Annotated in this window: 107 protein-coding genes, 1 tRNA gene and 1 pseudogene (2 of these 109 only partly in view); 49 read left to right on the top strand and 60 right to left on the bottom strand. The window is 37.7% G+C overall.

Annotated features, from left to right (window positions below):
• A protein-coding gene (locus ACVWYN_RS05680; protein WP_457287863.1) for an alpha/beta hydrolase crosses the window boundary here: on the bottom strand, positions 1–725 show its 5' portion. It extends 220 nt beyond the left edge of the window; the window shows 725 of its 945 coding nt (coding positions 1–725); its start codon is at positions 723–725; its stop codon lies off the left edge, out of view.
• 472 nt (positions 726–1197) lie between these two features.
• Here ACVWYN_RS05680 and ACVWYN_RS05685 point away from each other — a divergent pair, with 472 nt between their 5' ends.
• Both ACVWYN_RS05685 and ACVWYN_RS05690 read left to right on the top strand, forming a co-directional pair.
• The gene (locus ACVWYN_RS05685; RefSeq protein WP_457288367.1) at positions 1198–1398 is read left to right on the top strand and encodes a PAS domain S-box protein; all 201 of its coding nucleotides are present in this window, start codon (positions 1198–1200) and stop codon (positions 1396–1398) included.
• A complete protein-coding gene (locus ACVWYN_RS05690; protein ID WP_457287864.1) occupies positions 1322–2248 on the top strand; it encodes a PAS domain S-box protein in 927 nt (308 codons plus the stop codon). Before ACVWYN_RS05685 ends, ACVWYN_RS05690 begins: the two co-directional genes overlap by 77 nt.
• Positions 2249–2655: 407 nt before the next feature.
• Here the strand turns inward: ACVWYN_RS05690 and ACVWYN_RS05695 are convergent.
• Both ACVWYN_RS05695 and ACVWYN_RS05700 read right to left on the bottom strand, forming a co-directional pair.
• A pseudogene (locus ACVWYN_RS05695) lies at positions 2656–3239 on the bottom strand (PDDEXK nuclease domain-containing protein).
• A 28-nt stretch (positions 3240–3267) separates the two neighbouring features.
• Positions 3268–3621 carry a DUF1016 N-terminal domain-containing protein gene (locus ACVWYN_RS05700; RefSeq protein WP_457287865.1) on the bottom strand — a complete coding sequence of 118 codons (354 nt, stop codon included), beginning with the start codon at positions 3619–3621 and terminating at the stop codon, positions 3268–3270.
• Between the two features lie 253 nt (positions 3622–3874).
• Between ACVWYN_RS05700 and ACVWYN_RS05705 the strand changes: the two genes are divergently transcribed.
• Both ACVWYN_RS05705 and ACVWYN_RS05710 read left to right on the top strand, forming a co-directional pair.
• Positions 3875–4921: a hypothetical protein gene (locus tag ACVWYN_RS05705; protein WP_457287866.1), complete on the top strand. Its 1047-nt coding sequence runs from the start codon at positions 3875–3877 to the stop codon at positions 4919–4921.
• Positions 4914–6239 (top strand): hypothetical protein, encoded by a 1326-nt coding sequence (locus ACVWYN_RS05710; protein ID WP_457287867.1) that lies wholly within the window; start codon positions 4914–4916, stop codon positions 6237–6239. Before ACVWYN_RS05705 ends, ACVWYN_RS05710 begins: the two co-directional genes overlap by 8 nt.
• A gap of 94 nt (positions 6240–6333) precedes the next feature.
• Here ACVWYN_RS05710 and ACVWYN_RS05715 read toward each other — a convergent pair whose 3' ends face one another.
• The 3 genes from ACVWYN_RS05715 to ACVWYN_RS05725 are packed head-to-tail and all read right to left on the bottom strand — an operon-like array spanning position 6334 to position 10026.
• Positions 6334–8322 (bottom strand): DUF3732 domain-containing protein, encoded by a 1989-nt coding sequence (locus ACVWYN_RS05715; RefSeq protein ID WP_457287868.1) that lies wholly within the window; start codon positions 8320–8322, stop codon positions 6334–6336.
• Positions 8322–8819: a three component ABC system middle component gene (locus tag ACVWYN_RS05720; RefSeq protein ID WP_457287869.1), complete on the bottom strand. Its 498-nt coding sequence runs from the start codon at positions 8817–8819 to the stop codon at positions 8322–8324. The genes ACVWYN_RS05715 and ACVWYN_RS05720 overlap by 1 nt, the downstream gene beginning before the upstream one ends.
• Entirely contained in the window at positions 8806–10026 is a 1221-nt protein-coding gene (locus ACVWYN_RS05725) for an ABC-three component system protein (protein ID WP_457287870.1), read from the bottom strand. The genes ACVWYN_RS05720 and ACVWYN_RS05725 overlap by 14 nt, the downstream gene beginning before the upstream one ends.
• 795 nt (positions 10027–10821) lie before the next feature.
• On the opposite strand from ACVWYN_RS05725, the gene istA reads away from it, so the two are divergent.
• On the top strand, positions 10822–12387 hold the full coding sequence (gene istA / locus ACVWYN_RS05730; RefSeq protein ID WP_457287871.1) for an IS21 family transposase: 1566 nt from the start codon (positions 10822–10824) through the stop codon (positions 12385–12387).
• A 5-nt stretch (positions 12388–12392) separates the two neighbouring features.
• Complete coding sequence (gene istB, locus ACVWYN_RS05735; RefSeq protein WP_457287872.1) at positions 12393–13109, top strand: IS21-like element helper ATPase IstB; 717 nt, start codon at positions 12393–12395, stop codon at positions 13107–13109.
• 459 nt (positions 13110–13568) lie between these two features.
• Here the strand turns inward: istB and ACVWYN_RS05740 are convergent.
• From ACVWYN_RS05740 to ACVWYN_RS05765, 6 genes are all read right to left on the bottom strand, one after another.
• Positions 13569–13652: transfer RNA gene (locus tag ACVWYN_RS05740), tRNA-Leu, on the bottom strand.
• Positions 13653–13675: 23 nt separating this feature from the next.
• Positions 13676–14440 (bottom strand): MBL fold metallo-hydrolase, encoded by a 765-nt coding sequence (locus ACVWYN_RS05745; RefSeq protein WP_457287873.1) that lies wholly within the window; start codon positions 14438–14440, stop codon positions 13676–13678.
• 32 nt (positions 14441–14472) lie between these two features.
• Positions 14473–15123, bottom strand: a complete 651-nt coding sequence (locus ACVWYN_RS05750; RefSeq protein WP_457287874.1) for a LolA family protein — start codon at positions 15121–15123, stop codon at positions 14473–14475.
• Between the two features lie 18 nt (positions 15124–15141).
• Positions 15142–17679: a DNA translocase FtsK 4TM domain-containing protein gene (locus ACVWYN_RS05755; RefSeq protein WP_457287875.1), complete on the bottom strand. Its 2538-nt coding sequence runs from the start codon at positions 17677–17679 to the stop codon at positions 15142–15144.
• Between the two features lie 90 nt (positions 17680–17769).
• Positions 17770–17991 carry a PspC domain-containing protein gene (locus tag ACVWYN_RS05760; protein WP_457287876.1) on the bottom strand — a complete coding sequence of 74 codons (222 nt, stop codon included), beginning with the start codon at positions 17989–17991 and terminating at the stop codon, positions 17770–17772.
• Positions 17992–17993: 2 nt separating this feature from the next.
• Complete coding sequence (locus ACVWYN_RS05765) at positions 17994–19274, bottom strand: DUF2851 family protein (protein WP_457287877.1); 1281 nt, start codon at positions 19272–19274, stop codon at positions 17994–17996.
• 202 nt (positions 19275–19476) lie between these two features.
• Between ACVWYN_RS05765 and ACVWYN_RS05770 the strand changes: the two genes are divergently transcribed.
• Together ACVWYN_RS05770 and ACVWYN_RS05775 are read left to right on the top strand one after the other, a co-directional pair.
• Positions 19477–20490: a zinc-binding alcohol dehydrogenase family protein gene (locus ACVWYN_RS05770; protein WP_457287878.1), complete on the top strand. Its 1014-nt coding sequence runs from the start codon at positions 19477–19479 to the stop codon at positions 20488–20490.
• A gap of 34 nt (positions 20491–20524) precedes the next feature.
• Positions 20525–21394: an AraC family transcriptional regulator gene (locus ACVWYN_RS05775; protein WP_457287879.1), complete on the top strand. Its 870-nt coding sequence runs from the start codon at positions 20525–20527 to the stop codon at positions 21392–21394.
• A gap of 19 nt (positions 21395–21413) precedes the next feature.
• On the opposite strand, the gene ACVWYN_RS05780 is transcribed toward ACVWYN_RS05775, so the two are convergent.
• The 3 genes from ACVWYN_RS05780 to ACVWYN_RS05790 form a co-directional block, all read right to left on the bottom strand.
• Positions 21414–22112, bottom strand: a complete 699-nt coding sequence (locus ACVWYN_RS05780) for a VIT1/CCC1 transporter family protein (RefSeq protein WP_457287880.1) — start codon at positions 22110–22112, stop codon at positions 21414–21416.
• A 16-nt stretch (positions 22113–22128) separates the two neighbouring features.
• On the bottom strand, positions 22129–22578 hold the full coding sequence (locus ACVWYN_RS05785; RefSeq protein WP_457287881.1) for a heme-binding domain-containing protein: 450 nt from the start codon (positions 22576–22578) through the stop codon (positions 22129–22131).
• Positions 22579–22706: 128 nt separating this feature from the next.
• Positions 22707–23441: a YoaK family protein gene (locus ACVWYN_RS05790; protein WP_457287882.1), complete on the bottom strand. Its 735-nt coding sequence runs from the start codon at positions 23439–23441 to the stop codon at positions 22707–22709.
• Positions 23442–23643: 202 nt separating this feature from the next.
• Between ACVWYN_RS05790 and ACVWYN_RS05795 the strand changes: the two genes are divergently transcribed.
• The 3 genes from ACVWYN_RS05795 to ACVWYN_RS05805 all read left to right on the top strand — a co-directional run bounded on the left by ACVWYN_RS05795 (position 23644) and on the right by ACVWYN_RS05805 (position 25742).
• Positions 23644–24330, top strand: a complete 687-nt coding sequence (locus ACVWYN_RS05795) for an SIR2 family NAD-dependent protein deacylase (protein WP_457287883.1) — start codon at positions 23644–23646, stop codon at positions 24328–24330.
• A gap of 159 nt (positions 24331–24489) precedes the next feature.
• Positions 24490–25296 (top strand): sterol desaturase family protein, encoded by an 807-nt coding sequence (locus ACVWYN_RS05800; protein ID WP_457287884.1) that lies wholly within the window; start codon positions 24490–24492, stop codon positions 25294–25296.
• Between the two features lie 29 nt (positions 25297–25325).
• Positions 25326–25742, top strand: a complete 417-nt coding sequence (locus ACVWYN_RS05805) for an EamA family transporter (RefSeq protein WP_457287885.1) — start codon at positions 25326–25328, stop codon at positions 25740–25742.
• A gap of 40 nt (positions 25743–25782) precedes the next feature.
• Here ACVWYN_RS05805 and ACVWYN_RS05810 read toward each other — a convergent pair whose 3' ends face one another.
• The 4 genes from ACVWYN_RS05810 to ACVWYN_RS05825 are packed head-to-tail and all read right to left on the bottom strand — an operon-like array spanning position 25783 to position 31773.
• Positions 25783–28800 (bottom strand): efflux RND transporter permease subunit, encoded by a 3018-nt coding sequence (locus ACVWYN_RS05810; protein WP_457287886.1) that lies wholly within the window; start codon positions 28798–28800, stop codon positions 25783–25785.
• Positions 28800–29717, bottom strand: a complete 918-nt coding sequence (locus ACVWYN_RS05815) for an efflux RND transporter periplasmic adaptor subunit (RefSeq protein WP_457287887.1) — start codon at positions 29715–29717, stop codon at positions 28800–28802. The genes ACVWYN_RS05810 and ACVWYN_RS05815 overlap by 1 nt, the downstream gene beginning before the upstream one ends.
• Before the next feature lie 48 nt (positions 29718–29765).
• Complete coding sequence (locus ACVWYN_RS05820) at positions 29766–31031, bottom strand: TolC family protein (RefSeq protein WP_457287888.1); 1266 nt, start codon at positions 31029–31031, stop codon at positions 29766–29768.
• Positions 31018–31773, bottom strand: coding sequence for a phosphatase PAP2 family protein (locus tag ACVWYN_RS05825; protein WP_457287889.1), 756 nt, complete (start codon positions 31771–31773; stop codon positions 31018–31020). The genes ACVWYN_RS05820 and ACVWYN_RS05825 overlap by 14 nt, the downstream gene beginning before the upstream one ends.
• A gap of 253 nt (positions 31774–32026) precedes the next feature.
• Between ACVWYN_RS05825 and ACVWYN_RS05830 the strand changes: the two genes are divergently transcribed.
• The 3 genes from ACVWYN_RS05830 (at position 32027) to ACVWYN_RS05840 (ending at position 38219) form a co-directional block, all read left to right on the top strand.
• Positions 32027–34435 carry a TonB-dependent receptor domain-containing protein gene (locus tag ACVWYN_RS05830; RefSeq protein ID WP_457287890.1) on the top strand — a complete coding sequence of 803 codons (2409 nt, stop codon included), beginning with the start codon at positions 32027–32029 and terminating at the stop codon, positions 34433–34435.
• A gap of 26 nt (positions 34436–34461) precedes the next feature.
• On the top strand, positions 34462–35535 hold the full coding sequence (locus tag ACVWYN_RS05835; RefSeq protein WP_457287891.1) for a YncE family protein: 1074 nt from the start codon (positions 34462–34464) through the stop codon (positions 35533–35535).
• A 143-nt stretch (positions 35536–35678) separates the two neighbouring features.
• Positions 35679–38219 carry a DUF5686 family protein gene (locus ACVWYN_RS05840; protein ID WP_457287892.1) on the top strand — a complete coding sequence of 847 codons (2541 nt, stop codon included), beginning with the start codon at positions 35679–35681 and terminating at the stop codon, positions 38217–38219.
• A gap of 16 nt (positions 38220–38235) precedes the next feature.
• On the opposite strand, the gene ACVWYN_RS05845 is transcribed toward ACVWYN_RS05840, so the two are convergent.
• From ACVWYN_RS05845 to ACVWYN_RS05875, 7 genes are all read right to left on the bottom strand, one after another.
• The gene (locus tag ACVWYN_RS05845; RefSeq protein ID WP_457287893.1) at positions 38236–38877 is read right to left on the bottom strand and encodes a phosphatase PAP2 family protein; all 642 of its coding nucleotides are present in this window, start codon (positions 38875–38877) and stop codon (positions 38236–38238) included.
• Positions 38878–38938: 61 nt separating this feature from the next.
• On the bottom strand, positions 38939–39454 hold the full coding sequence (locus tag ACVWYN_RS05850) for a DUF2147 domain-containing protein (protein WP_457287894.1): 516 nt from the start codon (positions 39452–39454) through the stop codon (positions 38939–38941).
• Between the two features lie 71 nt (positions 39455–39525).
• A complete protein-coding gene (locus ACVWYN_RS05855) occupies positions 39526–40776 on the bottom strand; it encodes a sensor histidine kinase (protein WP_457287895.1) in 1251 nt (416 codons plus the stop codon).
• A gap of 7 nt (positions 40777–40783) precedes the next feature.
• On the bottom strand, positions 40784–41461 hold the full coding sequence (locus ACVWYN_RS05860) for a response regulator transcription factor (RefSeq protein ID WP_457287896.1): 678 nt from the start codon (positions 41459–41461) through the stop codon (positions 40784–40786).
• 199 nt (positions 41462–41660) lie between these two features.
• Positions 41661–42653, bottom strand: a complete 993-nt coding sequence (locus ACVWYN_RS05865; protein ID WP_457287897.1) for a hypothetical protein — start codon at positions 42651–42653, stop codon at positions 41661–41663.
• 70 nt (positions 42654–42723) lie between these two features.
• Positions 42724–44262, bottom strand: coding sequence for a hypothetical protein (locus ACVWYN_RS05870; RefSeq protein ID WP_457287898.1), 1539 nt, complete (start codon positions 44260–44262; stop codon positions 42724–42726).
• 28 nt (positions 44263–44290) lie between these two features.
• On the bottom strand, positions 44291–47074 hold the full coding sequence (locus tag ACVWYN_RS05875) for a TonB-dependent receptor domain-containing protein (RefSeq protein WP_457287899.1): 2784 nt from the start codon (positions 47072–47074) through the stop codon (positions 44291–44293).
• Positions 47075–47359: 285 nt separating this feature from the next.
• On the opposite strand from ACVWYN_RS05875, the gene ACVWYN_RS05880 reads away from it, so the two are divergent.
• From ACVWYN_RS05880 to ACVWYN_RS05890, 3 genes are all read left to right on the top strand, one after another.
• Positions 47360–48604 (top strand): hypothetical protein, encoded by a 1245-nt coding sequence (locus tag ACVWYN_RS05880; RefSeq protein ID WP_457287900.1) that lies wholly within the window; start codon positions 47360–47362, stop codon positions 48602–48604.
• A gap of 516 nt (positions 48605–49120) precedes the next feature.
• The gene (locus ACVWYN_RS05885) at positions 49121–50710 is read left to right on the top strand and encodes an aryl-sulfate sulfotransferase (RefSeq protein WP_457287901.1); all 1590 of its coding nucleotides are present in this window, start codon (positions 49121–49123) and stop codon (positions 50708–50710) included.
• 115 nt (positions 50711–50825) lie between these two features.
• Positions 50826–51143 (top strand): hypothetical protein, encoded by a 318-nt coding sequence (locus tag ACVWYN_RS05890; RefSeq protein ID WP_457287902.1) that lies wholly within the window; start codon positions 50826–50828, stop codon positions 51141–51143.
• Here the strand turns inward: ACVWYN_RS05890 and ACVWYN_RS05895 are convergent.
• The 4 genes from ACVWYN_RS05895 to ACVWYN_RS05910 form a co-directional block, all read right to left on the bottom strand.
• Positions 51123–51902, bottom strand: a complete 780-nt coding sequence (locus ACVWYN_RS05895) for a hypothetical protein (protein WP_457287903.1) — start codon at positions 51900–51902, stop codon at positions 51123–51125. The two genes, ACVWYN_RS05890 and ACVWYN_RS05895, sit on opposite strands and share 21 nt — an antisense overlap.
• Before the next feature lie 1267 nt (positions 51903–53169).
• Entirely contained in the window at positions 53170–54375 is a 1206-nt protein-coding gene (locus ACVWYN_RS05900; protein WP_457287904.1) for an acetate/propionate family kinase, read from the bottom strand.
• A 9-nt stretch (positions 54376–54384) separates the two neighbouring features.
• Entirely contained in the window at positions 54385–56478 is a 2094-nt protein-coding gene (gene pta / locus ACVWYN_RS05905; protein WP_457287905.1) for a phosphate acetyltransferase, read from the bottom strand.
• Positions 56479–56545: 67 nt separating this feature from the next.
• Positions 56546–56782 carry a hypothetical protein gene (locus ACVWYN_RS05910; protein ID WP_457287906.1) on the bottom strand — a complete coding sequence of 79 codons (237 nt, stop codon included), beginning with the start codon at positions 56780–56782 and terminating at the stop codon, positions 56546–56548.
• A 377-nt stretch (positions 56783–57159) separates the two neighbouring features.
• Here ACVWYN_RS05910 and ACVWYN_RS05915 point away from each other — a divergent pair, with 377 nt between their 5' ends.
• From ACVWYN_RS05915 to ACVWYN_RS05925, 3 genes are all read left to right on the top strand, one after another.
• Positions 57160–57489: a helix-turn-helix domain-containing protein gene (locus ACVWYN_RS05915; RefSeq protein WP_457287907.1), complete on the top strand. Its 330-nt coding sequence runs from the start codon at positions 57160–57162 to the stop codon at positions 57487–57489.
• A 120-nt stretch (positions 57490–57609) separates the two neighbouring features.
• Positions 57610–58002: a hypothetical protein gene (locus tag ACVWYN_RS05920; RefSeq protein WP_457287908.1), complete on the top strand. Its 393-nt coding sequence runs from the start codon at positions 57610–57612 to the stop codon at positions 58000–58002.
• Positions 58003–58110: 108 nt separating this feature from the next.
• Positions 58111–58266: a hypothetical protein gene (locus ACVWYN_RS05925; protein WP_457287909.1), complete on the top strand. Its 156-nt coding sequence runs from the start codon at positions 58111–58113 to the stop codon at positions 58264–58266.
• Here ACVWYN_RS05925 and ACVWYN_RS05930 read toward each other — a convergent pair.
• From ACVWYN_RS05930 to ACVWYN_RS05945, 4 genes are read right to left on the bottom strand one after another with little or no spacing between them, the layout of a single operon-like run.
• Complete coding sequence (locus tag ACVWYN_RS05930; RefSeq protein ID WP_457287910.1) at positions 58263–58916, bottom strand: YceH family protein; 654 nt, start codon at positions 58914–58916, stop codon at positions 58263–58265. The two genes, ACVWYN_RS05925 and ACVWYN_RS05930, sit on opposite strands and share 4 nt — an antisense overlap.
• A gap of 4 nt (positions 58917–58920) precedes the next feature.
• On the bottom strand, positions 58921–59913 hold the full coding sequence (mgrA, locus tag ACVWYN_RS05935) for an L-glyceraldehyde 3-phosphate reductase (RefSeq protein WP_457287911.1): 993 nt from the start codon (positions 59911–59913) through the stop codon (positions 58921–58923).
• 54 nt (positions 59914–59967) lie between these two features.
• On the bottom strand, positions 59968–60147 hold the full coding sequence (locus ACVWYN_RS05940; protein WP_457287912.1) for a histone H1: 180 nt from the start codon (positions 60145–60147) through the stop codon (positions 59968–59970).
• A gap of 60 nt (positions 60148–60207) precedes the next feature.
• Positions 60208–60978 (bottom strand): queuosine precursor transporter, encoded by a 771-nt coding sequence (locus ACVWYN_RS05945; RefSeq protein WP_457287913.1) that lies wholly within the window; start codon positions 60976–60978, stop codon positions 60208–60210.
• A 66-nt stretch (positions 60979–61044) separates the two neighbouring features.
• On the opposite strand from ACVWYN_RS05945, the gene ACVWYN_RS05950 reads away from it, so the two are divergent.
• The 6 genes from ACVWYN_RS05950 to ACVWYN_RS05975 are packed head-to-tail and all read left to right on the top strand — an operon-like array spanning position 61045 to position 67511.
• Positions 61045–62190: a methionine aminotransferase gene (locus ACVWYN_RS05950; protein WP_457287914.1), complete on the top strand. Its 1146-nt coding sequence runs from the start codon at positions 61045–61047 to the stop codon at positions 62188–62190.
• A 23-nt stretch (positions 62191–62213) separates the two neighbouring features.
• On the top strand, positions 62214–63017 hold the full coding sequence (locus ACVWYN_RS05955) for a nitrilase family protein (RefSeq protein ID WP_457287915.1): 804 nt from the start codon (positions 62214–62216) through the stop codon (positions 63015–63017).
• A gap of 10 nt (positions 63018–63027) precedes the next feature.
• Entirely contained in the window at positions 63028–64065 is a 1038-nt protein-coding gene (locus ACVWYN_RS05960) for a N(4)-(beta-N-acetylglucosaminyl)-L-asparaginase (protein ID WP_457287916.1), read from the top strand.
• Between the two features lie 6 nt (positions 64066–64071).
• Complete coding sequence (locus ACVWYN_RS05965; protein ID WP_457287917.1) at positions 64072–64812, top strand: copper homeostasis protein CutC; 741 nt, start codon at positions 64072–64074, stop codon at positions 64810–64812.
• A 30-nt stretch (positions 64813–64842) separates the two neighbouring features.
• On the top strand, positions 64843–66630 hold the full coding sequence (gene lepA / locus ACVWYN_RS05970) for a translation elongation factor 4 (RefSeq protein ID WP_457287918.1): 1788 nt from the start codon (positions 64843–64845) through the stop codon (positions 66628–66630).
• 2 nt (positions 66631–66632) lie between these two features.
• The gene (locus ACVWYN_RS05975; RefSeq protein WP_457287919.1) at positions 66633–67511 is read left to right on the top strand and encodes a bifunctional 5,10-methylenetetrahydrofolate dehydrogenase/5,10-methenyltetrahydrofolate cyclohydrolase; all 879 of its coding nucleotides are present in this window, start codon (positions 66633–66635) and stop codon (positions 67509–67511) included.
• A gap of 11 nt (positions 67512–67522) precedes the next feature.
• Here the strand turns inward: ACVWYN_RS05975 and ACVWYN_RS05980 are convergent, their stop codons facing one another.
• Positions 67523–67852, bottom strand: a complete 330-nt coding sequence (locus ACVWYN_RS05980; protein WP_457287920.1) for a Rieske (2Fe-2S) protein — start codon at positions 67850–67852, stop codon at positions 67523–67525.
• 114 nt (positions 67853–67966) lie between these two features.
• Here ACVWYN_RS05980 and ACVWYN_RS05985 point away from each other — a divergent pair, with 114 nt between their 5' ends.
• On the top strand, positions 67967–68590 hold the full coding sequence (locus ACVWYN_RS05985; protein WP_457287921.1) for a 7-carboxy-7-deazaguanine synthase QueE: 624 nt from the start codon (positions 67967–67969) through the stop codon (positions 68588–68590).
• Between the two features lie 49 nt (positions 68591–68639).
• Complete coding sequence (locus ACVWYN_RS05990; RefSeq protein WP_457287922.1) at positions 68640–70535, top strand: OmpA family protein; 1896 nt, start codon at positions 68640–68642, stop codon at positions 70533–70535.
• Here ACVWYN_RS05990 and kdsA read toward each other — a convergent pair.
• Complete coding sequence (kdsA, locus tag ACVWYN_RS05995) at positions 70532–71347, bottom strand: 3-deoxy-8-phosphooctulonate synthase (RefSeq protein WP_457287923.1); 816 nt, start codon at positions 71345–71347, stop codon at positions 70532–70534. The two genes, ACVWYN_RS05990 and kdsA, sit on opposite strands and share 4 nt — an antisense overlap.
• A gap of 9 nt (positions 71348–71356) precedes the next feature.
• Positions 71357–73546 (bottom strand): DNA helicase RecQ, encoded by a 2190-nt coding sequence (gene recQ / locus ACVWYN_RS06000; protein ID WP_457287924.1) that lies wholly within the window; start codon positions 73544–73546, stop codon positions 71357–71359.
• Positions 73547–73635: 89 nt separating this feature from the next.
• Between recQ and ACVWYN_RS06005 the strand changes: the two genes are divergently transcribed.
• Entirely contained in the window at positions 73636–74601 is a 966-nt protein-coding gene (locus ACVWYN_RS06005; RefSeq protein WP_457287925.1) for a KpsF/GutQ family sugar-phosphate isomerase, read from the top strand.
• Positions 74602–74616: 15 nt separating this feature from the next.
• Positions 74617–75708: a mannose-1-phosphate guanylyltransferase gene (locus ACVWYN_RS06010; RefSeq protein ID WP_457287926.1), complete on the top strand. Its 1092-nt coding sequence runs from the start codon at positions 74617–74619 to the stop codon at positions 75706–75708.
• Here ACVWYN_RS06010 and rlmB read toward each other — a convergent pair.
• Positions 75705–76472, bottom strand: coding sequence for a 23S rRNA (guanosine(2251)-2'-O)-methyltransferase RlmB (rlmB, locus tag ACVWYN_RS06015; RefSeq protein ID WP_457287927.1), 768 nt, complete (start codon positions 76470–76472; stop codon positions 75705–75707). The genes ACVWYN_RS06010 and rlmB overlap by 4 nt on opposite strands.
• Before the next feature lie 206 nt (positions 76473–76678).
• Between rlmB and dnaB the strand changes: the two genes are divergently transcribed.
• Positions 76679–78253 carry a replicative DNA helicase gene (gene dnaB, locus ACVWYN_RS06020; RefSeq protein WP_457287928.1) on the top strand — a complete coding sequence of 525 codons (1575 nt, stop codon included), beginning with the start codon at positions 76679–76681 and terminating at the stop codon, positions 78251–78253.
• On the opposite strand, the gene chrA is transcribed toward dnaB, so the two are convergent.
• Complete coding sequence (chrA, locus tag ACVWYN_RS06025) at positions 78254–79477, bottom strand: chromate efflux transporter (protein ID WP_457287929.1); 1224 nt, start codon at positions 79475–79477, stop codon at positions 78254–78256.
• Positions 79464–79799, bottom strand: a complete 336-nt coding sequence (locus ACVWYN_RS06030) for a tetratricopeptide repeat protein (RefSeq protein ID WP_457287930.1) — start codon at positions 79797–79799, stop codon at positions 79464–79466. Before ACVWYN_RS06030 ends, chrA begins: the two co-directional genes overlap by 14 nt.
• 99 nt (positions 79800–79898) lie before the next feature.
• Here ACVWYN_RS06030 and ACVWYN_RS06035 point away from each other — a divergent pair, with 99 nt between their 5' ends.
• From ACVWYN_RS06035 to ACVWYN_RS06050, 4 genes are all read left to right on the top strand, one after another.
• Positions 79899–80636, top strand: a complete 738-nt coding sequence (locus tag ACVWYN_RS06035) for an electron transfer flavoprotein subunit beta/FixA family protein (RefSeq protein ID WP_457287931.1) — start codon at positions 79899–79901, stop codon at positions 80634–80636.
• A gap of 34 nt (positions 80637–80670) precedes the next feature.
• Positions 80671–81642, top strand: a complete 972-nt coding sequence (locus ACVWYN_RS06040) for an electron transfer flavoprotein subunit alpha/FixB family protein (protein ID WP_457287932.1) — start codon at positions 80671–80673, stop codon at positions 81640–81642.
• A gap of 43 nt (positions 81643–81685) precedes the next feature.
• Positions 81686–82303 carry a bifunctional nuclease domain-containing protein gene (locus ACVWYN_RS06045; protein ID WP_457287933.1) on the top strand — a complete coding sequence of 206 codons (618 nt, stop codon included), beginning with the start codon at positions 81686–81688 and terminating at the stop codon, positions 82301–82303.
• Between the two features lie 66 nt (positions 82304–82369).
• A complete protein-coding gene (locus ACVWYN_RS06050; protein ID WP_457287934.1) occupies positions 82370–83755 on the top strand; it encodes a nucleoside permease in 1386 nt (461 codons plus the stop codon).
• Between the two features lie 56 nt (positions 83756–83811).
• On the opposite strand, the gene ACVWYN_RS06055 is transcribed toward ACVWYN_RS06050, so the two are convergent.
• The 14 genes from ACVWYN_RS06055 to ACVWYN_RS06120 form a co-directional block, all read right to left on the bottom strand.
• On the bottom strand, positions 83812–85098 hold the full coding sequence (locus ACVWYN_RS06055) for a citrate synthase (RefSeq protein WP_457287935.1): 1287 nt from the start codon (positions 85096–85098) through the stop codon (positions 83812–83814).
• 85 nt (positions 85099–85183) lie between these two features.
• Positions 85184–85717: a DUF3347 domain-containing protein gene (locus tag ACVWYN_RS06060; protein WP_457287936.1), complete on the bottom strand. Its 534-nt coding sequence runs from the start codon at positions 85715–85717 to the stop codon at positions 85184–85186.
• A gap of 127 nt (positions 85718–85844) precedes the next feature.
• Positions 85845–86366, bottom strand: a complete 522-nt coding sequence (locus ACVWYN_RS06065; RefSeq protein WP_457287937.1) for a hypothetical protein — start codon at positions 86364–86366, stop codon at positions 85845–85847.
• Between the two features lie 199 nt (positions 86367–86565).
• The gene (locus ACVWYN_RS06070; RefSeq protein WP_457287938.1) at positions 86566–87087 is read right to left on the bottom strand and encodes a hypothetical protein; all 522 of its coding nucleotides are present in this window, start codon (positions 87085–87087) and stop codon (positions 86566–86568) included.
• A gap of 93 nt (positions 87088–87180) precedes the next feature.
• Positions 87181–88122, bottom strand: a complete 942-nt coding sequence (gene miaA / locus ACVWYN_RS06075) for a tRNA (adenosine(37)-N6)-dimethylallyltransferase MiaA (protein ID WP_457287939.1) — start codon at positions 88120–88122, stop codon at positions 87181–87183.
• The gene (locus tag ACVWYN_RS06080; RefSeq protein WP_457287940.1) at positions 88122–88919 is read right to left on the bottom strand and encodes a hypothetical protein; all 798 of its coding nucleotides are present in this window, start codon (positions 88917–88919) and stop codon (positions 88122–88124) included. The genes miaA and ACVWYN_RS06080 overlap by 1 nt, the downstream gene beginning before the upstream one ends.
• Entirely contained in the window at positions 88910–89287 is a 378-nt protein-coding gene (locus ACVWYN_RS06085) for a hypothetical protein (RefSeq protein WP_457287941.1), read from the bottom strand. The genes ACVWYN_RS06080 and ACVWYN_RS06085 overlap by 10 nt, the downstream gene beginning before the upstream one ends.
• Before the next feature lie 56 nt (positions 89288–89343).
• Positions 89344–90438: an MBL fold metallo-hydrolase gene (locus tag ACVWYN_RS06090; protein ID WP_457287942.1), complete on the bottom strand. Its 1095-nt coding sequence runs from the start codon at positions 90436–90438 to the stop codon at positions 89344–89346.
• Positions 90439–90526: 88 nt separating this feature from the next.
• Positions 90527–92347, bottom strand: a complete 1821-nt coding sequence (topB, locus tag ACVWYN_RS06095; protein ID WP_457287943.1) for a DNA topoisomerase III — start codon at positions 92345–92347, stop codon at positions 90527–90529.
• 2 nt (positions 92348–92349) lie between these two features.
• Complete coding sequence (locus tag ACVWYN_RS06100) at positions 92350–93249, bottom strand: histone deacetylase family protein (RefSeq protein ID WP_457287944.1); 900 nt, start codon at positions 93247–93249, stop codon at positions 92350–92352.
• Positions 93250–93255: 6 nt separating this feature from the next.
• Complete coding sequence (gene kynU, locus ACVWYN_RS06105; protein ID WP_457287945.1) at positions 93256–94599, bottom strand: kynureninase; 1344 nt, start codon at positions 94597–94599, stop codon at positions 93256–93258.
• A gap of 25 nt (positions 94600–94624) precedes the next feature.
• Positions 94625–95230 (bottom strand): DNA-3-methyladenine glycosylase, encoded by a 606-nt coding sequence (locus ACVWYN_RS06110; RefSeq protein WP_457287946.1) that lies wholly within the window; start codon positions 95228–95230, stop codon positions 94625–94627.
• The gene (locus ACVWYN_RS06115; protein WP_457287947.1) at positions 95223–95699 is read right to left on the bottom strand and encodes a GAF domain-containing protein; all 477 of its coding nucleotides are present in this window, start codon (positions 95697–95699) and stop codon (positions 95223–95225) included. Before ACVWYN_RS06115 ends, ACVWYN_RS06110 begins: the two co-directional genes overlap by 8 nt.
• A gap of 14 nt (positions 95700–95713) precedes the next feature.
• Positions 95714–96835, bottom strand: a complete 1122-nt coding sequence (locus ACVWYN_RS06120; protein ID WP_457287948.1) for a Fic family protein — start codon at positions 96833–96835, stop codon at positions 95714–95716.
• Positions 96836–97033: 198 nt separating this feature from the next.
• On the opposite strand from ACVWYN_RS06120, the gene ACVWYN_RS06125 reads away from it, so the two are divergent.
• The 3 genes from ACVWYN_RS06125 to ACVWYN_RS06135 all read left to right on the top strand — a co-directional run bounded on the left by ACVWYN_RS06125 (position 97034) and on the right by ACVWYN_RS06135 (position 98372).
• Positions 97034–97285: a hypothetical protein gene (locus tag ACVWYN_RS06125; protein ID WP_457287949.1), complete on the top strand. Its 252-nt coding sequence runs from the start codon at positions 97034–97036 to the stop codon at positions 97283–97285.
• A 165-nt stretch (positions 97286–97450) separates the two neighbouring features.
• On the top strand, positions 97451–98044 hold the full coding sequence (locus ACVWYN_RS06130) for a hypothetical protein (protein ID WP_457287950.1): 594 nt from the start codon (positions 97451–97453) through the stop codon (positions 98042–98044).
• Positions 98045–98156: 112 nt separating this feature from the next.
• Positions 98157–98372, top strand: coding sequence for a hypothetical protein (locus tag ACVWYN_RS06135; protein ID WP_457287951.1), 216 nt, complete (start codon positions 98157–98159; stop codon positions 98370–98372).
• Between the two features lie 23 nt (positions 98373–98395).
• Here ACVWYN_RS06135 and ACVWYN_RS06140 read toward each other — a convergent pair whose 3' ends face one another.
• A complete protein-coding gene (locus tag ACVWYN_RS06140; RefSeq protein ID WP_457287952.1) occupies positions 98396–99565 on the bottom strand; it encodes a glycosyltransferase family 2 protein in 1170 nt (389 codons plus the stop codon).
• A gap of 2 nt (positions 99566–99567) precedes the next feature.
• Positions 99568–100482: a glycosyltransferase family 2 protein gene (locus ACVWYN_RS06145; protein ID WP_457287953.1), complete on the bottom strand. Its 915-nt coding sequence runs from the start codon at positions 100480–100482 to the stop codon at positions 99568–99570.
• A 44-nt stretch (positions 100483–100526) separates the two neighbouring features.
• On the opposite strand from ACVWYN_RS06145, the gene ACVWYN_RS06150 reads away from it, so the two are divergent.
• The 7 genes from ACVWYN_RS06150 to ACVWYN_RS06180 all read left to right on the top strand — a co-directional run bounded on the left by ACVWYN_RS06150 (position 100527) and on the right by ACVWYN_RS06180 (position 109039).
• On the top strand, positions 100527–101069 hold the full coding sequence (locus ACVWYN_RS06150) for a hypothetical protein (protein ID WP_457287954.1): 543 nt from the start codon (positions 100527–100529) through the stop codon (positions 101067–101069).
• Positions 101062–102186, top strand: coding sequence for a response regulator (locus ACVWYN_RS06155; RefSeq protein WP_457287955.1), 1125 nt, complete (start codon positions 101062–101064; stop codon positions 102184–102186). The genes ACVWYN_RS06150 and ACVWYN_RS06155 overlap by 8 nt, the downstream gene beginning before the upstream one ends.
• Positions 102187–102525: an STAS domain-containing protein gene (locus tag ACVWYN_RS06160; RefSeq protein ID WP_457287956.1), complete on the top strand. Its 339-nt coding sequence runs from the start codon at positions 102187–102189 to the stop codon at positions 102523–102525. It begins immediately after the preceding gene.
• Positions 102522–103049, top strand: a complete 528-nt coding sequence (locus ACVWYN_RS06165; protein ID WP_457287957.1) for a hypothetical protein — start codon at positions 102522–102524, stop codon at positions 103047–103049. The genes ACVWYN_RS06160 and ACVWYN_RS06165 overlap by 4 nt, the downstream gene beginning before the upstream one ends.
• Positions 103050–103283: 234 nt before the next feature.
• On the top strand, positions 103284–103949 hold the full coding sequence (locus ACVWYN_RS06170) for a DUF6266 family protein (protein ID WP_457287958.1): 666 nt from the start codon (positions 103284–103286) through the stop codon (positions 103947–103949).
• Between the two features lie 254 nt (positions 103950–104203).
• Entirely contained in the window at positions 104204–106732 is a 2529-nt protein-coding gene (locus tag ACVWYN_RS06175; protein ID WP_457287959.1) for an LruC domain-containing protein, read from the top strand.
• A 219-nt stretch (positions 106733–106951) separates the two neighbouring features.
• On the top strand, positions 106952–109039 hold the full coding sequence (locus ACVWYN_RS06180; RefSeq protein WP_457287960.1) for an LruC domain-containing protein: 2088 nt from the start codon (positions 106952–106954) through the stop codon (positions 109037–109039).
• A 68-nt stretch (positions 109040–109107) separates the two neighbouring features.
• Here the strand turns inward: ACVWYN_RS06180 and ACVWYN_RS06185 are convergent, their stop codons facing one another.
• Entirely contained in the window at positions 109108–109923 is an 816-nt protein-coding gene (locus ACVWYN_RS06185; protein ID WP_457287961.1) for a glycosyltransferase, read from the bottom strand.
• 107 nt (positions 109924–110030) lie between these two features.
• Here ACVWYN_RS06185 and ACVWYN_RS06190 point away from each other — a divergent pair, with 107 nt between their 5' ends.
• The 4 genes from ACVWYN_RS06190 to ACVWYN_RS06205 are packed head-to-tail and all read left to right on the top strand — an operon-like array spanning position 110031 to position 113218.
• A complete protein-coding gene (locus ACVWYN_RS06190) occupies positions 110031–110825 on the top strand; it encodes a glycosyltransferase (RefSeq protein WP_457287962.1) in 795 nt (264 codons plus the stop codon).
• A gap of 4 nt (positions 110826–110829) precedes the next feature.
• On the top strand, positions 110830–111726 hold the full coding sequence (locus ACVWYN_RS06195) for a glycosyltransferase family 8 protein (RefSeq protein ID WP_457287963.1): 897 nt from the start codon (positions 110830–110832) through the stop codon (positions 111724–111726).
• Entirely contained in the window at positions 111723–112565 is an 843-nt protein-coding gene (locus tag ACVWYN_RS06200; RefSeq protein ID WP_457287964.1) for a sialate O-acetylesterase, read from the top strand. Before ACVWYN_RS06195 ends, ACVWYN_RS06200 begins: the two co-directional genes overlap by 4 nt.
• A gap of 2 nt (positions 112566–112567) precedes the next feature.
• Positions 112568–113218: an SGNH/GDSL hydrolase family protein gene (locus ACVWYN_RS06205; RefSeq protein WP_457287965.1), complete on the top strand. Its 651-nt coding sequence runs from the start codon at positions 112568–112570 to the stop codon at positions 113216–113218.
• Between the two features lie 7 nt (positions 113219–113225).
• On the opposite strand, the gene ACVWYN_RS06210 is transcribed toward ACVWYN_RS06205, so the two are convergent.
• The 3 genes in view from ACVWYN_RS06210 to ACVWYN_RS06220 are tightly spaced (at most 6 nt apart) and all read right to left on the bottom strand, a layout consistent with a single transcriptional unit that may run on beyond the window.
• Positions 113226–114071, bottom strand: a complete 846-nt coding sequence (locus ACVWYN_RS06210) for a beta-1,6-N-acetylglucosaminyltransferase (protein ID WP_457287966.1) — start codon at positions 114069–114071, stop codon at positions 113226–113228.
• Positions 114072–114077: 6 nt separating this feature from the next.
• Positions 114078–114962, bottom strand: coding sequence for a glycosyltransferase family 8 protein (locus ACVWYN_RS06215; protein WP_457287967.1), 885 nt, complete (start codon positions 114960–114962; stop codon positions 114078–114080).
• Positions 114955–115343: the 3' portion of an acyltransferase gene (locus ACVWYN_RS06220; protein WP_457287968.1), read on the bottom strand. It continues 187 nt past the right edge of the window; the window shows 389 of its 576 coding nt (coding positions 188–576); the start codon falls outside the window, past its right edge; its stop codon occupies positions 114955–114957. Before ACVWYN_RS06220 ends, ACVWYN_RS06215 begins: the two co-directional genes overlap by 8 nt.

Here is a 115343-nt window from a genome sequence, read left to right on the forward strand (position 1 = left end):
GAAGTTACCTGAAGTTCGTTGGAAAAGAGATTAATCTTTTCCAATAAAGGAGATCCACCTAATAAAAAATTCCGTGAACCAATGTGTCCGATTTCATCGGTCATGCTGATAACGGGGTTAATTAGTAGCATAAAATCGGGACGAGTGTTCAACCCAGAGTTGCTTAAAATGCCAGCACCATCAATGTGTGTTCCTGTCATTGCAGCCAGATGTCCTCCTGCAGAAAAGCCCATTATACCAATCTTTGTTGGATCAAGTCTCCATTTGCCAGCATTTTTACGAACCAGCAGGATAGCCTGCTGAGCATCTTGAAAGGGACCAATGGATTTATCCACCATTGTCCGATCATTCGGGAGCCGGTATTTGAGCACGAAAGCGGTTACGCCCAACTTATTAAATGCGCTAGCGACATCGCTTCCTTCCCGCTTTGTGAGTAAAGTATGGTATCCACCTCCTGGACATATAATGACAGCGGTACCGTTGCCCCTTCCTTTTTCAGGGAAAAAAGCAGAAATGGTGGGGACAGAGACATTGTTTGTTAAGCTGTCGACTTCAGAATTGGCAACATGTTGCTCCTCATCCTTTACCTCTTTTGAATTGGGAATTTTTCCCTCATACAATGGAATTACGCTTTGGGCGGTACAATAATGGAAAGTCAGGACCAAAAAGGTGATCATCAATCCCTTAATTGCGCACATTGAATTAGCTGTTATACGTCTGTTCATTTTATTTGTAAATTTAACATTTACTAGTAAAAGCTATAGTTTTCCCTTATTTATTCATCTGTTCGAGAAATGGCGGCAGTCTTTACAAAATGTTTTTCATTATAGATGAACATAGCTATTACCATTACTTAGTAACAAGTTACAATAGATTGCTATCAGAAATGTATTAAATCTGCCAGCCAATAATGCCTATGCAAAAATTAGCAAGCGGCCTGCATACACAATTAAATTGTATATACGAAGGAGATTGTCCTTGGGAACAATCTTATCATATAATCCAGAATAAGCACTGAGCTGGATATTTTGATGTTGGGATAACATTTAAAGGGTTTTTAAGTAAGCTCGCAATACAGCGCAAAGGTGTACGTAACAGCAATGAACCTCAATCGAGCAAATTAACTAATAGTGATTTGACTATTGAGAAAAAATATTAAATTGCATTAACAAGTAAACAATAAACTTTGTGATCGCTATGCAAAATGTTCCTAATGTTTCTTCTCATATTGATAGTGCACTATTCCAGTTATTAGTAGCCAGTGTTAAAGAATATGCGATTTTCATGATTGATCCTCAAGGATATATCCTTACTTGGAACGATGGAGCAACTAGAATCAAAGGTTATCAGGGAAAGGATGTCATTGGTAAGCACATCTCAATTTTCTATGCCCCCTGATGACATTCTCAATAATGAACCCCAGCACAACCTCAATCTTGCATTACAAAATGGCACTTACGAATGTGAAGGTTGGCGGGTGAGACGCAATGGTTCACTTTTCTGGGCGAATATTATATTTACTCCCTTATATAGTAATGAGCAGCACATCGGATTTGCAAAAATGACCCGCGACCAGACTGAGCGCAAGATCCTTGAAGATCAGCGTGATGCCATGCATCATGAACTTGAACGCCGGGTTAAGGAACAAACAGGCAAAATAGTAGCTAATGAACTCCGCTTTCGCAAATTGATTGAGCACAGCCACGATGGCATTAGCCTGCTTGACCGAAATTTTAATGTATTTTTTCGAAGTCTATCGGCGACACGCATCAGTGGCTGGATCAATGAACAGCTAAACAGCGATATACATACACTAATTCATCCGGACGACAAGGAACTAGTAGATAAATTATTAAATAAGGTGCTGCAGAATCCAGTTGTACCTATCATGATCACCTATCGATCCCTTCACCGGGATGGGCATCATATTTGGTTGGAGTGTGTATTTACCAACATGTTGTTAGACGAGCATATCAATGCCATTGTCTGTAATTTCCGTGATATCAGTAGTCGTGTGGCATCTGAAATCGAAATTTTACGCCAGAACGCTGCCTTACGTGAAATATCATGGATCAGTTCACATGAAGTTAGACGGCCTGTCGCTTCGATCCTGGGATTAATGAGCCTAGTTAAACAAACCTCTGATTCCAAGGAAAAGGACGAGTTTATTGAAATGGTAGATAAATGTAGTCAGGGTCTGAATGAGGTTGTACAACTAATCAATGATAAAATTAAAGACCTTTATTAAAAAGCAAAAGCGCAAATCCGATTACAACGCTTGATCAGAAACCGATAAACAACTGGTGAGAAATACAACCAATATATTATTTATAAAATCCTGAACCCTACTGAAAGTCAACAAGAAAGGGTTGCTTTTTAATGAGCAACCCTTTAAAAAATCAGAACTTAATCTGTTTAGTACCCGAGAGCAGGAATACTTTGAACATTTAAATCGCCTTTTATTGCTTATTGAGCCTACAATTTAGGATTTGGAGAGAAAAGGATTCATATAATTTTTTTGACAAATCGAGTCTTGTCAAGGGAGTGAATACCTTGACAAGACTATTTTAGAAAAAAAAAGTTGGCAAATCTGAAAAATATTATTTAGTAGAATGAATGGACTTTTTGCTTGAAATATTATAACAAGGGGTTTTGTCAGTTCTCTTTACTTTTTAACTCATTTTCTATCTCTTCAATTGTAGGTAGACTTGACTGCAAATTTTTAGGTAATGATCTTGTCAACTCAAATTCGGAAATACCAATGGGTTTTTTCATATCCCTCAAAGCATATTCAGCTATAACTTTGTCCTTAGTTTGGCACAGGATTAGACCTATAGTAGGTTTATCTTCATCGTTTTTAACTAAATCATCAACAGCCGAACAATAGAAGTTCATTTTTCCTGCATATTCAGGCTTAAAGTCGCCCTTTTTTAAATCGATCACAATAAAGCACCTCATTTTCAAATGATAGAATAAAAGTCCTGATCACTGACTGTCAATTTATATTGTCTTCCAACGAAAGCAAAACCTGCTCCTAATTCTAACAAGAACTTTTCTACATGCTTTATCAGCTCCGTTTCTAATTCTCTTTCAGTAAAAGGTTGAGTAAGTGTTATGAAATCAAAAATATATGGGTCTTTTAGTGTTTCTCTCACCAAATCTGATTGCGAATCAGGTAATGTCTTCGGAAAATTATTAACAGCCTCTCCTTGCCTTAAATGGAGATTGCTTATTACCATCAATGCCAAGACGCCTCTATTCCAGCCGTTAACTATAGTTTGATCCACATACCAAAGCCCTAGTTTTCTTTTCCTTTACCTTCTGTATAAGTAAGATATTGTGTCCCCAGGGAATTTGTGAAACAGGCTGTTTCATAAATTCAACTTTGAAAATGATGCTGTCTTGTAATTGTGAAACAGGCTGTTTCGCAATTACACTTTCAAAATCATATTCTTTATAGAATTGAACCATGAACTGAAGATTTCTCTCTGAAAATCCTTTAATTTCCCGTAATTCATTTTTGATATCATTAGCTAATCGAGAGGTAACTGTTGCTCCCCAACCTTGCATAGATTGGGATGTTATAAAAAAAGGTATAATATGATAGCCCTCCAATTTCATTTTTACCCTGACTTCGAGAATCGAAATATCTTTTCTGAGGGATTGGAACATAGCACGTGCTTTTCCACCCAGGCTTTCTCATTTTCATTTCCAACTAAAAAGGGTCTCTTTCCTCTGCCATTTCTTTTGCAGATTTAGATGCGGATGGGTGAACCACCACGGTAACCATTAAATTCTTAGCTACTAACTTTTCCATAATTAAACTATATTTGGAAGTTGACAAATAGGATTTTTAAAAAATTAACCAACTCTAATGGCTATCAAGTCAATTTCGTTAAATAGTCAGCTTGAAACTGAACTTTCAGAAATGCTTTCAAATGAGGGTATGGAATGTCCACACACCCAAGAAGGATTGATTGATTTGGTTAATCAAATTTCTACTTATAAAGAAGAAGGCAAGTCATTATTTCCAGAGGTCTATATAACTGATAATTTGACTACAATAAAAAAATCCCTGACTAATACAGACTTCATAAAAATTGGCAATGGTGAAAGGCTTGCAAAATCAGTGGCAAAAGCTTTAAAAAAATGTGCACCATTAGCATTCGGAGGTTGGTGTATTTACATTTTGAGAAATGCTGATGATTTTGAATACGGGATGTTTAGAGCAGGTGCTACAATTATATCAGTACCAATTTTTAAAAATATTATTGATGATGGTGATAAAGAGGAAACTCTTATTGGTGTAAGGCAAATTGCAGACAAAATTGTTGAGGTTAGTGGGGTCAAAGGACATACGCTCACAATAAATTTTGGCGCTATGTCGCTCTCTGGCAGCTCAATTTTAGATGAACAAAAAAGTTTCATTGCATCTATAACAGAAACTGTCCACCCTGCAATTAAAGATCAGCTAGAAATATTTTTTTCTAGGCTTTTTCTCTATGTAACACAAAATGGACACGGAAATCTATGTGCTGTATTAGACCATACGAAGAATTACCCCAGGTTACTATCAGACGGTATTTTACTTGAAAATGAAGTAACTATGTCCGAAACAATTAGACAGCTCAATGAAACTGTCGAAGGCAGGAGTATTTTGGAAATAAATTCAAAGCTTAATGGTTCATTTAATCTAATAGCTGGTATGATGATGAGCGACGGAATCACAATCTTTTCGAATAATGGTACTGTTATCGCCTATAACGTATTCATTAAACATCCCAAAACTGGTAATAACGATACTTCAGGTGGGGCAAGGAGTCGTACCTTTGCCGTTTTAAAGCAAAAGCTTTCTAGAACAATTAAGTCAGTATACATTCAGTCGCAAGACGGAAAAACGGAGGCAAAAAAACATGAGTAAATTAGAACTTTGGAAAAGTAACAGTGATATTGCCATCTCAAAAACCGAGGATATATCTTCTGCATTAACTTTAGCGATACAACTACGAGAGTCTGACAAAATCCAAATAATTTCAGCATATAATGGAGGCAACTACCAGATGTTGTCAACTTACGTATGGACGAAGACTATAAATGCTATAAAGGCACAGCTCGCAAAAATGGGAAGTGCATTTGTTGGTGAAATGTTGGACCGCCCAGATATAAGTGAATCAACAAATCTAAATAATGCCATTACAGATTTCGATGCATTGCAACTCGCCCAAGATTTCGGATTAATTACGAATAAAAGTGCATTTAGATTGAAACAAAGCATGGATCTCGTGAATTATTTCAATAATAGTAGTGGCGAAGATGATGATGATAATGACGAGAACTTTACTAGAATAGATGCGCAAACTGTTCTTATATCGTGCATACAGAGCATATTGGGACACGAAAAGGTAGAATTCAGCCTTAACTTTTTGGAATTTAGAAACTCGTTGGAAGATCATACACTTTCAGATGAAGATAAGAATATACAAAAACTTGTTAAAGCTCCATATTTTTTCAAACGTGCCACGCTCCGAATACTTCTTTCAATAATCAAGACAAGTCAAAGCGCCCAATTGGAAAACTCTCTTGCGAATGCCAATCTAATCGTGCCGATGGTTTGGACAGAATTAAAATTACCCGAAAGATGGCAGATTGGAAGAGCTTATGCCGAATTGAATTCTGAAGGAAAGTCTACTGCAGTTAGTGGATTAAAGAAGCTGCTTTTAAAGGTCAAAGGGTTCGACTATGTTCCTGAAGACTTAAGATCGAATGCTTTCATTAAGGCTGCTAATGACATTATTAACGCTCATGAAGGTTCTGATAATTTTTACAATGAACCAGGCGCTATAAAAATTCTAATGAATATGGGTAGCGTAATCCCAACACCAGCTCTCCCACTATGTCTTAGCGCTACACTTTCTATAAAATTGGGAAATACCTGGGGTGATTCATGGAGTGCCCAAGGTCCAGCAGATAGCATTTTGAACAATATATCGTTTGATAGGTGGGTTTATTATTTTGAACAGTGCCTTTTAAATGATCGACGTGTTATGTATAAGCTTACAGAGTCACGTCCGGCTGGAAGATGGATAGATTTTATTAGAGGCTTGAAACACACTCCAAAGCTAATAGATTCTGTTCAAGACAATGTGGTATTGAACATTTTAAAAGCAAGCCAAGGGGCAAAACGTCAAAACTTGTATGCTATAGTTATAAAATATTTGGATGAAAATCATCAGCAATAACTGTAATTTAGACGTTTGGCGAAAAATTCTAAAATTCACCTCATAACTAAATAAGTGTTTTTGACCAAGGTACTTGATTGCATGAAATTTCTGTCTAATCAAACCAACTATTGGGAATTAACGCTCTATCATCTTGATCAGGCTCATCATCCCTCCAACGTTTGACTTTGATTACATTTTCAAAACCACTCCACGCATAATCACCAACATGCTCAAGAATTATTATCTGTAATTGTGTTTTGGTTCTCTCAACGGCACTATTCACGGACTCGAAAATCCTTTTAACCCGCACAATATCTTCATTATTGCTTAAGGCTTCCTTATCATTTTTCTCGGGGAAATACACCTGTGTTGGTTGATCTAAAAAAATAAAGTTAGGGCATGGGTGATTAGATCTGCTCAAGAAAAACTCATGAAATGCAAGGATAGTAGAAATGTGGTAAGCCATATAGTTTGACCCTGAACCAATTTCATAGAGCGCATCAGTCCTTCCTGAATCAGAAACAAATGTCAAAGTGAGGTCTTTCTCGTTAAACTGTATCAATTCGGCATAATTTTCTGCCTTGAAAATTTCAGCATAATGAGATATGGCATCAGTAATTTTCCTCTTCGCTTTTTTAACCTTGTTTTCGATTACATCCTGATTGATAAGTTTGTTAATGGCCTGCTTTCTTTGCTCCAATCTTAGAATTTCAGTTTCCGTTTCTTTATCCTTTGAAAAAGCTTCGAAATTTAAAAGTTCTTTTTCAAGGTTACCTACAAACCGATAAATCGAATTCATGGTATTTAGCTGTTTATTATCATCCTCGCTCGTTTTTCTGAGCACTGAAAGTTCCTGTCGAACGATGTTGAGGTCTGCAAGTTTTTCACTAATAGAGTTCGAAATTTTTCTCAGTTCACCATTTAATACAGTAATATTATCGTTGAGTTGGATTCCTTTTGATACGATTTCCTTATTGGTATTAATTAACGAAGAAATATATTTTTTACCAGTATCGGTCTTCGAAAGGCAAAATGGACATTCTTCTTCGTGCTTCGAAAGGAGCGTATTGAACCAGCTACTTGTTTTTAAACGACCATGTTGTTTAAGCAGATCATCCCTGTAAATAAGGTTACCATCAATCAGCCGTTTGAGCAGCTCCTGGCGATGTTTTAAGTTTTGAAGCTCATAAGCAACATTGAGTTCTTGCGAAGTCAGTTCGGAAATCCTATTGGATGTTCTGGCAACAGAATCAAGTGGCATCTGGATAACTTTCCCGGAATTAAGTTCTTTTGGTATGATACTTAGTGCGCTTATATACTCAGTGGTAGACCAATCCTCATTTGAATTGATATTGTTTGCCAGCAATCCAAACTCTTTGGCTTGTACATAATAACCCCTAACCTCTCCCAGCCATCTGTTTATGCCACGCTGCTTTTTCTCTACCTCACGGTTCAATTCATATAGGCGACGGTCAATCACTTTCATCTCTTCTCTCAGTTCTAGATATGTATTGTCCACCGCCTGTAAAACGTAGTTGAATATGCTGATTAATTTTTGCCTATGAGCCATCGAATCTGTCCTATAAAAAAGACTTGCCTGATTTGCGATAATATATTGGGGCTGGAACAAAAACGATGTAAAATCACGAAAACTCGGGTGCGCATCGAAACCTGCCTTACTGCCATCCTCAGCGAAACCCAAGTCAGATAATCCTGCAATCCTGTTAAGTGCCTTTTTAACGTCAATTACATTACAGTTTCCCTCAATCTTTTTTGGTACTTTTAAGCTGGAATCTTGACGCATGTACATATCCCCAGAGGCAATCTGGCCGCCTGGTTCTTTCCTTGCTAACAATAGTTGCTGACCATTACCAAGATCTATGTGTATCCCGAACCAATCGGTAAAATTCCGAATTTTCCTTGTAGGAATCCTACACTTGCTACTCCCCAAACAATAATCCACTATTGCAATAAGCGTAGACTTGCCCTTCTCACTACCTCCAGTTATTACATTTACCTTATCTAAAACAAAGTCGATCCTGCGCAATGATTTTTCAGGATCTTTCGGAAGAAGAAAAACAGATTTGATTCTAAATTCCATTAAAAATGAAGGTTGAAGTAAAATAATAGTTCTGAATGGTTAAATTGGCTGAACCAGGCACCTACCCTTTTTGACGCGTTTATAATATCGGCATAATCACGATTTTTGTCAATTTCCTCTTTGATTTTTGCTGGTAAGAATTTCATTTTTGGAATAATTAAATCTTGGTCTCTATTATAGCTAAAAAGTCCTGTAACAGCACCTAGATAGATTGATTCTAAACTCAGCTCTGCCATTGATTCCATCCGTTCCTGTAATCCCGAAAACAGATCTTTATTTTCATCTAGCGTTCTCAAAAGGCTTCCTTCCTTAAAATTTCGTTCTTTGATGTTCTGAATGACGCGACGATTCAGGCATAATGAAAGGACAGGCATAGTACACATTAGGTTTGGGCAGCTCCGCTCAAGGTGATGCATCTGGTAGTAAATGGCAAATTGCCATATCGCATGGGCTCCAACAACCCTATTTTGAAAGATATCAAACTCATTTAGTTTCATCAGTATTGTCAATTAAGGTTTCCCAATTTGGATGCCATCCCAATCGTGGTTCATTTGCCAGAAAATGGAACGATCCCTTATGGGTATAGCCCTGTTCCGGTTGATAGCTATTTAACATACCTTTGTATAACAATGACTTATAGTAGATTTCATACCCCACTTGTATATGATCTCCTTGCTTCGCATACTTAAAAATTGGCCTAGAGATGCTTTTCCAGTAATTGAAAAGGTCTTCAAAATAAAGGTCAAACTTTTGCTTGGAGATTTCACCATCATTGGCAAAACGACTTCGTTCAGAAGCGGCCCTAACAAAATCGTGAATTGCTTCGATTATTTCATCTTCGTTACAACCAATATGCGAAAGCTGTTCTACAAACAGCTTGCCTCGATTTTTTTCGATTGCTCCCTTGTCGACAGGAAGCGAATCGATAGTTTTTTCAAAGAATGATTTTTTCTTATATTCTGCTAACAGCTGTGTGTACTGTTGGTTGAATACCTTCACGGTAATCCAACCAGGTTCCTTATTTCTCCACTTTACCATTAGGGTATCGACTACAAATCCGAAAAGTGATTGGTACATATAATCAAATGGAATATCAGTGGACATACTCAGATTACTAATAAGCTTGTTTTTCATCTCTACTCTCTTATGCATGTATGTATTATCAAGCACAGTTATTCTGTCAATGACCAAAATCAAAACCTCAACTGGACAATCCAAAATGACTTGCCCATATGTTTTAAGTGATTTTGGTAGCGTGGAGGCACGTATTTTCAGGTCATCAGCAAGACTGATGATTTCCTTATTTTTATGTTTTAAATTACCTTCATTGAGCAGGTGTTCCCGATCTAATGTAGAAATGAGCCTGCTCGCGGGAATCCGTTTATTAGTCAGGAAGGAAAAAGTCGCCTGTCCGACATCAAACCTTTTGGAAACAACAGCTTCAACCCAAATGCTCAAAGTTTTCCATAGATCCTCACTACGGTCGGCGTAAGGAATTTTCTTACTTATGCTGTGTTTAGCCTGCTCGTAGATGTTCCCGATATTTTCACCACTGTTTAGTTTCACAGTGATGTCATCGTCTACTTCTACACCTACAACGGCATCAATTGAAGAGGAACTAAGCCAGTCCAATGCCCTTTCGATTTGGAACAGAAATCCGAGAAAACTTCCATCCGCGCCATGAAGATTTTGTTCATCACCCATTCATTTGATTTATTGCCACAAAAAAATAGATGTTCATACAAGTAAAAAACTTGATTGAGAACATTTTCCTTGAGAGGCATTTATATTCCTTAATTTTTAAAGATAATGATTTATGAAGTGAAATCCTAGCGACCGAAGGTGATACATTTGCTAATGTCTGCTTATACTAATGGCCAACGATAGTTTTCAATACCCACCATTTACTAACACATTCAATAGATTATTTCAGAAACGACTGGTTAATATTTTAAGGCTATTTTTTTCATTTGCATGTTTTTTCCATCTATTTCTATCTGGTAAAGAAGAATACCTTTGTAAAGCATTCTCTTTAGAGCTTTTATAGACTTAGCAAGTTCTGACTGCTTAACATTACATCCGAAAATCACTTCTCTAACAGCTTCTTCAGGATATTCAATTATTTGACTTTCTGCAATTTAATTTTAGAAAAGCGAGTATAAATACACTATTAGTGTTGTCACTACCAAACAAGATAATAACTGACCAAAATAGCAAAACAGACATCTAGAAATGAGAAGAGCATTAAGTGGATATTCCGGAGCATGCTGACCCCGGCATATTGGATTAAAAGCTAGGGATTTTGAAGGGTTCTTTATTAAACAAACCCTGACATTCCGGCGGATACTGACCCCCCTTGTATTAAGAAACGTTACGTACCGGATCATGTTGACCCCTCTTGATTGAGTGGAATCGATGATGTACCGGAGCATACTGACCCCCCTCTTTAATATGGTTTTGGTTTATTAGGTGAATATTCTTCACCTAAACAGAATGCTGATGGCTGGAAAAGCAAAAGCAATGAGTCAGATCAAACAACTATTACGTTTACACAAGCAAGGGGATTCCATCAAAAGTATGGCCCGCAATCTCGGTATCAGTAGAAATACCGTGAAATCTTATTTAGTCAAGCTGGCTACTGGTAAATTACCGGTAGCAGAACTTTTAGCGCTTGAAGATCCTGTATTGGAGAGCAGATTCCATGCGGGTAATCCGGCCTATAAAGACCCCAGGTTTGAACATTTAAGCAGTAACCTGGATTACTTCCGTAAAGAGCTTACCCTTGTTGGGGTCACTAAAAAGCTGCTTTGGGAAGAATACATCCAGGTTTATACCGAAGGATATGGTTATTCCCAGTTCTGTTTTCACCTTCAACAGCAACTGCTGGCCCGCAAACCGGGCATGAAACTGGAACACCTGCCTGCAGATAAGCTGTTTGTTGATTTTGCTGGTAAGCCATTACACTACATAGACCAGTTAACTGGTGAATTGATTGCCTGCCAGGTATTTGTGGCCTGCCTTCCGTTTTCCGACTATAGCTTTGCAATGGCAGTGCCAAGCCAGCAAACAGGTGATTTCCTTCATGCCCTTGGCTGCTGTCTCAACCAGATCGGCGGAACTCCTGCGGTATTAGTGCCTGATAATCTCAAATCTGCCATCATTAAAGCCGACCGTTATGAACCCGAGATTAACCGCGCACTGGAAGACTTTGCCAACCACTACAACATTACGGTGATCCCCGCAAGACCAAGAAAGCCTAAAGACAAGGCCTTGGTAGAGAACCAGGTTAAACTGGTCTATAACCGGGTATATGCAACGCTGCGCAACCGCCAGTTCTTTGATATTGCTGCGCTGAACCAAGCAATAAAAGAAAAGATAAGGGCGCATAACCAAACCCGTATGCAACAAAAACCATGGTGTAGGGAAGAGCGTTTTCTGGCAGCAGAGAAACACTTGCTTGGCGCACTTCCTGAAACAGGCTTTGAGCTAAAGTATTACAGCGAACCCACGGTAGCCAATAATAACCATATTTACCTTGGCAGGGATAAACATTACTACAGTGTACCTTTTGCTTATGTTGGAACAAAAGTAAAAGTGGTTTATACCCGTTCGATGGTTCATATCTACGCCAGGGGTAAACAAATTGCCGTCCATATCAGGAGCTATTCGCCAGCAGGATATACTACAGACAAGGAACACCTGAGTTCACACCACCGCCATTATCTGGACCGGAGCCCAAAGTATTATATGGATAAGGCAAAGGCGAAATCGCCGGAACTGCACCAACTTATCCAACTCATCTTTGATCAGCCCAGGCATCCAGAACAGCTATATCGTACCTGTGATGGGCTATTGCGTTTGCATAGAACAGCACCTCCAAAAGCTTTCGCCAGTGCCTGTAAAATTGCAGCAGAACACCAGAACTTTTCCTACAGGTTCGTTGAGCGAATACTGAACAATAAAATGGAAGATCAGCAGGAAACCGCTGTAAAAGAACAACTACTGCCCAGCCACCAAAACATTCGCGGTAAAGCATATTATACACAAACCACTATCAAATTCTAAACAAAATGAACATTGAAACACAACTTAAACAATTGCGCCTGCACGGCATGAGCCGTAGCTGGCAGGCATTAATAGAAACCAGGAAACACCATGAGCTTTCCTTTTCTGAAGGAATGGAGCTGCTGATACAGGCCGAACAGGATGAGAAGGGCAACAAGCGCTTTGAGCGTCTGAATAAGAATGCCCACTTTAGGTACCAGGCCTCTGTTCAGGAACTGAATATGGATGCTTCCAGAGGCCTGGACAAATCATTGATGACAACGCTGGCCACTGGAGAATATATCCCAAAAGGAGAAGCTGTGCTGATTAGCGGAGCCACAGGAACAGGCAAGTCCTTTCTTGCTTCAGCACTGGGTCATCATGCCTGCTCCCAGGGATATAAGGTGGCTTACTTCAACCTGCAAAAGCTACTGCTGAAAACCAAAATGAGTAGGATTGACGGAACGATCTATAAGTTTTTTGAGCGGTTATCCAAAACGGATCTGCTGATACTGGATGACTTCGGGTTAACACATTTAGAACAACAACAGCGTTTGGACTTTATGGAAATCATTGAAGATCGGCATGCCACTGCCTCAACTATCATTGCCAGCCAGTTGCCTGTGGCAAACTGGTATGATGTTATTGGAGAGGAAACTATTGCTGATGCAATACTGGATCGAATGGTGCATACTTCCTACAGAATTGAACTAAAAGGAGAAAGTCTAAGAAAAAAGAGGTAAAATTGTCAGGCGATCAGCTTCGCTGAACTAAAACCATAAGGGGGGTCAGTATGCCCGGTACGGGGGTCAACATCTCCGGAATATCCATTAAGAAGACCAACGCACGAAGAAACTAAAATTAAATGCCATAAAGATGAAAAATTCATCAAATCCATAACTCAAATCATAGCCGAAATTGTAAAAAGTGAAAACAAAACTGGAAAAATGTTCTAAGCTAATCTGATCATGGTATCAGAGCCAAGTTTATTTTGATAAAAAACACGCCAAATCTTAATGAATTAACAATCATAACGATGCAAAAACAAATAGGAAGACCGTCTAAAATCAACGATCTTGAAGTGCTTGAAAATCAAAAATTTGGAAAATTAGACTTTCTAAAAGTGCCGCGAAAACACTTTGAACATCAAGATTTTTAAAACAAAAACAGCTAACAATCAGATTGTTAGCTGTTAAAAAGTGTACCCGAGAGCAGATTCGAACTGCCACGCCTTTGCAAGCACCAGCCCCTCAAGCTGGCGCGTCTACCAATTTCGCCACCCGGGTATTTAATTGGTGCAAATATATACTTATTCAGAATATAATGTCAAGCCATCGTAAGCTAAATTAATGTGAGGTGGTAATTCTTTTTCTACCTCTTCATGTAAACCTAAGTTGTGACTGATGTGGGTAAAATAAGTTTGATCTGCTCCAATCTTTTCAGCAAAAGCAATAGCCTCATTTAAAGTAAAATGTGAGATGTGTTGCTCTCTTTGTAATGCATTTATTACCAGAATCTTAGAGCCTTTAACTTTTTCAATAGTTTCTTCAGATACGGTTTTCGCATCGGTGATATAGGTGAAATCTCCTATTCTAAATCCTAAAATAGGAAGTTTATAATGCATTATTGGCAGAGGTATGATCTTTGTTTCCCCAATATAAAATGGCTCATCACCTATGGTATGAAGGTCAATTTGCGGCAGTCCCGGATATTTAACTTCTGAAAAAATATAAGAGAATTCTTTTCTTAATGCGTCCTGAACCCTATCGGTAGCATAGATATCAATATTCTTTTTCAGCAGGTAATTAAAGGGCCTGATATCGTCCAAACCAGCTACATGGTCTTTGTGCTCATGTGTAAATAATATCGCATCAAGGTCTTTAACTTTAGCCCGCAGCATTTGATACCTAAAATCCGGGCCGCTATCTATTACTATGGTCTTTTCGCCGGTTTCAATAAGCATGGATACCCTAAGGCGATTGTTCCTTTTATCAAAAGACTGGCATACTGCACACTGACATGTGATTACAGGTATACCCTGAGAAGTACCGGTTCCTAAAAAAGTAATTTTCAAATTGGATTCGTTGAGATTCAAATGTAACCATGTTACCGTAAATCCACAACCTCAACACCAGGATATTTCTTGGCATCAAAACCAAATACACTTTCCGAAGCTTTAAAATTAGGATTAAAGCTTTTTATGATATAAGTATACTTACTGCCACTCTTGTCAAAAATGACTGCACTGCTGATCTGTTTTGCAGCTTTATCTATGGTAAGCCTTATTTTGAAGATCGTTTTGGTAATGTCTAAAGGGCTTAAATCTATGATTTGATAAGTCTTTGCACCAACTTTACTTTCTCCCACATAGAGATATTTATATCCCTTTTCATAAATCGTAAAAATCTTTGCGGGGTTAATGGCATCCGCATTGTTATCCAGATCGGTTACCTGAACTTCTTTATTCTCCTTTAAATAAGTCCACTGGCTTTTACCATCACTAAACAATTCCTGATCGGTCATCACTACCTTATACTTATTAGTACTGGCCATAACAATTAATGACCCTTGTTGTGTTTCCTTTATCTTTGCTTGTGGGTTATCAATGGTAAAAGTGAAATCTGTTTTTATAATTTTATAGGTCCTGTATTTTTTGCTCAACTCATTCAGGATAGCCTTAGCTTTAGCGTCTGTTTGCGCATTTAGATTAAAAACGAGCGAGAGTGTAATTCCCAACAGCACAATTATCTTTTTCATCAGTATTTTAATTTGCGATTATTTATTGTTCAGTTCATTCAAGAACTGTTCCAAAGCATAATCATCATGAATTAAAACTTCTCGTGCCTTGCTTCCTTCAAACGGACCTACTACCCCGGTTGCTTCCAGTTGATCGATAATACGGCCTGCACGGTTGTACCCGAGCTTCAATTTACGTTGGATTAATGAAGTGGAGCCCTGCTGGTGCATCACAATTAACCGGGCTGCATCTTCAAACATGGAATCCCTGTCGTTGGGATCAAACTCTAGTTTAGCAGTTTCCGCAGCTTCGTCAACATACTCAGGCAATTGATAGGCTTCCGGATATCCCCTTTGGTTACCGATGAAATCAGAAATCCTCTCTACCTCAGGGGTATCTACAAACGCACATTGCAGCCTGATCAGATCATTACCGGTAGAAAGCAGCATATCTCCCCTACCAATCAGCTGATCGGCACCACCGCTGTCGAGAATAGTTCTTGAGTCTATTTTAGAAAGTACCCTAAAAGCCAAACGCGCCGGGAAATTGGCTTTAATAGTACCTGTAATAATGTTTACTGATGGCCGCTGGGTAGCTAAAACTAAGTGTATACCAACCGCACGTGCCAGCTGCGCCAACCTGGCGATTGGTGTTTCTACCTCTTTTCCTGCTGTCATCATTAAATCTGCAAATTCATCTACAATTAAGACGATGTATGGCAGAAAGCGGTGGGAATTATTTGGGTTGAGCTTCCTTTTTATAAACTTTTCATTGTACTCTTTTAAATTTCTGACCTGCGCATCTTTTAAAAGATCATAACGCTGATCCATTTCAATGCACAATGAGTTCAATGTATTGATTACTTTTTTTGTATCCGTAATAATGGCATCAGCCTCTCCGGGTAGTTTTGCCAAAAAATGGCGCTCAATTTTATTAAATAACGTCAGTTCCACTTTCTTAGGATCTACCAGCACAAACTTAAGTTGGGATGGATGCTTTTTGTAAAGCAGGGATACAAGTATGGCATTGATACCTACAGATTTACCTTGACCAGTTGCCCCGGCAACCAATAGATGGGGCATTTTAGATAGATCGGCAATATAAACTTCGTTGGATATTGTTTTACCCAGCGCAATTGGCAAATCCATGGTGGTGGTCTGGAATTTTTCGGTTGCAAGAATACTCCGCATAGAAACCATTTCAGGATGCAAATTTGGAACTTCAATACCTATTGTGCCTTTTCCGGGCATTGGTGCAATAATCCTGATTCCCAAAGCGGCCAGACTCAATGCGATATCATCTTCCAGGTTCTTGATCTTCGAGATACGTACACCAGGTGCTGGGATGATCTCATACAAAGTAACAGTGGGTCCGATAGTGGCTTTGATCTTATCGATCTCTATATTATAGTGGTTAAGGGTTTCAACAATCTTATTTTTATTGGCTTCCAACTCTTCCGAATTTACCGGGATCTTGTTGGATCCATAATTCTCCAGCAAGTCCAGATGCGGATATTTGTAGCTTGCCAAGTCTAATGTTGGGTCATAGTTCCCAAATTGTTCAACCAGTTCTTCAGACTTCTTATCTTCTTCTGTTTTTTCAATAGTTAATACGGGCTCTGCTTTTATTGGCGATACCTCAAGTTCCATTGGCAAAACTACAGGAGCATTCATGACATTAACTGCAGGCGTAAAAACAGGGATAATTACCTCTTCTACTTCTTTTTCTTCAAACCTTGAAGGTGTAATGATTACATTTTGCTCCTTTTTACGCTGACTACCCAGCTTGTCGTTCAATGTAAATTCAACCGGTTCAGATCTGACCTCGTCTACTAACTCAATTGAATCCGGTACATCAGGAATAATAGCTTCTTCGCGTTTACGTTCTGGTAATTTAAAATCTATGTTATAGGCAATGATCAGGACAGTTAAACCCAGAAAAATGATGAGACCACCAACGCCTGCATTGCCAATTTGCGCCACAAGCAATCGGTTACTCCAGAAACCAAGCTTTCCCTCCAGGAAATGTGGTGCGTTATTCAAAAATGAATGACCAAAACCAAAAACCAGGGACATAAAAAGCAACAAGAAAAAACTGTAGCCCAATGTCTTCTCGATTGAGAATATCTTTACTTTAAATAATAAACGATATCCGATCACAAAGAAAACAAAGACAAACAGAAAGGATGATACACCAAACCATTCGTAAATAAACTGATGAGAAAGCAGTGCGCCAATTTTACCCAACCAGTTTTGAACAACGGGCGAAATGTTAACTTGTTGTAGTTCTTCGTATGATTTGAAAAGGTTGTTCCAGCCACCATTCGCATCAATTACATAACTGTAATCTTCCTGCCATGTGAATAAATAGGAAGTGAAAGCAATTAGAAAGTATAAGGACAATACAATGAACACCAGTCCTGTTATCTTAATGAATCTGCCATTCTGAAAATTCAGTCTGGGCATGATATCAGCTCTTTCTATAGGCTTTTTTGATGCTGATGAACGTGAATTTACCTTATCTGTAGGCTCATTTCTGAAAGAATTTGATTTAAATTGATTTCCCCTTACCGACATTTTCCTTACTAATCTTGTTTAATCAACAAACTTAAATAAAAGTGCTTAAGCATTTACCGTGAACCAAAATTATTTTATAGAGATTAGTTTTTAGACATCCCAGATCCGCATGCGGATCTTCTTTGCATAGTTTCGCACGTCAAGCACAATTGCGGCCAGCACATAGAATATAATCGGAAATCCTACTGCAAGGAATGACGAGTAGATAAAAAACAGCCTTATCTTACTGATAGACATATTAAAACGCTCTGCCAAATAGGTACACACGCCAAAACTCTGCTTTTCAAAATAGGTGACAATTCTTTGAAACATATTTATTTCTTTAAAATCTTGATTCCGATACCACAATTTAAACATTTTTTTTGAGCACAATAGTATTTATTTAATTGAAGTATGGCTTGGGAGTTAAAAGCATTGTTGACCACTAGGCCAGCTTCAACATATTGATTTACAATTGAATTGTTTTCTTGAGGGATTTGTTCTAAAAAACCAAGAGAACGCTCTACCATCGCATCGTTTGAGGTGTACCTGCCATACGTAAATAAAAATACACATACTGTATTTATCAATATGTTTTCAACTGTCTTTTTGCCCAGTTGTAAAGGAACATCATCAGCATCTTTTTTAAAATGGTAGTGGGTTGTCCAGTAAGTATTCACTGGCAAATCTTCTATGTGAACGAGCAGTTCCTTCCATGTAGTAGCGTGTAAGATAGCTGAAAAAAAATCTCTTGAATGTATTTGAAGTGCAGCAAATTGTGCCAGCCGTATGGTTGGAAAACTAACCGGACGCATCCTTAAAAACTTCCAAACTGATACAGGTATAGGGTTAAGCGAGTATTTTCTTTTAAGAAACCTATAGGCCAACCACAATTGAACCGGGTATTCTCCCTCCATTTGATCATGGAGAAAACCCGCTTGCCCAAATAGCAGTGCTTCTACCTCAAGCGGTTTATCCGAATGTTTTTGCAAAATTTGCTTAGGTAGGTTCATTGCCAGCATCTCAAAGGCTGCTGCGTTAACTTTAAATCCAAAGTTTCTGGCGAGAAAAAAATAAAAGGTTTCATTCCAATCTCCCTTTCTTTCTTTGAGCGCAGTTATTACCTCTTCGGATTTCTGTTCTAGCCTTTCAATAAGTAACCTCGACAAGAAATTACTTACGATTAAGCTTTCTATTTTGCCTATCTGACTTTTGCAGGGAAAGCTATTTAGCCCATTTAACAATGTGGAATAGTTAACTAGCAAACCTTCGTTAAAGCGCTCCTTTATTACTAAAGTTGGAATGGCTTGCCCAGCCTGTTGACTAATGATCTTGTCGTTGTTGTAAACTACATGGAGTACTACGGCCTCATATGCTGGATTTTGGTGATGGTTATGTAATTCCCAATCGGAACCCTTAACATGTATCTCCACATCTCCAGCCCAAAATATTTGGTCTATTATTAATTTGGCTTCCGTAAAATCAGGACCGGCATTTTTATTAAGTCTACCCGGATTTAAAATCTGTAATGGCCTGCCATCAACACATTTTAGATCAAGGTTATTGAATAGTCTATATTGCCAAATGAAGAATAAAAAATTCTCGGATATTTCCATAACTGCTAAACACAGTAGAATAGTTGATAAAATACAACACTATTGTATTTTATTGATTTAGCAAGATTATTTCGAGTTCCTAAGTTATTCTAACTGTCAATACCCGTTAAAATAACTTAAGAAGATGTTAAACCTTAATATGAGCGTGCCAGTATTTATTCATTTCTTTACACTGTCTTAAAATATTTACTTAAAAATAATCATGAAAACACTGATTTGTAACGTTCCCGGTCAATTTATCTATCAGGAAAGGGACAAGCCTGTTATAAAACCAGGCCATACCCTTTTAAAAATTAAAAAGGTTGGTATATGTGGAACGGATTACCATGCATTTGATGGGACACAGCCATTTTTTAACTACCCCAGAATATTGGGTCATGAGATTGCTGCAACTATAGAAGACACAAATGCGGAAAGTGGCTTTGAGCATGATGAACTGGTAACCATTAGTCCCTATTTTTATTGCGGAAAATGCATTGCATGCAGATCTGGCAAGAACAACTGTTGTACTCACATGCAGGTAGCTGGCGTGCATGTAGATGGCGCAATGGCAACCTATTTTCTTGTTCCAGACCATTCCATAATTAAAGGTGAGGGCCTTACAGCTGATGAGCTTGTATTGGTAGAGCCGTTGGCCATAGGCGCACATGGTGTATCAAAAGCCGGTATTTTAAAAGATGAATTTGTACTGGTTATTGGAGCGGGGCCCATCGGACTTGCTACCATGAACTTTGCAAAAATAGCAGGTGCTAATGTAATCGCGATGGACATTAATCAACAACGATTAGAATTCTGTCGGGAAAAACTAGGTTTGACCTATACTATAAACGTTCTTAAGGAGGATGTAACAGAAAAGCTGATGAAAATTACTAACGGGGATATGCCTACAGTGGTAATAGATTGCACGGGTAACCTAAAAGCCATCAACAATGCGGTTCAATATATGGCGCATGGTGCAAGATTTGTTTTAATCGGCCTGCAGAAAGAACCTCTAGTTATTAGTCACCCAGAATTCCATAAACGTGAGGGTACTTTATTGAGCAGTCGCAATGCACTTGCCAAAGATTTTAAATACGTAATTGAATGTATAAAAAATGGCAAAGTAGAACCGAAACATTACATCACACACAGGGTGTCCTTTGATGATTTGAAGAAACAGTTTGAATCGCTTACAAAACCAGAAAATCAAGTAGTTAAAGCGATAATAGAATTTTAACTACATTAGCAATTAAAGGAGCGCAGTTCAGCTAATGAAGCCACAGCATTTAACCATATTAAACCAGGCGGATCATTCCTTTAGTATCAGAAAGGAAACTGTGCCGAACATCAACAATACCTGGCACTATCATCAGGAGATTGAATTGATTTGTTTCCATAAAGGAAGCGGTACCCAGTTTATAGGTGATCATATCAAATCCTTTGCTTCTGGAGATATTGTATTGGTTGGAAAAGAATTACCGCATTACTGGCGTTATGATACTCAATGTATAAATGAACCGGATTCCAATTCACCATATTCAACTGTAGTACATTTCATGGATAACTTCATAGGGGAGAAATTTCTTCATATACCTGAGGCTTCTCCAATTAAATTATTACTGGAAAGAGCAAAACACGGCATTCTGATTACCGGTGATGATGCAACCCTAATTGCCGGAAAGATGGAAGATATCTATTTGGCAAATGGGATGGAAAAAATACTCGCATTGCTCCATTGCCTGTTAAGAATCTCCAGCCTGAAACAACTGCAATTGCTTTCTTCTGTTGGTTTTAAATATGACTTAAGTGCTTCAGAAAAAAAGCGGTTAAACAACGTCTATAATTATGTACTTAATAACTTTAGAAGTAAAATACACCTTGAGCAGGTGGCTGAAGTGGCAGATCTTGTCCCAAATTCCTTTTGCAGATATTTTAAAAAGAAAACAGGTAAGACCTTCTCACAATTCCTGATAGACGTACGTATCGGATATGCCCGTAAGCTGATCATAGAAAATCAAATGGACATTAAACAAATCTGTTTTGAGTCTGGTTTCAATAATTTCTCTTGTTTTCATAAACAATTTAAGCTGCTAACCGGAACTACGCCTAAAGACTATATGAACGTTCATTTGATGAGGTAAAATCTCTTAATAAAATATATTAGGAAACACTGACTCCAAATAAATGGCCTACAAGAGCAGTGATACCCATAGCAACCGTGCCCCAAAAAGCAATCCTTAACACTGCAGTACCCACTTTTGCTCCTCCTGTCCTGGCTGCAATTCCACCCAAAATCATTAAAAATACCATGGAAAGACAATATTGCGTATAAACCATATACTTTAAAGGGGCAAATATTGATACGCCAAAAGGTAACAGGGCCCCAAAAATGAATGACCCGAAAGAAGCGAGTGCAGCTTGCAACGGTCTGGCCGAAGTAATTTCATTAATTCCCAGTTCATCTCTGGCATGTGCTTCCAGTGCATTGTGTTCCGTCAATTGTATAGCTACCTGTATTGCAAGATGGGGTTCTAATCCGCGGCCCACATAGATATCAGCAAGTTCCTGCAACTCTGTTTCAGGCATATCTAAAAGTTCCTGTTGTTCCCTTGCCAAATCAGAATTTTCTGAATCTGCTTGCGAACTAACTGAAACATATTCCCCTGCAGCCATAGACATTGCTCCTGCAATAAGTCCTGCCAAAGCAGCCAGAACAATGGCATTTCTGTCTACGGTAGCTGCTGCAATACCTATCACGATGCTTGTTGTAGAAAGTATACCATCGTTGGCACCCAAAACAGCTGCTCGAAGCCAACCTATTCTGGTTACATAATGTTTCTCATTAAAATTGTTTATCATTTGCTATTTAAAGAGGTTATTGAATAATTTTCTGAAGACCTTTAGCCCAGCTAATTAATTCTGCCTTAGCTTGAGGAGTTAACACCGCTTTCCTATGAATAAGGGTGTAGGAAGTTAACGGCATTTCATCGTGTTCAATTACATCGATAACTTCATCGAGTTTATGCTTTTTTTTCTTTGAAGTGTAACTATTATATTCATCAAAATTTAGTTCTCGTTTTCCTTCATCAATATGATCCTGTAACCACCAGGCAACAGGCTGAATGTTGCTGTACCATGGATAAGTTGTGTGATTAGAGTGGCAATCATAACAGCTGGTTTTAAGAAGGGCACCTATTTCTTTAGAGACAGGATAGTGGAGTTCTATGGCATTCGCCGATGGAGTAGCAGCAATATTTTTATTCGGCCTAAAGAATTGTATGATTACAATCAGTGCAACAATACCGTAAATTATTTTTCTAATCATAGTTTTAAAAATTAAAGTAAACATTCTTCCAATCTTATATATCAAATTGCTTCTGAGCCAATTTGCAAGTCAATTCTGTAGATAATGTGAAGTTATAGCAAAGAATGATAAAAAGACTGCTCATCATCTTAATTATTCCTAACACGATAGATGATATTAGAATAGTAACGTTTAACATTGAGACGAAAAATATCAAATAGTAAGGCAAAACACAAAATAAATGCTGGCAATAAAAAAGAATTGAAATAGAGGTAGCTAAACAGATAGGCGCCAGATAATGCACCAAACAAGAATGAAAGAATAATAGATAAACGAAGTTTGATTCTTGACATCAACTCCATTTGTCCTTCACTCTTAATTCCTTTTAACTGTGCCAATTCGATACCCAAATCAGTAAAAGTTCCGGTAAGATGTGTGGTACGCACTACAGATCCTGATATAACTGACACCAATGCATTTTGCAAACCCATAGAAAAAAGCAAGCAACCGGCAAAAAAATCTTTGGAAAAAACAGGCTCTTTCCTGGCACCATACACCGCACAAAATATCAAAAAACTGATTTCAATTAAAATAGGAAGCGCATAGGAAAACCGTTCATGATGACCGATACGGGTAATAATTACACTGGAGAATAAAGCCCCGGCAAGGAATAAAAGCATCCACACCGCAACTATACCTGCGTTGCTCCAATCCTGCAATGCAATCCTTTCTGCAAATAATGCAGCATGCCCGGTTACGTTTGTAGTAAGTGCAGAGAATCCTAAAAACCCTACAGCATTTATATATCCTGCAGTTAAACTTAACAGAATGGCCAGCCTAATGTTATGGGTATAGGTTCTTTTTGCACCAAAATGTCTTAGCATCTCATTGTTAGATTAACGCAGTACCGACTTTGTTAGCGCATAAAGGTCCACACTGACCACACAAGAAACATTGACCGGAATCATCTATCTCTATGACTTTAGTCATCATTTAAACTCATTTACCCAATACTTTTATCAGCCTAAATAAAAATTTCTTCAAAAAAGCAAGCTTCTAAGTCAACAATAATTAATTTTAAGGCTTATGAAAAACATTGTTGTACTTACTGGAGCAGGCATTAGCGCCGAAAGTGGCCTTAAAACATTCAGGGATGCTGATGGGTTGTGGGAAGGACATAAAATTGAAGATGTTGCCACACCAGAAGCATGGGAACGTAATGCGGTACTCGTGCAACAGTTTTACAACGAGCGAAGAAAATCTGTTTTAGAAGCAAGCCCCAATCCTGCTCACTTTGCACTGGTCCAACTACAACAGAAATACAATGTTCACATCATCACTCAAAACGTGGATGACCTGCATGAACGCGCAGGGTCTGATCAGGTATTACATTTGCATGGGGTCATTACCAAATCACAGTCTGACGTGGACGCCAGGTTAACCTACCCTATTAAAGGTTGGGAATTGCAGTTTACCGACTTATGCGAGCACGGGAAACCATTGCGTCCTCATGTAGTTTGGTTTGGTGAAGCTGTTCCAAATATGGTACCTGCAATGAAACTTTGCGCGGCTGCAGATATAATGATAATTATCGGTACCAGTTTACAAGTATATCCTGCAGCCAACTTAACACAGTATGTCCCTAAAAACATCCAAAAGTATGTGATAGATGTTAAGGCCCCGGATATTGGATCTGACGTAATTGCCATTGAAAAAAAAGCATCAATGGGTGTACCAGAATTGGTTAATCAATTATTGGCTGAAGCTGAATAATATTGTTATAAAGATAAAGTCATGTTGCACCATAGACTCCACTAAATTATAGCCCAATATTAACGTTTTATTTGTACTAACTATAACTGAGAATTCAAATCAAATACAGAATTTCTCCAGTATCATAGCTTAAAATTGTGATTTAGGGACCATAATCTAATGAATCTGCTTAAATATATCATTCATAATCATCCTGCAAGCGTACAGGTAATTTTATTCCTTACTACAATCATTGTCCTTTGGCTATGGGAGCTTCGTGTTACGCTTTCTGCAATTTCCAAATGGCGACATACTAAAGGGAACTTAAAATTTATTATAACCGCTCTTCCAATTCAACTTTGTCTAAGTGTAGGTATAATCGCAATATCTGTATATACCAGTTTACATAATTTAGGTATCTTAAACCTAATTCCTTTCGGAAGTTACATTTGGTTAAAATATCTGTGTGGCTTTTTCCTTCTTGACCTCTTTGAATACATTTACCATAGGGTGATGCATAAAATTCCCTCTTTATGGCGTTTCCATCAAATTCATCACTCTGATGAGGATGTCGATGTTTCGACGACGCTTCGGGAACACCCTGTCGAAACTGTAATTCGGCTTGCCTTTCAAATGGTCTGGGTTTTTCTATCGGGTGCCTCACTTAGCCTTTTATTGCTTCGTCAAACTATACAAACACTTTCAAACTTATTCGCACACTCTAGTTATAGATTGCCAGCAACAATTGAAAATATATTCTCAAAGCTATTCATTACTCCCGGTCTACATCATGTACATCATCACTTCAAAATGCCTTACACAGATTGTAACTACGGGGATGTTTTAAGTATATGGGATCGGCTGCTTGGTACTTATAAAGAACTCCCTAAAAGTGAAATAACTTATGGCATTGACTGCTATCCAAATGCAGCCAATGCAAATTTCAAAGGATTAGTTGCTCGTCCTTTTTTAAGAAAGCAATTGTAAATTGTTTACTTTTAATGTAAATCTTAAATATGTGGTGGATATATGCCCTTCTCTCTGCTTTTTTTGCAGCTGTAACTGCAATTCTGGCCAAAATTGGCATTAAAGGAATTGACTCTAATCTTGCAACCGCAATACGTACAGTAGTAATCCTTTTATTGACCTGGGGTATCGTCTTCTTCAGAAATAGTCAACAGGAAATTTCCGGACTAACAAGGATAAACTGGACATTCCTTATTCTTTCAGGATTGGCTACGGGTCTTTCGTGGCTATTCTATTTTAAGGCGCTTCAATTGGGCAAAGTATCTCAGGTAGCTCCAGTTGATAAAGCGAGTGTTGCCATAGCAATCATTCTATCAGTCGTATTTTTGGGTGAACCTTTAACTGTAAAAACGGTAATCGCAGTCTTACTAATTGTAGCAGGAAGCATAATATTAATATTTCAGTAAGGTTATGATTAAATATTTAATTCTAAATCATAATCCTTCTCTATTTATAGAGCTTCGTAATCATGCTTGGCAATACAATTAACAGTAGTGGTAAGGCAACAATAAACCCCCCTATTACGGCTATTGCCAAAGGTTGATGCAACTGTGCTCCAGCTCCTATTCCTAGTGCTAAAGGAAAAAGTGCAATGATAGCCCCTAAAGCAGTCATTAATTTCGGTCTCAAACGTGCTGATATTGCGTAAATAACAGCATCATTTACACTTTTTTCATGTAGCGATTCCTTAAATTGAAGAAAAGTAAAAATAGCATTCTCTCCAATTATTCCAACAATCATTATCAATCCGGTATAACTACCCACATTTAGCGGCGTACCCGTTAAGAACAATGCGAGATAGCTTCCAGAAATTCCTAAAACTGAAATAATAAGGATCAGGAAGGCTATTTTAAAATCTCTGAAAAGAAACAAGATCACAGTAAAGACAAGTAAGCTTGAAGAGATCAAGATAGTTAACAATTCTTTAAACGATTGCTGTTGTTCAGCATAGGCGCCTCCATATTCAATATGGTAGCCAGATGGAAGCACAATTTTTGCAGAAACCCCCTTTTGAATATCCTTCATCACACTCCCTAGATCCCTGTTGTCTAGCCTTCCAGTTACTACCACAATGGATTGTAAATTCTCACGTTCTACCTGGGCTGTTCCTGTTTTTAGTCCGACTTTAGCAAGTCCCTGTATGGGTATCGCCCTACCTCCAGGCAATATAATTTTTAGTTGATTAATATCTGAAACGCTAAACCTTTTGCTGTCCGGATAAATCATCCTAATTGGCGATTGCTGATTATCATACAAGTTACCAATAACATTGCCCTGCAATGCAGTTTGTACCTGAAACTGAAAGCTCGTAGGTGTAATGCCATATCTTGATAGTGCCGCAAAATCTGGTTGAATATCGATTGTTGGCCCTGAGAGTAGAATACCATCAAACACATCTGCAGTCCCTTGCACATTGCGAATTATATCTGCAATCTTCCTGGAGATACCCTGCAGCTTATCTTGTTCATTCCCAAAAATCTTCACTTCAATCGGTTGGGTAGAACTCATCAAGTCTCCAAGCATATCTCCTATTACTTGACCAAAATCAACTGTTAGTGTTGGCTGTGTGCTTTCAATCTTATTCCTGATTTCTTGTATTATCTCTTCTGTTGTTCTTTTTCGGTCTGCTTTAAGCTGTATAAGATAGTCTCCTGTGTTAGGCTCCGTTATAAAAAAGCCCATTTGAGTTCCTGTTCTTCTGGAATAGGCAGCTACTTCAGGAATTTTAACCAACTCCTTTTCTACATCCTTAAGTACACGATCGGTTTCTTCAAGAGAAGTACCAGGTGGCGTATTATAGTCTATCACAATACTTCCTTCGTCCATCTCAGGCAAAAAACCTGTTTGCAAACGCGGGAAAATATATACAATTAGGGCTACCAATATCAACATGCCAATCATGCTTATATATTGCCGATGGATAAAAAAAGCAATCCATCGTTGACTTTTAACCTCGTGTACTTCGGTCTTCTTGACACTATTTTTGGAAGCATCACGGGTTAGGAGGAGGTAAATTACAGGAAGGCCTATCCAGGTAACAAAAAATGAGCAAACCAAGGTTATGATCATTGTATTGGTCATCACCTGAAAATAAGAACCTGCCACCCCAGTCATCAATACAAAGGGAATAAAAATTACAATAGTACTAATGGACGAACCTAACATTGCGGGAAAAAGATAGTCTATTGCTCTTTTAAGTAGTATCATTGTAGACTCCTCAGGATGTTCTTCATGCGTCCTGTGTATTTGTTCAACTACAACGATCGCATCATCTATTATTAGACCAATTGCTGCGGCAATAGCACCTAAGGTCATTATATTTAGTGAATAGCCTACCGCATACAAAACTATAACACTGAGACAAAGCGTTACCGGGATGGTTATCAAAATTACTGCGCTTGCTTTTAAAGACCTCAAAAAAATAATGGCCACAATTATAGCAAGTGCCAGGCCTATCAGTAAGGAATCGCTAACACTTCTAACAGAATCATTTACAAAATCTGCTTGCACATAGTAAGGTTTTATAACTACACCAACAGGTAAAATTTTCTGAAGTTCAGCAATCTTTAGCTTCATTTGTTTCGCCAAATCAACCAAATTGGCATTTGGTTGTTTAATCACCGCAACAAGAATCCCTTCTTTTCCATTTGCATTGATCTTGGTATACTCAATGGCTTCTTTTACGCTTACATTACCAATATCTTTAAAGCGAACCAATCGGTTAGAATTTTTACTAACGATTTGTTCCTCAATGTCTGCTTTAGTTTTCAAAGTAGCATCCGTTACAGAAAGATACATGTATTTGTAATCTGACAAGTACCCATTGGACTTCACAAAATTTGTCTGACCTAATGTTCCGGCAATCTGATCAGGTGATATGGATAACGCTGCCATTTTCTGTCGGTCAAGTTCAAGCCAATACTCTTTGGTCTTCCCGCCTATAATCCTGATTTCTGATACACCATCTACTTGTGATAAGAAAGGCTTAACCGTAAAAATGGCGAGCCTCTTTAATTCCGTTGGCGACTTAATATTGCTTTCAAGACTGTAACCACTTACAGGCAATATTGATGGGTTCATCTTTTCTACTGAAATATTGACTCCAGGAGGCAAAACACCACTTAATTTTGCAATCTGTGCCTCAATACGTTGCTGACTTAAATCAATATTAGCGTTACTACTCATGTAGGCAGATAACTCTGCACTACCCCTGGAAGTAGTGCTGCGAATCAATTTCAAATCAGGCACTTGCTTTATTGCGTTTTCAAGTGGTCTGGTCACTGTAATTACCATTTTGTCAACAGGCTGAAGTTCTGCCTCCGCAATGATCTTGATTTTAGGGAATGTAATTTCCGGAAATAAAGATGTTTTTAATTGGTGATAAGTAAAAAATCCTCCTGCTAAGATCAGGATCAGAACAGCCAATAGCGGATTTTTATGTGTTATGAAGAAATTCTTTACCATTACTTTAATAACTTAACCTTGGCTGTATCTGCAATTCCATAGTTTCCTACACTGACTATTTTGTCTTTAAGATTAAACTCAGGACTGATAACCTCAATAAATTTTGCATTTTCAATTCCCTTTTTAACAGGAATTTTGACCGCAGTGGAATCATTGATCATTTTCATAACCCAAAACTCATCTTCAGTTTCATTGGTCAGCACCGCAGACTTAGGTAATACTTGTGCATTGGGACTGGAGGTTTTTACCAGTCGCGCTCTTGCAACCAATCCTTCAGGTATTGACGCAGCAGCATTTAGCTTGATAATCATACGCTGTGTTTGAGCCAAAGAATCTACCGTAGGTAACGATCCAGTGATTGTTCCGGAAAGCGTTTTACCGTCTGGTAAGACCAACTCAACTGATTGACCTTTTACTGCCAGTTGATTAAACTCGTAAGGTAAGTCCAGCAAAAAAGCAAAACTGCTTTGATTACTGATCACTGCAAGCGCCTCACCATCCTGAACATAATCACCTTTTTGATGACTCACAGTAGTAATATAGCCGGGCTGATCAGCTCGAATAGCCGAAACTCCTGAAAATTGAAATCCAGGATCAAGCTTGTTAATTGCATTCCCAATAGCTTTTGCTTCTTTAGTAATAAGCCTAAAAAGAACCGTGCCTTTTGTAACTTTTGAGCCGACACTTGCATTAATAAACTGTACATATCCATTAATGTTGGCTTTAACATAACTTTTTTGCTGGTAAGAAGATATCGCAGTAAACTCTATATATTCAGCAAGAGGCATATGCGTTATTCCCGTGACCTGTACAGGAGACACTACATCAGCAGTTTGATCAGCTACAGAATTGTCTGGAGCACTACAAGAAGTAAAGAATAACATCGTACCTAATAGCGCTGAAAAACAGATTTTCAAATAATTACTTTTATAAAACATCATCATCTTTTTTGAACAAACACAACATTAACGGCTCCAATAATTTAATTGATTAACTAGTTTTAAATGGTTAATATTTGACTGTCTCATTGCATTTTGCGCAGCCATATAATTATTTATTGCAACTACAAAATCGGTTATTTTGACATCCCCAGTATGTAACAATTGAATGTTTACATCAATTAAACCCTTGCTTAACTTGATTTGATCCATTATCTGAATTGTAAGTGAATGTGTAGCTTCAATCTGTTGCCTTAGCATCATAATCTGTTGTGCTTTTTGATTGATAAAAAATCCCTTGTAAGCAGCGCTTGTGTTAGATTGTAGGCTAATCCGATCTTGCTGCATTTTCTTTTGATTCCCATCATAAATAGGCACTAAGAATCTGAAACCTACACTCGCTCCAAAATTTTTATATGGTTGCAATACCAGGGATGAATTATAACCGCCATTGGCGTACAGATTAATCTTTGGCTTATAATTCAGATCTATTGCTTTTCTATCGTTAGCCGCCTTCAAACTATCTATTTCAAAACGTTTTGTAAAAAAACTACCTTTTGAGGTATTCGTAATCTCTTCATTCAACTTTGGCTCTGCCAGTACAAAAGTTGTGCTATCATTAATACCAGAAAGGTAATTCAATGTTGCTAAGTCAGATTTTAACTGCAGTTCAGCTTGCTTATGTTGCAATTGTTGCTGTTTATAGGTAACTAGAAATATGAGGTATTCTGACTGCTTGTAAACATTTCTTCTTGTCAATTCTTTTAATATACTTTCTTCCTTCTTCAAAAGCTGGAGAACTTCCAAGTTAAAGGCAACTTGTTCCTGACTATCATAAGCCTGAATGTATTGTTCAGTAATACTTTTAATGATATCCAACTTTGAAATTCCGACTGCATAATTTAACGAATCTCGTTGCAGTCGCAGTGCTTTAAACTGATTTTCCCTCAGATTTTTGCCCAACAAATTGTAATCTACATTTAATAAAGCATCAAGAGATTGTCCATTCGTCATCACCTCATCAAAACCATAACCATTAATTCTGGGTGCATATAAACCCGTTGAACTTGCGCTAACCTGCGGCCGGTAACCAGCCCTGATTCTCAAACTGTCGATCTTATTTATCAGCAATTGATTACTAAAATCCTTTATCAGTGGGGATGACCGCTCTGCCCTGGAAACAAAATATTCAAGATCAATCTCCTTTACTTCAGGTTGTTGGGCTAACGAAGTCTCTTCGAAGAAAATGACTCCTACCAATAGGAGCAGCATGTATTTCCTAAAACTTTCCATTGAATGAAAACCCTATGCTGTGGGATTGATATGCAGGCAACAGGTTGTAATTCGAGTTTTGTTTACCAAATACGAAACGCTTTAAGCCAGGGTATATCAAGTAGGCTACTTTGGTAGACAAAATACCAAATCCAGCTCCTGCTACCACATCACTGAGCCAGTGTCTATTATTATAAAGTCTCAGCACTCCTGTAGCTGTTGCTACAGTGTATCCAGCGTAACCAATCCAGGGATAGGATTCTTTGTATTCCTGACTCAAAAACTCCGCGGCTGCAAAAGCATTAGCGGTATGACCTGATGGAAATGAGTTATTGGCAGAACCATCCGGACGCATTCTATTGGTTATTTTTTTAAGACCCGAAACAGTTCCAGTCATAATTACCTCGGCCAATAGATACCTACCGGAAGCATCAATCACAGTATGTTTACCCTTTATTCCTGCCAAATTTAAACCGTAAAACGCAGCTGCTGGCGCAAATTGTAAATAGTTATCTATATGAGCAGCAAACAACGGATGATCTTCTTGAAGCTCAGCCTGGGTACTTAAATCCAAATTCCTAATGGGCCCATTTACAAGGGATAACAATCCATACCCAATGAAAACTGAGGGTACAATTATTCCACTCGGTTTAAAATATTTACCAGAATTCTTCTCAATCTTTTCAGCTTTAACAGAATCAATGCGCTGCCCGAAGCAAAATGCAGGCAGACAAAACATAAATAATAATATCTTCAAATTCATAGGGCGATTATTTTATAAGTTTACCAGTTTGATCTTAAACAATGTCCTTCCCGTTAATCTCTGATTCATAATTAATTAATTTCTGTGCTGCAACAGTACCGCTAAAACCGTATAAAACGACGCTCAATGGGATTGCATTTTTCATGGCTAAATAATTTTTAAACAAATCTATAACATAATATTGTAGAAAAACTGGAGGACTAAATCCAGAAAAAAAACAGAATTTACGACTAAATATGTACAAAATTCCATTGTGAATACAAAGATACTTTATACCTCACTAGTTATAGCATTCTCTTTTTTTTTTACTAATTGTGGTTATACACAAAATAAACTTTCGGTTAGTGGGAAAGTTACAGAAAGAAGAGGCAAATCTTTATCAAATGTAAATATCACATTAGTTAAGTACAGCGATAGCTCGACAGTAGCCCGGGAAGTAAGTACAACTAAAGGACGATACAATTTCTCGGGAGTAATTGCGGGGCAATATTTTCTTAAAGCCAGTTATGTAGGTTTTGAGAAAAAAAACACTGCGGTGTTTACGCTAGATAAAAACCAATTAAATGCAGTAATAGACATCCAAATGAAAGATGCTAACCAGCTGCAATTATCCGAAGTACAGATTAGCACAAAAAAAAGTCTATTTTCCAACTCTATGGACCGGAAAGTATATAATGTAGGTATGGATTTGATAGTAAAGTCTGGTTCTGCCAGTGAGGTACTCCAAAACGTACCGCTTGTACAGGTAGATATTGACGGAAATGTTAGTTTAAGAAATTCAGCAGTTACCATCCTCATTAATGGGAAAATTTCACCTATAATGGGAAAGAACGCATCAGCCGCACTACAGCAAATGCCCGCGGGTAGTATTGAAAGAATTGAAGTGATCACAAATCCTTCGGCAAAGTACAAACCGGACGGAACTGGCGGAATCATAAATATCGTGTTGAAAAAAGACATCAAACAAGGTCTAAACGGAACTTTAAATGCTAACATTGGCAATCGTAACCGTTATAATGCCAATGCATCTCTTAACTATCATCCAGGCAAACTAAATGTATTTGGCAGTTTTGCGATTAGACAGGACGATAGACTAAGGGCAACAATCAACGATAGAATTCAAACTGACAGTTTTAGCGGACAGACAAATCAATACCATGATAACTTATCTTCTGCATCAAGGCCCTTTGCCTATACTACTACTGTAGGTTTTGAATTTTCGGCCGATAGCAATAATAGCTTTGGTATCTCTGCAAATTATTCCCTGAGGAAAATGACCAAAAATGACCTAACTTCAAAAAGTGTTAGTAGCGGTGGAAATCTTATTCAGGATTATTTACGGAAAAGATTCGACCCTGAACGGGAAAAGAACCTGAATGGAAACATATTTTACGAGCACTTATTTGGCAGAGATAATCATAAAATCAGGGCTGAATTTACCATCTCTCACTCGCCGGAAATCGAAGATAATCATTACATAAATACTTACCACCTACCTGCAATAAACGATCAATTGGACAATACGCTGATAAAGCAAATTTCTGATGATAAGAACTTAAACGTGGGATATGAAAATGCAATTTCAGAATCATTGAAACTGGAAGTTGGCTATGATGGTCAGTATAACCGACAAGATTTAGATTTCTATGGAGAGGGGTTTAGCTATATCACACAGCAATTTGTGAAAGACGTTAATAAGACCAATCGTTTTATTTACAACGAAAATGTACACGCGGTTTACACTACGTTGGCAAAAGAATTAAAAAAACTTAGTCTTATGCTTGGATTAAGAGGGGAATACAGTGATATCACTTCTAAGCTAATTACGACGAACATGGTGGTTCCAAACCATTATTTTAAAATATACCCGACAATGCATATTAGCTATAAGCTAAGCGATGACAAAGAAATACAGTTAAATTATAGTCGCAGGGTTCGCCGCCCAGAAGGTGACGATTTAAATCCTTTCGCAGAATATGCTGATCCAACAAATGTTCGGGTAGGAAATCCATTTCTGTTACCTGAAATCATCCATTCTGTTGAAACGGGTCTTCTATACAGAAAAAGAGGAATTAGTATTCTTCCAGGTCTTTATTATAGATATACCTATAATAGATTTACTTCTATAACATCGCCACTTAATGATTCTGTTCTTGTAACAAGACAGCAAAACCTGGCTAACGATCAGGCTATTGGAGCAGATGTGGTCTTTTCAGGTAACCTTGGAAAAAAGACAACAATGAGCTTAACCCCAAATGTATTCTATAATCAAATTGATGCTTCTAATCTTGGTTACGGCACAAAAAAATCTACTATTGCATGGTCAGCCTCATTAAACTCAACCTACGCGATAGCAGCCGGCACTACTGCCCAAATTAATTCTAACTACAAATCTGCAAGACTCACTCCTCAAGGAAAGTATTTACCAAGTTTTGTCATGAACATGGGAATCAGGCAAGACCTCTTTGGCAAGAAGGCATCAGCCTACTTTACTGCCTCTGATGTCTTTAAATCCCAGCGTCAGGAAGCAAATCTACAGGGACCTTTTTTAACTCAACACGTGCTAACTAAAAGTAATTCAAGAATTTTTTATGTGGGTTTGAGTTATAATTTTGGTGTAGATAAGAAGAAAAAAGATTTACAGTTTGACAATAGTTTATAACCATCATAACTCATAAACTGGTATTTATGAATTTCAAGTTCGTAACAAATTTATCACAAAATTCGCTTCGAGTCTCCAGAATTCCTCCAGAGTATTATAGTCCTTTTGAAAGAAAAAAGAAAATGAAAAAAGCAGCATTCTTATTATCACTTTGCCTTTTGTTCGTGATAACAGTAAACGGACAAGGCACCAATAGCACCCATTTAATCAATACGTTTAAAATTAATGGAACGGGAAAGTGGGACTACCTATTGGCGAATCATAAAAACAAAAGCCTATATGTTTCTAATGGCACACAGGTCAATGTATTGAATATGATTACAGGAGATTCTATTGGTGTGATATCAAATACTATAGGTGTACATGGAATAGCACTTGTACCAAATCTAAAGAAAGGATATACAAGTAATGGCAAAACTGGCGATTGCACCGTATTTAATACTGTGACTTTAAAAGAAATCAGTAGGGTCAAAACTGGTGAAAATCCTGATGCGATATTTTATGATGAATACAGTAAAAAGGTATTTGTGTTTAATGGTCGGAGCAATAGTGCAACGGTAATAAATCCTGCAACAGATAAGGTTATTGCAAATATTCCTCTGGGCGGCAAACCTGAAACTGGAGTTTCAGATAGAAAAGGAAAAATTTATGTCAATATCGAAGATAAAAATGAAGTAGTTTGTTTTGATGCAAATACATTTAAAGTACTGAAAAGATTCAAATTAGAAGCCGGTGAAGAACCTTCCGGACTTGCCATCGACCGATTGAATTTCCATCTTTTTGTAGGCTGTGCTAATAAGCTGATGTTAATACTAGATGCTGTTTCAGGAAAAACAATTAGCAAATTACCTATTGGCGATGGTTGCGACGGTGTAGCTTATGATGCCGGATCAAAACTAGCTTATAGCTCAAACGGAGAAGGCACCCTAACCGTGGTAAAAGAAATATCGAAAAATAAATTTACAGTTGTTGAGAACATAAAAACTGCACCTGGTGCCCGTACAATAACTCTGGATGAAACCAGTCATCATGTATTTTTATCTGTGGGAGATCGGAATTCCATCGCTAAAAATTTCAGAATACTCGAATTCAGCAAGTAAATGAATTAAAGCACAAAGCTCAATTGCGGCTGTCAATTGAGCTTTATAGATAAAAAGATAGATTATTATGATCATTATATAAATACAGAATTATCACAGAATACAGTTCTATTTTTAGGCAAAATATTCCAGTGATGAAACCTATGCTAAGAACATTTTTTTTGCTTTTAATTGCATTCCCTATAGTTGCAAAATCTAGGCAAAATAATATTGCATCAACCACTATTGTAACTGGACAAGTTATGGATGCGGTAACGAAATTACCCATTCCTAATGTAACAGTAGAATTTGTCACAGGAAAACGAACGCAAACAAATATTGACGGGAAATATGCGCTTAATGCAAAAGGAAATTTCACTTCAATTGGGTTTTCATGTGTAGGATATAAACCATCGCAGGCTGTAATTCTTCCCGGAAAAACTCAAAATGTTAACGTTTTACTATCATCTAATGATACACAACTGGAAGAGATTTCCATAAAAGCAGGAAAGAGGCCTCGTTACAAAAACAAAGATAATCCAGCAGTTGCTCTTATTCAGCAGGTTATTGACCAAAAAGAAAGTAACCGGATGCTTAACACTGATTACCTCCAATATAATCAATATGAAAGAATAAACTTTTCGGCCTTTGACCTTTCGCCCAAACTTTTAAAGTCAAAAATGTTTAGCAAATACAAATTTTTGCTAGATACAGATATGGTTATAGGTGACAGTGTAAAAACTGCTCTTCCTGTATATATGTCAGAAAAATACGCTCAAATATATGCTCGAAAAAATCCAGAAAAAATTATAAATATCCTAAAAGCACACCAGGAAGTCGATTACAGCTCATTCATTGATATAAAGGCCTTGGATATTTATCTAAATCGCCTTTACGGAAATCCTGATATTTATCAGAATAACCTATTTATTTTAACACATGAGTTTTTAAGCCCCATAGCTGATCATGCCCAGGAATTCTATAAGTTTTTCATTACGGATACAATTAATCGCAATAATGAAAAATTGGTAGAAATTAGCTTTACACCAAGGAATCTTGGAGATTTTTTATTTGAAGGAAAACTCTACATCACCATGGATGGCAGGTATGCAGTTAAATCAGATCATCTCGAAATAAACAAGCATATCAACATCAATTTCGTAAGACGAATGGATATCAGACAGGAGTTTCAGCAGAATGTTGATGGTAGATTTTATCTCACAAAAAATAATATCCAATCTGATTTCGGACTCGAAAAAGATAAAGGGACTAAAATATTTGGAGAGCGAACCATTTTTTATACCAATTATAGGCTCCAAAGCCCAATGCCTGCTAAGTTCTATGAAGGAATGGAAAATCAAATTAATCTAGATCCAGTAGACAGTAAAAATGCCGCAATTAAAAAGTATCGTACTGATACCATTAGCATTGCACAAACAAAAATATACCGTCATATAGATAGTTTGCAATCCATGCCCTCTTTTAAAAGAGCATTGTGGACCGCTAAGTTTCTAGCAATTGGATATGCAGACTTAGGTGGTGTTATTTTAGGCCCTAGTGGCAGCTTTTATTCATTTAATACCTTGGAAGGATCACGTTTTAGTATTGGAGGTAGAACGACATCGACTTTAAGCCAAAGTGTTTATATGCAGGGCTATGCTGCCTATGGAATAAAGGATGAGAAATGGAAGTATTATTTATCAGGAATGTATTCGTTCAACAAAATTTCTCCATGGGGATACCCAGTAAATTACTTAAAAATCAGTTACCAATATGATTCTGATATCCCTGGTCAAAACTTTTTAGTAGACAAATTTCAAAGCGTTCTAGGCTCGTTAACCCGTGGACGAAATGACTTATGGCAATATAATAGAATTGGCATAATCAGTTATAACCGGGATTTGGAAAACCATTTTTCCTATAGTGCGGGATTAAAAATTTGGGATCTGCAGCCAGCAGATCAATTGCTATTTAAGACAGCAAATGACACCAAAATAGACCATTTACAGACAACCGAAATTGAACTTACACTCCGTTATGCACCTAACGAAAAAATATTTAATGGCGCAGAAAGAAGACACACTATTCCAAGTAAGCATCCCATTTTTACTGTTCAGTCTAGTTATGGTATAAAAGGAGTTTTAGGAGGAACAAGCAATTATTTAAACGTTAGTAGCAATATCTACAAACGCTTTTACCTTTCTCAGCTTGGCTATTCTGATATCACATTACTTGGTGGAATTGTTAGGGGTAAGGTATCCTTTCCATATTTATCAATTCTACCATCCAACCAAACTTACCTGTACGATCCCAATGCTTATAATAACATGAATTTCCTAGAATTCGTTACCGACCATTACATCGGTATAAATGGTACTCATGCTTTCGAAGGATTTCTTTTAAATAAGTTCCCACTTTTAAAGCACCTTAAATTAAGAGAATATCTCTCCTTCAAGTTACTCTATGGAGGAATAAGGGAGGAAAATAATCCGGCCAGGCAAGCAAATTTATTTAGATTCCCTGTGAATTCCCAAGGCAGGCAACTTACCTATGCATTAGGAAACGCACCCTATACTGAAGTAGGTATTGGCATCGGAAATATATTCAAATTGATTAGAATAGATGCCATTAGGAGATTTAATTACCTCGATCATCCCGGAACTGCACCTTATGGCTTGCGTTTTACAATTGGAACTAGTCTATAGCCAATTTTGAAATTCATTAATTTAATTTGGATGATTTATAATTACTGAGATAAACTGAACAAAGTAGGTATAAAATGATTACGCCTACCATAAAACCAGCCAAAACATCTGTAAACCAATGTGCACCAAGATAGATGCGAGAAAACGGAATGAGAATTATTAATGCTCCAGAAAAACAAGCAACAATCCATCTTAATTTAATGTTTAAGCTATCAAGATGAAACATTAGAAATATTAAAAAACCAAAGAAAACAACATAGAAAAGAACGTGACCACTAGGGAAACTTTGTTGTTTAGCCTTTTCCAATATTCTTACTAGATTCTGTGTAGGTCTTGGTCGGTCTACAAGAAACTTCAATATCGTACTTATCAATCCGGAAATCAAAGTAAGGAGTATAAAAACTCCTTCTCTTTTAAATTTTAAAAACCAAAAAGCTAAGGCAGTCATGCCAACAACTATTAAATTTTGCGGCAAATTACCAAGCCAACTGATCATTTCCATGAACTGATCAAGCAACAAGAATTGATGTTCCTGTACTTCATGAGAAAATTTCAAATCTATAGATGATTTGGGAAATAGCAAAACCAATACAGTAAGCAATAAAAAACTAAGTGTAAGAAGAAGAATGAATCGAAACAGTATTCTTTTGTTGGTCATATTGGTCGTAAAAAATTGATAATATTTAACTTCTAATTCTGTAAAATTCAATTGTTAGCTGTCATTTCTTTGATGTCTTTACACCATTAAATTCCAGACTTTTACAAATAAATTTAAATTTCCAATAACCTTTAACTTTTAACGTACCTTCTGGAGTAAAATACGCATAAGCACTCCACTCTCTACCACTATCTGCATCATAAATGATCCCGTTTTCCCAAGTATTAGATGATGAAGCGTAATTCAGAGATCTCAAAACCTGCATACCAAGAATTTTTCTTGACTGCAAATCAATATCTGTATTTTTGGAATCTGTTCTAGTAGCCATAGGATGACTTGGATCATCACTATCACTAAACCATATAATTTTTGCTTTATAAATGTTATCAGCCTTATAAACATCTACCATAAGATTTTTCTCTTTACTCATCCATCTGCCAACAATCCTATCGGCCACGTCACCTGAGATATCTGCTTTAAAATGATCAGCGTATCCATTATTTTGCGCTGAAGAGTAAAACGACTTTAGCAACAACAATACAAAAAATATTCCTCCAGTTAATTTATAGCTCTTCATAAAATTCGCTTTATAAATTGAAAATACACCTTAAATCTGTATTAATTCTGATCATTTAAATAATCATTCTATTACCACGTTAATATAAAACTATGAATAACACCCAAATGCATGTATTGAATTTTAATTCCTGAGCGATCACATATCTGCTTTATAATAGATAACCCCAGACCATTATGTTGACTTTGCAGATTTTGTTTATAAAATCTTGAAAATAACCTTGTTCGATCAAGTGCCACCTCTGGTCCAGAATTATTGACTACCAACTTATTGTTGTGCAAACTAATAGAGAGAGAACCTCCAGGCACATTATGAGAGCTTGCATTACTGAGTAAATTATTCAATAATATATCTATTAATTCACTATTGCCCTCTAATATACTAGGTGAAATATCTATTGAGTTTACCAATTCTTTAGCTATCCAAAGTTCATGAAACTGCTCAATTTTCTCTAGCAAACGCTCTTCCATATTAATACGTTCAGTAGCATTGAACTGCCCGTTATCAATTTTAGCGAGCAATAACAAAGACCGGTTGAGTTTTGTTAATCGTTGCACAGAGGAATAGATAATTCTCAAAGCAGCACTATTTCCATCAGAAAGATTTTCCTCCTGAACTATTAAATCCAGTTTTGCTCTAATAATCGCTAGAGGCGTCTGTATTTCATGAGATGCATTTTCTGTAAATTCCTTGAGAGACCGATAATCATCATTTGCAGATTCAATTAAATCATATACAGATTTATTCATAAATGAAAATTCGTCTATCTCCGTTTCGGGAAGCTTAGGCAGGGAATGACTATCCAATTTAAATCCATTAAGTTCATTTAATGTTTGATAAAAAGGTCTCCATAATTTTTTCAATATGGATTGATTTACTAAAAATGAACTCAAGATTACCGCAAGTAGTAAAACGATGGTAGTTATTGCAATAACATTAATTAGCAGCTTTGTTCCTTCTATGGGTTTTGAGACAATCAACAAATAAAATTGAGCATTTAACTTAACAGTAAAAGACAACTGCCTGAAGTCTTCTGTAACCTGCTCTTCCGTGTCGTACAACCTGACAGTCCTGATGGACTCATCACTAGCATGCGATACTTTTTTAGAGGTTACCTGAATTTCTTCAAAATCTTTAAACTCTGGAATAACTTGATTGGTTTTTATAAATGCCTCCGTTCTGTCTCTATATCTCAACAAGGCCTCATCAAGTTCGTGGATAAGTACTCCACTGATAATTAAATAATAGATCAATCCAGAAATACAAAAAACCAATGCCATAACGTACAGATTGATCCTATTATATTTTGTGAATAGCTTCATATTTTGCTCAACTAATTACAAACTTATAACCCATCCCATAAACGGCTTTTATATAATCCGGGCATCCGGCACCAATGAGTTTTTTGCGGAGATTCTTGACATGAGAATAGATGAAATCAAAGTTATCTGCCATGTCAGTATGATCACCCCAAAGGTGTTCAACTATAGCTTCCTTTGTTATCATCTTATTTTTATTACTGAATAAATAAAGCAACAATTCATATTCTTTTCTGGTAAGTGGAATTTGGCCAACATCATTCTTTAAGGTCTTTTCATTCAAATTCAAAACAAGTTCGCCTATTGAAATTTGATTGAATCCACCAAAGGACTTTCGCCTGATAATCGCTAAAACCCGCGCAGCTAGTTCTGCCAAATGAAAAGGCTTTGAAAGATAATCATCACCTCCAAGATTAAGACCTCGTATTTTGTCATCCAAAGCGTCACGTGCACTAATTATCAAAACACCCGCATCTTTTGAAAGAAGCTTAAGTTCTTTTAAAATATCCAGTCCACTCCCATCAGGCAAACTAATATCAAGAATAATGCAGGAATAATCATTAACATGTATTTTTTCCATTGCGGTTTGGAAGTTGTACGCCACCTCACAAATGAATTTTTCAGATCCCAGATATTTTACAATACTCTGAGATAGGTCCTTTTCGTCCTCCACAATCAGTAGTTTCATACTGCAACATACAGTTTAATCCTGTGTAAATTCTGGATTTAGGAAATACTATGATTAATTAACCGAAACCTTTAATGAGATTGTTTTAGACACACAACAGATTGCTATTCCCATGGAAATAAGTAAACGGTATTAATAAAAATTAAACCAAGTGCTATATGATATTCTATTTTCATTACTTATCTATTTAATTATGCTATCAATTTCTTTTGTAAAAGCTGATTGCATTTTTAGCGTCGGCATAGCCTTTTATCTCAGAAATAGTCACATACCCCTTTCCATCGCCAGAAAAACCTATAGCCTCCCCTTGCCTTTCATTTCGGAAGTAAGGTGCGTCTTGTGGTGAACGTAGAAGTAAATGTGCTATCGATTCATTGCTTTCCCGTTTCCAATACCATATCTGCCCTGTATTTCTAAGTAAGACTTCACTTCCATCAGCCGAAATACTTCCCGAGGTCAGAAGATCGAATGGAAGCTTTGCTACCGGTTTCAAGGTTATTGCCGTATTGATTACTTGAGGATATGTTGCTTTGTAAATTGTACTTGTTCCAGATTGCTTAGTGGCAAGGTAAATATCTTTAGTTAAAGGATCCACTAAAAAGCTTTCTGCATTCACTGATCCTGCCGGATAATTGAGTATAATTTTATCAACAGGAATATGAAGTGCCGAAATGGCAGTAAATACACTTATTTCTGGTTCAATAAAACGGTAGATTACAACAGCACTACGGGATGCTTTATTGTCTCCAATATCTGCAACATAAACATAATTCTTACCTGCCACAGGGCCAGGTCCGGTTGTAATGTCTTCCCAGTCAATATTTGTGCTTCCATCCAAAATGAGCTTACCTAAATTTGCTCCATTTAGATCAATTATATAGACCTCATTGCTGTTTCCGCTGTCTTCATGAATATAAAATTTTCCACCATAAGTCAAACTTGGTGCAATACCTGAAATTTCATGTAATTCCTGGTTAACCAAATCAATAACTGAGGGTACTGGATCAAAGCTTTTATTGCTTATTAATAAAGATAGGTTATACGTTGCTTTCGGAACAGTATCGGGTTTTACTACAATGATTTTTGTAGTATCGGTAATAGCTGGCTTATTTGTATCAGTTACATTTTTCTTACAAGCTGAAACAGCTAAAATCAACACCAAAGTTACTGTCAGAAAATTCCGGAATTTCATATAGCAGGTTATAAAATTTAACAAAAACAAAAGCCCACGCGAGGGTGGGCTTTTGAACTATTTTTATCTATTAATATTTGTGTTGATTACCCGTTCCATCAGTTGGAAAAGCACCTAAATCTTTATTTGGAGGAGTGATGGATGCACCAAATACTGCATCTGTAGAGAGTTTACGTTGAGGAAAACCATATTGAACCAATAGTGGAGCAGCGGCTTTGGAAGGTAGGGCATTTTTGCCACTGCCACCAATATAAACACCTGCACCTATTGCAGGCGAACCAATCCTTAAATGGAAGTCAGCACCTGTTGGGATAACTGAGTTACGATAATTTCTACCAACACTGTTTGCTGCAAGATCGTAGTTGGCAAAAAGCGGATCATATTTCAGTGAATCACTAGCTGTATTCACGCCAATATTAGTTCCATTTGCGGCAATTGGACCATTTACATAACCATTGAGGTCAGTCGATTTTTTAATAGTAAACTGATTTGGCTCGATGAATATCATATATTGTTCGGCACCGCCCATTGGATTTCCTCTTCCAATATAGGTAAGGTTATTACCGTATGACGTGTTCAAAGTATCACTAGGCTTACCCTTTTCCGATTGATAAGAAATACGTAATCCCGATTTACTATTGGCAACAATGTTATTATAAATGAATCCACCGGCATTTGTTTCGGTATTAATTGATCCGTTTCTAGTAGTTTTTGTCTGTCTGAAACCGCAATTAATAACTGTATTGTTATAAATATTCACCAAACATACTTTTCCTGCCGCACCCGAAGTTTTTAATCCGTTGGTAGCAATACCATAAGTCAGGTTATAGGCCATATCTCCGTATACACCGTCCTTAATATTGGTAGCTTCACCTCCAGCAGCACCAATTTTCGTGAATGTATTACGCATAAGACTCATGTAAACGTTTTGAGGTCTGATACCATCATCCTTACTACCCATAAACCAGGAATCCTCAATAATCAAGCTACCCAAAGCATTCGCAACGCTGTTCATATAGAGCGCAAATCTCGGATCTCCAGACTTGGCACCGTAATCAGGCGCGTTTGCACCCCAGGGACCGCCAGTATATTCAACATGCGTCCAGCGAAGCAGTAGTAATTTTGCAGATGGCCCACATTGGAAACCACCCCAGTATCCCTTAAAAGCAGGGTCATTGGCAGCATCGTCTTTGTAAGAAGAATTGGTCTTTGGTGTTGCTGGAGTTTCAAAAACAGTGAACCAGTTCGGTGCCGCTTTAGATCCATTACTAACCAATGAGCCGTTTACGTAAAATGCAGGACTAGTTTCCGGAGATTTTCCATCACCATGTACCACCACCTTTGCACCTGGCTGAAGATATAGTGTATCGCCCTCATTAATCGTTACGTCAGACATGATGTGATAGGTTTTACCTGCCAGCATGGTTCCTTTTAGTGGAATGGAATTACCGCTTACATCTTTTTTAGGTAAGATGGTATCCGCAATAGACGATCCAACAACGAACAAAGGCTTTGAGATTTCTACAGTTTCAGTGCCGCTTTTTTTACAAGAATAGAATGCTGCAGTGGCCCCCATAATCAGGCATGTTAAAAAGGTACTTTTTTTCATGATTTTATTAGATTGGTATTTAATTTATTTAAAGTATGTAACGAAGTCCAAGTTGGTAGTTTTGTCCATAAAGGCTTCTTTCCGTCAATGTTTTTCCTAAAGCTGCATTCTGATAAGGAGCAAGCGCAGCATTAATTGCCGGTTTATTGACGTAGACTTCGTATCGAGCATTCAAGATATTCTGAACTTTGGCAAAAGCCGAGAAATGAGTAGCAAATTTTTTCTCTGCAGAGAAATCGAAAGTATTTGTAGCTTTCTGCCAATAGTCAAACCCGTAATACGGTGCAACCAATACAATCCGCTTGCCTGTATATTGCCAGGTAAGCTGCATATCTAAACCAATTCCTGTGTTTTTATACAATATTGCAGCATTGGCAATATGGGCAGATTGCCCCTGCAAAGGTCTTTTCTCGTCAATATAAACCGTTTCAGCACTGCCCCCATTGGTAAGCGTTGAACTAAATTTGCTGGTAGTAATAGAAGAATTGGTGTAGGTGTAATTTACACGCAAACCAAGCATTCTAATGTATTTTTCAAAAACCATTTCAAAACCATAATTTGTGGCATCTCCAAAATTATTGGGTTGATAAACCGTCTGGCTTTGTACACCTGTAAACTGAAAACCATATTCAATTGGGTTATATAGCCGTTTATAAAATGCTCCTATCAATAACTGCTCATTTACCTTAGGAAAAAGTTCATACCGCAGATCTAAATTATCTGAGGTGGTATGTAATAGATTTGGGTTTCCTTTTTCCGTCCAGTTTTCTCCCTGAAAACTATAGGGAACAATTTCAAAAAAACCAGGACGACTAACTGCCCCGTAATAAGAAAGCCTTAGATTTGTCTTGTCGTTTAGCAGGTATTTAAAATGAACACTTGGTAATTTGTCAGAGTAAGATATCTTGCCTGTTTTGGCACCAAGAGTAACAGGCACATCAGTATTAAAATCCTGATTGGTGTTTTCAATTCTCATCCCTACGATAGTCTCCAATTTTTTAAGCTGGAACTTCAACATCGCATAACCAGCGGTTATTTTTTCGTTTGAGCGATAATTATTAGCCTCTCCTGGAGACCCTGCCGGGTTATAAACTGACCATTTGAAATTGTCAATTCCAGACCATAGCTGTGGTGTGCCGTCACTATTTGGTTCCGGTCTTAAGGTATAGTTCTGATAAAAATTATCCCTGTGCTTGTCTCGATACATCCCACCAACCGTAAAGGTATAGGGCACTGATTTAACCTTATCGTTAAAAGCGAGGTCCCCATAACCAGAAAGATCACGGTCATGGTTTGCCCACCAAGCACGGTTAAATTCCTGTGTAATATTCGGACGGGTGTAAGGCGCGGCATTCGGAGTAGCAGCATCAGCATAGAATCCGCCGTCATAAGTATATTCAGCCCAATCCGGAATTTTGCTTGTTGCCTTTGAGTAAACGCCAGACCAGCTAAAATTTAAATGCTCTGGTAACAAAGCATGCTCACCTTGCAGTGTGCTGTTGTAAATGGTTTGTCTTTGAAACCTCGATCTACCGGAGTAAATAATTTGACCAGTACCCGGCCCAGTTCTCCGTGCAGGTAGAACAGTATCGGTTGTCATTCTTGTTTGAGCCTCATCTAGTATCGCATAGAAATTATACAGGCTTATTTTATTGTGCTCATTAATTCGATAATCTGCTTTCGCATTTAATCCTGTACGGGTAACCTGTGTAGAATAATCGCGCACATACGCATGTTTCAAATAAAGCAATCCGCCATCCTGAAATTCTGCCGGACTAAATACATTTTGGTAAGTCCTATAGGTATTTTGATACGAAGCACTCAGCATTACACCCAAACGGTTATCAAAGAATCGGTCTCCGGCAGACAAGGATGCCATAGCATTTGGCCTGAAATTTTTGTGCGTATATTTAAGGTTATCACGCGTGAAATCTGTAGGCGTTGCCAAATAAGAAGGCCCATTTAACTCGTACGGTGATTTCTTGTTGATCGCATTAACGGAAAAAGCATCGTGACCACGTTCCAGCAAATTCTGGTTGTAACCAGTAGATAGGCTACCATTGATATAAGGCCTGTCTGGTGCATTTTTCATTACCATATTAACAGAACCCCCAATAGCATCACCTTCTTTATCAGGGGTTAGCGTTTTACTCACCTCAATACGCTCTACTAGCTCAGCAGGAAAGATATCAAGCGGAACATACCTCGATTTGTTATCAGGACTAGGAATCTTTATACCATTGATTAATGTATAGTTATAGCGCTGGTCCATACCACGTATAATTGCATAACGTCCTTCGCCACCGCCACTTCGTTCCACAGAAACGCCCGAAACGCGCTGTAATACATTTGCAACAGTAATATCCGGTGAAAGCTGGATCGCCTTTGCAGATATGATATTCATAATATTTGCAGAAAGCTGTTCCGATTTTTTAGAGGATGCCTCTGATTCAGCATTTCGCCTACCGGCGATCTGAACAGCATTGAGATCTGAATTCTGTTCGTCCAGGTGAAAATCAACAACCTTATTACCATTTACAGTAATGGTGGTATCCCGGTATTTATAGCCTACAAAACTGCACCTAAGTGTATAAGTTCCGGCTGGAATATTTTTGATTACATAAATACCATCAAGTGCAGCGCTAGCTCCTTTTGATAATTGCTTAACATTTACTGTTGCACCTGTAAGAACGCCCTTACTCTGCACACCATTTGGGGTAACCATTCCCTTGATCGTATAGCTTTGAGACTGTCCCCTTGAGGCGATACTTAGTATTAGAAAAATGTAAATAAAATATAAACTCCTTTGCATATTTATGTAAATTCTGCTGCAAAAGAGTAGATAAAAAGCTAAATAAAACACGTGTTATGTAAACTTAACCAAATGATAACATGCGCTTAAAAAGCGTATTACCGTATGTTAAGTACGGGTTATTAATTTATTATGTTATCTGATTTTTTAGGGGTTCTACAGAATTAATCCACAATCAATATTTATCAGGCAATACCTTAAACTTTAATAACGTTCTAATCTCAATTAAAAACTACCATCATTTTGCCCAGTTATACATAAATTTGCAGAACCGATTTAACTTGTATGGCCTCGAAAAAGAAGAAAGAAGCCGCAGCTAAAGCTGCTCTCGAAATTGAAAAGCAACAAAAAGCACTTAAACAACGCTTTGTTGAGCGTTTTATTAAATTGCTGGAACTTTATGGAGGTAAAACGCTGTCAAATTTGTTTCCTCCAGCATTTGTGGCAGGAGAACTATTCCAGCTTCGTTATCCTGTACTAAAGGGAAAGGCTTCGCCTGATTACCCCATTGCGAAAGAGAAAGTGGTTCAATTTAATAGCCTCATGAATTACTTCATGCAAGATGAATTTATTGAATTGGAAAACGGCAATAAATACCCATTAAGCTGGTATCCAGCAGAAGGAATGACTCTTATCAATTCCATAAATAGTATTGAGCCAGATAACCCTGCGGGCAATACAGTGGTTCCATATTTTAAGAAATACCTCCCAGGCACGGAATATTGTAAGGAAGTTCAAAATAGATTAGATGATATCCTCCTTGAATCTACCCGGTATTTAAGTGACCTTACTAATGAGATCATTAAAGTTGATACTACACAGGCAGCTGTTTTTGAAAACTACGAACCGAAAAACGACTTATTTATTCGCCCTTTTAAACCGGAAACTGTTTATCTGATAATTAATGGAGAAAAGCATAGTGCAATCCAACTTGGTTGGGTTACACCTTCCATGAAATGGCACATGTTAAAAATAAAGCCTTCTCAACTTGGTTTTAAAGTTGGAAGCCTAGACATCCCATTAGATATTTTTGTGCAAAAACATGCTTTGATGAGACTTAAAGAACGAATTAATATTACTCCTGGGGTAATGCATGAAATTCTGTTTCTTACTTTTGCAGAAGACAATATTATACACGTTTTTAGAGATGGAAAAAGCTTGGTAGAATTCCGAATATCAAATGAAAAGGCAGGTTATTTTTTAGTTAAACTACATCAAAATCAATTGGTGATCCATACTTTCTTATTTCTTACCAATGATCAAACTCCGGAAGGGGACAAGCTAAAAAAACTACTTGCTGTAGAAAAAACAGATAAAAAATACCTTGAAATTGATAATTTGCCTGCTTTCAATGCTTATCGGATCTATGAAAACGAAAACTTGAGCAGGTTGTTTCAAGAAGCCGGGTGCGGTTCTTTACTAAAACTTGGTCATTTAAAACAGTTCTCTCAAATTGAGGTGAATGATAAAGATTCAGAATCTATTGAACGTTACCTTGCCGATGCCCCATATTTTAAAAACAGAAAATAGAGAATACAGATGAGCTATTAGATTAGACCATATGTCGTATTTTCTATTTTGGATCAATGGGCATAGCATTTTTTTCGCGAATAAGCTGAAAAAGGTGATCTGGTCGAACTGGGCTGCGCCTGAGCCAAGTATAACGACCTTAACCGGAAGCATTACCTTCATAGGAAAAAATACGTGGTTTAGTTCGGTTTACAATACCCTTTAGTGAAGCAAACAGGTACATTTATGCGGATGAATAGGAGAGTTTGGATGGAGCCGGTTAACATTCATCAATTCTACCTATAGGTGCGCTTTTACCATCATTTTATATGGCTGGCACATAGATATCTAACTCCTATTTCTATGCCACCCATATAAGAGATGTGTAAGAGGATTGTAATCGGTAATCCTATTTGAGTTATACAACAGCTGAACTGGCGGTTTTTGAATCAATACCCAAAAAATCAGCAATCAACATAGTATCAATTAAATTTTAATTTAGCTATATTACAACAACCAAATATTAGCCTGTAATTAATGAAAAAATACCAGCTTGCTTTTTGTCTACTATTCATGATACTTAGCTGTCGTAAAGACAAAACGATTGAAACACCTAAAGAACCAGAACCTACAACTGTCGACTTTGTAATACCCGTAGAAGCAATTAAACTCAATCCATCTGGTAATGCGCCGCTTGCTGCATTGGTAGAATTTACCACTGAGATTACCGGCCATACTGATATTATAATTAAGGGTAAAAATGGAGATGGTTCAGATGTTATGCAAAGCTTTAAAGACAACACCACTACGCATGCCATCCCAATTGTAGGTTTATATCCGAATTATAAAAATACTGTAGAGATTATAGTTACTGATTCAAAGCAAAATAAAGCAAAAAGTTCAATAAATATAACAACAGGTGCACTGCCAGAAAAAATGCCCAATTATATTCACATAGAATTAGCAAGTTTGGCAAAAATGGAATCCGGAATGAACCTCGTAAGTAGTTTCAGCTCTTTTCCTGCTGCTCCACAAATACCATATATTTTAGATAGTTATGGCGAAATTAGGTGGTATCTTGATTTTAGAAACAACCCTGATCTGAAAAATTTATTTTACGATTGTGGTATATCCAGGCTAGCTAATGGAAACTATTGTTTTGTAGATCAGTCTTCGGGCAAAATTTATGAAGTTGATATTTTAGGGAAAATTGTTCATACTTGGCTACTTGGAGGTTACGTTTTTCATCACGATATATTCGAAAAACCGAACGGAAATTTCTTGGTTTCAGTGAGCAAACCTGGAAGTACGCATACAAACGGCGGTTCAACAAAAGAGGATTTCATTATCGAAATTAGTCGTTCAGGAGGCAGTATTGTCAATGTATGGGATTTGAGGGAATCACTAAATGAATACCGTACCGTGCTTACCAATGATTCTAATGATTGGATTCATGTTAACGGGATAGTTTTCGATCCTAGCGACAATACCATCATCATTTCTGGCAGAACTCAGGGTGTAGTTAAACTTACTGCAGATAATCGTGTGAAATGGATTCTAGGACCACATAGGTCTTGGGGAGTAAACCGAAAGGGTGAAGATCTCAATCAGTTTTTACTAAAACCAATTGACGCCGCCGGAAACCTTATAACCGATGGCGACGTATTGGAAGGCACAAAGAACCATACTGATTTCGAATGGAACTGGTATCAACATTCGCCTCAACTTATGCCGACTGGTAATTTGCTGTTATTTGATAATGGCGACATAAGAAATTTTAATTCCTCGGCACCTACACATTACAGCAGGGCAGTAGAATACAAAATCAATCAAAATAACATGACGGTGCAGCAGGTTTGGACTTACGGTAAAGAGCGTGGAGAAACAACCTTCTCCAGAATTATTTCTTCAGTAAAATACTTGCCTGGAAAGGACCATATACTTTTTTCTCCTGGTTATGGGGTTCCAAATGGAACTGGTTTCGGCGGCAAAATAGTGGAGGTTGATTATAAAACCAAGGATTTAGTTTTTCAGGCAAGTATTAGTTCTGCAAATGGCTGGGGATTTCATAGAGCTATAAGAATGGAATTGTATCCAAATGGCAATCCATATACAGGAACATTTTAAATTGACTTGTTAAGATATAACCATTTTGATACCTCAAAATATTAGATAAATTTTCGAGGGGAAAATTGATAGCATAGCATGATTATATATTTGTGTTTCTGCTAAAAGCTCAAAATTGATAGATCCATTAGAAAGTGCTTTATGTTTGTTGACCGTTCTTGAGGGGTTACGACCTACAGATAAAGATCAGGAAGATTTAATCATGCAAAAGTTTCGGCTGCATTGGAACTACAATTCTAATAATCTGGAGGGTAATTCCCTAACTTTTGGCGAGACAAAAGCTTTGATTCTTGTTGGAATAACGGCGCAGGGAAAACCACTAAAAGATCACTTCGAAATAACAGGCCATAATGAAGCAATAAAATGGATACTTAACAGGACTTTTTTGGCTTGTAGAGGGAAATTCCAATGCTTACAAATTCATGAGGCCTAAAGAACCTTCTTTGGTACTTTGAGACAGGTAATAATAGCAAAATACCAGAAGCCTTTTAAGTTTATTATCGGGTTTTCCTTCAGGCGTTTTGACCTTCAAGTTCTTTTTCATAGATTTAATTACGACCTTGTTTAAGGCCGTATTTTTAAATTTCTTTATCGACTCAACCTTAGCAATTGATAAATCAGGATTAATTGTAACATTGAATATCGCAATAGTCGTTGTGCTTTTATATCCCTTAATTGAATTTAGTTCATCATTATAAACATTAAGAAAGGAAGGATTATAGTTAGATATTTGGTAACTGGATAAGAACTTTACCACTTCAATCGATTCCTGATCTAAAGCCATGGATTTGGCATAATTTTTAGCTCCTTTTGAGTTTTGAATGGTATCAATTTCATTGTCAAATTCCCAACTGCCAGAACAAGAGCCAAAGCTGAGCACACCTTTTCTTGACGTAGCAAAAATATTCCATATAGAATTTTCTGTTGACAAAAATCTACAGGAAGTATTCATAAGGCTTAATATTTTGATTTTTGTTAAGCGTTCACCTTTATATAAATTGATCACTTCAATCTCCGCATCATGGAAGTTTTTATTGATTGGATCAGGTGTCAATTTGAGGATTTTAGCTGTCGCTACGAATTGGGAGCGCGTGAAGTTACTTTTGATGGTACCAGTTGCACAAACACAAGGATATGCAGCATTTGCAGCAAGGATTATGACAAGGAAAAGTAATAGTTTAAATTTTACCATGGGTTTTGATAATTCGTTATATCACTTCTATAATCCAATTTTCAAAGATATCAAGCCTACTGATTGATTACAAGGTATGAAAAAAGCGTATGATTATTTACAATTGGATAATGAAATAAAAAGACTTCACTATAATCTAAACATACATCAACAATAATCTTTAAAGAGATAAAAATCCAACATTTAACTTCTGTTTGTTTTTTCTTCGGTTGAATTACGAGATCAGTTATGTCCTTGCAGCATGTTGGACTTAATACGGCAAATATTTTAAAATTCATTACTTAACTCCGACAAACTAACAGGGGTATTGTAGGACTGAAAGTACTTTTACAGGTACTTTGGAGGGGAAAAGGGTACCTTTAGTGCTACAAGATAGCTATTAGCCTGCACGAAAGGCCCTACAAGCGATGAAGATGCTATTGAAAATATTAGGAAATTAACTGTACCATTGTTTTGGCATCATTTGCGGTTTAAATGTGATTTAACCGTGGTTTCTTCGTATATCAGGTACCTTAAGTCGCACAAACCACGACTAATCCACGAAGAAAACACAAATGAACCTGGATAAAAACCAGAACTTCTCCACTCAAAAATCTCCATCACTTTTGCAGAAAGCTGCAGTGACCTCCATATGATCAAAGGCAATTTTAAAAGCAAATTAGGTTTATACTCTTGGATAAAACAGATCCTTTTAGTATATAAGTATAGCCAAGATTCCTAAGATCATATACGTTGACTAAATCCATATTTATGCCTCAAAAACAAGCCATAAATGGGTTGAAAAATCAGCGATTTCAGATATACAGAAATCATATTTAAATTATTGTAAATCAATAAGTTAAATTCATAAAAATCTTCAAATTTATTTGGAAATATCAATTATTTTACCTACATTTGCACTTGTAACAAAACGAGCTTCCATAAGTCACAATCATACCAATATCTCGGGTAAATCCGAGTAATTTGTAGACATAAGGAAACTACTTAGCCATTGCTGATCAGCTAAAAATAATAGGCATTGTTCCGGTTTCAATTTTTTAATTAGTCGACTAGTTAAATTTAAACTGCCAGCTGTGATAGCAGGCAGAAGAAGTTCATTGACGTATTATATTAAACTTTAATTCATCCAAACTGTTTATGCTGGAGAGGCCTAACATTATAATTCCTTTGCATCAGAGATTCCTGATGGCATTAAGGAAGACTACCTTAAACAGGCAAAAGATTTAGGCTATCATACAGAGAACCTGGTTTGGACAAAACAGGATCTTTAAGCCTTAGGATTCATTAACTGGTAACATTGATCTGCTATTTCGTATTCCTCGTTAGTCGGTATTACCAAAATCTTAACTACTGAACCATCGATACTTACATCTTTAATTACCCCTTTGTATTCCTTATTCTTTTCTGCATCTAAGCCAATACCCAGATAGTTGAGGTTTTCGCAAACGGATGCACGCATGGCAACATCGTTCTCGCCCACTCCTGCTGTAAAAATGATGGCATCTATGCCATTTAATACCGCAGCATAAGCACCAATAAACTTTTTAATTCTGTAAGCATAAAGCTGTAAAGCAAGCAAAGCTGACTCATCTCCTTCACTAACTAGTTTCCTTACATCACGCATATCACTTGAACCTCCTACACCCAGTAAGCCAGATTGTTTGTTCATCAGGGTACTAAGCTGTTCGCGCGTATAGCCAGAATGCTCCATTAAATGAAAGATAACTGAAGGATCAATATCTCCAGACCTAGTGCCCATCATTAATCCGCTTAATGGACCAAAACCCATACTGGTATCGATAGATTTCCCATCTTTAACTGCAGTTATACTGCAGCCATTGCCCAAATGGATACTGATCAATTTTGAATTTGGTTTGCTTAAAAATTTGGCCGCCTGTGCACTTACATATTTATGACTAGTGCCGTGAAAGCCATAAACGCGTATTCCATCTTCTTTATAATATTTTTCGGGAATTGCATAGCGATAAGCCTGCTCAGGAATTGTTTGATGGAAAGCGGTATCAAAAACAGCAATTTGGGTTGCTTTTTTAAAGGATTTCTCTGCAAATTCAATGCATTTGTAGTTAACAGGGTTGTGAAGCGGCGCCAATGAGAACAGCTTCTTAATCTCTTCTTTTACCTGATCAGTTATCATGGTTGGTCCTGAAAAGTGTTCGCCACCATGCACTACCCTATGCCCCACAGCCACAATTTCATCCGGACTATCCATTACTGCATCAGCCCCAGCGGTAAGTAATTCAAGCACTTGCTGTAAGGCCTCGCCATGGTTGGAAATGAAACCTTCTTTTTCAACGCTGCGCTTATCTGAGCCGATATATACGGTGTGTTTAATGAATGAGCCCTCTATTCCAATTCGCTCTGCTAAACCACTGCAAACGGGTTCTTTTACTGGCATTTTAAAGAGCTGATATTTAAGAGAACTGCTTCCCGAATTGATAATTAATATATTCATAATTGGAAATTAGACTTCCTGGCATTGAATGGCTGTAATTACGACTGTATTAAAAATATCGTCTACCGTGCATCCCCTGCTCAGGTCATTAATTGGTTTATTTAGTCCTTGCAACATCGGGCCTATTGCCAGTGCGCCTGTTTCTCTCTGTACTGCTTTATAGGTATTATTACCGGTGTTAAGATCTGGAAATATCAATACGCTAGCCCGGCCGGCTACCTCAGATCCAGGTAATTTTTGCTGACCAACCAGCGGATCTACCGCAGCATCGTACTGTATAGGTCCTTCAATCTTCAATTCTGGATGCTTGGCTTTTACAATTGCAGTTGCTTCCCTTACACGTTCAACATCCTCACCTTCACCAGACGTCCCTGAAGAGTAAGAGAGCATGGCTATTCTTGGTTCAATGCCAAACTTAGCACTGCTTTCTGCAGATGATATGGCTATTTCTGCCAATTGCTGAGCGGTTGGGTTCGGATTTACCGCACAATCGCCAAATATGGCCACCCGTTCTGGCAGGCACATAAAAAATATGGAGGATACAACTGAAACACCAGGTTTGGTTTTTATAAACTGTAAAGCCGGTCTGATGGTATGTTGGGTGGTGTGGACAGCTCCTGAAACCATTCCATCTGCATCTCCCTTATAAACCATCATAGTACCGTAATAGGATACATCAGTCATCATATCTGTAGCCATCTCCATATTTACGTTCTTATTTTTACGCAATTCATAAAGTGTTTCTACATAATCATTGTAATTTTCTGATACTGCTGGATTATGGATATGGATACTATTGAGGTCCAGATTGAGGCCAAGACGCTTAATGGAGGCATTGATTTCTGCAGGATCTCCCAGCAATGTAATTTCCACAATATCTTGTGCAATAAGCTTTTCAACTGCCCTCAATATTCTTTCGTCATTCCCTTCGGGAAGTACTATGTGTTTCTTCTTGCTTTTTGCCCACTTCACCAATTGATACTGAAACATGTGGGGCGTAATACCTTCGTAGTTAAAAGTAATAATCTTATCATCCAGCGCTTTAAGATCAACATACCTTTCAAAAATATCTATTGCCAATTCGATCTTTTTCTTGTTGTCTATGGTTATTTTAGAATGGATATTCCCTATGGTTGTGGTGGTTTCAAACGTTCCCTTTTGCACTGAAATGATGGGAATAATAGTTTGAAGACCTTCAATTAGCTTGATTACAGGCTCATCTGGTAAGCTGCCTGCAGTAAGGACAATACCAGCAACTTTAGGATAATTGGAAGATAGGTTGGCTTGTAGCGAACCAATGATGATATCGCCCCTATCACCAGGAGTTACAATTAACAAATTGTCTTTAATGTGGCGTAAAAAGTTGGGCAGCATCATAGCACCGGTAACAAAATTATCTACCTGGTTATCCATCAAATCTGCACCAAATAAGACATCAGCACCCAATGCTGCAGTAATCTCTTTCATAGTTGGGCTTTGCAAGCCGCTTTCCATTGGGATTACTGCGATGAGGAGTTCTTTTGGCAACTGATTGCTCAATGCCTGCTTTATTCGCTCTGCTTCTTCTGGGTTAACCATATTGGCTACCACACCCAGAACCTGGACTTCCCGCATCAGGAAGTTGCGGTAAATGTTGATCGCAGTTTTGAAAAGTTGACTGGCTGTTTTGCCTTTCCCAGATACCACAATTAGTACAGGCGCACCCAGGTTTTTGGCCATTAAGGCATTGGATTCAAATTCAAAAGCTATCCCCTCTCCCAAAAAATCACTTCCTTCAATAACGGTGAAGTCGTAATTATCTTCCAGTTTCTTGTATTTGCTGATAATGGTATTGAGGAGATCGCCAGTGTTTTCATTATCCGACTGGTGCAACATCTGTTGTCTGGTAAAGGCGTATGCATCTTCGTAATTTACCGGGAGGGAAAAATAGTCAAGCATCGCTTCTACATGCTCATCCTTTTTAGATGGATCTTCCTGTGCAATAATAGGTTTAAAATATCCTACCTTTTGAGTCTTGGCAAGAAGCATATTGATCATCCCGAATGCGATAACAGATTTACCGGTATATGGCTCTGCGGATGCGATGAAGATATTTTTAGTCATAAAGGAGCAATTGTTACAACAATAACGAATTGCCACCAATATAGTTGGAAAAATTTAATTAATCGGACTAGACATTAAACTCGTTAAGCGAATAATGTAACTCGTCGCACATAAAACCGCGTGACCTGAATATTTCTTCAATAACCGGTCCGCATTGAATTGAACTTACCACTCTAAGGATTTTGTCTTCATCCTCAAATGCAAATGTCCAGTTCTTCTCGCCAAATAAAATGTTCATTAAAGGGCGAACATATGTTAGTTCATCCTTGTCTAGTACCGAAGTTTTAAAAATCATGATGTTCATTGCTATATGATTTAATAATTGGCACAATTAATAGCTGTATGCACTAAACTATGCTCCAATAAATAATAAACTAAAGATCAATGTTTTAAATTTTTTTGGAAACAGTTAACGGCTTAGCGGGATAAAAACATCGGTAAATAGGGACAATTGATCGGTAAAAAGAAATGCCTCCATTTTAAGTTGTCGAAATTTCCATATCACTTTTAACACCAATATGCTTTACAGCACATTACTTAATTACAATGAAAGATTTAATGGCATGCGTTAATTAATCTATAAATAAACCGTATACACTAGAAATCCAGTTGTGTTATTATTTCGTAAATAATTTTATTTTCTTCACATTTAACATTACGAACAATTAAATTTACAGCATTATGGAACATATAGGAAAAAACATTAAGCAGCTAAGACAGAAAAAAAGTTGGAACCAAAGTGACGTAGCTACACGACTTAACATATCTACCCCTGCTTTCTCTAAAATTGAAACAGGCATTACTGATATCAATTACTCCAGACTGGATCAAATTGCGCAGTTGTTTGAGGTACCTATTGCAAAACTCTTGTCTTATGAGGGCGATATGCTACAAGCTGGTCGTGTGCAGGAAATTAAAGACTTAAAAGACAAACTTTTTAAAAGAGAAGAAGAGATTCTGAAATTACAAGGATTGCTTATTGAGCTTTATGAAGAAGTAAGAAATAAGTAAAACATCTTTAATGATTGATGGCAATTTGAAGGATGAAACTTTAATCTGGGTTGGGCTTAAAATCTAAGAACAAAGTAAGGAAAAGGTTGTTCTTATTGTAACCAATCTCTTAAAAAATTAATGGAGACGCCCATATACTGGATTTTTATTCTAGCCTTACCCGTTGCGTGCATTGCCTGGACTGTAACAAAAGAAGAAATATTTAAGGAACCTAGAGATTTCTGTGTAGAAAAATCAAAGGCCTGTAAGTCATTCTTCCAAAGAAAGATATTTTATTTATTTACTTGCGAGTATTGCTTTAGTCACTACGTAACATTAGGGGTATTGATTATAACAAATTATACCCTGCTTTATCACGATTGGAGAGGTTATATCATTGCTGAGTTTTCCATTGTATGGATTGCAAATGTTTATATGAGCCTTTATAACCTCATTAGAATAGATTTGAAAAAGGGAAAACTAATTGCACAAAAGGAAGAAGAGAAAATTAAGCATGGAGACTTTACCTCCTGATGATCTTTAACAAGCTATAAGACACAGTTTTGTCAAAAATATTGGAATACTAGCAGCTTAAAAATTATGTTCATATTTTTGACTAAATAATTCAATAAGTCAAACTGTATGAAAACACATTTACTTGCAATTGTAGCTTTATTGTTGTTTAGCGCCTGCACCGAATCTAAAATGAAACTTAGAGCTCCAGCTCCCGAAAATGCACAAAGATCAATTACCGATACGGTTAAAACCGATTCCAGTACCGTTTCTGTAAAAAATTAACCAAGTAGCTCTTTCAGTAGTTTTTCGAACTCTGTTTTAAGCTCAAAAAGTTCCAGCTCAACTTTATTCAATCTGGTTTCAAGCTCTCCTGATGGCTTTCCTTGAATTTCTTCTTCGAACTCCAGTTGTGAAAGATCTGGTATGCCACTTAAAAGATGTATATATCTAATCTCTTTTTGTCCAGGCCGCTTTGGTATCTGCATAATGTAGGGCATTTCTGGAAGTGATAACCGTTCTAATACAACCTGAACATCTTCCAATGATTCGAACTCATATAACCTACCTGAATTGGTATTTAGTTCACCTGGAGTTTGTGCACCCCTAAGCAGTAATAAACACAATATCGCTACATCTGAAGGCAGTACTGGAAATACAATTGCAAAGTTATGCTTATATTTTGTTGAGCGACTTGAGCCTCCGGTTGCAGTAGATATCAGTCCCTTCTTTTTCAAAGTATCCAATGCAAGTACAACAACATGATCATCGTATTGTACTACCGGTTTACGGGATGTTTTCTGGTTACATGCCACTGTGATGGCATTGATAGTCATTGGATAATATTCAGGAGTGGTCTTGGATTTTTCCATTAATACCCCAAGTATCCTTACTTCTTCGGCGCTTAATACCGGCAAGAGCTTGCTTTCTTCCATTGGATTAACTGGCAAGGATATCCTCTATTTTTTTAAGTTCTGCTGCACTAAAATCAATATTATCCAGACATTTAAGAGAATCAGCCAGTTGTTCGGGTCTGCTGGCTCCTACAAGTACAGAAGTGATTCGCTCATCTTTGAGTATCCATGATAAGGCCATTTGGGCAAGCTTTTGTCCCCGGCTTTTAGCTACTTCGTTTAGTTTAGTCAACTGCATGATCTTTTCGACGGTAATCTGTTCTTTTTGAAGCGCGCCATGTTCCTTTGCCGCTCTGGAATTTGCTGGTACGCCAGCAAGGTATTTATCGGTTAACAGCCCCTGTGCAAGTGGTGAAAATGGGATACAACCCACACCCTCATTTTTAAGTAAAGTTAAAAGTCCGTCCTCAACCCATCGCTCATACATAGAATATTTGGGCTGATGGATTAAACATGGGGTACCTAGCTCTTTTAAAATCGAAATTGCTTTAGCAGCCTCTTCAGGTCTATAATTTGATATCCCAACATAAAGCGCTTTACCCTGACGAACGATTAGATCTAAAGCAGCCATCGTTTCTTCAATGGGGGTTTCAGGATCCGGCCTGTGGTGATAAAATATGTCTACATAATCCAGACCCATCCGCTTAAGACTTTGGTCTAAACTGGAAACCAAATATTTCTTTGAACCCCAATCGCCGTAAGGCCCATCCCACATGGTATACCCCGCTTTGGTAGAAATAATTAGTTCATCCCGGTATCCGCTAAAATCACGTTTCAAAAGTTTACCAAAGTTTTCTTCGGCTGATCCGGGAGGCGGACCATAGTTATTTGCGAGATCAAAATGGGTAATTCCATGATCAAAGGCCAGTTTAAGAATATTACTACTATTCTCCAATTGGTCTACATGACCGAAGTTGTGCCAGAGGCCAAGTGATATTGCAGGCAATACAATGCCGCTGTTACCGCAGCGCCTGTACTGCATGTTTTTATAACGTTCTGGATGAGGTGTGTATGACATATTTACAAAAATGATCAGCGATGGGATTGAGCCACCGCTGATAATGACGATATACTATTTAGCGGTATTCTTTTTATCGGTTACTTCAGCACGAATATCTTGTGCCAATACCTTTAAATCTTGCATCGCTTTGCGTACTCTTGTTCCTGCTGCACTGTTGCCAGCATTGTAGAATTTCTCTGCATCTGCCTCAACAGAAGCGATCAATTCCTTAACTTTTGAAAATTTTTCCATAATTTGAATTTATTTATGCGCCAAATATATCATTTGCAGACGAAGTTACAAGAATTATGTCTAATGGCGACCGGCCATTGTGATCATTCGCTGGGCCCGTTCTTTCCCAAGATATCCATCAATTAGTGAATGTACCAGGTAAAGGATTGGCGTCATTACGATGGCAACAAAAAACTTGTATGTGTAGTTAACAAGTCCTATTGCCGCCACCATTTGCCAACTCCAGTGGTATTGAGGATTAAGATAAAAAGCAATAAAAATAACTACGAAACTATCTATCAATTGCGACACTAAAGTAGACCCAGTTGAACGGAGCCATAAAGCTCTTTCACCCGTTATCTTCTTGATCTTATGAAAGATCAGTACATCAGCAATTTGTCCGACGAGAAATGCAATAATTGATCCAACAATGATCCACATCCCCTGCCCAAAGATACCGGCAAATGCATTGTTCATATCGAGATTTTTGCCATTTATATTTTGTGTAATCCAAAAATCTGAGGCAGTTAAATGCATTGCTGCACCAACAATTATAAATGCGTAAGAAATTAAGACCGCGGTTAGAATAGATAAAAAGCGAACCTGCTTTACTCCAAAATATTCATTAATAATATCCGTCATAATAAATATGATTGGCCAGGTAAGTACACCGGCAGACATATTAAAAGATAGGTTTGGAACACCAAGCAAATTGATATCGAAATGCCTGATACCCAACGTACCTTCTACAGAAAATATTTTAACACCGATGAACTCTGAAAGAATAGCATTGGCAACAAAAAACGAACCTAATACCAGCAACAATCTGCTCTCTTTTGATTTAAAACTCATAGCAGGCTGAAATTATTAAATTATTCTGATATAAGGGGAGAAATATTATTTCTATTTTCGTTCCACATGGTACCAATTCAATCCAAACTCCCGGGAGTAGCTACAACCATTTTCACAGTGATGTCAAAGCTGGCCTCCACACACAAAGCAATCAATCTTTCTCAGGGATTTCCTGATTTTGATTGTGACCCTGAACTTGTAAATATGGTAACAGCAGCCATGAAAAATGGCGCCAATCAATATGCTCCAATGGCAGGTACTGTAGAATTACGTGAAGTAATTGCCAGAAAAACAGAGAATCTTTATGGTGCAGTATACCATCCTGAAAGCGAAATTACCGTTACTGCAGGAGGTACGCAGGCTATCTTTACTGCACTTGCAGCAATGATTAACCCTGGCGATGAGGTGATCATATTTGAACCTGCTTACGACAGCTATGCTCCTGCTATTAAATTATTAGGCGGTCTGGTAAAATCTTATGAGATGGCTCCGCCAAACTATAATATCGACTGGGAATTGGTAAAAAAACTATTCTCTGCCCAAACTAAAATGATCATTTTAAACAGTCCTCAGAACCCTACAGGAAGAACACTAACGGAAAGCGATATACTAGCACTAATTAAGCTGGTGAAGGGCACAGATGTGTTGATTCTGAGTGATGAGGTATACGAACATATTATTTACGACGGACAAAAGCACCTGAGCATGTCACTTTACCCTGAGTTGAAAGAAAGAAGCTTTATTGTAGCATCGTTTGGTAAATTACTACACACCACTGGCTGGAAACTTGGTTACTGCATGGCGCCAGAGTATCTGATGAAAGAATTTAGGAAAATACACCAATTTAATGTTTTTAGCGTTAATACACCTATGCAGCTTGGTATAGCCAATTATCTTTCAGATGCTTTAAAGTACGAAAGCCTATCTTTCTTTTTTCAACAGAAAAGGGATGTGTTTAGGGAGATGCTTCTAGAAACCAAATTTAAATTATTACCTTGTAATGGCTCCTATTTTCAATGTGTTACCTATGCAGACATTGCTGATATAAATGATAAAGACATGGCTTTAAAACTGGTAGCAGATTATGGAGTAGCAAGCATACCGGTCTCTGCATTTTATACTAGAAACACGGATTATAAAGTACTCCGCTTTTGCTTCGCCAAAAAAGAAAGCACGTTAAATGAAGCCGTTAACAGGTTAATGCAGTTATAATTTACAACCCCTCAAATTAATATATGGAACAGCCACATTACCTGAATATTCCAAACCTGAAAATAACCATTTTCCAGGCTTACTTATTTTGGGAGAATATTGATAAAAACCTTCAGAACCTTGCCTTAAGGTTGTCAATGGGCATAAAAGAAAAAACAGACCTAATCATTCTTCCAGAAATGTTCTCTACAGGGTTTAGCATGAATGCCAAAGCATTGGCAGAAGAAACCGATGGCAAGACCATGAAGTGGATGAGCCAGATTGCCGATAAATATGAATGTGTTGTAGCTGGAAGCATCATCGTAAAAGAGGAAGACCATTACTTTAACCGGTTGATCTGGATGCTTCCTGATGGCTCCTATAGCTTTTACAATAAAAGGCATTTATTTGGACTGGGTGATGAGGATAAAAACTATACACCAGGAATAGAGAAGGTTATTGTGGAGTTAAAAGGCTGGAAAATCAGGCTGTCGATTTGCTACGACCTGAGGTTTCCGGTATGGTTGCGAAACAAAGATGAAGAGTATGACATTCTGCTCTTAATTGCCAGCTGGCCAGATAAAAGATCTGCGCATTGGAATGCTCTGATCCCAGCGAGGGCTATCGAAAACCAAAGCTATGTAATTGGTGTAAATAGAGTTGGGCATGATGGCAATGAAGTTTACCACAGTGGGCACTCACAGTGCATTGATCCAATGGGTAAAACAGTGTATTACAAACCAGAGGATGAAGATCTTTATACTTTTAGTATCCATTATGAGGAGTTGGTTAAAACAAGAAGAACCTTCCCATTTTTAAAGGATGCTGATAAATTTAAAATTATATAATTAATTGACGATGCTTGACCGTAGAAAATTTATAAAGGCAACTGCACTTTCCGCTGTCGCTATTGCTGTTGATAAATCAAGCGCCGCTGCTATGGCCAACCCAAGTGCTTCCGCCACAGTAGGGAAATCTATTGTAATATCGACATGGGATTTTGGCATTCCGGCTAATAAAGCCGCCTGGAAAATACTAGGGAAAGGTGGCCGTGCATTGGATGCCGTTGAAGAAGGTGTTCATGTACCCGAAGCCGACCCTTCCATACAAACTGTAGGTTATGGCGGGCTCCCAGACCGTGATGGACATGTTACCCTGGATGCTTGTATTATGGACGAGTTTGGCAATTGTGGCTCTGTAGCGGGATTAGAGCACATTGTGCACCCGATCTCAGTAGCTAGAATGGTTATGGAAAAAACGCCTCATGTGATGTTAGTAGGTGACGGTGCCTTGCAATTTGCATTAGAAAATGGGTTTAAAAAGGAAAATTTATTAACTAAGGAAAGTGAAGCTGCCTGGAAGCAATGGCTTAAAACAGCTAAATATGATCCGGTAATGAATATTGAAAACAAATTGTACGACAAGGCCTCACCAAAAAAATTACCTGGTAATCAATACAACCATGATACAATAGGCATGCTGGCACTTGACGCTAAAGGAAACCTGTCTGGTGCATGTACGACAAGTGGAATGGCCTATAAGTTGCATGGAAGGGTTGGCGACAGTCCAATCATTGGGGCTGGTCTATACCTGGATAATGAGGTAGGTGGCGCTACATCTACAGGTGTTGGTGAAGAGGTGATCCGCAATGTGGGAAGTTTTCTAGTTGTGGAATTAATGAGACAAGGGTTTTCTCCAGAAAATGCCTGCAAAGAAGCAGTTATGAGGATCATAAAAAAGAAACCAGATATTGCAAAAAATATACAAGTTGGCTTTTTAGCACTAAATAAAAAGGGCGAATATGGCGCATACGCCATCCAGACAGGATTTAGTTATGCAGTTTGCACGGCAGAAAAAGACGATCTGCTGATTCCAGGTAAAAGCTTCTATAAATAACTGATTATGGTTCAAATGGAAGTTTGCGCCAACTCATTGAGTTCGGCTATTGAAGCAGAACGTGGTGGCGCTACGCGTGTTGAGCTTTGTGATAATCTTTTAGAAGGTGGAACAACCCCAAGCTTCGCACAAATTAAATTAGCAAAATCGATACTTAAAATTGAGGTCTACCCCATCATACGACCGCGTGGTGGTGATTTCTTGTATACTGATCTGGAATTCGATGTGATGAAAGTAGACATTATTGAATGCAAAAAACTGAATTGCAATGGTGTGGTTTTTGGGATATTAACAGCTGAAGGAGATATTGATGTAGGTAGATGTGCAGAACTTGTGGAGATGTCGAAGCCGATGCTAGCCACCTTTCACCGTGCATTCGATATGTGCAAGGATCAGTTCAAAGCATTGGAACAGATCATCTCCCTTGGTTTTTCCAGGATACTAACTTCGGGTGGAGAAGAAACAGCAATAAAAGGTATAGTGCGGCTATCTGAATTGGTTGAAAAAGCTAGTGGTAGGATTAGTATTATGCCGGGATCTGGGATTTCAGTGGAAAATATCTCCAAATTAATATCCGAAACTGGTGTTAAAGAATTTCATGGTTCAGCAAAATCAATTGTTCAGAGCAAAATGAAGTATAAAAACCCTAAATTGAATATGGGCGCTGACAGAGACGAGTTTGCTATTGAAATTACGAGCGCGAACACTGTTAAAAATTTAATTGAACTGGCCAACAGTGCCGAATAGTTGTACCAAAATCCTATCTTTGCCCAACTGATGAAGCACATACGTAATTTTTGCATAATTGCACATATTGACCACGGAAAGAGCACTTTAGCTGACCGTTTACTGGAATACACCAAAACCATTAGCCATCGTGAAGCTCAAGCTCAGTTGCTTGACAATATGGATTTGGAGCGTGAGCGTGGGATTACGATAAAAAGCCACGCCATACAAATGAATTACGTGGTTGGTGAAATTGAATACAATTTTAACCTGATAGATACCCCTGGACACGTAGATTTTTCTTACGAAGTATCTCGTTCTATTGCCGCTTGCGAAGGTGCACTATTGATCGTTGATGCCTCACAGGGTATTCAAGCTCAAACTATTTCTAATCTTTACCTTGCTTTAGAGCATGACCTGGAAATCATACCTATTTTAAATAAAATGGATTTGCCGGGAGCTATGCCCGAGGAAGTTAAGGATCAAATAGTTGATCTTATAGGCTGCAAACGTGAGGATATTATTCCTGCATCCGGCAAAACAGGCTTGGGTGTACCCGATATTATTCAAGCTATTGTAGATCGTGTTCCAGCGCCAGTTGGTAACCCTGACGCACCGCTGCAGGCACTGATTTTTGATTCAGTATTTAATCCTTTTAGAGGTATTATTGCTTATTTCAAAGTGGTAAATGGTGAAATTAAGAAAGGTGATAAAGTTAAATTCATCAATACAGGCAAACAATACATTGCTGATGAAGTAGGTATTTTAAAACTGGACATGTCTCCACGCACGGTGGTTAAAACGGGTGACGTTGGCTATATTATATCAGGGATTAAAGAAGCCCGCGAAGTAAAAGTTGGAGATACAATAACAACGGTTGACAGGCCATCACTAGAATCTATTCAAGGTTTTGAAGAAGTTAAGCCTATGGTTTTTGCAGGGATTTATCCGGTAGAGACTGACGAGTTTGAAGAATTGCGTGAAGCGATGCACAAACTACAGCTAAATGATGCTTCTATTGTATTTGAACCTGAAAGTTCTGCGGCACTAGGTTTCGGTTTTCGCTGCGGTTTCCTTGGTATGTTGCACATGGAGATCGTTCAGGAACGCCTGGAGCGTGAATTTGACATGACGGTTATTACAACGGTACCCAACGTATCTTATATTGCAAAAACCACCAAAGGTGTTGAAGTCATCGTAAATAACCCATCAGATTTACCCGATCCAAGTAAGCTTGATTCTGTCGAAGAGCCTTTTATCAGGGCAAATATTATCACTAAAGCTGAATTTGTAGGCCCGGTAATGTCACTTTGTATTCAAAAAAGAGGCATTATTGCCAATCAGTCTTACCTGACCTCAGACCGTGTAGAACTTATTTTTGAGATGCCTATGGGTGAAATTGTTTTCGACTTTTACGATAAGCTGAAAACCATTTCTAAAGGCTATGCCTCTTTTGACTATCACCAGATCGGTTATCGTAAATCGGACTTGGTAAGATTGGATATGCTGCTTAATGAAGAGCCAGTTGATGCGCTATCTTCGCTGATTCACCGCAGTAATGCCTATGACTTTGGGAAGAAAATCTGTGAAAAACTGAGAGAACTAATTCCTCGTCAGCAGTTTGAGATTAAGATACAGGCTTCTATAGGTGCAAAAGTTATAGCGCGCGAAACACTTAGCGCTTTACGTAAAGATGTTACCGCTAAATGTTATGGTGGTGATATTTCTCGTAAACGTAAGTTGCTGGAAAAACAGAAAGAAGGTAAGAAAAGAATGCGCCAGGTAGGTAATGTGGAGATTCCACAAACCGCATTTATGGCAGTTTTAAAATTAGATTAGTAATGCAGTTACTCGACGGAAAATACGTATCAGAAAAAGTAAAATTAGAAATTGCAGAAGAAGCAGCCGCATTTCTGGCAGATACAGGCAGGAAACCACACCTCATTGCGATACTTGTTGGCAATGATGGCGGTAGCGAAACGTATGTAGCCAGCAAAATGAAAAACTGTGAAAAAGTGGGATTCAAATCTTCATTGATCCGTTACGATCTTAATGTAACAGAAGCAGAACTACTTAAAAAAATAAAAGAAATTAATGAAGACGTTACGGTTGACGGTCTTATCGTACAACTTCCCCTACCTAAGTCTATTGATCCTGAAAAAGTAACGGAAACTATTGATCATCGTAAAGATGTTGATGGTTTCCACCCCGTTAATTTGGGACGCATGATGCGCAATTTACCTTGTTTTATACCTGCAACACCTTATGGTATTATGATGATGTTACAGGCTTATGAAATTGAAACTGCTGGTAAGCATTGTGTTGTGGTTGGTAGGAGTAATATTGTGGGCAGTCCAATGAGCATACTAATGGCGCGCAATGCCAATCCCGGTAACTGTACGGTTACTTTAACCCATAGTAGAACTGTAAATCTAAAAGAAATGATCTTACAGGCAGATATCGTCATCGCAGCTATCGGTAAAAAGAATTTTATCACAGCAGATATGGTAAAGCCAGGCGCAGTTGTGATCGATGTTGGAATGAACCGCGAAATTTCAGACCAAACCAAATCAGGCTATAAGTTATATGGAGATGTAGATTTTGATGAGGTTTCTAAAAAAGCTTCCTGGATTACACCAGTACCGGGTGGAGTAGGATTAATGACCATTGTTGGTTTACTGAAAAATACATTGGCATCTGCCAAAGGCGAGATTTACTAAAGATAGCTACCTTAACTCCACAGCTTTTTCCATAAACTTTCTTTTAACCCAATGTATAATCCGTCGGCTCTTTTTTCTACGGGATAGATGTCAATGTAATCACCCTGACCAGAAGCGCCTCTTCCATTTTCAAGATTATATTCCCACCTGTGTATCGGACAAACGATATGCCCGTTACTGCACCAGCCTCCGCTAAGTATTCCACCAGCATGGGGACAAGTGTTTTGAACTACGTAAAAATTATCTTCCTCTTTAATAAGGCAAAACTTTTTACCCTCAACTTTAATTTCCTTAATAAAGTTGTTTTCAGGTAATTCTTCAGTTACTTTAACCCAGTTCAAAGCGTAATATAAACATAAGGTGTATAGATTTTCATTACTCGGTCATTAATCCGGTTCAATATACGGAGTTTGGACAATGCTTATATTATTTTATTTACATTTGCGGCCTTAATTATGGCACATCAGATACCAGAAGACGGCACTTTACTTCCTTTAATGGAAGAATTTTACACCATACAGGGAGAAGGATTTAACACGGGCAAGGCGGCGTACTTTATTCGTTTGGGTGGTTGCGATGTGGGTTGTCACTGGTGTGACGTTAAAGAAAGCTGGGATGCAGAACTTCATCCTTTAACACTGGCAGATGATATCGCTTTAAAAGCTGATAGTTTTCCGGGCAAGGCGGTTGTAATAACCGGGGGTGAGCCTTTAATCTATAATATGGATTACCTGACCAAAAAACTACATGAACGCAATATCCTAACCTTTATTGAAACCTCAGGAGCTTATCCTCTTTCTGGAGAATGGGACTGGATCTGTCTATCTCCAAAAAAATTTAAAGCTCCGAGGCCAGACATTACTCTTTCTGCCAATGAACTTAAAGTTATTGTCTTCAATAAAAGCGACTTTAAGTGGGCGGAGGAATATGCAGCCACAGTTTCTCCGTCTTGTAAGCTTTACCTCCAACCTGAATGGTCTAAATCCAAAGAGATGACACCACTTATTATAGAATATGTAATGGCTAACCCCAAATGGGAAATATCCTTGCAAACCCATAAGTTTCTGAACATACCATAGCTTTTCCACGTTTTTATGTTAGATTTAATGGTAGCTTAAGCTGGCATAAATGAAAAAGTGGCAAATCATCTTATTCTTTTTTTTATCTTCTTTAAGCGTTAGGGCCCAAACTACTAAAGTTAAAAAAGCACAGGCCAGTTTTGAAAAAGCCCAGGCATACCTTAAGAGTGACAACTTCGACCTTGCAAAAAAATCACTTCTGGAAGCCGTAAATAGCGACTCTTTATTTCAATATGCCTATATACAGTTAGGTGATATAAACAGGAGGCTCAAAGCTTTTACTGAAGCCAAATCTGCTTACAATAGTGCCATCTCCCTTGGAAGTATAAACGATGTACGTGCCTTTTACGGACTTGGAGAATCTGAACTCAATACCGGCGACTATACAAATGCCTTACATCATTTTACCACGTTTATTAATGCATATAAGGGTAACGACAAAGATTTTCTTTCTAAAACCAACAAATACATAAAAGATTGTGCCTTTTCAATTGAAGCTTTGAAAAGTCCAGTACTTTATCAACCCATTAATATGGGTCCGGAAATAAACTCCAAATACCGGGATTACTTCCCTGCCATTACTGCCGATGGCAGACAGCTGATCTTTAGCAGAAATATCGATAATAATGAAGATTTCTTCCAATCTGAAAAGGAAGGAGAAAAATGGTCGGTCCCTATTCCATTGAGTACAAAAATAAATACACCAAACTTTAATGAGGGGGCACAATCGATATCACCTGATGGCATGTACCTATTCTTTACTGGCTGCGGAAGACCCGATGGCATTGGTCGCTGTGACATATATCTAAGTCACAAAGAAGGAAATACATGGGGAGAGCCATTTAATCTTGGAAACAAGGTAAATTCTGAATACTGGGATTCTCAACCATCTATAAGTCCTGACGGCAGCACCCTTTATTTTGTAAGCAACAGACCAGGCGGATTTGGAAGTTACGACATCTGGAAAAGCATCTTGCAAAGTGACGGGTATTGGAGTGCGGCTGTAAACCTTGGTCCACAGATCAATACCCCCTATGATGAACATACTCCATTTATACACCCTGATGGGAAAACACTCTATTTCTCCTCTGATGGATGGCCAGGTTTAGGAAATAAAGATATATTTCTAAGTCGAATAAATGAAAAAGGCCAGTTTGGTATCCCACAAAATCTTGGTTATCCGATTAATACATTTAATGAGGAAACGGGACTTATTGTAACCCCGGAAGGATCAGAAGGTCTATTTTCAGCTGATTTAAAAGGTGGATATGGTGACATGGACATTTATCAGTTCAAAATGCCTGAGGATAAAAGGCCAAATCCAATTGCCTATGTTAAAGGCACAATAAAAGACAAAGAGACTGGCGCTTTTTTGGATGCGGAAGTACAAATTGTTAATTTGAAAGAAGGCACCATTGTTTACAGAGACTATACCTCATCACAAAACGGTGCTTTTCTGGCGGTAATGCCTGTGGGGGCTAGTTATGCATTCCATGTAATTGCCGATAGTTATCTGTTATACTCGGAAAACTATAATTTAACTGCTACCAACGGAACGAAACCTTTTGAAGTAAACATAGAACTGTTAAAAATAAAAACAGGTGGCAATGTGGTATTAAGAAATGTTTTTTTTAATACCAATGAATTCGCTTTACTACCAGAATCATTAACAGAGCTTAATCAACTGTTAGCGTTACTGAAAAACAATCCAAAGATTTCAATTGAAATACAGGGATATACTGATAACGTTGGAAATGACATCGATAATAAAAAACTATCTTTGAACAGGGCAAGGTCGGTATACGAATATCTAATTGCAAACAAAATAGATCCGGCGAAGCTGAGTTATATAGGATTTGGAAAGCAGAATCCTGTTGCTAACAACCAAACAGAAGATGGCCGCAAAATAAATAGGCGAACTTCTTTCGTTATTACCAAAATCTAAACAATCGCTTCTCTTATCCTAATCAGTTTTACCAGCATTTCTTCCAGAAGATCAAGATGTAACATATTAGCACCATCTGATTTTGCATTAGCTGGATCAGGATGTGTTTCAATGAATAAACCATCTGCTCCAACAGCAATAGCTGCTTTAGCAATTGTTCCAATCAATTCAGGCTTGCCCCCGGTTACACCGCTACTTTGATTTGGTTGCTGCAAAGAATGCGTACAGTCCATTACTACAGGAACACCAAAACTTTGCATTTCAGGTAATCCACGGTAATCAACAATAAGATCCTGATAACCAAAAGTATTTCCACGGTCGGTCAGTATAACTTTATTATTACCTGCTTCCACTATCTTTTCCACTGCAAATTTCATAGACCCTGCAGAAAGGAATTGACCCTTTTTCACATTCACTACTTTCCCAGTTTGTGCGGCGGCAATCAAAAGATCAGTTTGTCTGCATAAAAAGGCAGGAATCTGCAATACATCAACATAAGCAGCCGCCATAGCAGCTTCTTCATGTGCATGAATATCTGTTACCGTTGGCACTTCAAAGGTATTACCAATCTTTTCTAATATTTTTAATGCCTTTTCATCCCCAATGCCACAAAAAGAACTGCCTTTGGAACGGTTAGCTTTTCTATAAGAACCTTTAAAAATATAGGGTATAGATAATTTATCAGTTATGGTTACAATTTTCTCTGCAATACGCATTGCAATATCCTCTCCTTCTATGGCACACGGTCCGGCCATTAAAAAAAAGTTATTGGATTGCAGGTGTTTTAATTTATCTAAAGGAAAGTTAATCATAATTTGTTTTTAGTTGCCAAATTCTGACATAAATTTAATGCGCATCAATTGGATTTCTTCTCTTGAATAGTCAGATTCACCCAATTCTTTAAGGGCCTCATCGATTGAGTCGCTATCTGCAGATTGAAAATAGTCAAATACTTCATCCTGACGATCTTCATCTATCAACTCATCCACAAAATAGGTAAGGTTAAGCTTAGTGCCTGAATTAACTATCGCTTCTACTTCTTTAAGAATATCGTCGTATGTTATACCTTTAGATTTAGCGATGTCTTCCAAACCAATCTTACGATCAATGTTTTGTATAATAGATACTTTAAGTTGTGATTTATTGGCCTGGGTTTTAATAATCAAATCAATTGGTCGCTCAATATCATTATCATCCACGTATTTTTTAATAAGTTCAAGAAATGGTCCTCCAAACTTCATTGCTTTACCATTCCCAACACCTGAAATTTGCTTCAACTCTTCCATACTAATGGGGTAATGCGTACACATTTCCTCTAGCGATGGATCCTGAAACACAACAAAAGGTGGCACATTCTTTTGCTTAGCTATTTTTTTACATAAATCTTTCAGCAACATCAGCAATTGCGCATCCAATGTTCCTGAACCATGCTTTACGTCATCTTCATCATCATCTGCCGCACTTTCAATAGGTTCATTTAAAATAAACTTAAGGCTGTAAGGATTTTCAATAAAATTGAGTCCGATGTTAGTCAGTGCAAGTAATCCATAATTATCAATGTCTTTGGACAAGAAATTATTTAGCACGGCTTGCCTGACCAGGGATTTCCAGTGATTTTCTCCTTCAACTACACCTACACCAAATTCCGGCAGCTTACTATGTTCATAAGCAATAGTCTGAGCAGTTTCAGAACCCATTATAACATTTATAACATGGGCATCATCAAACTTCTCTCCTACTTTCTTAATTAGTTTCAGCAATACCAATAATGAATTTTCTGCCTCAAATTGCTGTTTGGGCTTTCTACAGTTATCGCACATACAATTGCAGCCTGTCTCATTGAAGTTTTCACCAAAATAGTGTAGGATTTGTTTTCTCCTGCAAACTGCAGACTCCGCATAATCAATTACTTCCTTCAATATTTGGGTGCCAATTTCTCGTTCTGCAACCGGCTTGTCCTTCATGAACTTGGCTAGCTTATCTACATCTTTTTGTGCATAAAAAGCCACACATACACCTTCTCCTCCATCCCTGCCGGCTCTACCTGTTTCCTGATAATAACCTTCCATGCTTTTTGGAATATCATGGTGTATTACAAAACGCACATCTGGTTTATCTATACCCATACCAAAGGCAATCGTTGCAACGATCACCTCTACATCTTCCATCAAAAATTTATCCTGAGTGTCTGCACGTATTTTAGGCTCAAGACCAGCATGATAAGGCAATGCTTTAATTCCGTTAAGGTTTAAGGTTTCTGCAACTTCTTCCACCTTTTTACGGCTCAAACAATAAATAATACCAGATTTTCCTGTATTTTGTTTAATATATCGGATAATCTCTTTGAGTACATCTCTTTTCGGTCTAATCTCATAAAACAAATTTGGTCTGTTAAAGGACGACTTAAAAAGCATGGCGTCAGACATCTGAAGATTCTTAATAATGTCCTGCTGTACCTTTGGCGTTGCGGTAGCTGTAAGTGCTATGATGGGTATGTCATCTCCCAGGCCTAGAATAACTTGTCTTATTTTTCGATATTCAGGTCTGAAATCATGCCCCCATTCAGATATACAATGTGCTTCATCTACAGCAACAAACGATATTTTGATGAGCTTTAAAAACTCAATATTTTCTTGTTTGGAAAGTGACTCAGGAGCAACGTAAAGTAATTTGGTTTGACCAGAAAGAAGATCACTTTTAACTTGGGTAATTTCACTTTTATTTAATGAGGAGTTCAAAAAATGCGCAATACTATCACTTCCGCCGAACGCCCTAAGCTGATCAACCTGATTTTTCATCAACGCAATTAATGGCGAGATAACTATAGCAGTTCCTTCCTGCATCAATGCAGGCAACTGATAGCAAATGGATTTCCCACCGCCGGTTGGCATGATAACGAAAGTATTCTTCCTTTCAAGAACATTAGTGATAATAGACTCCTGATCACCTTTAAAATTATCAAAACCAAAAAAGGTTTGTAAGTTGTCAAACAACGACTTTTTCACATCCATTTCGTGTATAAAATATTCAGTGCTATTTTTACTTCAAAATAACATAATTTTGCACTAATTCAAAGCATCAATATACTAAATAATTCTGTTTGAAAAGTAAAAAATCTATAATACAGGACGCCATCAGTACTTTAAATTTAGAAGCGCAAGCTATTCTTGGGCTGGTCCAAAATATTAATGAAGATTTTGAAAAGATAGTTCGGTTGATAGTTAGCAGCAAAGGCAGGGTTATTGTAACCGGTATTGGCAAAAGCGCCATTATCGCTCAAAAAATTGTTGCCACTTTTAACTCTACAGGCACTCCTTCTATTTTTATGCATGCAGCAGATGCTGTTCATGGTGATTTAGGCATGATTCGCGAAAAGGACATCGTCATATGCCTCTCTAAGAGTGGAAATACGCCTGAAATAAAGGTTCTCACTCCCTTATTAAAACAAACAGGAAATATTATTATTGGAATGGTTGGCCAGTTAAATTCAAATCTGGCCATACAAGCTGATTATATACTGAATACTTCTGTAGAAAAGGAGGCTTGTCCGCATAACCTCGCTCCTACAACCAGCACAACCGCTCAACTAGCTATGGGAGACGCACTTGCGATTTGCTTGCTCAACGAACGTAATTTTAATGAGGATGATTTTGGTAAATTCCATCCAGGTGGAGCAATCGGAAAAAGACTATACCTGAAAGCAGGTGATATTGCCTTAAAAAATGCAAAGCCCAGCATTCAACCTACTGCTTCTTTTAAAGACGTGATTATAGAAATTAGTCAAAACCGTTTGGGTGCTGTTGTTGTTATAGATGGAAGCGAGATTTTGGGAATTATTACCGATGGCGACATTAGAAGAACGCTGGAGCAGCATTCAGACCTAACCAATATTACAGCATTAGATTTGATGAGTACTAATCCTAAGCGGTTAGATAAAGATGCGCTGGCGATGCGGGCCTTGGAGATTATTAAAGAAAACAACATTACGCAACTGCTAATAACCGACAACAAAGGTTATTTCGGCATGTTGCATTTACACGACCTTCTGCAGGAAGGCATAATTTAACAAGTACAATCAAATATGAATATAAATAATTACGCCCTTATTATGGCTGGTGGAGTTGGAAGCAGATTTTGGCCGGTAAGCAGAACAGAATATCCAAAACAGTTTATTGACTTCTTTGGAGTTGGTAAAACTTTAATTCAAAGCACATACGACCGCTTCCTGAAAATCTGTCCTCCAGAAAATATTTTTATTGTAACAAATGAGATTTATACCAATATTATAAAAGAGCAGTTACCTGGAATCAGTACCAATCAAATTCTGGCAGAGCCCATTATGAGAAACACTGCTCCATGTATCTCTTATGGTTCTATGAAAATTGCTCAACTCAATCCAAATGCTACTATCGTAGTGGCACCATCAGATCATACGATTACCAATCCTGATGCATTTGTAGATGCTATAGAACAATCACTCAAAGCTGCTTCAGAAAATGATTGCCTGGTTACACTTGGAATAAAACCAAGTAGACCTGATACTGGTTATGGTTATATTCAGTATACAGAAACTGCATTAAAAACTGATGGACAAATTTTTAAAGTAAAGATTTTTACAGAAAAACCGAATATAGACCTAGCCAAATCGTTTATTCAAAGTGGTGATTTTCTTTGGAATGCAGGTATATTTATATGGTCAGCAAAATCAATTAACAAGGCCTTTCAAAGGCACTTACCAGAAATGCATGATATATTTTATCAAGGTAACTCTTCTTATAATACAGATTCGGAAAAACAATTTATTGGAGATGCTTACCAGCAATGTACCAACATCTCCATCGATTTTGGAATTATGGAGAAGGCTGATAATGTATATGTGCTTCCTGCAGATTTCGGATGGTCTGATCTAGGTACCTGGGCTTCAATCTATGACATTGCAGAGCACGACTATGTTGGAAATGCAGTAATACCATCAGAAAAAGTCATGATGTTCAATTCCTCCAATTGCATGGTTAATGTCCCCAAAGAAAAGCTGGTAATTCTGCAAGACTTACACGATTACATTGTAGTAGAATCAAATAATACATTATTGATCTGTCCACGTAATGCAGAGCAAAGCATTAAGCAGATAGTTGCAGACGTTAAATCAAAATTCGGTACAAAATATATCTAAGACTGACGTTGTCTGATTGCCTCGTAAAGAATAACTCCTGCTGATACGGAAACATTCAGGGAGTTGATTTCTCCAATCATGGGGATCTTTGCGAGGTGATTTGCCATACGCATAATTTCATTTGAAATGCCTTCATCTTCAGCTCCCATGACTATTGCTGTTGGAACGGTATAGTCAGGCGCATAAATGAGGTCATTTGTCTTTTCCGTACAAGCTACAATTTGCAATCCACATTCTTGAAGATAAAGCGCTGTCTTATGGAGATTGGGATGCCGACATACAGGTATACTAAAGAGTGCTCCCGCAGAAGTTTTAATGGCATCGGCATTGATTTGAGCAGAGTTCTTAGTAGGCAATATTATAGCATGAACACCAGCACAGGCTGCAGTACGGGCTATTGCACCCATATTTCTTACGTCAGTAATTCCATCTAATATTAAAACCAGCGGAGTTTCACCTTTCTCATATATCAATGGAATAATATCTTCAACTTTCTGAAACGTAATGGAAGAAATTACCGCAATCACACCTTGATGATTTTTAAGCGTCATCCGGTTCAGTTTTTCCACAGGTACATTATGCACAGGAGCTTCCACTTCTTTCAACAACGCTTTAAGCTCCATCATAATTCCACCTGTAAGTCCGCGTTGCAAGTATATGCTCTCTATATCTTTGCCTGCCTTTATTGCCTCTATAACCGCGCGGATTCCAAAAATAAATTCATTGCTTTCTTTTTGTCTTGGCGTTCTTCTGGAATTTTCCATCTCTTAAAATTGAAGCGCAAAAATAGCTGAAATAATGGGTATTAGGTAATGCTAATTTAGTGCTACCGCTAACACCCTTATTAACAAAATGTTGTTAGCAAATAGCGTAAATTGTTTTGCTGATTGTTAAAACAGAACAAAAGTCGAATGGTGAATGTGTATAAAGAATTTAAAGCCTGCCTTTATTTTTAACTATTTTTGTTCCTATGAGTATGGAGAACGGAACACAAGGACAAGACAGGACAAACTTTACGGCAAGGAAGACCAGGCTAACTAATTCCATGAGTACCCCAGGTAAAATTCCGCCACAAGCAGTAGATTTGGAAGAAGCTGTACTTGGCGCCTTAATGCTCGAAAAAGATGCATTATCTACCGTAATCGACATCTTAAAACCAGACATATTTTACCATGAGGCGCATAAAAAGATCTTTGAAGCTATTCAAGGATTATTTCAAAAATCAAAGCCTGTAGACATCTTAACCGTTACTGCGGAGCTGAGAACACTTGGACTTCTTGAAATGGTTGGCGGCGCATATTATATTACCAATTTAACCAACAGGGTAGCTTCGGCTGCAAATATTGAATATCATGCGCGCATCATATCTCAAAAATACATACAAAGGGAACTAATTAGGATTTCTTCTGAGATCATACAGAGCGCCTACGAAGACACAACCGACATATTTGACCTGTTGGATCACGCAGAAAAAAACTTGTTCGACATCGCTCAAAACAATCTTCGCAGGGATACCCAAAAAATGGATGAGATTATTAAACAATCTTTGGCCACGCTTGAAGAACTAAGAGGTAAAAGCGACGGACTCACTGGCGTTCCTTCTGGCTTTACAGATCTGGATCGTATAACAGGCGGTTGGCAACCATCTGATTTGGTGATCATTGCTGCAAGACCTGCAATGGGTAAAACAGCATTTGTACTAACTTGCGCAAGGAATGCCGCTGTAGATTTTAAACGTCCAGTAGTGGTGTTCTCATTAGAGATGTCCTCCGTTCAACTCGTAAATCGTTTGATTTCCGGAGAAACTGAAATAGAACAGGAAAAGATTCGTAAAGGAAATCTTGCAGAATGGGAATGGCAGCAATTGCATAGTAAAATAGGAACACTTACTGAAGCTCCGCTTTTAATAGATGATACACCCGCACTAAATATATTCGAATTCAGAGCAAAATGCCGGAGACTAAAATCGCAATACGACCTGCAACTAATCATTATCGATTACTTGCAGCTGATGCACGGAAAAGGCGAAGGTCAGAGTGGTGGTGGTAATAGGGAGCAGGAGATTGGTAGTATTTCCAGAGCGCTTAAATCTGTGGCGAAGGAATTAAATGTCCCTGTAATTGCACTTTCGCAACTGAGCCGTGCCGTTGAAAGCAGACCGGGTGCTAATGGTAAACGACCGATGCTTTCAGATTTGAGGGAGTCTGGCTCTATTGAGCAGGATGCTGATATGGTGCTTTTTCTTTATCGTCCTGAATATTATGGAATCACAGAAGATGAGCAAGGCCGGTCCCAGGCGGGCATTGGAGAAGTAATTATTGCGAAACACCGTAATGGTGAAACCGGTATTGTACCCCTTCGCTTTATCGGTAAGTATGTTAAATTTACTGACCTAGAAGACAATTTTGCAGCACCAACTTCATTTTCTATGACCAATCCAAGCGCTGGAATGATGCCATCGTCAGATTTTGACAGACCATCAGGCAATGTAATCATCAAACCATCAAGAATGGATGATATGCAAGATGATGATGCACCATTTTAATTATATAAAATAACCCAGCAAAATACCTGTTACTACAATTAATGTAGGACTAACCCTGGTAAAGTTTAACACCAGGAATGTTACCGCCATTATAGAAAGTGACATCAGGTCCAAACCAATCGGAATTACCAGTAATATAAAGGCAGCAATAATAAAACCTACACTTACTGCATTTATTCCTGACAGAGAATGCTTTATCCGAGTTATTTTTTTTAGATCATCCCAAAATGGAACAATAAAAAGTACCAAAATCAATCCTGGCAGGTTGATCCCAAGTACTGCTACTGCACCTCCAAGTATTTGGCCACCAATTCCATAACCGAAATTTCTCATGCTCAATGCACCAATGTAACTGGTAAAGGAAAAGGTAGGCCCCGGCAAAGCTTGCTGCAGTGCGAAACCAGAAAGAAATCCTGAGGCATGAAGGTATTGCTTCATTTCCACAAATTCTGTAAACATCAATGGAACAAGAACTTGTCCTCCACCGAAAACAAAAATTCCATTTCTGTAAAAATTTTCAAATAGCCTGATTGGCAAACTAAATGGTGAAGTCCTGTTAACAATTGCACCCATTAAGGCAAGAAAAAGCAGAACTCCAATAAAGTAGATCAATTTTTTAGGATTGATGTTGGAAAAAAGTTTCACCCGAATCTCGCTTTCTTCTTTTGGTGTCTCCAAAGCAGATGAAATCATCCCTCCTATCAAAATGGCGAGTGGAAACACATAAGCATTCCTTAGAACCAAAGTACATATAGCAGCAGCAATTGCTAAAAACACAGAAACTTCTGAGCGCAATACTCTTCTCGATAAGTTATAAGCACCAAAAGCAACTATACCCAATGCAATGGGCTGGACATACTCCAATATTTCAGTAAATTTTTGCTTTTGATCCAGCTTGGCGAAGGTAATTGCAGCAAATGTCATCATCGCAGCTGAAGGCAAGATCCAGATCAAAAATGAAATAATAGAAAGCCTCAATCCCCCTACCTTATAGGCGATACCAACCAGCGTCTGCGTGGAAGAAGGGCCGGGCAATACTTGAGCAAGGGCGTTAATTTCCAGCAGATCTTCTTCAGAAATATACCTTCGGTTTTTTACAAAGTATTTGAGCAAAAGTGACAAATGAGCCTGCGCTCCACCAAATGCAGTGAAGGTAAAAAACAGCACATCCCTCAAAAATAACAATTGATTTCTATTCAATTTATCAATATTAATCGTCTTCATAATCCAAACCAGACGCCGAATTAAAAGCACCCTGAAGTTCAGAAAAAGCATGCATATCTCTTTTATTTTTTGCCACACTCATGCCAAGTTTATAAGTGCTAATCGCATCATCTGTTTTACCATTCTTCTCATATAATTTTCCGAGATGATAATAAGTACCTACATAGTCTGGGTGTTCAGAAACAAGTTTAAGGTAATATTCAAAAGCCTGCGCTGTATGGTCTCCCGAATTGTATTCCGTAGCAAGTGCATATAAAACGAAAGGATCGTTGGGGTCACTTTCCAAAAATTCCAGTAACTTGGTCAATCGGGTATTTTGCATTTTTTATCCCTTCTTTTTTAACTAGATTTGTAAAAAGACATTTTCAGCAAAAACGCTTCTGAGGTCTTTTAGATAACCTTTTATATAAATAATAAACGTATGAAAATATTAGTTTGTATCAGTAACGTGCCAGACACAACCACAAAAATAACTTTTACCAACAATAATACACAATTCAATACTGCAGGAGTGCAATTTATAGTGAATCCATATGATGAGATTGCGCTATCAAAAGCAATCGAGCTTTGTGAAGGAGGAAAAGGTACGGTAACAGTAATCAATGTAGGAGAAAGTCAAACTGATCCAACCATTAGAAAGGCCCTTGCAATCGGTGCCGATGATGCGGTAAGAATCAATGCTGCACCAAGGGATGCTTATTTTGTTGCTTATCAAATTTCTGAATATGCGAAAACTGCAGACTTTGACATGATTCTTTGCGGTCGCGAGTCTATCGATTATAACGGTTCTCAAGTTGCAGCAATGGTTGGAGAATTTTTGAATATACCTTCTATCTCCATCATCAAAAAACTTGAATATGATGGTTCCACTGCAACTTTAGATAGAGAAATTGAGGGTGGAAAAGAAGTAATATCAGTAACAGGAAAATTTGTTGCCAGCTGCGCCGAAGGGACGGCTCAGCCTAAGATCCCTAATATGAGAGGAATTATGTCTGCCAGAACAAAACCATTGGTAGTTATCGAAGCAAAAGATATCCCAGCAGTTGTTACAATTCAGCAATTTGAAACACCTCCTCCTAGAGGAACCGTAAAATTGATACCTGCAGATGATCCTTCAAAACTAATTGATCTTTTACACCAGGAAGCCAAAGTAATCTAACCCTTTCCTATTTCAAATTTTAAATTAAGACCGTATGTCAGTTTTAGTATATGTAGAACAAGTTGATGGCAAATTCAAGAAATCTGTTTACGAAGCAGTTTCTTATGCAAAAGCCATCGCAGATCAGCAAAACAGTAATTTAACAGCAATATCTATAGGTAATGTTGCCGATGTCGAACTAAAAAATCTTGGTACTTACGGTGCGTCTAAAGTGCTTAGCGTAACTAATGATCAACTCAAAAATTTTGTTAACCAGGCATACGCCTCAGTAATTGCTGAAGCCGCAAAAAAAGAAGGTGCCGATGTGATCGTACTATCAAACTCCTTTTCAGGCAAGGGCCTTGCTCCAAGAGTTGCGGTAAAAATGGAAGCCGGTTTGGTTGATGGGGCAGTAGAACTTCCTAAGCTTGAGGGAGACAAATTCCTGGTTAAGAAAACAGCTTTCTCTGGTAAGGCTTTCGCTATAACTGAATTAACTTCAGCCAATAAAGTCATCGCGTTAAATCCAAATGCTTTCGGTACTAAAGAGTCTGTAACAGAATTAGTAATCGAATCTTTTAGTCCAACAATAAAGTCTACAGATTTGAGTGCTCTGGTAAAAGAAATTATAAGGGCAACCGATAAAGTCTCCCTTCCTGATGCGGAACTGGTAGTATCTGCGGGTCGAGGGTTAAAAGGTCCTGAAAATTGGGGAATGATTGAAGAACTTGCAGGTCTGCTTGGTGCTGCAACAGCATGTTCAAAGCCAGTATCTGATGCCGACTGGAGACCACATTCCGAGCACGTGGGACAAACTGGTATTGCAATTAGTCCTAATCTTTACATTGCTATCGGGATATCAGGTGCCATACAGCATTTGGCAGGGGTAAGCTCCTCTAAAGTGATCGTAGTAATCAACAAGGATCCGGAAGCACCCTTTTTCAAAGTAGCCGATTATGGAATAGTTGGAGATGCATTTGAAGTTGTACCAAAATTAATTGAAGCATTAAAAGCCCATAAGGGGTAATTGAATGGAGTTGGTTTTTAAATACCAACTCCATTACTATCATATGAAAAAAGTAAAATTAGATATCGTTGGTTTATCATATAGCCAAACACAATCCGGCGCATATGCCCTGGTTCTAGGAGAAGTAAATGGCAGAAGAAGGTTACCAATCATTATAGGTGCATTTGAAGCACAGGCAATAGCCATTGAAATCGAACAGATGACCCCCAGCCGGCCGCTTACTCATGATCTTTTTAAAACACTTGCTGAAGCCTATGAAATACAGATCCAGGAGGTTCTGATCTATAATCTTGTAGAAGGTGTCTTTTTTGCCAAACTGATCTGTACAGATGGTGAAACTACAAAGGAAATTGATGCACGTACTTCAGATGCTATTGCAATTGCTGTTCGTTTCAACGCTGCAATTTATACCTACGAATTTATATTGTCTTCTGCAGGAATTGCAATTGAAGGAAACGACTTACTATTCCTTGAAAATATGGACAATATCCCGAAGGAGCAAGGTTCAGAAGACATTACCACTTCTATTCCTGGATCTGGCTATAAGACCTTAACAAATGAAGAATTGCAACAAAAATTACAGGAAGCAATTACAGAAGAAGCTTACGAAAAAGCAGCCCGAATACGCGACGAAATAAATAAAAGAAATAAGGGCGAATAGAAGATATTATTTTAATAATAGTCCTATATTCAGGCATTACTTTCTAAAACCAACTAAACTATTATTATGAATGTTAAGTTTCGCTTAACGATGATGAATTTTTTGCAATTCTTCGTATGGGGCGCCTGGTTAATTACGATTGCAAACTATTGGTTTGGCACAAAACAGTGGGATGGAACTCAATTCGGAGCTATATTTGCAACAATGGGCTTTGCTTCTCTCATAATGCCAACACTTACCGGAATTATTGCTGACAAATGGGTTAATGCAGAGGTACTTTACAGCATTTTGCACATCCTCTACGGGATGGTACTCTTTTATATCCCACAAGTAGAAAGCCCAAATGGATTCTTTTGGGTAATGTTGCTCGCCATGAGCTTTTACATGCCAACCATATCTTTAAGTAATTCTATTTCTTACACCACGTTAAAGTCTACCAATATGGACGTGGTTAAAAACTTTCCACCAATTCGGGTTTGGGGTACCGTAGGGTTTATTGCAGCCATGTGGATTACCAATCTTACTGGTAACAAGGCCACAGCTTATCAATTCTACATTGCTGGAATTGCGGCCATGGCTCTTGGCATTTATGCCTTAAGTCTACCTAAATGCCCACCCCAAAAATTAATAGACGAGAAGAAATCTTTTGCAGAAACCTTTGGCTTAACAGCTTTTAGATTGTTTACCAATTATAAAATGGCCCTGTTTTTTATCTTCTCGATGTTCTTAGGTGCTTCCCTACAATTAACAAATGCTTACGGGGATGTGTTTTTAGACGAGTTTAAGCTATTGCCAAAATATGCCGATTCATTCGTTATTAAATATTCTACCATTATCATGTCCATATCCCAGGTATCAGAAACACTCTTTATCCTGGCAATTCCGTTCTTTCTAAAACGTTTCGGAATTAAAAAAGTAATTGTTATCGCCATGTTTGCCTGGGTACTTCGATTTGGTCTTTTTGCCTATGGTGATCCGGCAGGAAACCTATGGATGATCGTACTTTCATGTATCGTTTATGGAATGGCATTTGATTTTTTCAATATCTCAGGTTCTTTATTTGTTGAAACCTCTACAACTCCGAAGATGCGTTCTTCTGCCCAAGGAATGTTTATGATGATGACAAATGGGTTTGGTGCTGTATTCGGAAGCCTAATATCCGGTTGGATGATCGATAAATACTTCACCAAATCTTACAGCGATATCCAGTCGCTCTCCAAATATGTAGATACTGATAGTAGTAATGCACATTTAATATCTTTTCTAAAGAACAAAGGTATAACGATACTAGAAAATGGGAGCTTAAGCCGAGCACTTGATGTTAAAGAATGGCACCAGATCTGGCTTTCATTTACTATCTATGCTTTGGCCATTACCATCCTTTTTGCCTTAATCTTTAAGCATAAACACAACCGCGCTGAAGAAGCGGCAATAGAAGCAATGAACGATTAAATAGAAAGGCCTGCTTGTTTTAAGCAGGCCTTTCTATTTCAAATGTATTTCGGTAACTATCTGTTTTCTATTTCAACTATATTCCTATCGGTATGACCAGTATAGATTTGACGCGGGCGACCAATTGGTTCTCTATTCTCATGCATTTCTTTCCATTGTGCTATCCATCCCGGCAGTCTTCCAAGTGCAAAAAGAACAGTGAACATATCCGTTGGGAATCCCAAAGCACGGTAAATGATACCAGAGTAGAAATCCACATTAGGGTATAACTTGCGCTGAACAAAATAAGGATCACTTAGTGCCGCTTCTTCTAATTTTTTAGCAATTTCCAAAACCGGATCATCAATACCTAATTTTTCAAGGATCTCATCACAAGCCTTTTTAATGATTTTTGCTCTAGGGTCAAAATTCTTGTATACCCTGTGTCCAAATCCCATCATCCTAAAAGGATCATTTTTATCCTTAGCCTTATTGATCCATTTCTCAGTGTCACCACCGTCTTCTTTAATAAGTTCAAGCATTTCAATAACAGCCTGGTTTGCACCACCATGTAATGGGCCCCATAAAGCGGCGATACCAGCAGAAACAGAGGCATACAGATTACAATCAGATGATCCTACCATTCTTACCGTTGAAGCAGAACAGTTTTGTTCATGATCAGCATGCAGAATAAGCAAAGTGTTCATTGCCTTTACCACAACAGGATCTATATCAATCTCTTCAGTACGCTGTCCGAAGATCATATTAATAAAATTACTCACGTAATCGTATTTATTCTTAGGATAGATCAGTGGATGACCAAGCGACTTTTTATAAATAAAAGAAACGATGGTTGGGAATTTAGCAAACAACTTAATCATAGTCAGATTCATTGTCTCCGGAGAAGAGTTTGCATTTAGCGATTCCGGATAAAAAGTAGACAAGGAACAAACCAGCGATGCAAGTTGCGCCATTGGATGCGACTTAGAAGGATACCCATCCAAAAACTTCTTCATGTCTTCATGAATCAGTGTATGTAACCTGATTTTAGATTGAAATTCATCAAGCTCAGACTGTTTTGGCAGTTCGCCATAAATTAGCAGATAAGCGACCTCAAGAAAAGTTGATTTAGCAGCCAATTCTTCGATAGGATACCCCCTGTATTTCAAAATTCCTTTTTCACCGTCAAGAAAAGTGATGGCACTTTTAGTTGATCCTGTGTTTTTGTATCCAAAATCTAATGTAATGTGACCGGTTAAATCCCTCAATTTTGAAATATCAATGGCTTTCTCTCCCTCAGACCCTGTAATAACAGGAAACTCGTACACCTTACCATCAATCTTAATTTCTGCGATATCTGACATATATATATTCTAAAATTTATATTAACAAAACTAAATAATCATTTATTAAAACAGCTTTCCCAAGTATAACATTGCTGTTAAATTACTACTTAATTTCCTGCAGTACTGCACCGCATTCCAACATTTCACTTCCGTAGTAAGGATTTTGAATCTTTTTCTGCGATGAAAGCCAATCGCCACCTTCTCCCTTATTAGCCATGGGGCAATGTTGAACATATATTGAACCACTTGTAACTATTGCATTTTTGAACATTGCTATCACATCGGCACTTAAATAAGTAAATTCCTTTCTTTGTCCAGCCAGGTCTTTCTCAACCGAAATTTTACTGGCTACGAGTGCTGTATTCTCACAACCCTCATATTTAGACAAGCTGGAATTCAAAGCAGTTGCAGATTGTTTAGCTACATCAAACTTCGCGTCAACCAAAGCATTCTTCAATAAGATATAATCGTTATATATTGCCTGCACCTTAGGGTCGGCGAGCTTCACAGCGGTGGAGGTATCAGTTTTAGTCTTTGCAACAGCGGAACTGTCTGTCAACGATACTGTGCTTTTTTGTTCACTATTGTTACATGAAAACAAAATTAGCAGACAAGCTGCAGCGAAATATTTTTTCATAGTAGTATTGATAATTTGGTCAAATAGCATTCTGGCGGTTTTTTGGTTAAAATACTACTTTAATTTTAAATAACTAAAAAAGCCCCCCGATTTTATCGGGGGGCTTTAAAAATATGATAATTAAGTGTTATAATTTGAATCCGTAAGCTAAACGAAGTGCAAATTGTCCATTTTGTGGTCTGTAAGTGCTTGAAGCGCTATCTTGTTTATAGCCTTCATAACGTACACTAATGTCAACGCCGCCATTCCAGGCATATCCTAAACCACCACCAAAGATCAGTGCTGTTTTAGAACCACTCTTAATTCCAAATCCTGCACCTATTTCTCCCATAGTATACATATTACCAATCGGGAAAATTTTAACACCGCCTTTTGCTGGAATGAAATCGTAATCAGCTCCCATATTAGTTTTTGCCATTAGGCGAGTATAACCACCTGTTGCAGTAATAGAAAGTTCTTTGCTTAAGTCAAATTGCAGGCGAGCATCAGCACCAATTCCATAGTCAAAAGGCGAACCTTTCTCTCCAACTCCACCGCTAACTCCAAAACCAAGTCTAACCCCAGTTGTGCGGTCCATTGATTGTGCATTCGCACTGGTTGTTCCAATTGCAAGAGCAACCGCTGCCATCGTAAAAAATTTAGTAATCATTTTCATAAGTTGTGATTTTTAGATATCTATTTTAAAAAATTTGTTTATCAATGTGACTTACGATACAAATCACCTATCGGTTTTTTAAAATAGAAGAAATATTTATTTTATTTTAGATAGTTTAGAATAATTGAAAACAAAAAAAATGCCTTGAAGGAATATATCATCCTTCAAAGCATTTTTATTCCTTAGATTTTTTTTACAATTTAAATCCGTAGGCTACACGTAATGCAACTTGGCCAAATTTAGAGCCAATAAAGTCAACGCCTTTACCAGTATTCTCATATCTAACTCCTAAATCTAAACCATTACTCCATGAATAGCCAATTGTTGGAGCATATAAGAATGTTGTTTTTGCGCTTTTGGAAACTCCAAATGCTGCACCAATTTCTCCCATAGCGTAAACACCAGCTCCTGTTTCATTAAGAAAATATTTTAGACCAGTTTTAACAGGAATATATCCGTAATCCGGTAGGTTTAAAACGTTATTCTTTGCTATATAATGATTATATCCAACTGCAACAGGTATTGAAAGTTGTTTCGTAACATCAAACTGTAACCTAGCATCAACACCAAGAGCAACACTATAATTATCAATTGTTGGCACACCTAAAGTAACCCCAATACCAAATTTACGGGAGTCCTGAGCATTAACACTTGTGGTAATAAATAAAGCAATCGCAGCAACTGCAGATGCAAAAAATTTTGTAGACATTTTCATATTGTTCGTTTATTTAAATTTCAGTACAGCTTTTTGCTATACAATGCCACAAATACAAAATGCATGCCATTGCCAAACACAATGGTTGTAAAATCAATTGTTAAATGTTTTAGAATAGATTAAAAAATGCTCCAAAACACTATTAAACAGCAAATTATCATCAACATTTGTGTTAAACCATTTTATTTCAACCCCATCCTTTTCCATTTTTCTAAAAAAGGTCATTTGTCTTTTTGCAAATTGACAGATGGCAACTGTCAGATTTTCCTGTAATTCATCAAGTGACATTCCTTTTCGGATATAGGAAGCTACAAACTTGTATTCCAGACCGTAAAAAGTCAACATATCATTACTTACTCCATTTTTAAGCAGACCTTCTACTTCTTCAATAAGCCCGTTTTTAAGGCGGATGTTCAATCTTTCAGACACATTCTGTCTTCTCAACTCTCGACCGGGATCCAAACCAATCACCAATGGCCGTAAAGGCATCCTAATTACCTCAGGCAGTTTATTATTTACCATATAATTAGCTATTTCAATGGCTCTGATTATCCTTTTTCTGGAAGAATGATCTACGTGTCCAGTAAAAGCAACAGGGTAATCTGCTAATTTGTCTTCCAGTTCGGGAATACTTAATACCATCAGTTCTTCTCTCAACATCTCGTTAACGGGCACTGCTGTATATTCCTGGTTTTGAAGTAGGCTGTGAATATACATCCCGGTACCACCGCATAGTATAGGTAAAATATGATGATCTGTCAGCCGTTCAAAAACCTGATAAAAATCATCCTTAAATTCATTTACATTATAATGCTCCCCAGCCTGCTTAATGTCTATCAAATGATAAGGGATGCTTCCAGAAGAAGTTTTATATTCTTCCAGATCCTTTCCTGTCCCGATATCCATACCTTTAAACACCTGTCTACTATCCACACTGATGATCTCGGCAGTAAGCCTTTCTGCAAGCCTTACTGCCAGCTTTGTTTTACCGGAAGCTGTTGGTCCTAGCAGGATTAATAAAGGATGTCCAGTCATTATAAATCCAATATATATTTAAGATTACCCGTATTAAATACAGGTACAAATTCACCAATTTCATCTTCTTCAATTCGATGCGGAAATGAACGCTCCATGGTTGCTTTATGAACCAGGATAGCTAAAGATGGTGTTGTTTCCGCAAGTTTAAAACCAGCACGTTCATATGCTGATCCCAGCGACCAGTCTCTATCTGCATAACTCATAATGTCGTCTGGTGCATGTAACTTGATGAAATGTTGCAGCAATTTAGTAAAACCTCCTGTAACGGTATGACCAGTTAGGTTTGCAAAGCGTATCAATTCGGCAGATTGATACCCTAATTTTTTATCCTTCATCTTTCTTAGGCCGCTAAAACACGCCACCGCCTGGATCTTATTCCCTATAACTAAAGCATATTTATATCTCGCAGTTACAGAAAGCTGAAGATGATTCTCATTCAGAAACTGATTGGCTTGTGGTTGTGTAATAGAAATGATTTTAGTTTTTCGGCCATGGACACGAATGTTTTTACCCATAATGGAATTTATACGACCAATTACCTGCGCTTTTCTACTACGCCAAACATCCTCCCACAAATGAACAACTTGCTTATCCGTTTCCCTAAAACTTTCCTGTAGTTGGATAAATTCATCTGCAGTGTGATGGGTGTTGCAATCAATAAGGTTTAATACCAATTTTCCGGCATCAAGAGTGCATAGTTGGTAATTCTCATCTTCATAAATTTGCGCGTTAATCTCAAGCATTTTAAGACTTATGATCACATCTTCATGCCAGCCAGCATTTATTATACCCAAGCTGCTTCCTTATAATGCTTAAAACATGCCGCAAAAGAATCTTCAATATGGCTCAAGAGAGATTCATCCAACTCTTTAATATGGATACCAGATCTCTTTTTAAGCAACTTTAAAAGGTTTGAATCTACCAATCCTTCCAAGTCATCCTCCATTTCATCAGGTAAAAGATGAATTGCAACATGTGTTTTTTCAATGATTATGCTGGTAAAAAAGACTTCATGTTTTTCTTCGCCAGCAATCTTAACGTTCTTATTGCTCCAAAGGTCATAAACTGTATCACTATTAGTACGGTTATCAAAGCCCATGGTAGCATAGGGGTGCAACGATGCCCTGATGGTTTGAAAAATCTCTACTAAGTCCGTTTTCATGTTGTTCAGTTAAATATTAAAGTATTTAAATATAACATCTTATTGAAGAAGATTGTTTACAATTGAGCATCTACTTCCAGCCACCATTGCCTGATTGGATAAGTTGCGCCAATAACAACAGACTCGCCTTGCAAAGGTGTTGCAATCAGCTGCTGACTTTCAGCTGCAGCTTTTACCACCCTTAAAATTGGATCATCCCAATTGTGGGCAGCTAAAGTAAATTTACCCCAGTGTACTGGCAATAATACCTTTGCCTTCAAATCCTTCGCTGCTTGCACGGTTTGTTCAGGAAACATGTGGATCAATGGCCAAAAATGATTGTATTGTCCGCATTCCAGTATGGCCAGCTCAAAAGGACCATATTTATCTCCTACCTCAGCAAAATGGGTATCATATCCAGAATCACCACCTAAATAAAGATTGCCTTTTGGGGTTTTAAGCACAAAGGCAGACCACACAGTTTGATTCCTTTTAAACTTTCTGCCTGTAAAATGTCTGGCCGGTGTAGCAATAAAGCTCAACCCATCAGTTTGAGCCGCTTCGCCCCAGGCTAACTCCTTAATTTTTTCAGGTGCAATGCCCCAGCGCTCCAGGTGTGCTCCCACACCTAAGGAAGTAATAAAGAGTTTAGTTCGGTCTTTCAATTTCAATATACTCTTATAATCCAGGTGATCGTAGTGGTCGTGCGTTATCAATATGATGTCCAGATCTGGGAAATCTTCTGCATTAATAAAGTTTGTCCCCTTAAAACTCTTGGTGCCTAAAAAAGCAAAAGGAGACGTCCTTTCGCTAAATACAGGATCTACCAGCACTTTTACACCATCAAGATTTAGAAAATAAGAAGAGTGACCAAACCAAATCACCTTTATTCCAGCTATTGCAGAAAAATCAGGCGCACGATTAGGAATAGCCTGCTGAGGCGATTTATGCGGATTCTTTTTTAAAACCTCTTTAAACATCGCCAGGTAACTCACATCTGCTGGCTTCATTGGTGTAGGCGATGAATTCTGGATCTCCCCACCCTTATAATTTGGAAGTCCTTTAATCCTGTTTAATCTGGTTCCAGCGGGAAGTACACCAAAAGCAGGCACATTTAAAATCAAATAGCAAAGTAATACGAGAAGCAGAAGAATAGCAAAAAATGTATACACAGTTTAATAGTTTAGTAAAGTCTGTTGACTAATATTCATACAAAAGTAAGTTCGCCATTTGGAATATTTATCGAAGCCGGTAAATAATCTATTTGAGCATACCAACACCGGCCAATAACAACTCGCTAGTGATGGTGCGCGTGTATTCTGCTATCTCCGCTTTGAAATCTGCAACAGAAGCACCAGATCGAATTTCTTCCAAACGTTTTTCCCATTGCCCGGTCAGTTCTGCCTGGGCAATTTGTTTGTCTTTCACCACATCATATACTGCCAATCCTTTAGTAGTAGGCACCAGGTTGCGCTTTTCTCTGATTACATATTCACGGTTAATCAACGTTTCGATGATCGCTGCACGAGTAGCAGGAGTACCAAGACCACTGTCTTTCATGGCATAGCGCAACTCTTCATCTTCTATGTCTTTGCCAGATGTTTCCAGTGCTTTTAATAGTGAAGCTTCGTTATAGAGCGACTTAGGCTTGGTTTGTTTCTCTAACAATGCTTTTTTAGCTATAGGTAACTCCTCTCCCGTCTTTACTTTTGGTAATGAAGGATTTTCTTCATCTTTCTTTTCTTCATCCTTATCATTAAAAACAGAACGCCAGCCAGCTGTTCTAATTACAGTACCATTTGCAATAAACAAAGAGCCAGATTCTACAGTAATTTTAGTAATTTCTTTTATACACTCCTGATGAAAAGCCTCCAGCATACGCCCGGCAACCATATCATATATAGCCTTATTATTGCCACTCAATTGGTAAGCCGATTCTCCCGTAGGCAGGATCGCATGGTGATCCGTCACCTTTTTTGCGTTCACACTTCTTTTATTCAGTGCTACAGTACCTAAAAATTCTGCTTGCTTACCAAACTCCTGATGGTCCTTTAATTTTTCAATTAAACTGGGTACACCTGCAAAAACATCATCACCTATATACCGACTACCCGTACGGGGATAAGTGATTAGCTTGCTTTCATATAATCCCTGTAGAATATTTAGGGTTTGATCAGCTGTAAAACCCTTTTTCTTATTGGCCTCTTGCTGCAAACTACTTAGGTCATGCAAAAGTGGTGGTGGCTCCTTTCTTGGTTTCGCTTCCACACTTGCAATTTTACCTCCATTTGGAAAACCAGATTCCAGGTCTTCTATCCTGGCAAAAACCTCCTCTGCCTCTTCTTTTTTGCTAAAATTATTGACAGACATAGCCCTGAACAATTGCCCATCTTTATCTACCTGTATGGCCAGCTGGTAAAAGGTTTGCGGCACAAAATCTTTGATTTCCAGAAAACGGGAACAGATCATTGCTAAAGTAGGCGTTTGCACCCTACCCAATGAAAGTACCGCGCGCGATCCGGCAGATATACTCAATGCCTGCGTGGCATTCATTCCAACCAGCCAATCAGATTCAGAACGGCAGTGGGCAGAATTAAAGAGCGTATCATACGCTGTGCCCGGCTTCAAGTTCCTGAAACCCTCTTTTATCGCTTCATCAGTTTGAGAAGAAATCCAAAGGCGCTTAAAGGGCTTTTTACATTTAAGGAAATAATAAATATACCGGAAAATCAGTTCCCCTTCGCGCCCAGCATCCGTTGCCACAATAATCTCTGTAGCCTCGTCAAACAACTTTTTAATGATGTCTAGTTGCTTCCTTACGCCAGGATCTTCCACTAGTCCATCTTTAGTTTTAATCTTTCTGATACCAAGTTTAAATTTCGCTGGCAGCATGGGCAAATGTTCCCTTCTCCAACCTATATACCCATAATCCTGGGGAGGCACCAATTGCAGCAAATGTCCGAAAGCCCAGGTAAAAGAATACCCCTTACCTTCAATATAGCCATCTTTCTTTGTCGTCGCACCAAATACCTTAGCCAGCTCACGTGCCACCGAAGGCTTTTCTGCAATTACAATCTTCATAATCAATCAAAAATATCTTTTCCTAACTTAAAAGTATTGCAATGTGCATCTACAATATCACGAATGTTTGGCGAATACCCACCTCCCATACTTACCTGAACCGGCAATCCATTGTCTTTGCAGAATTGCAATACCATCCTGTCGCGTGTTTTACATGCTTCTTTAGATAACGCCAGTTTACCCAAACTATCACTTTCAAGTACATCAACCCCTGCCAGGTAAAACACAAAATCTGGTTCATGTTTCAAAAGGCCGGGCAAAATTTCTTGCAGCTTTATTAAAAATTCATCACCTCCGGTCTCATCATCCAACCCGATATCCAGGTCTGATCTTTCCTTTCTAAAAGGAAAATTCTTCTCGCCATGCATCGAGAACGTAAACACCCTTGGTTCATCGCAAAAGATCTCCGCTGTACCGTTGCCCTGATGCACATCCAGATCAATGATTAGTATCCGCTTTGCCAAACCATTTGCCAGTAAATAATTTGCTGCAATGGCCTGATCGTTAAGCATGCAAAAGCCTTCTCCCCAATTACTTCCGGCATGGTGCGTCCCCCCTGCTACGTTAAACGCAATTCCATCTGATTTGGCCGCTATTGCCCCATCAATAGTACCCTGTGCAATTCTTAGTTCACGCTCAATCAGCTTTTGCGACAATGGAAATCCAATCCTGCGCTGTTCTTTTACCGGAAGGGTTAAATCCCTAAGCTGTTCCCAATAGTGCTGATCGTGCGACAATAAAACAACCCGTTCTTCAACTGCTTGAGGCGAAAAGAAATTAGCAGATGAAAAAACACCTTCATGTAGCAGTTGCTCCGGAATAAGCCCGTATTTCAACATTGGAAATCGGTGACCTTCCGGTAGAGGATGTGCATAAATTGGGTCCCAGGCAATTCTTATCATGCTACCTCAATATCTCTCCTCATGATTTATATCGAAACTACTATCAGAAGACAAGTAGTTTGGTTTAAATATCCTTTTACTAATTCCCAATAACAACTCCCCTGTGCGGTATACATCTTCAAAAGAGTTATACAAAGGAACCGGACTTAACCTAATCACATTTGGTTCCCGCCAGTCGCCCAATACATTAGCCGCTACCAAACCTTCAAATACCTGTTTCCCATCTTGCTTTGCAATAATAGAAACCTGTGCACCACGTTCAGCTTCCTCATTAGGAGTAATGATCTTGTAATACTCATCTCCCAACAGCTCATTCACTTTATTGATTGTAAAAAAAAGATAGGCGGTCAGGGTTTTACTTTTAAGTCTAATGGGCTCCATATATCCTGCCTTTTCAAAAAGCTGCAAGGAAGCATGGTACAAAGCCATAGGTATTACCTGCGTACAGCTTACCTGCCAACCATCTGCACCGGCTTCAGGTATAAAGCCCTTTTCCATTTTAAAACGTTGAGATTCTTTATAACCCCACCAACCCGCAAAGCGATTTAAGGACGTATCCTGAAAATGCTTTTCATGCACGAAGATGGCACTAATGCCGCCCGGACCAGCATTCTGGTATTTGTAAGAACACCAGCAGGCGAAATCGATATCCCAGTCGTGCAACTCAACAGGCACATTCCCGGCAGCATGGGCCAGGTCGAAACCCACTATGGCACCAACTTCATGACCGACTTTAGTAATGGCTTCCATATCAAACCACTGACCGGTAAAATAATTTACACCACCAAAAAGCACCAATGCAATTTCCTCACCATGAAGCCTGATCTGGGCTTCAATATCTTCAGTATGTAAAACGTATTCACCTTTACGGGGCTTTACTTCAATGATGGCTTCTGCAGGTTCATAGCCATGAAAACGCACCTGGCTTTCCATGGCGTACTGATCAGATGGAAAAGCACCAGCCTCCATAATAATCTTAAAACGCTTCTTTTCAGGCTTATAAAAGCTAACCATCAATAAATGAAGATTAACCGTAAGTGTGTTCATCGGACAAACCTCAGCAGGTTTAGCACCCACTATGGGTGCAATCATTTCATTAAGAGCTTTGTGATAAAACATCCAGGGCTCAACTCCTTCAAACCAGCCTTCAACGGCCAGGTTTTCCCAGTTCTTCAGTTGCCGCTGTAGCACTTCACTGGCGGCTTTTGGCTGCAAGCCTAAAGAATTGCCGCACAGGTAAATAAAAGGCTTCCCATTTTGTTGTGGAAACAGGAAATCCTGCCTCAAGCTACGCAGTGGGTCGGCCTGATCAAGATCTTGCGCATAAGTTAGTTTGTGCTCAAAATTCATTACCCCAAACTTAGAGAAAAATGGCTTAACTATTTGGCTTACTCACAAATTTATTGCCCTTCACGTAGTACCTCCATGGCAATAAAGCATGGTCCTGAGCATAAGCAACGCCCACTCTTGGAGATGCTACTATTTGTTGCTCAGTGAAATGAATACCTCGATCTTCAATCCAGATTTCATCACCTAAAAGGTCTTTTGCATTTAATCCCTTATCAATACCCAGGGCCTTAGCCAAGGCACCCGGACCAGCAGTAAGGTTGTTTTTCAAAGCAGTCATTCCCCTTCGCTCCAGCATGATTTCCAAGCCCTCAATGGGTTCTATTCCACGGATCAGTACGGCATGCGGAATGCCTTTTGGTGCGGTAACCACATTGAATAAGTGGTGGATTCCATAACATAAATACACATAGGACAGTCCGCCAGTTTCATACATGATTTGTGTACGATTGGTAAACCTTCCTCCATAAGCATGAGACGCCTTATCCTCGATCCCTTTATAAGCTTCAGTCTCAACAATCATCCCAGCAGTAACCAAGCCGTCAATAGCAGTAAAAAGATACTTACCCAGCAGGTCCGCCGCTAACGCATTCACATCCTGATTCTGGTAATAGGAAAAGGGTAATTTAGCCATTTAGTAATTCTATGATCTGCTTCAAATAAAAAGCGTCTACCTCGTCAAAATGAGCCAGGTGTTCACTATCTACATCCAAAACACCAATTACCTCACCATTGTTAAACAAAGGCAGAACTATTTCAGATCTTGAAGCAGATGCACAGGCGATATGTCCGGGAAATTCATCCACATCAGCAACAACAATCGTTTCTTCACGCGCCCAGGATGCACCGCAAACGCCCTTACCCTTTTTTATTCTGGTACAAGCTACCGGACCTTGAAAGGGACCCAGCACCAGTTCCTCATTTTTAACCAAATAAAAACCTACCCAAAACCATTTGAATTGTTCTTTCAGTGCGGCAGCTACGTTTGCCAGATTAGCAATTTGATCGTCCTCTCCAGTTAGCAATCCTTTGATCTGGGGAATCAGTGATTGGTATTGTTCCTCTTTACCAGTACCGGTTATGATAGTTAAATCTTCAGCCATATTTTAATAATTTGTTAAGACGATAGTATTCTGTATAGTTCCAGGTTTAAATAATAAAAGCCTTTACCTACTTCTCTTTTCTCCAATATTCCCATTGCAGTTAATTGATCAAGATATCTCCTTGCAGTATTTTCTGCGTAGGTTTTGCTATTTACAAAATGTGCAACCTTTGTAAACGGATGTGTAAAAATGCCGTTTACCAGTTGATCAGGCCGCTGAATTTCGGTATCTGATTGAATTGCTGATAAAATAGCATGCTGAGCAGAAATAATATCATTGATCTTGTCATAGGTAATATTAGAGGTGACCTCTACTGCTTTAAGCATATACAGTAACCAATTTTTCCAACTCCCTCTCTGCGTAACACCTGCAAGACCTGCGTAATATTCCTCTTTGTGATCGATGATGAATTTACTTAAAAAAAGTATAGGGTAATCCAACAGCCCCTTTTTTGTAAGGTAATTTATATTAAATATACGACCAGTACGCCCATTTCCATCACGAAACGGGTGAATGGCCTCAAATTGATAATGACCTATCGCCATTTTTAATAAAGTATCCAATGGATACTTTATGTCATCGTTTAAAAAGTCAATCAAGTTGCCCATTTTTGCTTCCACGATATCTTTCCCACGCGGTGGTGTATAAAAGGTTTTTCCAGCATTTGGCCCAGTACCACCTTCTTTGATCACAACCTGTGCAATAGGGGTTCGAATACCATCTGCGAATTGACTAACTATACGGTACATGTTTACAAAATAATTTACATCTATTGCCCGGTCATTTTGTAAATAATCATATCCTGCCCAAAGTGCCTCTCTGTAATATAAAACTTCTTTAGCAGGCCCGTTAACATGACTAACATTCTCTTCACTATAAGCCTTGTAAAGTTCATCATCCGTAGTAAAAATATTTTCAATCGCACTTGAAGCTTTCGCTTCCTGTAAGCTAATTGAGTTAATCAGCATTCCCTGGTTAGGAATAGCAATACTGCGACCATGGAGCCTCGCCAATGCTGCCTTTGCATTGCCCAATTGTTCATAAATTTCAAGATCTTGATATAGCTCTCTCTCTATCGGAAGTTCAGGGAGTTCATTCCATGGCTTATTCCTGTCAGAATTTATTTGATAAGGCATAGACAAATATAACTATATTGACCTTAAAAATTTAATTTTTTAATGTCAATACCAACTTATGGCCTTAAAAGAGCCATGTAAAATACCTATTGACCTTAAAAAATAGAATTTTTAAGGTCAATAGCGACTTATGGCATTAAACTGTTACTTTTACCGATATAAAGCAAACATTTTCAGTCAATAAATTGAAGTAAAATTATGAGGGTAATAGCAGAACTTCCGCATCCGGAATGTAAGATCACACTGTTCAATATGAATCAAAAATACATAGTTAAATTTGAGCAGGGGACCTTAGAGCAAAGCTATAAATTGTCTGAATTAGACTTGACTGGAGGAGGGGCAAACGAGATTTTCCAAATGCTGGACGAGGAATTTATAGGCACGGTAATTGAAAGATTTAAGCTCATGCGGACTGATTTTTCTGCAGCTTACAACAGGCAGCAGTATTAGTAGATATATGTACACTTAAAATACTGCAAAATAGTTAGTTATACTACCAAACAGAATATTATTCTGTATTTAAGTATATAAAATGCAAAAATTTTTAGACGATAGTCACTCATTACTTAAATTAACAACACCAAATATCCTTGATTAACAACAATTTAAATACAAATGAAAAATATAATTTTGCAACCAAAAACAGCCAAATATAAGAGAGGTTTAGGGATATTTATATGGTTTACCACCCTAAGTCTACTACTGCTTTCATGTTCTAAAATTAACGACTCCACCAAAATGGACATCTCCCTCTCCCCTACTATTACCAAGTTCGATATACCAATAAATTCAAGTTTAGCAATAGGTAACACCATTGCAGAAATCACCACTGCAGTCAATCTAGATTCCTTGATTAAAGTGCAAGCACCAAGGTTTTCTACAAGCAATATTACCAGCATGAAAATGACCAGTTTTACCTTAAGTTTAACAGATAGTGTAGAGGTAGAAAACAACTTCGCAAACATTGCAAACATAGACGTTTCGGTACAAGGCGGAGGACAAAATTCCAACACGATTGCGTCACTAAGTAATGGGGAAGCGATGGCCGGTGTACTGAGCATTCCAATAAGGTCAACGGACAACGACCTGAGACCTTTCCTTAACGACGGACAGGTCAAATATTTGCTGATAGGAAAACTCCGCAAAGAGACGACCAAAATATTAAAGGCCAAGGCTACGGTTACGTACCGTCTTCAACTCAAACTTTGATAGATTCCAAAAATTTCCTATATTTGCATAAATCGGGACAAAAACACGCTACCTCCTGTCCCCTATTTCGCCTGGTCTACCCATTAGACAGGCTTCACTTAAACAAATAAATATGGCTAAATCTCAGGCTACCTTCATGAAGAAGCAACTGGAAAAAAATAGACAAAAGAAAAAAGAAGAAAAAGAACACCGTAAGCAAGAACGTCAGCAAAATTCATCTGGAGGAGATCTGGAAAGCATGATGGCATACGTAAACGAATTCGGAGAGATCGTATCTACTCCACCAGACAATCCGGTTGTCCGTCCGGAAAGAAAAGAAAGAGAATAATCAATTTATTCTCTTTCTTTATTTTACTTCCTAACGGCCTTTTCCCAAATCACCGATTGGTTGCCTTTAAAATACCTGATCAGGCCTGCAAACACGGCATAATTCATCATACAGAAATAGTACGGTACAAAAAGAAGCTTAACGCGAACTTTCTTGTCTTCAAGTATTTTGCCCAGCCATGCCGCGCTGTAAAACAACACTTGCGCAGCCAGTAAAGCCTGATAGATCAATGAAGCACCTGATGCTACAATCACGATGTTTAGGACCAAAGCCAGGATCATCAAAAATGGAGTGATGGTCCAACGCAATACGCGGTGACTGATATACTGGAAGCTCAACAACGGAAACTTAAAAGGATTTAACAATGCCTTTAACCAAATAATAGACTGCATCCCGCCTGCGGCGATTCTAACCTTACGCTTTAGCTCCTCTGTTACGTTAGCAGAAGAGGTTTCCTGCGCATACGCCTCTGGTTCATAAACAATCACATAGCCCTGCTCTGCAATACGCATAGAGATCATAAAATCATCCAGCACACTATTAGATGGAACTGGCTCATAAAGTGCTTTACGCACGCTAAATAACTCTCCGGCGGCGCCAACTACAGAGTACAGCTCAGAATCCCATGCTTTCAGTTTAGATTCATACTTCCAGTAAAAGCCTTCCCCGGCCGTTGCATCAGCAGATTCCTCTATCATTACACGCTTTTCTCCTGCTACGGCCCCTACTTTCTCATCCGCATAATGCCTGCACAACAGGATCAGTGCATCAGGGTTTAAAAACGTATTGGCATCAGTAAACACCATTAGATCGGTTTTAACCTGCAAAACAGCACGGTGCACGGCACTGATCTTGCCTCTTCGCTCATCAGCAGAGTGCAACAAGGTAATTTGTGGATACCTGGCCACTAGCTCGGGAGTTGCATCTGAAGAGCCATCGGTAACAAATATCAATTCTAGCTTTCCCTCAGGATAGTTTAATAGCAACGTATTCTTAATCTTCTCTTCTATAAAATCAGCCTCATTGTAAGCAGCTACAATCAATGTGCAGGAAGGCAGTTCTTCGTAGGCATATTGCTTCCGCTTTTTAGGCGATAAGATCCTTTTTAGCTTAACCAGCACAAACAATAAGATTCCGTATCCGAAGAAGGTATAGAACACTAGAAAAATGGCAATCCAGAAGGTGATGATCATAATTATTTGATGGTGAAACCTAATTCATTACTAGACGTTTTGTGGGTAATATTCCAGGATATAGCTCGGAACAAAATAGGGATAAATCCGACAGTTCCACTGGTTAGATAGCTTAAGATATTTCTTGGTGTTACAAAGGCAATGAAATACAGATAAAAGAATAAGCGTTGGTGCCAGGCCGCGTTCCTACGAATGAACAATATCCTGTTGCGGTTCATGAAAAACTCTTTGATGGCACTCTTCTTCCCCACAGAAAGCGATTCTTTATGATAAATCAAGGCATTGGTATTAACCCATATCTCAAAACCTGCCTTTCTAATCATCTCACACCAGTCCATCTCCTCATAATACAGGAAGAAATTCTCGGCCATGGTACCCGCTCTCTTTAAGGCCGTACGGGTAATCATCATCGCAGCACCATGTGCATAGCCGGTCTGCTCCACAATATGATCAAACTGGCCGTTATCTGTCTCAAATTGCCCTATACAGGCATTGCGACAAGTATAATAGTTCATCGGGGTAAATCCGGCATATTGTATGACCTCCTTTTTATCGAAATAATTGATTTTTGGAGAGATCATTCCAATTCTCTTATTGTTATCCAAAGTCTCAGATAACGTTTCCAACAAACCCGCAGTAAATTCTGTATCGTTGTTAACAAGGAATAAATATTCGCCTTTTGCGTATTTAATACCCAAATTGTTACCGCCAGCAAAGCCGAGATTTTTATTTGACTTGATGTAAATGATATTTAAATCGAAGTTTTTAAAAGCAGCCTCATGGTCTTCCCTGCTTCCATTATCCACCACAATAATCTCTATATTCGCTTTAGGGTATAGATCATTGATTGAACCCAGTAATTCCAAAGTTGCCTGTGGCTGATTGAAATTAACTGTGATTATTGAGATTAAAGCCATTTTAAAAACCTAACTTGGATTAAGAATCATCAAAGTAGTATAATTTGCCTAATAAAACCAAATTTACCGAAGAATTAAAGCGGTTTGAAGCGCTGGAAGGCAATAATGAAGTGCTGCTTCAAAAGCTGGATGAGTTTCTTCTATTGCTGGAAAAGAGCGACTTGAATTCAGAGAATATCCGCGACATTAAAGGAAAGCTGGATACCACTTTTGACAAAAAATTGGCGGGCGATACCCTAATTAAGGAGGTAAAAGATGTAGCCATGTCCAATTTGAATAAGATGGATCAGCTGGATAAACTGGAATTCTTACTAAACAACAATCATTTTGATTCTTCCGATACCAAGAAACTAAACATTAAATCAGTCATAAACAGGATCATAAAAGGAATTATTGGTCTATTATTTGTTACCTTAGGCTTTGCAATGATCATCATGCCGGCCCCGCCGTATTTTGAAATGTTTACCATTTACTATTTCAATATTAATGACGGGGTAACACTGATGGATCTAATTTCACTGATCATCGTTGCAGTAGGGATATATATTATGATTAATGCTTTATTAAACTTAAAATCCAATGAATAGTGTCATCCTCCTCGTAGATGATGATATCTTTCAGCTGCGTTTATTTGAGAAGTTATTAAGCTCTAATGGCTATAACTGTAGGATTGCTTTGTCTGTTGATGAGGCAGAAACCATCTTACAAACAGAAACTCCGGATTTGATCGTATCAGATTTTGAAATGCCTGGAAAGGATGGTTTCGAATTTAGAAGGCGATTGCTTAAAGAAGATGCTTTCAAAAACATCCCCTTTTTATTCCTTACTTCCATTAATGATAAGGATAATGTACAGCAAGGTCTGGATTTAAAAGCGATTGATTATATCGCCAAGAACACGCCTCCATCGCATATTTTATCTAAGATAGACAACCTCCTTCAAGCAGTTCGCGAGCATTACGAGCGTTCATTGAGTGAGGTTAAAGGAATTGCAGAGCGATTAAACCTTAGAAATATCCCCCTAAAGGCGCCAGAGCTTAAGAAATTTAAAATAGATTACTTCAATCAAACCTTTCAGGACCAACCGGGTGGAGATTTTATCGACTTCGTAAAAATTGACGGCCGCTTTACCTTTATTATTTTAGGAGATGTGATGGGGAAAAAATGGGGCGCATGGTTCTTTTCATTTAGCTTTTTAAGCTACATCCGCTCTGCCATCAGGCTCTGCGTATTTGACAATAACTATTCTCTATCTGAAATCCTGAACAAGCTAAACCGTGTAATTTATGCGGATGAGTTATTGAGCGATATTTTTTCTACCTTGAGTATCATATTGTTGGATGATGAGTTGGGTACAGTAAAATACTCAGGTGCCGGTGATCTTCCAGTTTTAAAGTTTGAAGCGGGAGAATCTGATTTAAAGTATTTCCGTTCTGATGGTATCCTACTGGGCTTTTCTGACAAAGGTGGGTACACAGAAATGGATATTCCAATAGATTCTGGAGAGGAGATCTATATGATTTCAGATGGAATGATCGATTTTGAGATAAATGGAGAAAAAAGATCAGACATTAACCTCTTTAAAGAAAAGTTGTTTAATTTTAAAAAGGACAAAGAAACTATACTGAATATTAAAAACAAGCTGTTTAACAAACATGTTTCACAGGTTGATGACTGCAGCATCATCATTATAAACAAATTGTAAATGAACGTAACGAAACAAAACATTGATGACCTCGTTTTACTGACCATAGTTGACAAAGATGCCAACCTATCAAAATCAGAAAGCTTCAAGGAAATTGTTTTTAAAGAAATTGAATCTGGCACCAGGAAATTGATCATCTCTTTTGAGCATGTAGAATACCTGGACAGCTCCTTTCTGGGTGCTTTAGTAGCTATTTTGAAGAACCTCGTACCGAAGGAAGGAAAATTGATGCTGATAGAATTGAATAATGACATCAGGAACTTGTTTGAATTGACCAGGCTAGATAAAATTTTCGATTTAAAAAATTCATTGGAAACGGCACTAGAAGACTTCAAATGAACACACTACCGATAACCATCACGCTGGAGATCCCGAATGATGCGGATAGAATTTCTGAATGTACCGGAAATATTCTTGCGAGTATTCAGGAGCATATCGCATTGGACCTTGGTTATCAGCGTAGAATAAAGCTAATTATGATTGAGCTGATGACCAACTCGATCAAACATACTACAGAAAAGCTCACCACCATTGAAATGACGATTGATCATCCTCATTTAAGTATTCATAAAATAGAAAAAGGATTAAAGATAGAATTTAGCGCATCATCTCCACAACTTCCCTTTGAAGAGCTGGAAAACATTCTGAATGTTAGTTTTTCTGAATCGAATAAACACCACATCCAACCATTAAGCCAATACGAATTCAAATTCCTTAAGCCTGCAGAGGATGAGATTATGACGATAGACCAAATTCCCGAACATTTTGGTTTATACATCATTACCATGGCTTCTGATAGTTTTGTGTATCACCACAACCCGGAACTTGGAGAAAACAGCTTTATTGTGCATCTTAATTTCTAAATTTTTTACAATAATCAATATATTAGTTAACCTTTAGTAAGGACAAATAGCGTATTAGGAAATACAATGCTATTATTTAACAGGGACCTAATAGGGACGTAACAGGGACGTAACAGGGAGGTAACAGGGACGAATTCCCTATTAAGTCCTTATTAACTCCTAATTAAATTTTCATTAGATACATATTAGTTAAAAACAAATACCTATTTTGTCCCAAATCAATACCGAATTGTTATGGCAGTAATTAAAAATGGAATATTAGGCGGTTTTAGTGGAAAAGCCGGTACGGTTAATGGCTACCACCTGATGGGGCAGGAAATTATGCGTGGCCCAAGGAGAAATAGGACGAGCAAGGTATCGCCTAAGGAAGTGTTGAACAGGAACAAATTTGCAGTTTCACAAGTTTGGCTTCAACCCTTAACCGGCTTATTGAGAATAGGCTTTCAGTTTTATAAACCCAAGTGTCATGGATTCGTGGCCGCGAAATCTTTCATTTCAAAAAATGCGATGGTTGCAGATGATGCTGGCTTTCATGTTGATCCTGCATTGGCGTGCATCAGTCACGGTCCGCTTAGTCCAGGTATGGATGAAACAGCTACTTTGGGTGAAAACTATTCTATAGATTTTACCTGGGATTACCAATTGGGCGCATACAATGACAGGGCAATGGTGCTTGCTTATGATATTGAAGGTGGAGAGGCAGAGTACGAGACCTCATTAGCCAAACGTGCAGAAAAAAAAGGCACGTTAAAGGTGGGACATGAATATGCGGGGAAAACGCTGCATATTTACATTGGCTTTGTTTCTGAAGATAGGAAGTCCAGGAGTATTAGTAAGTACCTGGGTACGATTATGATGCCGGAGGAGGCTAATGATGTTATTGAAATTGCAAACCAATAGTTTATCAGTTAAAGGAAAATAGCCTTTTTTTGTGGACACATTTCCACACTTTTTAGGAATGGGGAACTGAAATTCACAGCAAAGAGGGATTGGATAAAAGTCTATAATTTAAGTTATTGCATTCAGACTACTTCGGAAACATCCTGTGGGCTATATAAATCGTATATTTGCATATATAAAACCACTATCATTTTGTATTTCCTAATAAAGGAACGATATTGGTATATGTATATTACAACTAGTAACAAAAAAACATGAAAACAAAATTACTTTCTTTCGTATTGGTTTCAGGGATTGTGATTTCATCCTGTAAGAAAACTGAAAAATTTCAACAGGTTGATAACAAATCAATAGATCAAATTGCAGCACCTGCTTCATTTATGTGGTCGGGTTCAAGAGATGTGAGTTTAAGCATTGGTGTTTCAGACGCAAGTAGTGGAACTTTAATCCATGTAATTAAGATTTATACCGCTGAGCCAGCTAAAGGTGGGGAGTTGATCTCTAAAGGATCCGCTACGCTGATCAGTCCTTTTAATACTAAGGTGACTTTATCCTCAGCTATTACGCAAGTTTACATTGAAAAAACTTCACCAACCGGAGCAGTAGTTGGTCAGACATTAGCGTTGACTTCAGATAATATCTCTGCAGCGATCAGTGCTACGGGATTAACGAAAGTTATGTCTGTAGGTAAATTATCTTATTCTATACCAAAAACACTTTCATTGGTTAATGAAGCAACACCATCCGTTCCTGCTGGAGCTATCGTTATTCCTAATGGTGCAAATAATTATCAGATGGATGATAATACGAATTATGTAATCAGTGCAAATAGTGCATCTGTAAATTTTAAAGACCCTAAAGGTGGTACATTGTACATTACTGGTACAGGCGTAAATATTACCCAGTTAAAAATGAAGAAAGGAAATACCGTAATCATTACTGGTAGTGCTACTTTTTCAAGTAATTTCAGCTGGGATGAGGAGGAAAATGATGGTACTTTAAAGATTTTTGGAAGTTTAACAACCAGTAACTTTAAAATTAGCGGTACTTACAGAAACCAAGGTACACACGTAGTAAATGGCACATTTACAGTTTCTCAAAACACGACTAATGTAAATAGCGGTACTTTAACTGTTAATGGAAACACAGATATTGATGCTCCTTTTGAAAATGGAGGTACAATGTCTTTGACTAGTTCAAACGAATTCAAAACAGGCTCAAACTTCACCAATAATAGTGGTGCTATATTGGCTTTTGGTAGTCAAAACACGGCAATTAAAGGAACATTCACTAACAGTGGTGCAGTTACTTTTGCAGGTGGAGAGATTAACTTAAACTCAAGCAATCCAACAGTTGTAAACAACGGTACATTTACGGCAAATAATTCAAAAATGAATTTAACAGGCAGCTTTACCAACAGCGGTACAGTTTCTGTAAAAACTTTAAACTACAACTCAGGAGGTTTAATTATCAATAACTGTAAATGGTTTGTAACTGAAAATGCAACAGCCTTTGACGGTCCACTTAAAAACTATAGCTATTTCCGCATTACTGGTTCAAGTAACATCAATAGCAATGGGGTAATTACTTTATACGATGGCGCAGTATTCCGCACAGGTTCTATTCAAGCCTTGAATGCAGTTGTTGTGGGTAGTGGAACTACTTCAGTTTTTAAAGTTGATGGTAGCATTGATAATAACCTTATTAACAATGCAAACAACCAAAACAATGGCAGTCAGGCTAGATTTTCTGGAAACCTAGAAGTTGACCTTTCTACTTCCTCTTATCCATTAAATGCTACACAACCAAATTCAAATAACTCAAACTATTTAACTTATGTGAACGGATTGCCTGTTGGTTTCTTTATAAGCCCGGCTAAACGTTTATTATCAACTACTACAGTATTTATTCCAACTGACGACTGTATGCCAGAAAGTATAGGGCATGCGCCAGTAAATAACGATACCGATGGTGATGGTGTACCAAACAGTGTAGATGATTATCCTAATGACCCAACTAAAGCACATGATATTACATCTGAAAACTATGCGTTAGGGGGATCAACTGTAGCATTTGAAGACAGTTGGCCTAAAAAAGGCGATTATGACTTGAATGATGTTGTTTTCACTTATAAATATAAAGTTGTTACCAATGCAGCTAACAAAGTTGTAAGAGTTGAAGCAAGCTATAAATTATTAGCTACTGGTGGTGAGTTTCACAATGGTGCTGGTATTGAATTCCCACTACTTGCAGCCAAAGCGACTAACTTCACTGGTCCAACAGGAACTTCATTGGAAAGCGGACAAACAAACGTTACATTAATATTATTTACCGATAGCCGTGTAGAACAAGCAACCTGGAATACGCAGACTAGCCAAGTTACCTCACCTGCTGTAACATATAATATCTCCTTTGATGTTGTAAATGGTCCGCTTCAAAGTGAATTTGGATTTAACTTCAATCCTTTTATCTGGAATAACACAGTAGGATATGGACGTGGATTTGAAACTCACTTGTTTGGCAAGAAACCGACAAGTAAAGCAAACACCGCTTTGTTTGGAACAAATGACGATGCAACTAACGTAGCTAACAATAAATATTATGGAACTGCAACTAACCTACCATGGGGAATAACACTTCCAATAGCAACCTTTAAATATCCAAAAGAAAAGATTTCCATTACAGATGGATACAGCTTATTCTCTACCTGGGCTATCAGTGGCGGGACAAGTAATCCTACATGGTATTTAAATTCTAGTTCAACAAATTTATTTGGAAATTAGATCTTAATAAATATTTCATTAAAAAATCCCCAATGCATGCATTGGGGATTTTTTGCGTTCAATCGTAGAAACGGATACCCGTAATGGGTATTTTCATTTCCTCATAAAAAAACAACTATATTACATGTCATTGTTTATCAATGTATTAGGTTTAATATATTAATTGGAATGATATTTTCAATAGGTTAGGTGGCCAAAACTTTTAAACCTCAATTTTTTATGAATAGAAATCTACTTTTAGCTGTACTCTTTTTATCGGTTTTATCTTTTGACGGGTGTAAAAAATCAATTAGCCCTGTTGAAGAAACAGACAAATCTTTTATTGGTGATAAAGCGGCTCCTGACGGGTTTGCCTATAACACAACTAAAGAAATTACTATTAACATTAGGCTTTTAACTGATAGTGAAAAACCTTTAAAGGGGGTTATGGTGGCTATTTTTGATCCTGCTAACGCCAAAGCTGGTGCTGAGTTAACAAAGGTATTGTCTGACAAAGATGGTTTTATTAGGACAAAATTAAAAGTGAGGGCATCTCAAACTAACTTTATAATTGATGCTCAGTACTTTGGATTATTAAGAAATATTAAAGTATATGCTCAAAATGATATAGTAAATGCTACAATAGGTGGCAAATCTGTTGCAAGTGGAAATATTGTAGTTGAAAAACTCAGTTATACTACTCCAGGTAGATTTAAGCTATCGTCAACTAGCGCTGGTTTAAATGCTTTGAATTCAAAAACTATTCTTGATTACGATCCAAAAAACTACGATGAATTGGGAAGACCAATAGCGGAAAATCTTTATGCTCCAGATGCAATTGATTGGGATGCATTAAAAGAGAAAATAGACAATTCTTTACCAGAATCTCATTATGTTAATCAGAAATACATAGCTACTGAGGCACCGGCTAATTTGACTATAACAGCTTTAGCAGACGTATGGATCACTTTTGTACACGAAGGTGCCGATTATAGAAATTCATTTGGCTATTATACCTATCCAACTGGCCATCCCCCACTAACAGATTCTGAAATCGATTCTATTCATATGATTTTCCCCAATGCATCTTTAAAGGGACATAGAGGAGAAGGAAATATGATTCGTGGTGATAAAGTTAAAATTGGAAGATTTCCTGCTGGTGTATCCATTGGTTTTGCTTTATTCCAGAACGCTTATAACAACGACAATACCATATCGACATCAAATACAACATTCTATTCTAATGAAGATTTAAACCCTGAAAAAGGGCGTCTTATGCGCCATAACGTACTATTAAATAATGCAGCTCAAGGCACATATTTAATTGGATTTGAAGATATTGACAGAAGAGATGGTTATGGTAGTGATCAGGATTTTAATGATTTAGTAGTTTACGCACAATCAAATCCAGTCGAAGCAATTTCACCACTTAACATACCTTATTTAGAAGATAAAGTTAAAGACACAGATGGAGATGGTGTTCCTGATGATAGAGATGAGTATCCAGACGATAAAGACCGTGCATATAATAGATACTACCCGAGTAAAACAATATGGGGAACTACAGCATTTGAAGACCTTTGGCCATCTGAAGGAGATTATGACCTTAATGATTTGGTGATCAGTTATCAATATAAGTTTGCCATGAGTTCTTCAAATAAAGTTGCAGACTTAACTGCGTCTTACAAACCACTAGCTGCAGGCGCATTGCAACCTAATGGATTTGGAGTTGAATTGCCATTGAATCCATCTGCAATTGCAAGTGTGACTGGAGCAAATCTAACCGAGGGTTATATAAAATTAGATAACAACGGTACAGAATCTGGACAAGCAAATGCTGTTGTGATACCGTTTGATAACCATAGGTCAATGTTTGGTGGCTTCCAATCATTTGTAAATACGGTAGCTACGTCAAATTTGTACGCTAGTCCAACTATCACTATGAATATTTTGTTTAGCACCCCTTTAGATGAAAGTTTTACAATAAACGCACCATTCAATCCGTTTATGATCAGTAATATGAATCGTGGAAAAGAAGTTCACTTGGTTAACAAAGCACCGACATCTTTAGCAAGCGGAAGCTTTTTCGGTACAGAATCTGACGACTCTAAGTTATCATCAGGAAGATACTACTTAACAAATACCAACAAGCCATTTGCAATCGATTTCTATGGCCCTTTTGTCTATCCTCAAGAAAGAACAGCAATTACAGCTGCATATCCACATTTTGCAGCATGGGCGGCATCTGGGGGGAGAGAATTCACCGATTGGTACAGCAATACTGAAAAAGGATATAGAAACGAATCAATTCTATACATCAGAAAGTAAAAGCTTATAAAAAAGGCCCGGAATTCTAAATAGAATTCCGGGCCTTTTTTATATTAATAATTCCGAGTTTATCTTTCTCCTTTAAAGAATACCCGTTTTACCCGCCTTATTGTTCCCTTCACAAATCCACCATCTATTTGCATTCTTCTATCAGTTGTCCATACAATTGCTTTTTTGCTAACTACATTGAAGAAACTGCCATATCCTTTGTTTCTAAGTTTTAATGCCATATAACCATCCTCTACTGTGCCAGGCGGATGGTCAAATCCACCAACACTCAACCCCTGCTCCTTCCTTATTGCCGAAGTAAATCCATAGACATTTACGGCCTCATCCTTAACATGTTTATTGATCCATCGGGTAAAGTCTGCCAGGTATTCATATACAAAATACGTATATCTTCCAGTACTTCCGACAGGAATGAAGGAGAACCTCCCATAACTCATAGATATATTTTCATTATCTATGAGCGGTTGTACGATCTCATCAATCCATCCTTCTGGATATATAGTATCTGCGTCGGCGTTCAAAATATATTTACCCTTTGCCGCTACCATCCCAGCATTTCTAGCATTAGCTATACCCTGTTTGGTCTCAAGAATACATCGAACACCGCATTTCTCGACCAGTTCAGCAGTATTATCAATTGAGTTGTTATTTACTACAATAATTTCAACCTGCTTATTTGTTTTATTGAAACACAAAGAGGAAAGTGCGGGTACAATATTTTCTGATTCGTTATACGCGGGCATCACAACTGATATTTGTGGAGTATCACTTTTCAATTGCTGATATTGATGTTTTGCTTCTAGACACATTTCATCCTTGCTTAGCTTATTATTAAAAAATTTTAAAATATTTTTAGGGATGGCGACTGGTCTCATAAAGCATATAAAGGTTAAACTATTAGCGAATATAGTTCTTAAAAGTTATTCAAACAATCTGTAAATAAAGATAAAAAACCTAAATTGCAGTAGAAAACCAATTCATTTTGTATAATTCTACCGCAGCTGCACATATGCAAAAAAAATATTTCTTTAAGGATACTACCTTGCTTATTACCCATTACAATCGGAGTAATTCATTAGAAAGGCTATTAAGAAATTTTGAATCTTTAAACTGCGAATTTGAGGAGATAATTGTTTCTGACGATTGCAGTAAGCCCGAACATTTAAATCAGCTTGAGGTGCTTGAAAAGCTATTTAATTTTAGGTTACTTAAGTCAGATGTTAACCGTGGATTAGCAAATAACATCAATAAAGGTGAAGATGCGATTAAGACATCCCTGACATTATATATTCAAGAGGATTTTATACCTCTAGCACTATTCCCTGAAAAACTTGAACTGGCTCTAACGTACATGCATGATCGCCCGGATCTGGACATGGTAAGGTTCTATGCTTATTTTAATTATCCATATTTAAAATCGTACAAAGGTGGTTTTTCAGATATGATCTTTAAAAGATTTACTGGCGAATATAAAAAATTCTATTACTATAGTGATCACCCTCATTTACGTCGTAAGAGCTTTATATCTAAGTTCGGAAGATATATCGAAGGTATCAAAAGTGATAGGGCAGAGTATAGAATGATGTTTTCGTTTATAAAAAATAAAGGAAAGGCATTGTTTTATAATGATTTTAAAGACTTATTTGATCAACGGAACGATTCTTTAGAACCAAGTACAGTCAAGCGCAATTTTTTAAGGGAAAGTGATAGTCTATTAATGACTGGAATTAGGAATATTTACAGGTTGTTGAGGTTTAATTATGATTTGTTCAGATAGTATTATGGAAACTCCTGAAATAATTACTCTAGTATTTACTTGCAATAACCACTTCGCCCTGATGTTAGGCGCTTTATTGAAATCGATTATAGTAAACCACAAATCGGAACAGCATATCCAACTATTTATTATTAATGACAATATTTCATTAAGCAACAAAAACCGCATAAATCAAATCACGTTAGACGGAAAATTAAATGTTACCTGGTTAGAATCAGCTAAAATTTTCGAAAACATCAAGTTACCGATAGACAATTCTTCTTTTCCGCGAAACGTTTATATGAGGCTTTTTATACCTTCTTTTTTGCCCTTAGAGATTAAAAAAGCCATCTATTTAGATGCGGATATGATTTGTTGTACTGATATTTCAAAACTTTGGAAAATTGATCTGGGAAATTTTCCAGTCGCTGCTGTAAAAGATAGAAGTGAAGTAGTGAGCAGTGAATGGGGTGGCATTCCAAATTATGAAGAGCTTAATTTAGATCCAAATACACCCTATTTTAACACAGGACTAATTGTTTTTAATATGGACTTATGGCGTGAAGAAAGTATTACTCAAGCGATCATTAATGCTGTTGAGGAGAATATTAAATATGCAAATTTTCCAGATCAATACGGATTTAATGTGGTTTTGGCTTCCAAATGTCTTACACTCGATTTCAAATGGAATTGCTATTCCATGCTCATGGAAGAGAGTCCAAACATTATTCACTTTATCGGCAATAAACCAATATATCAGTCTTATAAAGACAACCAAAGTTATGCTACCGAATTTTACAAATATTTAGAATTAACAGCTTGGCGCAGTTTCAAACCTTATTCCGCATACGCGAGATATTGGAACAAAGCGTTAAATAAAATAAAGAACAAACTACAGGTTTTTAAAAGTATTACAAAGTGATTAAAAAAAGATACCAAATCCTATTAGCTATTTTCATAGGAATAATCATCGGAATATTAGCAAATAGAAATAGAGAATATTTGATAAATGCTCAGTTCATTAGAAATTATCTCCATTTTAGAAAAAAGATTGCAGATCCTCAAGCTATAATTAATTCGGATAAAACCTTTATTTTTTTAGCGTTCGGTCAATCAAACGCAGCAAATTATGGCAATGGGACATATGAATGCAGAAATGAGGTTTATAATTTTTACAAAAAAAATCTGTATAAGGCGAAAGAGCCACTGCTGGGGCCCGATGGAGGTGGGAGTAGCGTTTGGACCAGGGTTGCAGACATGTTGATCGATAGCGGTCTCTGTAAAAAAGTCATCATTATACCGATTGGAATAGGACAAACATCAATAGCTAAATGGACAACTGGAGACTGTAGACCTATATTAGATAAAGCGCTAGATGATCTAAAAAAAGAAAACATCAAATTGACTCACATTTTTTGGGACCAAGGTGAAACGGATAATGTTGATGGCACATCTAAAGCTGAATATGTCAACCAATTAAATAAATTGGTTGACATATTCCGAAAAAAAAGAATTAAAGCCCCTTTTTATTCATCAATTACCAGCTATTTTCCTTACAACAATGACTATCCATTAGGAATAAACTCACTTATAACTAGTGCACAGACTGAAGTGATAAATGAACGAAAAGATGTCTTGTTAGGCCCAAATACTGACTCTTTAAACCTCGCATTTTATAGAGCAGATGGGGTTCACTTTACAGAAAAAGGATTAGATAAATTTGCCCATGCTTGGTTCAAAAAAATTAGAGATAGTAAATAGCCATGAAACGGAACCTAAAAATACTCTTTGGACTTTCGCTGGTACTGAACTTAATACTAGCTATTGGGATAACAATAATTATAGTTAAATTTAAATTAGATATATCAGCCAAGATTGCATCAAAATCGTCGCACGCAGTTGTTATGTTTGGAGATTCCCAAATTTATAACGCAGATTGGAATGAAGATTTAAATAGAAGTGATGTATACAATGCGGGTACCCCTGGTTTTACCACTTCACATTTTGTTTGGCTAGTTCAAGAAAAAGTTATAATGCAGAACCCAAGAATATGTTTTATAGAGGGTGGCATTAATGACATTGCTGTGGGTATACCTCTTAAGCGCACGTTTCATAATTTTGAATCCATTGTAGATACATTGCTATCACATAAAATAGTCCCTGTTCTGCAGAGCGTACTTTATACGAATCATGAAGATGATATTACAACAAATTTAAAAGTTGATACTTTAAATTTTTATTTGAAGAGTCTAGCAAAACTTAGAAATATTGAATTTGTCGACGTTAATTCCTCCCTTTCTACCGATGGCAAATTAAAAAAGAATTTAACTTATGACGGCACTCACCTTAAAAAAGAAGGTTATTTGTTATGGGCACCCAAAATTTTAGCAATATTAAAACGGAAGCAGATATAGTATACATCTATTGGAATTGTTCATCTAAAAAGTCTAAAATTTCCTCATCAACGTTAATGTCGAACTTACGCGCAAAGTATGCAGTTGAATCAATCAATTTTGTTTTATCATCAATGGTAATGGTTTTCGGACTTGACTGGTTATCTGACCAGTCAATGTATCGTAAATTGTTATTTACTAGTTTATCCTTTAAATGGGAATTGTATAAAATAGTTTGGAATACCAGTTCGTCAGCACCCCAACTGTACTTGAATTTTCTATATAAGCTTTTCTTATTGGAAATGAAGTATAAGATGTAATTCAGACACTCTCCATCAATAGTAAACCACTGAGACCTACCTGCCAGCTTAAAATTTTCAGGAAATACACGCTTAGGAAACAGAGCTGTAATCAATTTCTCTATCATGAATTTCCCCAAGAAATTAGTGTCAGAAAAATGATACTTATTAAACCGCTCTAACGCAGCAACAACCCATGGATCTTCAAAAGATTGAAATTCCATATATGCATATCCGGGATTGACATCTAAAAACTTATGAAACCGGGATATGCATTTTATTGGGTAGTCTTGACCACTTAAAAGATTAACATATTGGACTTCGGGCAGAACTTCAATTAACTCTTTAAAGCTGTTTATAACAGCCTCTATTTGACTAAACCCACCCCAATTCACACTAACTCTTTTTTTTACAAAATGTACATTTGGTAATGTCAATTCTGCTTTAAAAGGGTCTATATTGACTTTCTTATCGACATGCAAAAAAATTAGAGAATCTGTATGACTAAGACTAGCGACAAGACGTTTAACTTGCCAAGGATTTTTGTGTACTAAAATCACATGTACAATCTGCATATTATGCTAGTAATTTTTATCAGTAAACGTATTAATTAGCCATACTTTATAATGAACATAATTTTTTTCCCAAATGTTCTTTAAAGTGTGGCCTTCAAGCGGAGTATCCTTATATGGCGTAAGTCTTTGATATTTCCAGTATTGAGATCGATAAGGATTACTGTTCATATATTGCCAAGGCTTTGAAGGTCCTGCATAATGAACAATTATAGGTAACTTATCTAATTTTTTCCTCAAATGCAAAGCATTGTATGTTTTATCGAAGTATTCCCATGAATCATAGAAGCATATATTTAAGATATCCTGGTCCCACCAACTCAGTTTATCCATATACATATCCGCAATATCCAACAGCTTTTTAGAATATTCTCCTTCTCTCCAATATTTTAGATTGATTAGCATTACCCCCGCATTAAAATAACTCCTGACCGGAAAACCCATCTCGTTCAATCTGTTAATATTTATATCTAATTCGATGTCATTCTGAGCAAGAAGCGCTTGATCTGTAAACTTAAATTCTGCTAACTCCCTCAAGGTATTTGTTACAACTAGATCTGAGTCAAGAAATAAGATTTTATCTAAATCTTTCGGTAAGATTTCCGGTAAAAACAATCTGAAATATACAGCTTTTGATAAATGAAGGGATACTTTAAAATTTGCAAGTACAGAGTTATCAAGCGATAACAACCTAACCTTAAAATCATATTTCGCCTTAAAAAAGTCGATCACCTCGGTAAGCTTATTCAAATTTTCTATATCGTGTATTACAAAGATATTTAGATCCAGGTCTTTGTTATTTTCCAGTACCGAAACTAATGCTACTGAAAAATGCCTGACGAAATTCTCATCTATAGTAAAAACTAAATTAAGCCCTTGTTTTCTGCTATCCATTACCTTCTGTTATGTCATTAATTAATAATTCTGATTTCGACCTCACAATAGAATTTGAAGCGATTGATTTAAAAATCAAGCAATTTGCTCCAACGATAACATTATCTCCTATGATCACGCCTTTAAGTATAATTACATTACTTCCAATCCAGCAATTACTTCCTATGTTTATTTCTGCCTTCGTAAACTGATCTTTAAAGATATCTAAACTAGGATTTAGAGTATATTTGTGGTTGTGATCATAAAATTTTACCCCTTCACCAATGATAGTATTAGAACCAATTCTTATTCTATCATGGCAGTTGATAGAACAGTAGTTATTTAGGAAAACATTTTCTTCAATAATGAGCTGCGCATTTTCTTCAACAATAACATTGCAGT

Source organism: Pedobacter sp. UYP24 (assembly GCF_054057295.1).

Excerpts from the sequence above, each read along its gene's own strand:
- ACVWYN_RS06215 (WP_457287967.1), bottom strand. The coding sequence starts at position 114,962 with ATGGATAGCAGAAAACAAGGGCTTAATTTAGTTTTTACTATAGATGAG.
- ACVWYN_RS05925 (WP_457287909.1), top strand. The coding sequence starts at position 58,111 with ATGAAAACACATTTACTTGCAATTGTAGCTTTATTGTTGTTTAGCGCC.
- ACVWYN_RS06085 (WP_457287941.1), bottom strand. The coding sequence starts at position 89,287 with ATGAAAACGGACTTAGTAGAGATTTTTCAAACCATCAGGGCATCGTTG.
- kynU (WP_457287945.1), bottom strand. The coding sequence starts at position 94,599 with ATGAATTTTGAGCACAAACTAACTTATGCGCAAGATCTTGATCAGGCC.
- ACVWYN_RS06170 (WP_457287958.1), top strand. The coding sequence starts at position 103,284 with ATGGCAGTAATTAAAAATGGAATATTAGGCGGTTTTAGTGGAAAAGCC.
- ACVWYN_RS05950 (WP_457287914.1), top strand. The coding sequence starts at position 61,045 with ATGGTACCAATTCAATCCAAACTCCCGGGAGTAGCTACAACCATTTTC.
- ACVWYN_RS06125 (WP_457287949.1), top strand. The coding sequence starts at position 97,034 with ATGAGGGTAATAGCAGAACTTCCGCATCCGGAATGTAAGATCACACTG.
- ACVWYN_RS06065 (WP_457287937.1), bottom strand. The coding sequence starts at position 86,366 with ATGATTACTAAATTTTTTACGATGGCAGCGGTTGCTCTTGCAATTGGA.
- ACVWYN_RS05965 (WP_457287917.1), top strand. The coding sequence starts at position 64,072 with ATGGTTCAAATGGAAGTTTGCGCCAACTCATTGAGTTCGGCTATTGAA.
- ACVWYN_RS05960 (WP_457287916.1), top strand. The coding sequence starts at position 63,028 with ATGCTTGACCGTAGAAAATTTATAAAGGCAACTGCACTTTCCGCTGTC.
- ACVWYN_RS05955 (WP_457287915.1), top strand. The coding sequence starts at position 62,214 with ATGGAACAGCCACATTACCTGAATATTCCAAACCTGAAAATAACCATT.
- ACVWYN_RS05775 (WP_457287879.1), top strand. The coding sequence starts at position 20,525 with ATGAAGCCACAGCATTTAACCATATTAAACCAGGCGGATCATTCCTTT.
- ACVWYN_RS05910 (WP_457287906.1), bottom strand. The coding sequence starts at position 56,782 with ATGAACATCATGATTTTTAAAACTTCGGTACTAGACAAGGATGAACTA.
- ACVWYN_RS05900 (WP_457287904.1), bottom strand. The coding sequence starts at position 54,375 with ATGAATATATTAATTATCAATTCGGGAAGCAGTTCTCTTAAATATCAG.
- ACVWYN_RS06185 (WP_457287961.1), bottom strand. The coding sequence starts at position 109,923 with ATGAGACCAGTCGCCATCCCTAAAAATATTTTAAAATTTTTTAATAAT.
- istA (WP_457287871.1), top strand. The coding sequence starts at position 10,822 with ATGGCTGGAAAAGCAAAAGCAATGAGTCAGATCAAACAACTATTACGT.
- ACVWYN_RS05875 (WP_457287899.1), bottom strand. The coding sequence starts at position 47,074 with ATGCAAAGGAGTTTATATTTTATTTACATTTTTCTAATACTAAGTATC.
- ACVWYN_RS05885 (WP_457287901.1), top strand. The coding sequence starts at position 49,121 with ATGAAAAAATACCAGCTTGCTTTTTGTCTACTATTCATGATACTTAGC.
- ACVWYN_RS05825 (WP_457287889.1), bottom strand. The coding sequence starts at position 31,773 with ATGAATTTGAAGATATTATTATTTATGTTTTGTCTGCCTGCATTTTGC.
- ACVWYN_RS05940 (WP_457287912.1), bottom strand. The coding sequence starts at position 60,147 with ATGGAAAAATTTTCAAAAGTTAAGGAATTGATCGCTTCTGTTGAGGCA.
- ACVWYN_RS06130 (WP_457287950.1), top strand. The coding sequence starts at position 97,451 with ATGAAAAATATAATTTTGCAACCAAAAACAGCCAAATATAAGAGAGGT.
- dnaB (WP_457287928.1), top strand. The coding sequence starts at position 76,679 with ATGAGTATGGAGAACGGAACACAAGGACAAGACAGGACAAACTTTACG.
- ACVWYN_RS06110 (WP_457287946.1), bottom strand. The coding sequence starts at position 95,230 with ATGGCTAAATTACCCTTTTCCTATTACCAGAATCAGGATGTGAATGCG.
- ACVWYN_RS05915 (WP_457287907.1), top strand. The coding sequence starts at position 57,160 with ATGGAACATATAGGAAAAAACATTAAGCAGCTAAGACAGAAAAAAAGT.
- ACVWYN_RS05930 (WP_457287910.1), bottom strand. The coding sequence starts at position 58,916 with ATGGAAGAAAGCAAGCTCTTGCCGGTATTAAGCGCCGAAGAAGTAAGG.
- ACVWYN_RS06205 (WP_457287965.1), top strand. The coding sequence starts at position 112,568 with ATGAAACGGAACCTAAAAATACTCTTTGGACTTTCGCTGGTACTGAAC.
- ACVWYN_RS05835 (WP_457287891.1), top strand. The coding sequence starts at position 34,462 with ATGAATTTCAAGTTCGTAACAAATTTATCACAAAATTCGCTTCGAGTC.
- topB (WP_457287943.1), bottom strand. The coding sequence starts at position 92,347 with ATGAAGATTGTAATTGCAGAAAAGCCTTCGGTGGCACGTGAGCTGGCT.
- ACVWYN_RS05865 (WP_457287897.1), bottom strand. The coding sequence starts at position 42,653 with ATGAAATTCCGGAATTTTCTGACAGTAACTTTGGTGTTGATTTTAGCT.
- ACVWYN_RS05780 (WP_457287880.1), bottom strand. The coding sequence starts at position 22,112 with ATGATAAACAATTTTAATGAGAAACATTATGTAACCAGAATAGGTTGG.
- ACVWYN_RS05920 (WP_457287908.1), top strand. The coding sequence starts at position 57,610 with ATGGAGACGCCCATATACTGGATTTTTATTCTAGCCTTACCCGTTGCG.
- ACVWYN_RS05785 (WP_457287881.1), bottom strand. The coding sequence starts at position 22,578 with ATGATTAGAAAAATAATTTACGGTATTGTTGCACTGATTGTAATCATA.
- ACVWYN_RS05850 (WP_457287894.1), bottom strand. The coding sequence starts at position 39,454 with ATGAAGAGCTATAAATTAACTGGAGGAATATTTTTTGTATTGTTGTTG.
- ACVWYN_RS05805 (WP_457287885.1), top strand. The coding sequence starts at position 25,326 with ATGTGGTGGATATATGCCCTTCTCTCTGCTTTTTTTGCAGCTGTAACT.
- ACVWYN_RS05760 (WP_457287876.1), bottom strand. The coding sequence starts at position 17,991 with ATGTTTCAAAGAATTGTCACCTATTTTGAAAAGCAGAGTTTTGGCGTG.
- rlmB (WP_457287927.1), bottom strand. The coding sequence starts at position 76,472 with ATGGAAAATTCCAGAAGAACGCCAAGACAAAAAGAAAGCAATGAATTT.
- ACVWYN_RS05690 (WP_457287864.1), top strand. The coding sequence starts at position 1,322 with ATGGAGCAACTAGAATCAAAGGTTATCAGGGAAAGGATGTCATTGGTA.
- ACVWYN_RS05880 (WP_457287900.1), top strand. The coding sequence starts at position 47,360 with ATGGCCTCGAAAAAGAAGAAAGAAGCCGCAGCTAAAGCTGCTCTCGAA.
- ACVWYN_RS06160 (WP_457287956.1), top strand. The coding sequence starts at position 102,187 with ATGAACGTAACGAAACAAAACATTGATGACCTCGTTTTACTGACCATA.
- ACVWYN_RS05790 (WP_457287882.1), bottom strand. The coding sequence starts at position 23,441 with ATGCTAAGACATTTTGGTGCAAAAAGAACCTATACCCATAACATTAGG.
- ACVWYN_RS06140 (WP_457287952.1), bottom strand. The coding sequence starts at position 99,565 with ATGATCATCACCTTCTGGATTGCCATTTTTCTAGTGTTCTATACCTTC.
- ACVWYN_RS06115 (WP_457287947.1), bottom strand. The coding sequence starts at position 95,699 with ATGGCTGAAGATTTAACTATCATAACCGGTACTGGTAAAGAGGAACAA.
- ACVWYN_RS06120 (WP_457287948.1), bottom strand. The coding sequence starts at position 96,835 with ATGCCTTATCAAATAAATTCTGACAGGAATAAGCCATGGAATGAACTC.
- ACVWYN_RS06195 (WP_457287963.1), top strand. The coding sequence starts at position 110,830 with ATGGAAACTCCTGAAATAATTACTCTAGTATTTACTTGCAATAACCAC.
- ACVWYN_RS05840 (WP_457287892.1), top strand. The coding sequence starts at position 35,679 with ATGCTAAGAACATTTTTTTTGCTTTTAATTGCATTCCCTATAGTTGCA.
- ACVWYN_RS05720 (WP_457287869.1), bottom strand. The coding sequence starts at position 8,819 with ATGAAACTAAATGAGTTTGATATCTTTCAAAATAGGGTTGTTGGAGCC.
- ACVWYN_RS05750 (WP_457287874.1), bottom strand. The coding sequence starts at position 15,123 with ATGAAAAAGATAATTGTGCTGTTGGGAATTACACTCTCGCTCGTTTTT.
- ACVWYN_RS05855 (WP_457287895.1), bottom strand. The coding sequence starts at position 40,776 with ATGAAGCTATTCACAAAATATAATAGGATCAATCTGTACGTTATGGCA.
- ACVWYN_RS05795 (WP_457287883.1), top strand. The coding sequence starts at position 23,644 with ATGAAAAACATTGTTGTACTTACTGGAGCAGGCATTAGCGCCGAAAGT.
- ACVWYN_RS05845 (WP_457287893.1), bottom strand. The coding sequence starts at position 38,877 with ATGACCAACAAAAGAATACTGTTTCGATTCATTCTTCTTCTTACACTT.
- ACVWYN_RS05715 (WP_457287868.1), bottom strand. The coding sequence starts at position 8,322 with ATGGAATTTAGAATCAAATCTGTTTTTCTTCTTCCGAAAGATCCTGAA.
- ACVWYN_RS06010 (WP_457287926.1), top strand. The coding sequence starts at position 74,617 with ATGAATATAAATAATTACGCCCTTATTATGGCTGGTGGAGTTGGAAGC.
- ACVWYN_RS06060 (WP_457287936.1), bottom strand. The coding sequence starts at position 85,717 with ATGAAAAAATATTTCGCTGCAGCTTGTCTGCTAATTTTGTTTTCATGT.
- kdsA (WP_457287923.1), bottom strand. The coding sequence starts at position 71,347 with ATGATTAACTTTCCTTTAGATAAATTAAAACACCTGCAATCCAATAAC.
- ACVWYN_RS06175 (WP_457287959.1), top strand. The coding sequence starts at position 104,204 with ATGAAAACAAAATTACTTTCTTTCGTATTGGTTTCAGGGATTGTGATT.
- ACVWYN_RS06135 (WP_457287951.1), top strand. The coding sequence starts at position 98,157 with ATGGCTAAATCTCAGGCTACCTTCATGAAGAAGCAACTGGAAAAAAAT.
- istB (WP_457287872.1), top strand. The coding sequence starts at position 12,393 with ATGAACATTGAAACACAACTTAAACAATTGCGCCTGCACGGCATGAGC.
- pta (WP_457287905.1), bottom strand. The coding sequence starts at position 56,478 with ATGACTAAAAATATCTTCATCGCATCCGCAGAGCCATATACCGGTAAA.
- ACVWYN_RS06045 (WP_457287933.1), top strand. The coding sequence starts at position 81,686 with ATGAAAAAAGTAAAATTAGATATCGTTGGTTTATCATATAGCCAAACA.
- ACVWYN_RS05710 (WP_457287867.1), top strand. The coding sequence starts at position 4,914 with ATGAGTAAATTAGAACTTTGGAAAAGTAACAGTGATATTGCCATCTCA.
- ACVWYN_RS06145 (WP_457287953.1), bottom strand. The coding sequence starts at position 100,482 with ATGGCTTTAATCTCAATAATCACAGTTAATTTCAATCAGCCACAGGCA.
- ACVWYN_RS05700 (WP_457287865.1), bottom strand. The coding sequence starts at position 3,621 with ATGAAATTGGAGGGCTATCATATTATACCTTTTTTTATAACATCCCAA.
- ACVWYN_RS05685 (WP_457288367.1), top strand. The coding sequence starts at position 1,198 with ATGCAAAATGTTCCTAATGTTTCTTCTCATATTGATAGTGCACTATTC.
- ACVWYN_RS05770 (WP_457287878.1), top strand. The coding sequence starts at position 19,477 with ATGAAAACACTGATTTGTAACGTTCCCGGTCAATTTATCTATCAGGAA.
- ACVWYN_RS05765 (WP_457287877.1), bottom strand. The coding sequence starts at position 19,274 with ATGGAAATATCCGAGAATTTTTTATTCTTCATTTGGCAATATAGACTA.
- mgrA (WP_457287911.1), bottom strand. The coding sequence starts at position 59,913 with ATGTCATACACACCTCATCCAGAACGTTATAAAAACATGCAGTACAGG.
- ACVWYN_RS05945 (WP_457287913.1), bottom strand. The coding sequence starts at position 60,978 with ATGAGTTTTAAATCAAAAGAGAGCAGATTGTTGCTGGTATTAGGTTCG.
- ACVWYN_RS06155 (WP_457287955.1), top strand. The coding sequence starts at position 101,062 with ATGAATAGTGTCATCCTCCTCGTAGATGATGATATCTTTCAGCTGCGT.
- ACVWYN_RS06040 (WP_457287932.1), top strand. The coding sequence starts at position 80,671 with ATGTCAGTTTTAGTATATGTAGAACAAGTTGATGGCAAATTCAAGAAA.
- ACVWYN_RS05725 (WP_457287870.1), bottom strand. The coding sequence starts at position 10,026 with ATGGGTGATGAACAAAATCTTCATGGCGCGGATGGAAGTTTTCTCGGA.
- ACVWYN_RS06035 (WP_457287931.1), top strand. The coding sequence starts at position 79,899 with ATGAAAATATTAGTTTGTATCAGTAACGTGCCAGACACAACCACAAAA.
- ACVWYN_RS05985 (WP_457287921.1), top strand. The coding sequence starts at position 67,967 with ATGGCACATCAGATACCAGAAGACGGCACTTTACTTCCTTTAATGGAA.
- ACVWYN_RS05860 (WP_457287896.1), bottom strand. The coding sequence starts at position 41,461 with ATGAAACTACTGATTGTGGAGGACGAAAAGGACCTATCTCAGAGTATT.
- ACVWYN_RS05800 (WP_457287884.1), top strand. The coding sequence starts at position 24,490 with ATGAATCTGCTTAAATATATCATTCATAATCATCCTGCAAGCGTACAG.
- ACVWYN_RS05870 (WP_457287898.1), bottom strand. The coding sequence starts at position 44,262 with ATGAAAAAAAGTACCTTTTTAACATGCCTGATTATGGGGGCCACTGCA.
- ACVWYN_RS06030 (WP_457287930.1), bottom strand. The coding sequence starts at position 79,799 with ATGCAAAATACCCGATTGACCAAGTTACTGGAATTTTTGGAAAGTGAC.
- ACVWYN_RS05990 (WP_457287922.1), top strand. The coding sequence starts at position 68,640 with ATGAAAAAGTGGCAAATCATCTTATTCTTTTTTTTATCTTCTTTAAGC.
- recQ (WP_457287924.1), bottom strand. The coding sequence starts at position 73,546 with ATGGATGTGAAAAAGTCGTTGTTTGACAACTTACAAACCTTTTTTGGT.
- ACVWYN_RS06070 (WP_457287938.1), bottom strand. The coding sequence starts at position 87,087 with ATGAAAATGTCTACAAAATTTTTTGCATCTGCAGTTGCTGCGATTGCT.
- ACVWYN_RS05820 (WP_457287888.1), bottom strand. The coding sequence starts at position 31,031 with ATGGAAAGTTTTAGGAAATACATGCTGCTCCTATTGGTAGGAGTCATT.
- ACVWYN_RS06180 (WP_457287960.1), top strand. The coding sequence starts at position 106,952 with ATGAATAGAAATCTACTTTTAGCTGTACTCTTTTTATCGGTTTTATCT.
- ACVWYN_RS05810 (WP_457287886.1), bottom strand. The coding sequence starts at position 28,800 with ATGGTAAAGAATTTCTTCATAACACATAAAAATCCGCTATTGGCTGTT.
- chrA (WP_457287929.1), bottom strand. The coding sequence starts at position 79,477 with ATGAAGACGATTAATATTGATAAATTGAATAGAAATCAATTGTTATTT.
- ACVWYN_RS06055 (WP_457287935.1), bottom strand. The coding sequence starts at position 85,098 with ATGTCAGATATCGCAGAAATTAAGATTGATGGTAAGGTGTACGAGTTT.
- ACVWYN_RS06210 (WP_457287966.1), bottom strand. The coding sequence starts at position 114,071 with ATGCAGATTGTACATGTGATTTTAGTACACAAAAATCCTTGGCAAGTT.
- ACVWYN_RS05755 (WP_457287875.1), bottom strand. The coding sequence starts at position 17,679 with ATGTCGGTAAGGGGAAATCAATTTAAATCAAATTCTTTCAGAAATGAG.
- lepA (WP_457287918.1), top strand. The coding sequence starts at position 64,843 with ATGAAGCACATACGTAATTTTTGCATAATTGCACATATTGACCACGGA.
- miaA (WP_457287939.1), bottom strand. The coding sequence starts at position 88,122 with ATGACTGGACATCCTTTATTAATCCTGCTAGGACCAACAGCTTCCGGT.
- ACVWYN_RS06050 (WP_457287934.1), top strand. The coding sequence starts at position 82,370 with ATGAATGTTAAGTTTCGCTTAACGATGATGAATTTTTTGCAATTCTTC.
- ACVWYN_RS05705 (WP_457287866.1), top strand. The coding sequence starts at position 3,875 with ATGGCTATCAAGTCAATTTCGTTAAATAGTCAGCTTGAAACTGAACTT.
- ACVWYN_RS05895 (WP_457287903.1), bottom strand. The coding sequence starts at position 51,902 with ATGGTAAAATTTAAACTATTACTTTTCCTTGTCATAATCCTTGCTGCA.
- ACVWYN_RS06100 (WP_457287944.1), bottom strand. The coding sequence starts at position 93,249 with ATGATAAGAATTGCCTGGGACCCAATTTATGCACATCCTCTACCGGAA.
- ACVWYN_RS05975 (WP_457287919.1), top strand. The coding sequence starts at position 66,633 with ATGCAGTTACTCGACGGAAAATACGTATCAGAAAAAGTAAAATTAGAA.
- ACVWYN_RS06165 (WP_457287957.1), top strand. The coding sequence starts at position 102,522 with ATGAACACACTACCGATAACCATCACGCTGGAGATCCCGAATGATGCG.